Source organism: Deinococcus sp. KSM4-11, assembly GCF_004801415.1.
In the GTDB taxonomy this organism is placed as follows: domain Bacteria; phylum Deinococcota; class Deinococci; order Deinococcales; family Deinococcaceae; genus Deinococcus.
On the sequence record NZ_SSNX01000001.1, the window covers coordinates 1,229,992 to 1,341,380 of the forward strand.

General features: G+C 68.6%; 114 protein-coding genes and 1 other RNA gene (2 of these 115 only partly in view). 71 read left to right on the plus strand and 44 right to left on the minus strand.

Translation table 11 applies throughout. The annotated features are described in order from the left end of the window. Positions 1–153, plus strand: partial view of a peroxiredoxin gene (locus E7T09_RS06120; protein WP_136388191.1) — the 3' portion only. It extends 336 nt beyond the left edge of the window; only the last 153 of its 489 coding nucleotides appear in the window; its start codon lies off the left edge, out of view; the stop codon is at positions 151–153. 42 nt (positions 154–195) lie between these two features. On the opposite strand, the gene E7T09_RS06125 is transcribed toward E7T09_RS06120, so the two are convergent. Next, complete coding sequence (locus E7T09_RS06125; protein WP_136388192.1) at positions 196–936, minus strand: S9 family peptidase; 741 nt, start codon at positions 934–936, stop codon at positions 196–198. 47 nt (positions 937–983) lie between these two features. Between E7T09_RS06125 and E7T09_RS06130 the strand changes: the two genes are divergently transcribed. Continuing rightward, positions 984–1,922, plus strand: coding sequence for a nucleoside hydrolase (locus E7T09_RS06130; RefSeq protein WP_136388193.1), 939 nt, complete (start codon positions 984–986; stop codon positions 1,920–1,922). Between the two features lie 32 nt (positions 1,923–1,954). Here E7T09_RS06130 and E7T09_RS06135 read toward each other — a convergent pair whose 3' ends face one another. Further along, positions 1,955–3,382, minus strand: coding sequence for a hypothetical protein (locus E7T09_RS06135; RefSeq protein ID WP_136388194.1), 1,428 nt, complete (start codon positions 3,380–3,382; stop codon positions 1,955–1,957). A 334-nt stretch (positions 3,383–3,716) separates the two neighbouring features. On the opposite strand from E7T09_RS06135, the gene glgP reads away from it, so the two are divergent. Continuing rightward, complete coding sequence (gene glgP / locus E7T09_RS06140; protein ID WP_136388195.1) at positions 3,717–6,233, plus strand: alpha-glucan family phosphorylase; 2,517 nt, start codon at positions 3,717–3,719, stop codon at positions 6,231–6,233. Positions 6,234–6,468: 235 nt separating this feature from the next. Further along, entirely contained in the window at positions 6,469–7,338 is an 870-nt protein-coding gene (locus E7T09_RS06145; protein ID WP_370293733.1) for a DMT family transporter, read from the plus strand. Positions 7,339–7,348: 10 nt separating this feature from the next. Here the strand turns inward: E7T09_RS06145 and E7T09_RS06150 are convergent, their stop codons facing one another. Then, positions 7,349–8,026, minus strand: coding sequence for an AraC family transcriptional regulator (locus E7T09_RS06150; protein WP_168734715.1), 678 nt, complete (start codon positions 8,024–8,026; stop codon positions 7,349–7,351). 129 nt (positions 8,027–8,155) lie between these two features. Between E7T09_RS06150 and E7T09_RS06155 the strand changes: the two genes are divergently transcribed. Genes E7T09_RS06155 through E7T09_RS06180 form a run of 6 tightly spaced genes read left to right on the plus strand, consistent with a single transcriptional unit; the run spans position 8,156 to position 14,194 of the window. Then, positions 8,156–9,100, plus strand: a complete 945-nt coding sequence (locus tag E7T09_RS06155; RefSeq protein WP_136388197.1) for a proline racemase family protein — start codon at positions 8,156–8,158, stop codon at positions 9,098–9,100. 10 nt (positions 9,101–9,110) lie between these two features. Next, entirely contained in the window at positions 9,111–10,238 is a 1,128-nt protein-coding gene (locus tag E7T09_RS06160) for an FAD-binding oxidoreductase (protein WP_136388198.1), read from the plus strand. Continuing rightward, a complete protein-coding gene (locus tag E7T09_RS06165; RefSeq protein WP_136388199.1) occupies positions 10,231–10,485 on the plus strand; it encodes a (2Fe-2S)-binding protein in 255 nt (84 codons plus the stop codon). The genes E7T09_RS06160 and E7T09_RS06165 overlap by 8 nt, the downstream gene beginning before the upstream one ends. Next, a complete protein-coding gene (locus E7T09_RS06170; protein ID WP_136388200.1) occupies positions 10,475–11,743 on the plus strand; it encodes an FAD-dependent oxidoreductase in 1,269 nt (422 codons plus the stop codon). Before E7T09_RS06165 ends, E7T09_RS06170 begins: the two co-directional genes overlap by 11 nt. 40 nt (positions 11,744–11,783) lie before the next feature. Continuing rightward, positions 11,784–12,671, plus strand: a complete 888-nt coding sequence (locus tag E7T09_RS06175; RefSeq protein WP_136388201.1) for a dihydrodipicolinate synthase family protein — start codon at positions 11,784–11,786, stop codon at positions 12,669–12,671. Next, the gene (locus E7T09_RS06180; RefSeq protein WP_136388202.1) at positions 12,668–14,194 is read left to right on the plus strand and encodes an aldehyde dehydrogenase (NADP(+)); all 1,527 of its coding nucleotides are present in this window, start codon (positions 12,668–12,670) and stop codon (positions 14,192–14,194) included. The genes E7T09_RS06175 and E7T09_RS06180 overlap by 4 nt, the downstream gene beginning before the upstream one ends. Positions 14,195–14,212: 18 nt before the next feature. On the opposite strand, the gene E7T09_RS06185 is transcribed toward E7T09_RS06180, so the two are convergent. After that, entirely contained in the window at positions 14,213–15,763 is a 1,551-nt protein-coding gene (locus E7T09_RS06185) for an ABC transporter ATP-binding protein (protein ID WP_136388203.1), read from the minus strand. A 65-nt stretch (positions 15,764–15,828) separates the two neighbouring features. Here E7T09_RS06185 and E7T09_RS06190 point away from each other — a divergent pair, with 65 nt between their 5' ends. Beyond that, positions 15,829–16,659 (plus strand): phosphatase PAP2 family protein, encoded by an 831-nt coding sequence (locus E7T09_RS06190; protein WP_136388204.1) that lies wholly within the window; start codon positions 15,829–15,831, stop codon positions 16,657–16,659. A gap of 125 nt (positions 16,660–16,784) precedes the next feature. Further along, on the plus strand, positions 16,785–17,465 hold the full coding sequence (locus tag E7T09_RS06195) for a cytochrome c4 (protein ID WP_136388205.1): 681 nt from the start codon (positions 16,785–16,787) through the stop codon (positions 17,463–17,465). A gap of 8 nt (positions 17,466–17,473) precedes the next feature. Here the strand turns inward: E7T09_RS06195 and E7T09_RS06200 are convergent, their stop codons facing one another. Both E7T09_RS06200 and E7T09_RS06205 read right to left on the minus strand, forming a co-directional pair. After that, positions 17,474–17,800, minus strand: a complete 327-nt coding sequence (locus E7T09_RS06200; RefSeq protein WP_136388206.1) for an HNH endonuclease — start codon at positions 17,798–17,800, stop codon at positions 17,474–17,476. A gap of 25 nt (positions 17,801–17,825) precedes the next feature. Next, complete coding sequence (locus tag E7T09_RS06205; RefSeq protein WP_240741668.1) at positions 17,826–18,794, minus strand: DUF1517 domain-containing protein; 969 nt, start codon at positions 18,792–18,794, stop codon at positions 17,826–17,828. 102 nt (positions 18,795–18,896) lie between these two features. On the opposite strand from E7T09_RS06205, the gene E7T09_RS06210 reads away from it, so the two are divergent. The 7 genes from E7T09_RS06210 to infB all read left to right on the plus strand — a co-directional run bounded on the left by E7T09_RS06210 (position 18,897) and on the right by infB (position 24,897). Further along, on the plus strand, positions 18,897–19,292 hold the full coding sequence (locus tag E7T09_RS06210; RefSeq protein WP_136388208.1) for a hypothetical protein: 396 nt from the start codon (positions 18,897–18,899) through the stop codon (positions 19,290–19,292). Between the two features lie 57 nt (positions 19,293–19,349). Then, positions 19,350–20,015 (plus strand): CsbD family protein, encoded by a 666-nt coding sequence (locus tag E7T09_RS06215; protein WP_136388209.1) that lies wholly within the window; start codon positions 19,350–19,352, stop codon positions 20,013–20,015. A 118-nt stretch (positions 20,016–20,133) separates the two neighbouring features. Then, the gene (locus tag E7T09_RS06220) at positions 20,134–20,757 is read left to right on the plus strand and encodes a septum site-determining protein MinC (protein ID WP_136388210.1); all 624 of its coding nucleotides are present in this window, start codon (positions 20,134–20,136) and stop codon (positions 20,755–20,757) included. A 188-nt stretch (positions 20,758–20,945) separates the two neighbouring features. Further along, entirely contained in the window at positions 20,946–21,410 is a 465-nt protein-coding gene (rimP, locus tag E7T09_RS06225; RefSeq protein WP_136388211.1) for a ribosome maturation factor RimP, read from the plus strand. A gap of 57 nt (positions 21,411–21,467) precedes the next feature. Then, positions 21,468–22,655 carry a transcription termination factor NusA gene (gene nusA, locus E7T09_RS06230; RefSeq protein WP_136388212.1) on the plus strand — a complete coding sequence of 396 codons (1,188 nt, stop codon included), beginning with the start codon at positions 21,468–21,470 and terminating at the stop codon, positions 22,653–22,655. Positions 22,656–22,659: 4 nt separating this feature from the next. After that, positions 22,660–22,920: a YlxR family protein gene (locus E7T09_RS06235; protein ID WP_136388213.1), complete on the plus strand. Its 261-nt coding sequence runs from the start codon at positions 22,660–22,662 to the stop codon at positions 22,918–22,920. Positions 22,921–22,968: 48 nt separating this feature from the next. After that, positions 22,969–24,897: a translation initiation factor IF-2 gene (gene infB / locus E7T09_RS06240; protein WP_136388214.1), complete on the plus strand. Its 1,929-nt coding sequence runs from the start codon at positions 22,969–22,971 to the stop codon at positions 24,895–24,897. Between the two features lie 91 nt (positions 24,898–24,988). Here infB and E7T09_RS06245 read toward each other — a convergent pair whose 3' ends face one another. Then, positions 24,989–25,594, minus strand: a complete 606-nt coding sequence (locus E7T09_RS06245; protein WP_136388215.1) for a hypothetical protein — start codon at positions 25,592–25,594, stop codon at positions 24,989–24,991. Positions 25,595–25,886: 292 nt separating this feature from the next. Here E7T09_RS06245 and E7T09_RS06250 point away from each other — a divergent pair, with 292 nt between their 5' ends. The 3 genes from E7T09_RS06250 to argC all read left to right on the plus strand — a co-directional run bounded on the left by E7T09_RS06250 (position 25,887) and on the right by argC (position 29,775). Beyond that, positions 25,887–26,231, plus strand: a complete 345-nt coding sequence (locus tag E7T09_RS06250; RefSeq protein WP_240741639.1) for a hypothetical protein — start codon at positions 25,887–25,889, stop codon at positions 26,229–26,231. Between the two features lie 66 nt (positions 26,232–26,297). Continuing rightward, the gene (gene secD / locus E7T09_RS06255; protein WP_136388217.1) at positions 26,298–28,613 is read left to right on the plus strand and encodes a protein translocase subunit SecD; all 2,316 of its coding nucleotides are present in this window, start codon (positions 26,298–26,300) and stop codon (positions 28,611–28,613) included. Between the two features lie 112 nt (positions 28,614–28,725). Then, on the plus strand, positions 28,726–29,775 hold the full coding sequence (argC, locus tag E7T09_RS06260) for an N-acetyl-gamma-glutamyl-phosphate reductase (protein WP_136388218.1): 1,050 nt from the start codon (positions 28,726–28,728) through the stop codon (positions 29,773–29,775). A gap of 94 nt (positions 29,776–29,869) precedes the next feature. Here argC and E7T09_RS06265 read toward each other — a convergent pair whose 3' ends face one another. Then, entirely contained in the window at positions 29,870–30,121 is a 252-nt protein-coding gene (locus E7T09_RS06265) for a hypothetical protein (RefSeq protein ID WP_136388219.1), read from the minus strand. A gap of 348 nt (positions 30,122–30,469) precedes the next feature. On the opposite strand from E7T09_RS06265, the gene lysS reads away from it, so the two are divergent. The 7 genes from lysS (at position 30,470) to E7T09_RS06300 (ending at position 37,555) form a co-directional block, all read left to right on the plus strand. Then, positions 30,470–31,657: a homocitrate synthase gene (gene lysS / locus E7T09_RS06270; RefSeq protein ID WP_136388220.1), complete on the plus strand. Its 1,188-nt coding sequence runs from the start codon at positions 30,470–30,472 to the stop codon at positions 31,655–31,657. 52 nt (positions 31,658–31,709) lie between these two features. Further along, a complete protein-coding gene (locus E7T09_RS06275) occupies positions 31,710–32,534 on the plus strand; it encodes a PhzF family phenazine biosynthesis protein (protein ID WP_136388221.1) in 825 nt (274 codons plus the stop codon). Between the two features lie 9 nt (positions 32,535–32,543). Then, complete coding sequence (rlmN, locus tag E7T09_RS06280; protein WP_136388222.1) at positions 32,544–33,575, plus strand: 23S rRNA (adenine(2503)-C(2))-methyltransferase RlmN; 1,032 nt, start codon at positions 32,544–32,546, stop codon at positions 33,573–33,575. Positions 33,576–33,674: 99 nt separating this feature from the next. Continuing rightward, positions 33,675–35,300 (plus strand): lipopolysaccharide assembly protein LapB, encoded by a 1,626-nt coding sequence (locus tag E7T09_RS06285; protein ID WP_240741640.1) that lies wholly within the window; start codon positions 33,675–33,677, stop codon positions 35,298–35,300. Further along, the gene (locus tag E7T09_RS06290; RefSeq protein WP_136388224.1) at positions 35,297–36,238 is read left to right on the plus strand and encodes an SPOR domain-containing protein; all 942 of its coding nucleotides are present in this window, start codon (positions 35,297–35,299) and stop codon (positions 36,236–36,238) included. The genes E7T09_RS06285 and E7T09_RS06290 overlap by 4 nt, the downstream gene beginning before the upstream one ends. Before the next feature lies 1 nt (position 36,239). After that, positions 36,240–36,938: a redox-sensing transcriptional repressor Rex gene (locus tag E7T09_RS06295; RefSeq protein WP_136388225.1), complete on the plus strand. Its 699-nt coding sequence runs from the start codon at positions 36,240–36,242 to the stop codon at positions 36,936–36,938. Continuing rightward, positions 36,935–37,555, plus strand: a complete 621-nt coding sequence (locus tag E7T09_RS06300) for a hypothetical protein (RefSeq protein WP_136388226.1) — start codon at positions 36,935–36,937, stop codon at positions 37,553–37,555. The genes E7T09_RS06295 and E7T09_RS06300 overlap by 4 nt, the downstream gene beginning before the upstream one ends. Positions 37,556–37,617: 62 nt before the next feature. On the opposite strand, the gene cpdB is transcribed toward E7T09_RS06300, so the two are convergent. The 4 genes from cpdB to rsmA all read right to left on the minus strand — a co-directional run bounded on the left by cpdB (position 37,618) and on the right by rsmA (position 42,861). Then, positions 37,618–39,525, minus strand: a complete 1,908-nt coding sequence (gene cpdB / locus E7T09_RS06305) for a 2',3'-cyclic-nucleotide 2'-phosphodiesterase (RefSeq protein ID WP_136388227.1) — start codon at positions 39,523–39,525, stop codon at positions 37,618–37,620. A 51-nt stretch (positions 39,526–39,576) separates the two neighbouring features. Continuing rightward, positions 39,577–40,836, minus strand: coding sequence for an alpha-hydroxy-acid oxidizing protein (locus E7T09_RS06310; protein WP_136388228.1), 1,260 nt, complete (start codon positions 40,834–40,836; stop codon positions 39,577–39,579). A gap of 107 nt (positions 40,837–40,943) precedes the next feature. After that, complete coding sequence (locus tag E7T09_RS06315; protein WP_136388229.1) at positions 40,944–41,915, minus strand: carbohydrate kinase family protein; 972 nt, start codon at positions 41,913–41,915, stop codon at positions 40,944–40,946. A 76-nt stretch (positions 41,916–41,991) separates the two neighbouring features. Then, the gene (gene rsmA / locus E7T09_RS06320; protein ID WP_136388230.1) at positions 41,992–42,861 is read right to left on the minus strand and encodes a 16S rRNA (adenine(1518)-N(6)/adenine(1519)-N(6))-dimethyltransferase RsmA; all 870 of its coding nucleotides are present in this window, start codon (positions 42,859–42,861) and stop codon (positions 41,992–41,994) included. 66 nt (positions 42,862–42,927) lie between these two features. Here rsmA and E7T09_RS21845 point away from each other — a divergent pair, with 66 nt between their 5' ends. The 10 genes from E7T09_RS21845 (at position 42,928) to E7T09_RS06370 (ending at position 52,308) form a co-directional block, all read left to right on the plus strand. Further along, on the plus strand, positions 42,928–43,776 hold the full coding sequence (locus E7T09_RS21845) for a tetratricopeptide repeat protein (RefSeq protein ID WP_168734717.1): 849 nt from the start codon (positions 42,928–42,930) through the stop codon (positions 43,774–43,776). Between the two features lie 3 nt (positions 43,777–43,779). Further along, on the plus strand, positions 43,780–45,264 hold the full coding sequence (locus E7T09_RS06330) for an NAD(P)H-hydrate dehydratase (protein ID WP_168734718.1): 1,485 nt from the start codon (positions 43,780–43,782) through the stop codon (positions 45,262–45,264). A gap of 9 nt (positions 45,265–45,273) precedes the next feature. Then, the gene (locus tag E7T09_RS06335; protein ID WP_136388231.1) at positions 45,274–45,981 is read left to right on the plus strand and encodes a DUF4388 domain-containing protein; all 708 of its coding nucleotides are present in this window, start codon (positions 45,274–45,276) and stop codon (positions 45,979–45,981) included. An 82-nt stretch (positions 45,982–46,063) separates the two neighbouring features. Beyond that, the gene (locus E7T09_RS06340) at positions 46,064–47,737 is read left to right on the plus strand and encodes a glycerol-3-phosphate acyltransferase (RefSeq protein WP_136388232.1); all 1,674 of its coding nucleotides are present in this window, start codon (positions 46,064–46,066) and stop codon (positions 47,735–47,737) included. A gap of 85 nt (positions 47,738–47,822) precedes the next feature. Then, a complete protein-coding gene (locus E7T09_RS06345) occupies positions 47,823–49,313 on the plus strand; it encodes a phospholipase D-like domain-containing protein (protein WP_136388515.1) in 1,491 nt (496 codons plus the stop codon). A gap of 93 nt (positions 49,314–49,406) precedes the next feature. Next, positions 49,407–50,402 carry a 4-hydroxy-3-methylbut-2-enyl diphosphate reductase gene (gene ispH, locus E7T09_RS06350; protein ID WP_136388233.1) on the plus strand — a complete coding sequence of 332 codons (996 nt, stop codon included), beginning with the start codon at positions 49,407–49,409 and terminating at the stop codon, positions 50,400–50,402. Continuing rightward, positions 50,399–50,719: a DUF1294 domain-containing protein gene (locus tag E7T09_RS06355; protein WP_136388234.1), complete on the plus strand. Its 321-nt coding sequence runs from the start codon at positions 50,399–50,401 to the stop codon at positions 50,717–50,719. The genes ispH and E7T09_RS06355 overlap by 4 nt, the downstream gene beginning before the upstream one ends. A 70-nt stretch (positions 50,720–50,789) precedes the next feature. Further along, on the plus strand, positions 50,790–51,593 hold the full coding sequence (locus tag E7T09_RS06360; RefSeq protein WP_136388235.1) for a [LysW]-aminoadipate kinase: 804 nt from the start codon (positions 50,790–50,792) through the stop codon (positions 51,591–51,593). 38 nt (positions 51,594–51,631) lie between these two features. Continuing rightward, the gene (locus E7T09_RS06365; protein ID WP_136388236.1) at positions 51,632–51,961 is read left to right on the plus strand and encodes a YbjQ family protein; all 330 of its coding nucleotides are present in this window, start codon (positions 51,632–51,634) and stop codon (positions 51,959–51,961) included. A gap of 35 nt (positions 51,962–51,996) precedes the next feature. Next, on the plus strand, positions 51,997–52,308 hold the full coding sequence (locus tag E7T09_RS06370; RefSeq protein WP_136388237.1) for a hypothetical protein: 312 nt from the start codon (positions 51,997–51,999) through the stop codon (positions 52,306–52,308). A 24-nt stretch (positions 52,309–52,332) separates the two neighbouring features. Here E7T09_RS06370 and E7T09_RS06375 read toward each other — a convergent pair whose 3' ends face one another. From E7T09_RS06375 to E7T09_RS06385, 3 genes are all read right to left on the minus strand, one after another. Next, positions 52,333–53,631, minus strand: coding sequence for a S1C family serine protease (locus E7T09_RS06375; RefSeq protein WP_136388238.1), 1,299 nt, complete (start codon positions 53,629–53,631; stop codon positions 52,333–52,335). 144 nt (positions 53,632–53,775) lie between these two features. Then, positions 53,776–54,168 carry a S1 RNA-binding domain-containing protein gene (locus E7T09_RS06380; RefSeq protein ID WP_136388239.1) on the minus strand — a complete coding sequence of 131 codons (393 nt, stop codon included), beginning with the start codon at positions 54,166–54,168 and terminating at the stop codon, positions 53,776–53,778. Positions 54,169–54,264: 96 nt separating this feature from the next. Then, positions 54,265–54,750 (minus strand): hypothetical protein, encoded by a 486-nt coding sequence (locus tag E7T09_RS06385; RefSeq protein WP_240741641.1) that lies wholly within the window; start codon positions 54,748–54,750, stop codon positions 54,265–54,267. Positions 54,751–54,827: 77 nt separating this feature from the next. On the opposite strand from E7T09_RS06385, the gene E7T09_RS06390 reads away from it, so the two are divergent. Together E7T09_RS06390 and E7T09_RS06395 are read left to right on the plus strand one after the other, a co-directional pair. Further along, complete coding sequence (locus E7T09_RS06390) at positions 54,828–55,454, plus strand: MazG family protein (protein WP_136388240.1); 627 nt, start codon at positions 54,828–54,830, stop codon at positions 55,452–55,454. A gap of 25 nt (positions 55,455–55,479) precedes the next feature. Then, positions 55,480–56,070, plus strand: a complete 591-nt coding sequence (locus E7T09_RS06395) for a CoA pyrophosphatase (protein WP_240741642.1) — start codon at positions 55,480–55,482, stop codon at positions 56,068–56,070. 53 nt (positions 56,071–56,123) lie between these two features. On the opposite strand, the gene E7T09_RS06400 is transcribed toward E7T09_RS06395, so the two are convergent. From E7T09_RS06400 to mraZ, 7 genes are all read right to left on the minus strand, one after another. Then, the gene (locus tag E7T09_RS06400; RefSeq protein WP_136388241.1) at positions 56,124–57,146 is read right to left on the minus strand and encodes a DUF4384 domain-containing protein; all 1,023 of its coding nucleotides are present in this window, start codon (positions 57,144–57,146) and stop codon (positions 56,124–56,126) included. Positions 57,147–57,284: 138 nt separating this feature from the next. Continuing rightward, entirely contained in the window at positions 57,285–58,472 is a 1,188-nt protein-coding gene (locus tag E7T09_RS06405; RefSeq protein WP_136388242.1) for an ABC transporter permease, read from the minus strand. 105 nt (positions 58,473–58,577) lie between these two features. Further along, positions 58,578–59,129 carry a 3D domain-containing protein gene (locus E7T09_RS06410; protein ID WP_136388243.1) on the minus strand — a complete coding sequence of 184 codons (552 nt, stop codon included), beginning with the start codon at positions 59,127–59,129 and terminating at the stop codon, positions 58,578–58,580. Positions 59,130–59,592: 463 nt separating this feature from the next. Then, positions 59,593–60,933 carry a penicillin-binding protein 2 gene (locus E7T09_RS06415; RefSeq protein WP_136388244.1) on the minus strand — a complete coding sequence of 447 codons (1,341 nt, stop codon included), beginning with the start codon at positions 60,931–60,933 and terminating at the stop codon, positions 59,593–59,595. Further along, positions 60,924–61,313 carry a hypothetical protein gene (locus E7T09_RS06420; RefSeq protein WP_136388245.1) on the minus strand — a complete coding sequence of 130 codons (390 nt, stop codon included), beginning with the start codon at positions 61,311–61,313 and terminating at the stop codon, positions 60,924–60,926. The genes E7T09_RS06415 and E7T09_RS06420 overlap by 10 nt, the downstream gene beginning before the upstream one ends. After that, entirely contained in the window at positions 61,310–62,218 is a 909-nt protein-coding gene (gene rsmH, locus E7T09_RS06425; protein ID WP_136388246.1) for a 16S rRNA (cytosine(1402)-N(4))-methyltransferase RsmH, read from the minus strand. Before rsmH ends, E7T09_RS06420 begins: the two co-directional genes overlap by 4 nt. 2 nt (positions 62,219–62,220) lie before the next feature. Then, positions 62,221–62,649: a division/cell wall cluster transcriptional repressor MraZ gene (mraZ, locus tag E7T09_RS06430; RefSeq protein WP_136388247.1), complete on the minus strand. Its 429-nt coding sequence runs from the start codon at positions 62,647–62,649 to the stop codon at positions 62,221–62,223. Positions 62,650–63,029: 380 nt separating this feature from the next. Between mraZ and E7T09_RS06435 the strand changes: the two genes are divergently transcribed. Next, on the plus strand, positions 63,030–63,395 hold the full coding sequence (locus E7T09_RS06435) for a DUF423 domain-containing protein (RefSeq protein ID WP_136388248.1): 366 nt from the start codon (positions 63,030–63,032) through the stop codon (positions 63,393–63,395). Positions 63,396–63,429: 34 nt separating this feature from the next. On the opposite strand, the gene rnpB is transcribed toward E7T09_RS06435, so the two are convergent. Continuing rightward, an RNA gene (gene rnpB / locus E7T09_RS06440) (RNase P RNA component class A) lies at positions 63,430–63,850 on the minus strand. Between the two features lie 100 nt (positions 63,851–63,950). Here rnpB and E7T09_RS06445 point away from each other — a divergent pair. Then, positions 63,951–64,208: a hypothetical protein gene (locus E7T09_RS06445; protein ID WP_136388249.1), complete on the plus strand. Its 258-nt coding sequence runs from the start codon at positions 63,951–63,953 to the stop codon at positions 64,206–64,208. Between the two features lie 33 nt (positions 64,209–64,241). Here the strand turns inward: E7T09_RS06445 and E7T09_RS06450 are convergent, their stop codons facing one another. Both E7T09_RS06450 and E7T09_RS06455 read right to left on the minus strand, forming a co-directional pair. Further along, complete coding sequence (locus E7T09_RS06450; RefSeq protein ID WP_136388250.1) at positions 64,242–65,000, minus strand: pseudouridine synthase; 759 nt, start codon at positions 64,998–65,000, stop codon at positions 64,242–64,244. Beyond that, the gene (locus E7T09_RS06455) at positions 64,997–65,371 is read right to left on the minus strand and encodes a hypothetical protein (RefSeq protein WP_136388251.1); all 375 of its coding nucleotides are present in this window, start codon (positions 65,369–65,371) and stop codon (positions 64,997–64,999) included. Before E7T09_RS06455 ends, E7T09_RS06450 begins: the two co-directional genes overlap by 4 nt. A 64-nt stretch (positions 65,372–65,435) precedes the next feature. Between E7T09_RS06455 and truB the strand changes: the two genes are divergently transcribed. The 8 genes from truB (at position 65,436) to E7T09_RS06490 (ending at position 73,740) form a co-directional block, all read left to right on the plus strand. Next, the gene (truB, locus tag E7T09_RS06460; protein ID WP_136388252.1) at positions 65,436–66,371 is read left to right on the plus strand and encodes a tRNA pseudouridine(55) synthase TruB; all 936 of its coding nucleotides are present in this window, start codon (positions 65,436–65,438) and stop codon (positions 66,369–66,371) included. Positions 66,372–66,471: 100 nt separating this feature from the next. Then, positions 66,472–67,605, plus strand: coding sequence for an NAD(P) transhydrogenase subunit alpha (locus E7T09_RS06465; protein WP_136388253.1), 1,134 nt, complete (start codon positions 66,472–66,474; stop codon positions 67,603–67,605). 46 nt (positions 67,606–67,651) lie between these two features. After that, on the plus strand, positions 67,652–67,966 hold the full coding sequence (locus E7T09_RS06470; RefSeq protein WP_136388254.1) for an NAD(P) transhydrogenase subunit alpha: 315 nt from the start codon (positions 67,652–67,654) through the stop codon (positions 67,964–67,966). Between the two features lie 2 nt (positions 67,967–67,968). Then, positions 67,969–69,336 carry an NAD(P)(+) transhydrogenase (Re/Si-specific) subunit beta gene (locus E7T09_RS06475; protein ID WP_136388255.1) on the plus strand — a complete coding sequence of 456 codons (1,368 nt, stop codon included), beginning with the start codon at positions 67,969–67,971 and terminating at the stop codon, positions 69,334–69,336. Positions 69,337–69,806: 470 nt separating this feature from the next. Continuing rightward, on the plus strand, positions 69,807–71,114 hold the full coding sequence (locus E7T09_RS06480) for a S8 family serine peptidase (RefSeq protein ID WP_136388256.1): 1,308 nt from the start codon (positions 69,807–69,809) through the stop codon (positions 71,112–71,114). A gap of 7 nt (positions 71,115–71,121) precedes the next feature. After that, positions 71,122–71,268 (plus strand): hypothetical protein, encoded by a 147-nt coding sequence (locus E7T09_RS21850; protein ID WP_168734719.1) that lies wholly within the window; start codon positions 71,122–71,124, stop codon positions 71,266–71,268. A 70-nt stretch (positions 71,269–71,338) separates the two neighbouring features. Next, positions 71,339–72,841, plus strand: coding sequence for a DUF4127 family protein (locus tag E7T09_RS06485; RefSeq protein ID WP_136388257.1), 1,503 nt, complete (start codon positions 71,339–71,341; stop codon positions 72,839–72,841). Further along, a complete protein-coding gene (locus tag E7T09_RS06490; RefSeq protein ID WP_136388258.1) occupies positions 72,838–73,740 on the plus strand; it encodes an ROK family protein in 903 nt (300 codons plus the stop codon). Before E7T09_RS06485 ends, E7T09_RS06490 begins: the two co-directional genes overlap by 4 nt. On the opposite strand, the gene E7T09_RS06495 is transcribed toward E7T09_RS06490, so the two are convergent. Beyond that, positions 73,726–73,953 (minus strand): hypothetical protein, encoded by a 228-nt coding sequence (locus E7T09_RS06495; RefSeq protein ID WP_136388259.1) that lies wholly within the window; start codon positions 73,951–73,953, stop codon positions 73,726–73,728. The two genes, E7T09_RS06490 and E7T09_RS06495, sit on opposite strands and share 15 nt — an antisense overlap. Positions 73,954–74,175: 222 nt before the next feature. Between E7T09_RS06495 and E7T09_RS06500 the strand changes: the two genes are divergently transcribed. After that, positions 74,176–75,753 (plus strand): L-glutamate gamma-semialdehyde dehydrogenase, encoded by a 1,578-nt coding sequence (locus E7T09_RS06500; RefSeq protein WP_136388260.1) that lies wholly within the window; start codon positions 74,176–74,178, stop codon positions 75,751–75,753. Positions 75,754–75,760: 7 nt separating this feature from the next. Here E7T09_RS06500 and E7T09_RS06505 read toward each other — a convergent pair whose 3' ends face one another. Further along, on the minus strand, positions 75,761–76,111 hold the full coding sequence (locus E7T09_RS06505; protein ID WP_240741643.1) for a DUF4180 domain-containing protein: 351 nt from the start codon (positions 76,109–76,111) through the stop codon (positions 75,761–75,763). Positions 76,112–76,152: 41 nt separating this feature from the next. On the opposite strand from E7T09_RS06505, the gene E7T09_RS06510 reads away from it, so the two are divergent. Next, positions 76,153–76,665 carry a DinB family protein gene (locus E7T09_RS06510; RefSeq protein WP_136388261.1) on the plus strand — a complete coding sequence of 171 codons (513 nt, stop codon included), beginning with the start codon at positions 76,153–76,155 and terminating at the stop codon, positions 76,663–76,665. A 33-nt stretch (positions 76,666–76,698) separates the two neighbouring features. Then, entirely contained in the window at positions 76,699–77,991 is a 1,293-nt protein-coding gene (locus tag E7T09_RS06515) for an aspartate aminotransferase family protein (protein WP_136388262.1), read from the plus strand. Between the two features lie 12 nt (positions 77,992–78,003). Here the strand turns inward: E7T09_RS06515 and E7T09_RS06520 are convergent, their stop codons facing one another. Further along, on the minus strand, positions 78,004–78,753 hold the full coding sequence (locus E7T09_RS06520) for a WecB/TagA/CpsF family glycosyltransferase (RefSeq protein WP_136388263.1): 750 nt from the start codon (positions 78,751–78,753) through the stop codon (positions 78,004–78,006). An 80-nt stretch (positions 78,754–78,833) separates the two neighbouring features. On the opposite strand from E7T09_RS06520, the gene E7T09_RS06525 reads away from it, so the two are divergent. Together E7T09_RS06525 and bshC are read left to right on the plus strand one after the other, a co-directional pair. Then, positions 78,834–79,508 (plus strand): Crp/Fnr family transcriptional regulator, encoded by a 675-nt coding sequence (locus E7T09_RS06525; protein ID WP_136388264.1) that lies wholly within the window; start codon positions 78,834–78,836, stop codon positions 79,506–79,508. 105 nt (positions 79,509–79,613) lie between these two features. Next, positions 79,614–81,143: a bacillithiol biosynthesis cysteine-adding enzyme BshC gene (bshC, locus tag E7T09_RS06530; RefSeq protein WP_240741644.1), complete on the plus strand. Its 1,530-nt coding sequence runs from the start codon at positions 79,614–79,616 to the stop codon at positions 81,141–81,143. 24 nt (positions 81,144–81,167) lie between these two features. Here the strand turns inward: bshC and ftsY are convergent, their stop codons facing one another. The 3 genes from ftsY to E7T09_RS06545 are packed head-to-tail and all read right to left on the minus strand — an operon-like array spanning position 81,168 to position 84,562. After that, positions 81,168–82,124, minus strand: coding sequence for a signal recognition particle-docking protein FtsY (gene ftsY, locus E7T09_RS06535; RefSeq protein WP_136388266.1), 957 nt, complete (start codon positions 82,122–82,124; stop codon positions 81,168–81,170). Positions 82,125–82,183: 59 nt separating this feature from the next. Beyond that, positions 82,184–82,459, minus strand: coding sequence for a glutaredoxin family protein (locus E7T09_RS06540; RefSeq protein ID WP_136388267.1), 276 nt, complete (start codon positions 82,457–82,459; stop codon positions 82,184–82,186). Positions 82,460–82,468: 9 nt separating this feature from the next. Beyond that, entirely contained in the window at positions 82,469–84,562 is a 2,094-nt protein-coding gene (locus E7T09_RS06545; RefSeq protein WP_136388268.1) for a protein kinase, read from the minus strand. 234 nt (positions 84,563–84,796) lie between these two features. Here E7T09_RS06545 and E7T09_RS06550 point away from each other — a divergent pair, with 234 nt between their 5' ends. From E7T09_RS06550 to E7T09_RS06570, 5 genes are all read left to right on the plus strand, one after another. Next, positions 84,797–86,602, plus strand: coding sequence for a hypothetical protein (locus E7T09_RS06550; RefSeq protein ID WP_136388269.1), 1,806 nt, complete (start codon positions 84,797–84,799; stop codon positions 86,600–86,602). Between the two features lie 105 nt (positions 86,603–86,707). Beyond that, entirely contained in the window at positions 86,708–87,244 is a 537-nt protein-coding gene (locus tag E7T09_RS06555) for a hypothetical protein (RefSeq protein ID WP_136388270.1), read from the plus strand. Positions 87,245–87,367: 123 nt separating this feature from the next. Continuing rightward, entirely contained in the window at positions 87,368–88,195 is an 828-nt protein-coding gene (locus E7T09_RS06560) for a serine/threonine-protein kinase (RefSeq protein ID WP_136388271.1), read from the plus strand. Continuing rightward, complete coding sequence (holA, locus tag E7T09_RS06565) at positions 88,186–89,088, plus strand: DNA polymerase III subunit delta (RefSeq protein ID WP_136388272.1); 903 nt, start codon at positions 88,186–88,188, stop codon at positions 89,086–89,088. The genes E7T09_RS06560 and holA overlap by 10 nt, the downstream gene beginning before the upstream one ends. Before the next feature lie 97 nt (positions 89,089–89,185). Next, positions 89,186–90,322: an acyl-CoA dehydrogenase family protein gene (locus tag E7T09_RS06570; protein WP_136388273.1), complete on the plus strand. Its 1,137-nt coding sequence runs from the start codon at positions 89,186–89,188 to the stop codon at positions 90,320–90,322. A gap of 4 nt (positions 90,323–90,326) precedes the next feature. Here E7T09_RS06570 and E7T09_RS06575 read toward each other — a convergent pair whose 3' ends face one another. From E7T09_RS06575 to E7T09_RS06585, 3 genes are read right to left on the minus strand one after another with little or no spacing between them, the layout of a single operon-like run. Further along, positions 90,327–91,121: a hypothetical protein gene (locus tag E7T09_RS06575; protein WP_136388274.1), complete on the minus strand. Its 795-nt coding sequence runs from the start codon at positions 91,119–91,121 to the stop codon at positions 90,327–90,329. A 3-nt stretch (positions 91,122–91,124) separates the two neighbouring features. Next, positions 91,125–91,877: a fumarylacetoacetate hydrolase family protein gene (locus E7T09_RS06580; protein WP_136388275.1), complete on the minus strand. Its 753-nt coding sequence runs from the start codon at positions 91,875–91,877 to the stop codon at positions 91,125–91,127. 24 nt (positions 91,878–91,901) lie between these two features. Next, positions 91,902–92,600 (minus strand): Crp/Fnr family transcriptional regulator, encoded by a 699-nt coding sequence (locus E7T09_RS06585; protein ID WP_136388276.1) that lies wholly within the window; start codon positions 92,598–92,600, stop codon positions 91,902–91,904. Between the two features lie 215 nt (positions 92,601–92,815). On the opposite strand from E7T09_RS06585, the gene E7T09_RS06590 reads away from it, so the two are divergent. After that, on the plus strand, positions 92,816–93,505 hold the full coding sequence (locus tag E7T09_RS06590; RefSeq protein WP_136388277.1) for an ABC transporter ATP-binding protein: 690 nt from the start codon (positions 92,816–92,818) through the stop codon (positions 93,503–93,505). A gap of 67 nt (positions 93,506–93,572) precedes the next feature. Here the strand turns inward: E7T09_RS06590 and E7T09_RS06595 are convergent, their stop codons facing one another. The 5 genes from E7T09_RS06595 to E7T09_RS06615 all read right to left on the minus strand — a co-directional run bounded on the left by E7T09_RS06595 (position 93,573) and on the right by E7T09_RS06615 (position 97,928). Then, positions 93,573–94,658, minus strand: coding sequence for an NADH:flavin oxidoreductase/NADH oxidase (locus tag E7T09_RS06595; RefSeq protein WP_136388278.1), 1,086 nt, complete (start codon positions 94,656–94,658; stop codon positions 93,573–93,575). A gap of 75 nt (positions 94,659–94,733) precedes the next feature. Further along, entirely contained in the window at positions 94,734–95,180 is a 447-nt protein-coding gene (locus E7T09_RS06600) for a hypothetical protein (protein ID WP_136388279.1), read from the minus strand. A gap of 110 nt (positions 95,181–95,290) precedes the next feature. Continuing rightward, positions 95,291–96,079 carry an ABC transporter permease gene (locus E7T09_RS06605; RefSeq protein ID WP_136388280.1) on the minus strand — a complete coding sequence of 263 codons (789 nt, stop codon included), beginning with the start codon at positions 96,077–96,079 and terminating at the stop codon, positions 95,291–95,293. Beyond that, complete coding sequence (locus tag E7T09_RS06610) at positions 96,076–96,825, minus strand: ABC-2 family transporter protein (protein WP_136388519.1); 750 nt, start codon at positions 96,823–96,825, stop codon at positions 96,076–96,078. Before E7T09_RS06610 ends, E7T09_RS06605 begins: the two co-directional genes overlap by 4 nt. A 65-nt stretch (positions 96,826–96,890) precedes the next feature. Further along, complete coding sequence (locus E7T09_RS06615; RefSeq protein WP_136388281.1) at positions 96,891–97,928, minus strand: ATP-binding cassette domain-containing protein; 1,038 nt, start codon at positions 97,926–97,928, stop codon at positions 96,891–96,893. 172 nt (positions 97,929–98,100) lie between these two features. Between E7T09_RS06615 and E7T09_RS06620 the strand changes: the two genes are divergently transcribed. The 5 genes from E7T09_RS06620 (at position 98,101) to E7T09_RS06640 (ending at position 104,564) form a co-directional block, all read left to right on the plus strand. Then, positions 98,101–98,919 carry a hypothetical protein gene (locus E7T09_RS06620; RefSeq protein ID WP_136388282.1) on the plus strand — a complete coding sequence of 273 codons (819 nt, stop codon included), beginning with the start codon at positions 98,101–98,103 and terminating at the stop codon, positions 98,917–98,919. A 126-nt stretch (positions 98,920–99,045) separates the two neighbouring features. Continuing rightward, a complete protein-coding gene (gene clpS / locus E7T09_RS06625) occupies positions 99,046–99,363 on the plus strand; it encodes an ATP-dependent Clp protease adapter ClpS (protein ID WP_136388283.1) in 318 nt (105 codons plus the stop codon). Beyond that, a complete protein-coding gene (locus E7T09_RS06630; protein WP_136388284.1) occupies positions 99,360–101,573 on the plus strand; it encodes an AAA family ATPase in 2,214 nt (737 codons plus the stop codon). The genes clpS and E7T09_RS06630 overlap by 4 nt, the downstream gene beginning before the upstream one ends. 76 nt (positions 101,574–101,649) lie before the next feature. Then, the gene (locus tag E7T09_RS06635; RefSeq protein ID WP_240741645.1) at positions 101,650–102,792 is read left to right on the plus strand and encodes an LCP family protein; all 1,143 of its coding nucleotides are present in this window, start codon (positions 101,650–101,652) and stop codon (positions 102,790–102,792) included. 164 nt (positions 102,793–102,956) lie between these two features. Continuing rightward, positions 102,957–104,564 carry an alpha-amylase family glycosyl hydrolase gene (locus tag E7T09_RS06640; RefSeq protein ID WP_136388285.1) on the plus strand — a complete coding sequence of 536 codons (1,608 nt, stop codon included), beginning with the start codon at positions 102,957–102,959 and terminating at the stop codon, positions 104,562–104,564. A 138-nt stretch (positions 104,565–104,702) separates the two neighbouring features. Here the strand turns inward: E7T09_RS06640 and E7T09_RS06645 are convergent, their stop codons facing one another. After that, entirely contained in the window at positions 104,703–105,455 is a 753-nt protein-coding gene (locus E7T09_RS06645) for a serine/threonine-protein kinase (protein ID WP_136388286.1), read from the minus strand. Positions 105,456–105,630: 175 nt separating this feature from the next. Here E7T09_RS06645 and lepB point away from each other — a divergent pair, with 175 nt between their 5' ends. After that, a complete protein-coding gene (gene lepB, locus E7T09_RS06650) occupies positions 105,631–106,413 on the plus strand; it encodes a signal peptidase I (protein ID WP_168734720.1) in 783 nt (260 codons plus the stop codon). A 69-nt stretch (positions 106,414–106,482) separates the two neighbouring features. Here the strand turns inward: lepB and E7T09_RS06655 are convergent, their stop codons facing one another. Genes E7T09_RS06655 through E7T09_RS06665 form a run of 3 tightly spaced genes read right to left on the minus strand, consistent with a single transcriptional unit; the run spans position 106,483 to position 107,583 of the window. Next, positions 106,483–106,815 (minus strand): DUF503 domain-containing protein, encoded by a 333-nt coding sequence (locus E7T09_RS06655; protein ID WP_136388288.1) that lies wholly within the window; start codon positions 106,813–106,815, stop codon positions 106,483–106,485. 2 nt (positions 106,816–106,817) lie between these two features. Next, complete coding sequence (locus E7T09_RS06660; RefSeq protein WP_136388289.1) at positions 106,818–107,033, minus strand: heavy-metal-associated domain-containing protein; 216 nt, start codon at positions 107,031–107,033, stop codon at positions 106,818–106,820. A 49-nt stretch (positions 107,034–107,082) separates the two neighbouring features. Further along, positions 107,083–107,583, minus strand: coding sequence for a DUF1999 domain-containing protein (locus E7T09_RS06665; protein ID WP_136388290.1), 501 nt, complete (start codon positions 107,581–107,583; stop codon positions 107,083–107,085). A 193-nt stretch (positions 107,584–107,776) separates the two neighbouring features. Between E7T09_RS06665 and E7T09_RS06670 the strand changes: the two genes are divergently transcribed. After that, on the plus strand, positions 107,777–109,489 hold the full coding sequence (locus E7T09_RS06670; RefSeq protein ID WP_136388291.1) for a long-chain fatty acid--CoA ligase: 1,713 nt from the start codon (positions 107,777–107,779) through the stop codon (positions 109,487–109,489). 45 nt (positions 109,490–109,534) lie between these two features. Here the strand turns inward: E7T09_RS06670 and tsaD are convergent, their stop codons facing one another. Continuing rightward, a complete protein-coding gene (gene tsaD / locus E7T09_RS06675; RefSeq protein ID WP_240741646.1) occupies positions 109,535–110,557 on the minus strand; it encodes a tRNA (adenosine(37)-N6)-threonylcarbamoyltransferase complex transferase subunit TsaD in 1,023 nt (340 codons plus the stop codon). Positions 110,558–110,620: 63 nt separating this feature from the next. On the opposite strand from tsaD, the gene mnmD reads away from it, so the two are divergent. Together mnmD and E7T09_RS06685 are read left to right on the plus strand one after the other, a co-directional pair. Then, positions 110,621–111,292 carry a tRNA (5-methylaminomethyl-2-thiouridine)(34)-methyltransferase MnmD gene (mnmD, locus tag E7T09_RS06680; RefSeq protein WP_240741647.1) on the plus strand — a complete coding sequence of 224 codons (672 nt, stop codon included), beginning with the start codon at positions 110,621–110,623 and terminating at the stop codon, positions 111,290–111,292. Continuing rightward, positions 111,289–111,389: the 5' portion of an FAD-binding oxidoreductase gene (locus E7T09_RS06685; protein ID WP_136388293.1), read on the plus strand. Its footprint extends 886 nt past the window's final position; 101 of the gene's 987 nt are visible here — the first part of the coding sequence; its start codon is at positions 111,289–111,291; the stop codon falls past the right edge of the window. The genes mnmD and E7T09_RS06685 overlap by 4 nt, the downstream gene beginning before the upstream one ends.

The window sequence follows — 111,389 nt, forward strand, 5'->3', positions numbered from 1 at the left end:
AACATGGCCGCGCGGGAAACGGTGTTGATCGACCCGAATGGCGTGGTGGCGGCCCGCTGGCGCAACCCGAACCCGGCCGCCCATGTTCCTGCGGTGCTGCGCGCCCTGGAGGGCCATCCCGGCGACGTCCCCCAGGCCATACCCGGCACCTGACGCATCTGTTGGGCGGGAGGGCGTCCGGACGCTACCTGGAGGTCATCCTCCCCTGAGGAACGTCAGCGACTCCTGGTACAGCATCTCGGTCGTGTCGAGGCTGGCGAAGGTGTGGGTGCCGCCGGGAATGGCGGTCGCGTCGCAGCCGAGCGCTCGGGCATAGCGCACTCCGTACTCGGGCGGGCAGACTTCGTCGGCGTCGCCGTGGAGGACGTGGGCCACGCCGCCCCAGCGGGCCGCCACGTCCAGCGGGCGCTGGCGCAGCATGTCCTGGTAGAAGGCCCGGCCGACCGGCCAGCCGCCCAGATCCGCGACGGTGGCCGGCATCTGACCGCCGGGCAGACGCGGCAGCCACGCGTCGGGCAGGGCTGGAGCCCACAGCAGCAGCCGGTGGGCCAGCGCGTCCGGCGCGGCGAGCGTGGCGACCAGCCCGCCCATGCTGAAGCCCAGCAGCATGACGCGCAGCGGATCGATGCCCGGCTGCCGCCGCAGGTAGGTGACCGCTGCGAGGGTGTCCTGCACCTCCGTCCCCACGGTCACGTCGCTGAACTCCCCGTGGGATTCGCCACTGCCCCGGCAGTCGAAGCGCAGGCTGGCGATGCCCTGCGCGGCCAGGCGCCGGGAAAACCGCACGAACAGGCGCTGGGCCTCGATGCGGTTGCCCGTGAAGCCGTGCACGAACACCACGGACGGCCAGCCGCTGGCCGGGGCGTCGGCATCCGGCGTGTGCACCATGCCGTACAGGCGGCTGCCATCGACACTGAACTGCGCAAAACTTTCCACGCTCCGAATTCTGCCACCGCCGGGTGGCCGCGCCCTACACTCCGGGCATGTCGCCGCTCCCGCTGCCCGTGATTCTCGATGGTGACCCTGGTCTGGACGACGCGGTCGCGTGGTGGCTGGCCCTGGCCAGCCCGGAACTGGATGTGCTGGCCGTCACCACCGTGCATGGCAACGTGCCGCTGACGCTCACGACCCGGAACGCCGGGGTGGTGCTGGCCCTGGCAGAGGCGTCCGTGCCGTACCACGCGGGGGCCGACCGGCCCCTGGTGCGCGGCAGCGTGACGGCCGCGTCCGTTCACGGAGCCACCGGCCTGCCGGCCGCAGGACTGCCCGAGCCCGCCCGGCCCCCGGAGGCGGAACACGCGGTGCAGACAATGATCCGCGTGGTGCGCGCCCGGCCGGGGGCCGTGACCGTCATTGCGACTGGCCCCCTCACGAACGTGGCGCTGGCCTTCCGGCTGGCTCCGGATCTGCCGGGACTTGTGCGGGAGGTCATGTGGATGGGCGGCAGCACCGCTCAGGGCAACCGCACGCCGGCCGCGGAGTTCAACGCCCTGGCCGACCCGCACGCGGCGCGGATCGTGTTCGAGTCCGGGGTGCCGCTGCGGATGGTGGGACTCAACGTCACGATGCAGTGCATTGCCACGCCGGAGCGGGTGCAGGCCCTGCGCAACCTGGGCAACCGGGCTGGAACCGTAAGTGCCGAGTTGCTCACCTTCTACGCCGGCGTCTACCGCGAGAAGTACGGCTTGAATGGCGGAGCGCTGCACGATCCGCTGGCGGTCGCGGCCGTGATCTGGCCTGACCTGCTGACGTGGGCGGCCATGGACGTGCAAGTCGAGGTGCAGGAGGGCGCGAACCTGGGCCGCACGACCTGTGACCTGTACGGTGTGACAGGCCACGTAGGTACGGCACGGGTGGCCGTGGGGGTAGATGACCCGGCCTTCTTTGCGCGGCTGCTGGAACGGCTCGCCACTCTGCCGTGACCGTCTGGACGGTGAAGTGTCCTGATGCCGCTTCAGGTCAGGTCGAAGTCCAGGCGCAGTGAGGTGACCTCACGGGATCCGTGGGTCGATGGAATCGGGGGCGTTCCGGCGAGTAAGGCCTCTTCTTCTGGCGCAGGGAGCGCAGGAACGGGCACGTTCGGCAGGTCGGCGGGAAGGCCGGGCACATCTGCGCGGCGCAGCAGCGTCACGGCACCCTGGTGGGCGTTCATGCGAACGAAGGCGTCCGGCTGCATCCACTCCGGGCGGCGGCCCCGCAGGCCCACGGCCGGTCGTCCGACGCTGCGTTCGTGCAGGGCGGCCGGGGACAGCGGTCCGGCCCGGTCGAGGATCACGGCCGCCGCTCCCGCCAGCTGTGGCCACTGCCAGGGGCGCACGTCGGCGCACAGCGCAATACGGCCCTCCGGGACGGGCTGACCGGGAATCCACTGGTACAGCAGGCCGTCGCGCACGCCAGGCGACAGCGGCACCACCGGATAGTGCCGGTCGACCAGCGTCCAGGTCGGAACCTGTGGCGCAGGCGAGTGTTGCAGGCGGCGCAGCTGGGTCAGGCCGCGCAGCGTGGCGGGATCCAGCGTGCCGTCGAGCGCGTCGCGCAGTTCGGTGGGCGTGAGCCAGCGGGCATCGGCCGGGCGGATCAGCCACCCGGCCTCGGTGAGCAGCGCCGCCGCCCGGACGGCTGCCCGGATCAGGTCACGGCGGGCCTGTCGCTGAGCGGCCTGGTGGGCGTACAGCGCGGCGTGCTGCGCGCGGGCCGCCTCGACCAGACTGCGGGCCGCCCCGCGCCGCGCGCCCGTCAGGGTGGTCATGAGCTGCTGAAGGGCGGCGTCCGCGCTGTGCGCGCCGGAACCGCCGGTCGCATTGAGGCCGCTGAGAAGCTCCAGGTGCAGGACATTGCGCTGCTCCAGCCAATGCCAGCTCACCGCGCGCAGCGCCTCGGTGGCCAGCACGGCGTTGTACGTGGTCAGGGTGTCGGGGTCGTGGTTCAGGCGCTGGATGGCCCGCGACAGCTGCGTGGCCGGTGACACCGCCGCGCCGACTTCGGCTGCGCCCCGGACCGTGGAACCGGACGAACTGCGCGACCCCAGGGCCGCCTGATGGAGCAGGTCCAGTCGCGGCCGGGGCGCGGGCACAGCCGGTTCCTCCAGTTCGACGGTCACGCCCAGGGCCAGCTGGAAGGCCACTGCCTGATCCCGGTTCAGCGGCGCGGTCAGGGCGTCCAGGTGCGCGGCGTGAAGGTACAGGCGACCGCCCTGCTGCGAAAGCAGGCGCGTGCTCAGGCCGTCCGGATCGCTCAGGTTGAGGGCCTGGAGGAGGGTGCGGGCCTGACCTTGCAGGATCAGGCGCACGATCCCCAGTTCCAGGGGACAGAGGGCGGCCGGGTGGTCGTCCAGGGGAAGCCACCGGGTGGACGGCCGGGTGGGTGCGGGAGCTGCGGTCATGGGCCTTGCTCATTGTGGCCTCAAGATCGGCACGCTGCAAGCCTGGAGGCGCGGCTGGCGCGACGTCTGGCCTTCTACCTGGACGCCTGAGCCGAAGGGAGGGTGCTCCTGGTATTCCAGGCCAAGCCTTCCGGGCCAACCTGCCGGGCGGGAGGAGTGCCGCCATGGATCGAATCCGCAGCACTCTGGCATTGGAGCAATTTCATCCGTGATTCCATGCCTGGATGGCGGGGTGGCCGGGCCTAGCTCCTGTCTGGACAGGCAGGATTTTCGCGCTGTCAACGCATTCCGTGGCCCTGCCGCCCGGCAGGGGCGTAGTGTAAGCTCAGCGGGTATGAACGTCATCGGGAAAGTCACCGTGCTGCCCCAGCTGCCGCCGGTTCTGTCGCGGCTGTCCGAGCTGGCCTACAACCTCTACTGGTCCTGGACACCCCACGCCCAGGCGCTCTACCAGGAACTCGCCCCGCAGGCGTGGGAGCGCTTCCAGCACAATCCTGTGCGAACCCTGCTCGACGTTCCGCAGTCGCGACTGGACGAGATGGCCGCCGATCCTGCGTATGTCGCCCGCTACACGCAGGTCATGGCTGATTTCGACGCCTACATGACCAAACAGGACACCTGGGCCAGCCAGCACGCCCCGGCCATGAAGCCGGTGGCGTACTTTTCGATGGAGTACGCCTACCACGAGTCCCTGCCGATCTACTCCGGCGGTCTGGGTGTGCTGGCCGGCGACCACTGCAAGAGCGCGTCCGACCTGGGGATTCCCTTCACGGCCGTGGGCATGTTGTTCCACCAGGGCTACTTCACGCAGCTGTTCGACCGAGACGGCTGGCAGAACGAGACCTACGAAGAACTCGACCTGACGACCCTGCCCATCACCCCAGCCCTCACGGCCGCCGGCGAGGAAGCGCGGGTCGTGGTGCGCATCGGGAACCGCGATGTCCACTCGCGTATCTGGAACCTGAACGTGGGCCGCATCCGGGTGCTGCTGCTCGACACCAATGTTCCCGAGAACAGCGACGACGACCGCAAGCTGACCGCCCGCCTGTACGGTGGCAACCAGGAACTGAGGCTGCAGCAGTACGTGCTGCTCGGCGTGGCCGGCATCCGTGCGCTGCGCGTCCTGAACGTTCCAGGCGACGTGTACCACATGAACGAGGGGCACGCGGCCCTGCTGTCGCTGGAACGCATCCGCGAACAGGTCGAGTCCGGCCTTGACTTCCGCACGGCACTGGAAACCGTCGCCAGCAGCACGCTGTTCACCACGCACACCCCGGTCGCGGCCGGGAACGACGCCTTCGCTTACGACCTGGTCGACCGGTATTTGGGCCAATGGCCCTCGCTGCTCGCCACCACGCGCGAAGACCTGTACACCCTGGCCAAGCACGAGCAGGTGTGGGACAACCACCTGGTGCCGACCTTCTCCATGACCGTGTTCGCGCTGAACATGAGCCGCGCCGCGAACGGCGTGTCGGAACTGCACGGCGAGGTGTCGCGCAAGATGTGGAACTTCCTGTACGAGGGCGCGGAGCCGGAGGAAGTCCCGATCGGGCACGTCACGAACGGCGCGCACAACCTGACCTTCACGTCGCAGGCCATGCGCGACCTGCTCTCGACCGTGCTGCCCGCCAACTGGACGGAACGCCTGGAAGACGAGCAGATGTGGACAGCCGTGGAGGCGCTCACCGATCAGCAGCTCAGCGACGTGCAGCTGGTCATGAAGCGCGACATGATCACCTTCGTGCGTGCCCGTGCGCGCGAGCAGATGCTCCGCAACGGGGCCTCGGCCGCCGACGTGGCCGCCACCGACACCCTGATGAGCGAGAACGCCCTGACCATCGGCTTCGCGCGCCGCTTCGCCACGTACAAGCGCGCCACGCTGCTCCTCCGCGACCGCGCCCGCCTGAGCCGCATCGTGAACGACCCGGAACGCCCGGTGCAGTTCGTGTTCGCGGGCAAAGCCCACCCCGCCGACAACCCCGGCAAGGCCTTCATCCAGGAGATCTACAAGGTGTCGCAGGAACCCGAGTTCCGCGGCAAGATCGTGATCCTGGAGAATTACGACATGAACGTCGCCCGCCACCTCGTGCAGGGCGTGGACATCTGGCTGAACAACCCCCGTCGCCCGCTGGAGGCCTCCGGCACCAGCGGCATGAAGGCGTCCTTCAACGGCAGCCCCAATTTCAGCGTGCTGGACGGCTGGTGGCGCGAGGGCTACGACGGCACGAACGGCTGGCCGATCGGCGAGGAACGCGAGTACGCCGACCTGAACGTGCAGGACGACGCCGACGCCTTCAGCCTGTACCAGACGCTGGAACAGGACATCGTGCCGCGCTACTACGGCGGCAAGGCCGGCAAGGACTCCTGGGCGCACACGGTACGCCAGGCCATCCAGACGTGTTCACCGCGCTTCTCCATGCAGCGTCAGGTGATCGATTACGTGCAGAAGTACTACATGCCGCTGGCGGCCCGCGGGGCGAAGGTGGCCTCGGGCGGCGCCGCGCAGGCCCGCGAGATCGCCGCCTGGAAGACCTGGGTGCGCCAGCAGTGGCCGTACACCAGCATCAGCGCGCAGGCGACCCTCCCTGCAACCAGCCAGCCCGGCGAAAGCGTGCCGGTCACGGCGCAGGTGAACGCGGCCGGGATCAACCTCGACCAGTTGCGGGTCGAGGCCGTGCTCGACCGCAACGGTCATATCACGCGCGTGGCCCTCGCCAGCCAGGGCGACGGAACCTACAAGGCGAACGTGCCTCTGAAGGACAGCGGCCTGTACTCGGTCGGCGTGCGCATGATCCCCGAAGCCGAAGGCCTCAGCAACGACCTCGAAGCGGGCCTGATCAAGTGGGCCTGAGCCGGAACCCCTGAACTGCCCGAACTGACCACCGTTCACACTGCCCCCGCGCCGGTCTGGCGTCGGGGGCGTTCCTGTGCCCGGGGGACGCTCATGGCATTTCCCAGGGGCTGTACGAGCAGCGCAGAGTGGCCAATCGCTGGAAGGTGATGGACGAGGCGAAGGAGCTGAAGGGACGCATCCGCTCGACGTCAACCATCGGACGGGATGGCCGCCGTGGTGCTTTAATGCCCCGGTGCGTCTGAAGACCTTGCCCCCACTGCCCGCCGTGGCGCTGGCCATGCTGAGCATCCAGGGGGGCGCGGTTTTCGCGAAGATGCTCTTCCCGCAGGTCGGCCCCACCGGCGCGACCGCCCTGCGCGCCGGCCTGGGCTTCCTGCTGCTGCTGGCGCTGTTCCGGCCAAACCTGCGGGCCCTGAACCGCGCCGACTGGCTGGCCATCGTGCCCTACGGAGCGGTGCTGGGGATCATGAATCTGGTGTTCTACCAGGCGCTCGACCGGCTGCCGCTTGGGCTGGCCGTGACGCTGGAGTTCGTGGGGCCGCTGGGCGTGGCCCTGTTCCTGTCGCGGCGCGCCGTGGATTTCGTGTGGGTGGCCCTCGCGGCGCTCGGGATCGCGCTGATCGCTCCTCACAGCACCGCCACGGCCCATGGTGTCGATCCACTGGGCGTGGCGCTGGCCCTGCTGGCCGGGGCCTTCTGGGGCGCCTACATCCTGCTGGGGGGCGTGGTGGGCCGCCGCGTGCCCGGTGTGACCGGCGTGACGGCCGGACTGCTGGTCGCCTCGGTGATCAGCGTGCCCCTCGGGGTGGCGCATGCGGGCACGGCGCTGCTCTCGCTGCCGGTGCTGGCGGCCGGGCTGGGGGTCGCAGCCCTTTCGGCGGCGTTGCCGTTCAGCCTGGAGATGAGCGCCCTGCGCCGCCTGCCCGCCCGCACCTTCGGCATCATGATGAGCGTCGAACCGGCGTTCGGAGCGCTCAGCGGCCTGATCTTCCTGCACGAGCACCTGACGCTCACCCAGTGGCTGGCGATGCTGTGCGTGATCGTGGCGAGTGCCGGCGTGCAGCTGACCCAGCAACGGACGGACCTGCCCCTCGTGGCCTGAAGGGGCGTGCTCAGCCCAGACGGCGTGCAAAGGCCCGGTAGGCCCGGGGCGCGAGGCCCACGGCGGCGCGGAAGGCGCGGGTGAACGCGCTGTGGTCGAAGTACCCGCACTCGACCGCCACCTGCGCGACCGGCTGGTCCGTCTCGCGCAGGAGGGTGATGGCGGCGTCCACCCGCACACGCGTGAGGAGCTGCGTGGGCGTCAGGCCGTAGACCCTGCGCGTCTGACGTTCGAAGGCGCTCACGCTGAGGCCTGCCGTCCGGGCGAGATCGGCGACGCCCAGCGGTGACGCATACCCGGTATGCAGGCGGGCGATGGCGGCCGCCAGGGCGCTGGCATGCGCCGTGGGCAGCGTCAGATCGCGCGACAGGCCCACCAGTCCCACGGCCCTCCCCTGTTCATTCAGAGCCCGTTTGGTGGTCAGGCACCAGCCCGTCTGGCCGCCGGGGTACAGGTGGAGTTCCAGGTGCTCGGTCAGGTCATGTCCGGCCAGCACGCGCGCGTCCTGCCGGGTATACGTTGTGCCGAGTCCGCCGGGAAAGACGTCCTGGGCCAGGCGGCCCAGCAGATCTTCCTGACGGGTCAGGCGCAATCGGGTCAGCAGGGTGCGGTTGGCGTACAGGTAGCGGCCATGCACGTCCTTGACGAAGGCCACCGTATCCGGCAGGACATCCAGCAGGCCGGTCAAACCCGCGAGAGTTGAGGCTGGGAGGGCCAGAGCAGAGAGCGGAACCACGTCCTGAACTATGCCCGAATCGGCGCGAGACGTACGCAAGGAATACAAGACAGAACGCGGCCCGGAGCCTACCCTGAAGACATGACCGCCATCCGGTTCGTCGATTCGCACACGGCCGGGGAACCGACGCGCGTGATCCTCTCGGGCTTTCCAACGTTGCCGGGAGCGACGCTGGCCGACCAGCGAGCCGCCCTGGCCGGTGAGTACGCGCCGTGGGCCCGGCGGGTGAACAACGAACCGCGCGGGAACGACGTGCTGGTCAGCGCCCTGCTCGTGCCGCCCCACGATCCGGGCTGCGCGGCGGGCGTGATCTACTTCAACAACGTGGGCCCGCTGGGCATGTGCGGGCACGGCACGATCGGCGTGGTGGCCACCCTGGCGCACCTGGGCCAGATCGCGCCCGGCGAGCACCGCATCGAGACGCCGGTCGGGGTGGTCACGGCCACGCTGCACGCCGACGGCCGAGTGAGCGTGGCGAACGTCCCCGCCTTCCGGCACGCGAAGGACGTGGTCGTGGAGGTGCCGGGTATCGGGAGTGTCCGGGGCGACGTCGCGTGGGGCGGCAACTGGTTCTATCTGGTGGACATGCAGCAGCCGGGCCTGGGCGGGGCGGCCATTGGCCCGGAGCGCATCGAGACCCTCACGGAGCTGGCGTGGACGATCCGGGGCGCACTGGAGGCCCAGGGCGTGACGGGCCGGGACGGCGCCGTGATCGACCACATCGAGCTCATGGGGCACGGGGGAACGGCGCACCGCAACTTCGTGCTGTGTCCGGGCCGCGCCTACGACCGCAGTCCCTGCGGCACGGGCACCAGCGCGAAGCTCGCGTGCCTGGCCGCCGACGGCCTGCTCGCCCCCGGCGAGGTCTGGCGGCAGGAAAGCGTGATCGGGAGCGCGTTCGAGGGCACATACACACTGCGAGGCGGCGAGGTTCATCCGGTCATCACCGGGCAGGCGTTCATCACGGCCAGCGGGGAACTGATCGTGCAGGGCGGCGATCCCTTCGCATGGGGCATTCCAGGATGACGGAGACATCATGACGTCCGGTCTGCGCGCGGTCGTGGTCGGGGGCGGCATGGTCGGCGCGGCGTGCGCGGACGTCCTGGCCCGGCACGGGGCGGCGGTCACCGTGGTCGAGTCCGGCCCGGTGGGCGGCGGGGCGACGGCGGCGGGCATGGGCCATCTGGTCGTCATGGACGACAGTCCCGCGCAACTGGCCCTCACGGCGCGCAGCCTGGAACTGTGGGCTGCACTGGCCCCGACGCTGCCTGCCGCCGCCGACTACCGCGAGTGCGGCACGGTCTGGGTCGCCAGCGACGACGAGGAACTGGCCGCCGTGCAGCCCAAACAGGCCGCCTACCGGGCCTCGGGACGGACTGCAGAGGTGCTGGACGCCGACGAGCTGGCTGGCCTGGAACCGTCGCTGCGGCCCGGACTGGCCGGCGGCCTGCACGTGCCCGGCGACGCCGTGGTGTACGCCCCGGTGGCCGCCGCCTTCCTGCTGGAGCGCAGCGGCGCCACCCTGATCCATGCGGCCGTCGTGGGGCTGGAGGACGGGGCAGTCCGTCTGGGCGACGGTTCGCGCCTGTCGGCCGAGCTGATCGTGGTCGCGGGCGGCATCGGCTCGCTGGCGCTGCTGCCGCAACTGCCGCTGCGCCAGCGCAAGGGCCACCTGCTGATCACGGAACGCGGCGGGCTGGACGTGACCCACCAACTGGTCGAGCTGGGGTACCTGAAAAGCGCCCATGCCAGCGACGCCGACAGCGTGGCCTTCAACGTGCAACCCCGCCCCACCGGGCAACTGCTGATCGGCTCCAGCCGTCAGTTCGACCAGCCCGATCCAGACCTGGACTGGCGGCTGCTGCGGCGCATGCTGGAACGCGCCCAGGCGTACCTACCAGGGGTGGCGTCTCTGTCGGCCCTGCGCGTGTGGACAGGGCAACGCTGCGCGACGCCGGATCACCTGCCCCTGATCGGCTGGCATGGCGAGCGCGCCGGAGTCTACGTGGCGACCGGGCACGAGGGCTTGGGCATCACGACCGCGCTGGGCACGGCGGAACTGCTGGCCGCGCAGGTATTCGGCACCTCCAGCGCCCTGACTGCCTTCGACTTCGGTGTGGGCCGCTTTCATGGGGCCAGGTGGCCGGAGGCCGTGCATGCCTGAACTGTGGATCGAGGGGCGGGCCGTGAGAGTTCCCGACGGTTCGAGCGTACTGGCCGCCCTCCAGAACGCGGGGATCCGGACGCTGCGCCAGAGCCTGAGCGGCGAACCGCGCGGCGCCCTGTGCGGCATGGGCAGCTGTCTGGAATGCCGCGCCCTGGTGGATGGACGTGTCGTCCGCACCTGCCTGACGCCCGTGCGCGATGGCCAGCACATCACCCTGTTCGCCGAGGGCGTCCATGACCGTTGAGGCGCACACGGACATCGCCGTGGTCGGCGCCGGACCGGCCGGGTTGAGCGCGGCCCTGAATGCCGCGCGTTCCGGCCAGACGGTCACCCTGATCGACGCACAGCCCGGACGGGGCGGGCAGATCTGGCGCGGCGCGAAGGTCGACACGCCCCATCCGGCGGCGACGCTGCTGCATGCCCTGGACGCCTGCCCGAACGTGCGCTGGCCGGGACAGACGGAGATCGCGTGGGTGGAGGCCTCAGGCGACGACCGGACGCTGATCCTGCATGGGCCGGACGGACTGACCCGCCTGCACACGGGCCGCGTGATCCTGGCCACGGGCGCCGTGGAGCGCTTCCTGCCCTTTCCCGGCTGGACCCTTCCCGGCGTGACCGGCGCCGGGGCACTCCAAGCGATGGTGAAGGCCGGGCTGGACGTGCGGGGCGCGCGGGTCGTGGTGGCGGGCAGTGGGCCGCTGCTGCTGGCGGTCGCGGCGGGTCTGCGCCAGGCCGGAGCCCGAGTGCTGGGCATCGCCGAGCAGGCGCCGCTGGCGAGCGCAGCCCGCTTCGGGCTGGCAGCGGCGCGGCTGGGCGGCAAGGCGCGCGAGTCCGCCGGTCTGGCATGGGCGCTGCGCGGCGTGGGCTACTGGCCGGGCACGTATCCCGTTCTGGCCGAGGGAAACGGCACGCTGGAGCGCGTGACCCTGCGCCGCGCCGGCCGGAACACGACCCTGGACTGCGAGTGGCTGGCCGTGGGCTTCGGTCTGGTGCCCGAGACGCGCGTGGCGGCGCTGCTGGGCTGCGCCCTGACCGACTCCGGAGCGGTGCAGGTGGATGCCTGGGGCCAGACGAGCGTGCGCGGCGTCTACGCGGCGGGCGAGATCACGGGCGTGGGCGGCGTGGACAAGGCGCTGCACGAGGGCACCGTGGCTGGATGTGCGGCCAGCGGGCAGATCGAGCGCCTGCGCGACGCGGCAGCCACCTCGGCCCGGCACTCTGCCTTCCAGGCGGCGCTGGATCGCGCGTTCACCCTCCGCCCCGAACTACGGGAGCTGCCCGCTCCGCACACCGTCATCTGCCGTTGTGAGGACGTCACCCACGCGCAGCTCCGCACCCAGGCCGGATGGACCGATGCCAAGCTCCAGACGCGCTGCGGCATGGGCGCGTGCCAGGGCCGGGTGTGCGGGCCAGCCACGGAGGCGCTGTACGGTTGGCGCTTCAGCGGTGTCCGCCCACCTCTGACGCCCCTGCCGATATCCGACCTGCTCACCCCGCCGTAACGCCCTCGATCTGCCCACCCACTGCCCAGGAGGCCCCACCATGACCACGCCGACCACGTTCCAGGGAGTCTTTCCCGCCATCACCACGCCCTTTAATGCAGACGGCAGAGTCGATCACGGATTCCTGCACGAACACGCCCGCTGGATGATGACGGCCGGGAATGTCGGCATGATTCCGCTGGGCTCGCTGGGCGAGGGCAACACGCTGGACTTCCCGGAAAAGACCGCCATCCTGGAGACACTGGTGGACGCCCTCGGGGACGCTCCCGTGATCCCCGGCATTGCCAGCCTGTCCACGCACGGCGCGGTGCAGCTTGCGCAGGCCGCGCGCGACATCGGCTGCCGGGGCCTGATGGTGCTGCCGCCCTACGTGTACACCAGCGACTGGCGCGAGATGAAGGCCCACGTGGCGACCGTGCTGGCCGCGACCGAGCTGCCGGTGATCCTGTACAACAACCCCATCGCGTACCGCACGGACTTCCTGGCCCCACAGGTCGCGGAACTGGCGGCCGAACACGCGAACCTGCGCGGCGTGAAGGAATCCAGCGGCGACGCCCGACGGGTCACGGCCCTGCGCGCGGCCCTGCCGGACAGCGTGGATATCCTGGTCGGCCTGGACGACATGGCGCTTGAGGGCGTCGCGGCGGGTGCCACCGGGTGGGTGGCTGGCCTCGTGAACGCCTACCCGGCCGAGAGCGTGAAGCTGTTCGAGCTGGCCCGCGCCGGGGACTGGGCAGCGGCGCGCGACCTGTACACCTGGTTCCTGCCACTGCTGCGCCTGGACACGGTGAACAAGTTCGTGCAGCTCATCAAGTTCGTGCAGGAGGAGGTCGGGCATGGCAGCGCCCGCGTGCGCGCTCCGCGCCTGGAACTGACCGACGAGGAGCAGGCGATGGTGCGCGGACTGCTGCGGGCCGCGCAGGCATGACGGCCCGCGACTTCAGGGGCATCAACCCCGCGACGGGCGACGCGCTGGAGCCGCCCTACCCGGTGACGGACGCCGCCACCCTGGAGGCGACGGTGCAGTCCGCGGCGTCTGCCGCCGACGCGTATGCAAGGACGTCAGGTGCACGGCGGGCCGAGTTCCTGACCGCCGCCGCCGCCAACCTGGAAGCGCTGGGAGAGGACATCGTCGCGCGGGCCATGCTGGAAACGGCGCTGCCCGAGGCCCGGCTGCGCGGTGAACTGGCCCGGACATCGAACCAGTTGCGGCTGTTCGCCCACGTGGCCCAGGAAGGGTCGTGGGTGGAGGCCCGCCTGGATCGCCCGGACGCAGCCCGAATGCCCCCGAAGCCCGATCTGCGTTCCATGCGCGTGCCGCTCGGGCCGGTGGTCGTGTTCGGTGCGAGCAACTTCCCCCTGGCCTTCTCGGTGGCCGGTGGCGATACCACCTCCGCGCTGGCGGCAGGCTGCCCGGTAATCGTCAAGGCGCACCCGGCACATCCGGGGACGTCCGAACTGGCAGCGCGGGCGATCTCGGAGGCGGCACGCACCAGCGGTCTGCCTGAAGGCGTGTTCGGTATCGTCTACGACGATGGATACGGCGCCGGACTGACCCTGACGCGGCACCCGCTCGTCCAGGCCGTGGCCTTCACCGGCTCCCGCGCGGGGGGGCTGGCGCTTCTCCAGGCGGCGCAGGCCCGTCCCGTTCCCATTCCCGTGTATGCCGAGATGAGTTCCGTCAATCCGGTGGTGTTCACCGTCGCGGGCCTGGCACAGGGCGGAGACGCTCTGGCAACGGCGCTGGCGGCCAGTATCAGCGGTTCCGGTGGGCAGCTCTGCACGCAGCCGGGCCTGCTGTTCGTACCAGAAGGGGAAACAGGCGATGCGTTCTTGCAGGCGACTGCCACGCAGCTCGACCAGACGCCAGCCTGCACTCTCCTGACGCGCGGCATCAACACCGCTTTCAACCAGGGAACGGTACGCCTCCGGGTGCATCCCGGCGTGACCGCGATCACCGCCGTTCCATCCACCGACACGGGCGCACAGGCCCAGCTCTACAGCGTCCCCGCCCGCGACTTCACGCCCGACCTGGAGGCCGAGGTGTTCGGCCCGGTCAGCCTCGCGGTTCGCTATGACGACATTGGCGAGGTGGCGACCCTGGTACGCGGCCTGGAAGGGCAGCTGACGGCCACTCTGCACGCCGATCCGGAAGAACTCTCGCGGCTGGGCGACCTGCTGGCCGCCCTCCAGAACCGGGCCGGGCGGGTGCTGTTCGGCGGCTTTCCCACGGGCGTGGAGGTTGGGCACGCCGTGGTGCACGGCGGCCCCTTCCCCGCCACCAGCATCGGCTCGGGCACCAGCGTGGGCACGCACGCCATCACGCGCTTCACGCGCCTGTTGGCCTACCAGAACTTCCCGGACGCGGCCCTGCCGCCCGCCCTCCAGGCGGCCAACCCCCTGAACCTCCTGCGACGGGTCGATGGCGACTGGAGCCGGGAACCCGTGTAACGGCCGGCCCCGCGCGACTCAATGGGAGCCGCTGCCGGTCATGAGCAGGCCCAGTTGGGTCTCGGTGGCCTGGGCGGCCGGCACCTCACCCACGACCTTGCCCTCGTACATCACGAGAATCCGGTCGGCGAGGTTCATGACCTCGCCCAGATCGGCGCTGATGAGCAGCACGGCCAGCCCCTGGTCGCGCGCCTCGACGATCCGCGCGTGGATGAACTCGATCGCGCCGATGTCCACGCCGCGTGTGGGCTGACTGGCGACCAGGATCTTAGGGTGTTTGCTCATCTCGCGCGCCACGATGATCTTCTGCGCGTTCCCGCCGGAGTAGCGGCTGGCCTGAAGGCTGGCACTCCTGGGGCGGACGTCGTACTTCTCGCTCAGGTCACGGGCGTTCTGGGCGATCACGTCCAGATCCAGCAGGCCGAAGCGCCCGGCGTAGGGCGCGTTGTCGTGCTTGCCCAGGATGTAGTTCTCGGCGGTCGTCATGTCCATGACCAGACCGCGTTCGTTGCGATCCTCGGGCACGTGGGCGAGCCCGGCGGCCTCGACACCCAGGACGCCCTGCGCCGGCTTGCCCTGGTAGGTGATGGTGCCGCTGTAGGCCTGCAGGCCGGTGATGGCCTCGACCAGTTCGCTCTGCCCGTTGCCCTCGACGCCCGCGATCCCCACGATCTCGCCGGCGCGCACCTCGAAGCTCACGCCGTCCACGGCGTTGCGGTGCTCGCCCTTCACGACGACGTTCTCCAGCGCCAGGGCGACCTCGCCCGGCCGGGCGGGTTCCTTGTCGACTTTTAGGACGACCTCGCGGCCGACCATCATGCGGGCCAGGGTCTCGGTCGTTGCGCCCGGCGTGGGAATGGTGCCGATCATCTTGCCGTCGCGGATGACCGAGATGGTGTCGCTGATCTGCAGCACCTCGTGCAGCTTGTGGGAAATGAAGACGACGGCGTTGCCGCTCTTCGCATACTGGTTCACCAGGAAGTCGAACAGCTCGTCGGTCTCGCTGGGCGTCAGGACGGCGGTGGGTTCGTCGAGGATCAGGATGCGCGCCCCCCGGTAGAGGGTCTTGAGGATCTCGACCTTCTGCTGAAGCCCGACGGGCAGTTCGCCCACGATGGCGTCGGGATTCAGGGCGAAGTTGAACTGCTTGATGAGTTCCCCGACGCGTTTGCGGGCGGCGCCGTAGTTGATGGACGTACCCGCCGTGGGTTCCATACCCAGGATGACGTTCTCGGTCACGGTTAGCGTTTCGACCAGCATGAAGTGCTGGAATACCATGCCGATCCCGCGTTTGATGGCATCGGAGGGATCGTGCAGGTTCACGACCTCGCCGTCCACGACGATCTCACCGCTGGTGGGCGGCTGGATGCCGTACACGATTTTCATCAGGGTGCTCTTGCCCGCGCCGTTCTCGCCGCACAGGGCGTGCACGCTGCCCCACCGGACCTGCATGGAAATGTTGTCGTTCGCGAGGACCAGCGGGAAGCGTTTGGTGATGCCGCGCAGTTCCAGGGCGTACTCGGACTGATGCCGGACCTCGCGCAGCACGTCGGCAGTGGGGGCGCTCATGCGCGGATTGTACCGGGTGGGCGAATCCCCTAGGGCAGGGGCGCGGCAGCCGTCAGAATGGCCACATGGAGTCCTTCTGGCTGGTGGTCACGGCGCTCGGGCGCGACGAGGCGTTCATCGTGGTTCTCGCGCTGTACACCTGGCTGGTGCGTCCGACTGGCGGGCGTGATCTGGGCGTGGCCTTCGCGCTCAGTTATCTCGTGAATACGGCCCTGAAGTACGGCTTGAACGAGCCGCGACCCTTCGCCACGGATCCGGCCGTGGCGTCCGAGGCCGCGAAAGCTACGGCTGGCGGGCCGGGCCTGCCGAGCGGCCACGCGCAGATGTCCGCCACATTGTGGGGAGGCATCGCCGCGCAGGTGAACCGGAGCTGGATGTGGGCCGTGGCCGCCGTGCTGGTCGTCCTGGTCGCGGGATCGCGGCTCGCGCTGCATGTCCACTACCCGGTGGACGTGTTGGTTGGCCTGCTGCTGGGCGCCGTCTTTGCCGGGCTGGCGGCGCGCGTTCATTTCCCGCAGGTCGATGTCCTGCGCTGGGCGCCGCCGCTGGTGGCGCTGGTCGTGGCGGCCTTCCTGCCCTCCGGTGGGCCGCGCGAGTACGCGGTGGGCCTGGGTCTGTTCGCGGGCTTCTGGTTCTCAAGGCCCACCTTCCGCACACCGGACACCGTGGCTGGGCGGGTGATCGTGGGTCTGCTGGGCCTGCTCGTGGTGTTCGCCGTGTATTTCGGCCTGTCGGCCCTGCCGCACGGCCTGCGGGATCTGGGTCTGGTGCGCGCCCTGAGGTATGCCGTGCTGGTACTCGTGGCCGTCGAGGGTGTCCCAGTCCTGCTGCGCCGCTGGTTGCCGCGCGTCGACCCGGCGCCGTCCGCGACTGCGGAGGCTCCTGCACGTGTGTGACTGCACGTGAACTGTGGGGTCGACCGGACACGGACATGGAAGAGCTTCCATTAGCCACTGGAGTGTGAGGAAGAGTACTATTAAAGTCCGCTCCTTCCAGCTTTGCGCCTTCCACGGAGGTCGTCATGTTGCACCGCACCCGTCGCTTCCTTCCCGTCCTGCTCGCCCTCCCTGTGGGGGCCGGTCTCATCGGAGCGGTCGCCCAGACGGCGCCGCCCGGCGGAAATCCACTGGCCCTGACCTACACCACGCCCGACGCCACGCATGGACAGGTGCTCGCCGGGCAGCACGAGTGTGCCAGCTGTCACGGGGGCGGCCTGGTCACCTCCTATCCGGGCTTGCCGTCGCTGGCCGGACAGCAACCCAGCTACCTGCGCCTGCAACTGGCGGCGTTCCGCGCGAAACTCCGACCGAACGACACCATGCAGAAGGTCGCTGCTGAGCTTAAAGACCAGGACATCGCCGATCTGGCCGCCTACGCCGCGACCCTCAGTCCCGGCCCCGCGTGGAAAGCCGACGACGCCCTGCGGGCCAAGGGAGCGGCCCTCTTCAATGCGGGTGATGGCAAGCGGAATATCATCGCCTGCGTGGTCTGTCACGGAGCGAATGGCCGAGGAGACGACCGCCTGGGCGTAGCCAGCATCACCAATCTCGCGCCGGAGTACGCGAACCGTGTCCTGCACGAGTTCAAAGATTCGCCTGGCTTTCCGATTCCGTACCCGGACGCCATGCGGGTGATTCTGAAGGACTACACGCAGGCCGACCTCGATGCCGTGGTGGCCTACATCAGCTCCATGGCGCCGTAAATATAGGTTCACCGCACCCGCACCGCCTTCGTGGCGGGCTGGGTGCGGATCCAGGTTACGAATCGCCGCACTTCCTCGTGCTCCAGCAGGCGCTCCGGCGTGGCGTACTCGCGGTCGAGTTCCTCATTCGTGAAGGTGCGGTGCACGAAGCTGTGACACGCGCGGCACAGCATCACGGTGGGCAGGGTGTGTACCTTCAGGCCGCGCCGCCGTCCTCTCGATCTGGGCACCAGATGGTGCTCGGTGAGCAGGGGAACGGCCCGGCCACACAGCGCGCACGTGCTGGGCACAGCGGGTGGCGGTGGCCAGGACGTGGCGGTGGAGCGGCGGGCCATTGCTCCTGAGACTACGCAACCCGACCTAGAGTTTCGTCAGTTTCGGATACTTCAGGATGGCTTCATCCTCGCTGAGGAATTCGCCCTCCACGTCCGGACTCCACACGACCTCGGCACGGATCAGGTCGTCGGCGCTCACGGCACTGATGGTCTGCAAAGCGGCGCGGGCCTCGGCCATGGTGGTCACCCCGGCGGGCGGCAGCGTCCCCAGCGCGTGTGCCGCGACGGCGATCGTGACCGCCAGGTATTGGTCACCGACTTCCTTCTTGTACGAGTAGTCCTTGCGCTGCGTGAAGCCGCTCTGCGGATCACGGTTCTGGTAGTTGCTGGTCGTCTGATCCGTGAAGGCCGAGCGGGCCTCGGTGGCCCACGCCCCCACCTGGCTCTCGGCGGCGTTCGGGGCGCCCTGGGCGCGCTCCACGTTGCCGTACACCCAGCGCTCCGGGTGGCGCAGGGCGACCAGGGCGGCCTCCTGCAGCATGCGGGCGAGGCCCTCGTTGGTGTCGGGATCCCCGCTCTGCGCCACGCGTTGCAGGGCGCTCTTGACCTCGTCGCCCTCGGACAGCAGGAGTTGCACGCTCACGGCCTGGGCGGTGCCGCTCAGCGAGGACATCATGCCGCCGCCCAGGCTGCGGGCCCCGCCAGCCCCGAGGCTGCGGCGCATGGCCCCGACCACGACGAAGATTACGATGGCGAAGATGATCAGCGGCACGATCCCGAAGCCGCTCAGGCCGCCGCCGCCGTAGTACCCGCCGCCGTAACCGCCGTTGTTGATGATCACCGGCCCGTAGCCGCCCCCGCCGGAGTACCCGCCGCCACTGTAGCCCCCACCGCTGTACCCGCCACCCGAGGAACCGGACGAGGAGCCTCCCGAACTGCGGCCGCTGGAACTGCCCCCGAAACCGCCACCCGACTGCGCGCTGCCCGAGTGGCCCGGCAGCAGCGTCAGGAGCAGCAGCAGCGCGGCCAGCACGCCCAGCCAGCGCATGGCCATGAAGGATCGGCGGAGGGAACCTCCGGGATGAGGGGCAAAGGAGCGCATACCTGGAGTCTACGGCGCACGGACGGCGGGGGTTCCCGCAGCTACACTCCGGGCATGAATCCACCCTCCTGGGCTGCCGACGGCAGCGTGATCACCCTGGACGCCGCGCAGTGGCAGATCCTGCTGGACTCCCTGTACGAGCGCGACCACATGCTGGCCATCCGCCAGGCGGGCGAAAGGTATCACCGGGACGAGGAGGTGGACGCCTACACCCTGAGCGCGTATGCCGAGGCCTTTCAGAGCGGGGACGTCGAGGGTGATGTCTGGGGAACCCTGGAGGACATCGACGAGACCGCGACGACCGAGGAGGAGGCATGGGCGAAGATCACGGCCTTCTACCTCGACCGGGGCTGTGTGCTCGTGCGCGTGACGGGCTTGGACGAACCCGAGGAATGGATTCTGGCCGCAGAGTTCGCGGCCCGGCTCGGCCTGCCGGTGGGCAACGCGTAAACCCGGTGTAAACGCAGGCTCATCCTGCTCGAGAAGTGCCCGCGTAGGCTGATTCTCATGTCGAATCGTAACGGATCCCATTTTCCCCTGAAGCGTCTGCTGCTGCTGGGCGCCCTGATCGGCGCGGGCGCGTACTACTTCAGCCGCGAACAGAACCGCCGGGCGCTGGACGCCAAGCTGTCCGAACTGGGCCTCAAGGACGCCGCCCAGGATGTGGGCCAGAGCGTCACGAAGAGCTGGGAGAAGACCAAGGACGCGGCGGCCAGCGCTGGCGCTGTAATCGCCGACAAGGCGGGCGACGTCAAGGACGCCGCCGCCAGTGGGGCTGGGGCCGCTGTGGACAAGGCCAAGGAAGTTGCGGGTGACGTGAAAGACGCGGTGAGCAAGGCGGCGGACAGCGCCCGTGACGCCGTGGCTGGAACCGCCGACACGGTGAAGGACAAGGCGCAGGACGTGGCCGGTCAAGCCAAGGACGCGGCGGAAGGCGCCAAGGACAGTGCCAAGGACGTGGCCGGGAAGGCGGCGGACAGCACGAAGAACCTCGCCGCGAGCGCCCGCGACGCAGCCAAGGACGTGAAGTCCAACATGGAGCAGAGCGCCGCGAAGGCCAAGGATGACGTGCAGGGCGCCGCGCAGAGTGCTGGAGACAAGGCCAGTAAGGCCGTGAACGACGTGGCCGACGCGGCCGCCAAAGCGAAACGCGACGCCGAACGCCGCGCCTGAGTGTCTCGAGGCCACACAGGCACCCCTCGGCGGGTGCCTGTTGTCGTGGTGCGGTCATGTCCACCCTTCAGGGGGCAGACAGGCGCAGGATGGAAGGCCGCAACGCTAGATTGACGTCATGAAGCTGCGCGGTACCCTGGGCGGACTGAACCTGCTGCTGGAACCCGGCGACACCGCCCAGAGTGTCGGCGAGGCCCTGCGCGGCCGGGAGGAAGTGACGGGCGCGTCCGTGACGATCGAGATCGCCGGGGATGCCGATCCTGGCGCGCTGGAGGCCGCCCTGAGCGCCATCCGGGAGGCTGGCGGGATGCCGGGACGGGTGCGGGCGCCGAGGGTCACGGTGAATGCCCCCGCCAGCGCACCCTCCGAACCGCTGCCCAGCCCGCTGGACAGTGCCCGCACCGTGATCGTGCCGGGCAGCGTCCGGGCCGGGAACCGCCGCGAGTACAAGGGCAGCGTGATCGTGCTGGGCGACGTGAATCCTGGCGCAGAGATCATCGCCGGCGGGGACGTGATCGTGATCGGGGCGCTGCGCGGCATTGCCCACGCGGGTCAGGGCGGGTACGCGGACGCCATCGTGTGGGCGCGGCCCATCGCCAGCACCCAGATCCGCATCGGGGACGCCGTGGCCCGCGCGCCCGAGGGCAGCAGCCTGAGCAACATGCAGCGCCGCGACGCCACGCCCGTCGCGGAACTGGCCCGCTTGCAGGGCGGGCAGATCGTGATCGACGTCCAGAAGTAGCAGGGTCTTCCAGCGGTCGCCAAGCCGCCAATGGCATCACTGGGCGGCGCGAGTGTGACCATGGCCGGCGCAGGTTCTAGGCGGTGCGGTATACTGGCGCCTGGATTCCTCGGACGAGGGGTGGGGCTGACCCACCTTTTTTCGTGAAGGGGGTGGTTTCCGGGCCGCCAGCATGGGGCCGACACAATATGAATAACAACCAAGCCGACAACTCAACACTACAGGACATTGCCCGGGCGGCCGTGGAACCGCTCGGCTTTGAGGTGCTGGAAGTCCAGCAACAGATGGCCGGCGGCGAACGCATCGTGCTGGTGCGCATCGACCGGCTGGACGAACAGCCCGTGACCATGGCCGACCTGACCACCGCCAGCCGCGCGGCGGACGCCGAATTCGACCGCCTGGATCCGATTCCCGGCGAGTACCGGCTGGAGTTCGAGTCGCCCGGCTCGAAGCGCCCGCTGCTGCGCGCCCGGCATTTCGAGCGCATGCTGGGCCTCAAAGCCCGCGTGAGGGCCGACGGCCGCGCCTTCACGGCCCCGATCAAGGGAATTCACGGGGATCAGGTGACCTTCGACGTGAACGGGGAGGACGTCACCCTGGGAGCGGGCACCTTCCAGGCGAACCTGGCGGAATTCCCGGATCGGCACCGCTGAGCGCGGCCCCAGGCACCGTTCCCACACGCCGGCACAGTGGCCGGAAGGAAGAGTGAGATGACCCAACCAGAATTCAATTTTGCGGACGCCCTGCGCGAGGTGGCGCAGGCCCGCAACATCAACGAACTCCAGCTGATCGAGGCCTTCGAGCAGTCGCTGGCGCAGGCGTACACGCGCAACGTCGAGCCGGACCGCCGGATCGAAGTGCACCTGGATCCGCAGAGCGGCGAACTGGAAGTGCTGGTCGTGCGCGAGGTCGTGGAGAAGGTCGAGGACGAGAACTTGCAGATCTCGCTGGCCGACGCGCTGGAACTGGACTCCGGCGTGGAACTTGGCATGGAGATGGAGTTCCCGGTCGAGAAGGAGAAGTTCTCCCGCATCGCCCTGCAGGCCGCGAAGCAGACCCTGACGCAGAAGATGCGCGAGACCGAACGCAACGTGGTCTTCAACGAGTACAAGGACCGTGAGGGCCAGGTGCTCACCGCGCAAGTCGTCCGCAGCGACAACAAGGGCAACTGGTTCGTGGAACTCGGCGCGGGTGAGGCGATCCTGCCGCCCCGCGAGCAGATTCCCGGCGAGAAGCTCACGCCGGGCAACCGCGTGAAGATCTACCTCAAAGAAGTCCGCAAGACGCCCAAGGGGCCGACCATCCTGGCCAGCCGCGCCGACGAGCGCCTGCTGGACTACCTGCTGCGCCAGGAGATTCCCGAAGTCGCCAACGGCATCGTGGAGGTCAAGGCGATCGCGCGGGAAGCCGGGCAGCGCAGCAAGGTCGCGGTGTTCTCCCACAACAGCAACGTCGATCCGATCGGCGCGTGCATCGGGCACCGCGGCAACCGCATCCAGGCCGTGACCGGCGAACTGGGCCGCGAGCGCGTGGACGTGATCCTGTGGGACGGCAACACCCGCGACTTCATCCGCAACGCCCTGTCGCCCGCCAAGGTGGGGCTGATCGACGTGCACGTGGATCGCCGCGAGGCGACCGTGACGGTCACGCCGGATCAGCTGTCGCTGGCCATCGGGAAGGGCGGGCAGAACGTCCGCCTGGCCGCCAAGCTGACCGGCTTCAAGATCGACCTGCGCGAGACGGCCGCGATCAGCGACTTGGACAGCGCCATGCAGCAGGCGCTGCAGGACGAGCAGGGCAGCCGTGACGACGGTGACGCCGCCAAGTCCGCGTTCGACGCGCTGTTCAAGGACAGCAAGTCGGTCGCGACCGCCAGCCCGGACGACACGCAGGAGTAAGTGCGTGACCGGCCCGAATCCCTTCCCGGTGTCCCGGCATGTGCCGGAACGCACCTGCGTGGCGTGCCGCCGCAAACGGCCCCAGACAGAGTTCCGCCGCGTAAGCCGCGTGGACGGGGAGTGGACACTGGTGGCCGGACACCGCACGGGACGGGGCGCGTACGTGTGCGCGGACTCGCCCGCGTGCTGGCAGGACAAGCGGCTGCGCCGGGCGTTCGGCGCGCAGGCGCCCGACCTAAGCGCGCGGCTGAACTCCAGCGATTAATTTCAGGCCGCGCTGCCCCAGGGGGCGCGGAACTCACCGGAGGTGAGCATGTCGAAAATCCGAATCTATACTCTCGCCAAGGAAGTGGGCGTGGAGAACCACCGAATGCTCGAAATCCTCGACGGGCTCGGCGTGCAGTACAAGAGCGTCAGCTCGACCATCGAGGAAGACACCGTCGAACTCATCAAGCAGATCCTGGCGGAAGAAGGGAATGACGCCACCGGCGGTCAGGTGAGTGACCCGGCACCCGAGTCGGTCACCCAGGCGGCCGAGGCGACCACGTCCGAGCCGGTCTCCCCCACCCCGGCCCCGACGGCCGCTCCCACGCCGGAGCCTGCGCCCGGTCAGATGTCCAGCGAGGGTCGTCCCGTGAACCCAACCCCCACCCCGGCCCCCGTGGCCGCCCAGCCCGTCAGCCCGGCCGCGTCGGCCACCCAGGTCGAGGAACGTCCGGCCGCACCTGCCGAGCGTGAAGTGCCGCACCGTGCGCCGGTCGTGACCATCATGGGACACGTCGACCACGGCAAGACCAGCCTGCTGGACTACATCCGCAAGACCAAGGTCGCCGCGAAGGAAGCGGGCGGCATCACGCAGCACGTCGGGGCCTTCGAGGCGCAGACCAGCAAGGGCCGCATCGTGTTCATCGACACGCCCGGACACGAAGCGTTCACGACCATCCGGGCGCGCGGCGCGAACGTGGCCGACATCGCGATCATCGTGATCGCCGCCGACGACTCGCTGATGCCGCAGACGCGCGAGGCCATCGCCCACGCGCAGGCCGCGAAGGTGCCGATGATCATCGCGATCAACAAGATCGACCTCGCACAGGCCGATCCGGAACGCGTCAAGACGGATCTTACGCAGCTGAACCTGGTGCCGGAAGAGTACGGCGGCGACCTGGTCGTCGTGCCCGTCAGCGCCCGTTCGGGCGAGGGCGTCGAAGACCTGCTGGAGTACATCTCGCTGACCGCCGAACTCGAAGACCTGCGCGCCGATCCGCAGGGCGAGTTCGCGGGCGTGGTCATCGAGGGCAAGGTCGACAAGCAGGCGGGCGTCCTGGCGACCGTCATGGTGCAGGAAGGCACGCTGCACATCGGGGATTTCCTGGTGGTCGGCGAGCGCTACGGCAAGATCAAGGCCATGAGCGACAGCAACGGCGGCCGCATCAAGGAGGCTGGCCCGAGCACGCCCGTGCAGGTGCTGGGCTTCAGCGACGTGCCCGAAAGCGGCGAGAAGGTCGTCTCGGCCAAGAACGAGCACGCCGCCCGTGAGATCGTCGAGGCTCGCGCCAGAGACCGCCACGACACCGAAAACGCCCGCGTCCGCAACCGCCTGACCCTGGAAGAGATGATGGGGCCGATCGGTTCGGTGCGCACCGTGAACCTGATCGTGCGCGCCGACACACAGGGCAGCGTCGAGGCCCTGCAGGGCATCCTGGCCCGCAAGGAAAGCGACGACGTGAAGATCAACGTGATGTTCGCCGGGATCGGATCGCCCAGCGAGGCCGACGTGCTGCTCGCGAGCACCGCCGAGGCCACCATCCTGTGCTTCAGCGTGACTCCGGCGGGCGGCGTGAAGAAGATCGCGGACAGCAAGGGCGTGGAGATCAAGTCCTACCGCATCATCTACGAACTGATCGACGAGGTCGACCGCCTGATCAAGGGCACGGTGGATCCTGTCTTCGAGGAGAAGTACCTGGGCCGCGCGGAAGTCCGCATGATCATCAAGCACCCCCGCAGCGGGAATATCGCCGGCTCGTACGTCACGGACGGCAGCCTCAAGCGCAACGCGAAGGCCAAAGTCACGCGTGGCCGGCAGGTCGTGTACGAGGGCACCATTGTGGGCCTCAAGCGCTTCAAGGACGATGTCCGCGAGGTGCAGACCGGCTACGAGTGCGGGATCAACCTCGACTGGGACGACGTGATGGAAGGCGACATCATCGAGGCCAGCGAGATGGTCGAGGTCACGCAGGCCTGAGCTGTACCACACAAAGCTGTACCCACACGGAAGCGACCGGACTTGAACTGTCCGGTCGCTTTGCTGTGTGCGTGCTCAGTGGAGCCCTTGCTCAGGTGCCGCTGGTGCCCGTGCCGGTGCTGGACGGCGCGGTGGGGGTCGTCTGTCCGGCGGGGCCACCCTGGCCACCGGGGCCGTTGTCATCGGGGCCGCCGGGGCCGTGCCTGCCCGGGCCACCGGGGCCGCCCCGTCCGCCAGCGATGGCGAAGGGATTCTGCTGCAGGCCCTGCTTCATCATGGCGGCGCGATCACTGGGGAAGTCTCCGGCCTTCACGCCCTGGTCGATGGTGGCGCTGCCGGCGGCGATGGCCGCACTCTTGAGTTTGGTCACGGAAATGCCGAGCTGCGCGGCGAGTTTCTGGAGGAACACGTCGCCGTAGTTCGTGCCACTCGTCTGCCGCTGCGGCAGTTGACCCGGAAGGGCCGGCGTGGTATCGGACGGACTGGGCCGCTGACCGGGCTGCACCGGCTGCACGCGCTGCGCCTGCGCCGTCACGTCCGGCGTGGTGGTCGTGCTGGGCGCCGTGGTGGTGCCCTGCTGGGCGAGCACCAGACCGACCGTGAGGGGCAGGGTGGCGAAGGCGATCAGCGGCAGGCGGCTGGTCTTGCGGGCGGTGACGGTCTCGGGCTGGGGGGTGGGGGTCTTGTTCTCGTTCACAGGTCACTCTCCTTGGAGGTTCGGGTGGCGGGGGTTCCAGTCCCTGTCCACACCGCAAGGGTGCGCGGGGGTGGTTAGCGCTGAGCTAATGCACCTGAACGGCCGCTGAACGCCGGATCGTCCAGACGGATTCATGTCACCGCCGACCGTGGGGAACGGAGCTGGCGAGGCGTCCCATAGCGGGTTCAGGCGTCCTCACGCTGCCGCAACGCCGTGTATGTCGGCTCCGTCCAGACCGCGGCTGGATTCGTGATCCAGGGGATTCAGGATGGGTCTGCTATGCTGTGGCGCTTTGAGACGACCGGTGTTCATTCCGCAGATCTGGCAGGCGCGCGTGGCGGCCTGGCCGGGGCTGTTGACCCTGTTGTCGGTCATGGCGGTCGTGCTGGGAACACCCGCCCGCGTGCCGGAACAGACGCCACGCCTGAGTGCCGGGAATGTGACGCCGCTGCTCCCGGAACTGCGTCCGGCACCACAGCCGAGTCCAGGAGTACCGCTGCTCGCGCCCCCTGCACCACTGCCGCCGTGGGCACAGCGTCCAGTGCTGCTGGCCGAGAGGACGGCGTGGACGTGGGACGTTCCGGTGCGTCGGCCCGAGCTGACCGCACTCGGACGGCGACAGACCGACGGTGGGTGAGCGCGACACCTGACGTTCTGCGAATAACCACCCGCTTCAGCGCTTCACCGATCAGGAGACCCACCCGTGACCTACGGCAACAAGAACTCAGCCCGCAACCGTGGCGGCAACGACCGCCGTCCACCTCCACCCCGGCGCACGCCGTCCGGCAGCAGTTCGTCGTCGCGCTGGGTGCCGATCCTGCTGCTCCTCACGCTGCTCGCCAGCCTGGCGTACATCTGGCGGCCGTGGGAGCACCGCGACAACATCTGGACGATCTGGAATCCCGGCAAGTACGAGTTCGTGACCCTGGGCCTGGACCTCAAGGGCGGCCTGCGGATCGAGCTGGCGCCTGAATCCGGAAGCGCCACCAAGGACGAACTCGACCGCGTGAAGACCGTGATCGAGAACCGCATCAACGCGCTGGGCGTGGCGGAACCGACCGTGACCGTGGCGGGCGGACGGCGCGTCGTCGTGGAAATTCCTGGGGCCACGCCCGCCGTGCAGCAGCGCGCCCGCGAGATCATCCAGCGCACCGCGCGCCTGGAATTCCGCATTGTGCAGGCGAATGCCCAACCGGACGCGACGCTCCGAACCAACAAACCCGAGACGGGCGGGTACACGCTCGCGCAGCTCGGCCCGGTCGAGGCGACGGGTGAGGTGATCGCCAACGCCCAGGCCGCCACGGATCAGCGCACCGGCAGCTGGGTGGTGACCTTCACGAACACCGACAAGGGTGCGGCGACCTTCGGCGACTTCACCGGGAAGAACGTCGGGAAGCTGATGGCCGTGGTGCTCGACGACCAGATCCAGAGCGTGGCCACGATTCAGCAGAAGCTCTTCCGTGACGTGCAGATCACTGGGTCGTTCAGCGCCGAGGAAGCCAACCAGCTCGCGCTGGTGCTGAAGTCCGGCGCGCTGCCGATCAAGATCAAGACAGAAGCCGAGCAGGCCATCGGGCCGACGCTGGGCGCCGACGCCATCCGCAGCGGGGCGATTGCCGCGCTGGTCGGGATCGGGCTGGTCTTCCTGATGCTGTTCTTCTACTACGGACTGTGGTTCGGACTGGTCGGCGCGCTAGGTCTGGTGTTCTCCAGCATCGTCATTCTGGGGATGCTGGCGGGCTTCGGATCCACCCTGACCCTGCCGGGGATAGCGGGCCTGGTGCTGACCATCGGGGCGGCGGTCGACGGCAACGTGATCTCCTTCGAGCGCATCAAGGAGGAGCTGAACAAGGGCAAGGGCATCAAGAACGCCATCAATGCCGGGTACCAGCACTCCACGGCGGCAATTCTGGACGTGAACGCCTCGCACCTCCTGTCGGCGCTGGCGCTGTACAACTACTCGACCGGTCCGGTGAAGGGCTTCGCCGTGACCCTGATGATCGGCGTGATCGCCAGCACCTTCTCGAACCTGGTGTTTGCGAAGTGGTTCATGGGCTGGCTCGCGCAGCGCCGCTCCAACATGAGCGCGCCGAACTGGATCAAGCACACGAACATCGACTTCATCAAGGCGGCCCCGATCGTGACGACCGTCAGCGTGCTGCTGGCCGTGGCCGGCCTGGCGATCCTGGGCACCCGGAACCTGAACTACGGCGTGGACTTCACGTCCGGCACGACCCTGACCGTGAGAACGTCCGCCAGCACCACCACGGAACAGGTGCGCTCGGCCGTCGCGGGGGCGGGCGTGAACAACGTCACGGCCCAGAGTGCGACCATCCAGCGTGACATCACGCCCGGCCAGGGCGGCGCGCAGTACAACATCAAGGTACCCGAACTGACCACGGCGCAGATCGCCACCCTGAGCAGCGCGGTGACCAAACTGCCGGGCGGTCAGGTGCAGGCGACCGCCACGGTCGGCCCCACGGTCGGCAAGGAACTGACGGACAAGACCATCAAGGCCGTGCTGCTGGGCATGACGCTGATCCTGATCTACGTCGGCTTCCGCTTCGATTTCATCATGGGGCTGGGATCCATCGTGGCCGTGGTGCACGACGTGGGGATCGTGATGGGTCTGTACTCGCTGCTGGGCCTAGAATTCACGATCGCGACCGTGGCCGCCGTGCTGACCCTGATCGGCTATTCGCTGAACGACTCGATCATCGTCTCGGACAGGATCCGCGAGAACATCAAGGAGATGCGCGGCAAGAGCTACCGCGAGATCGTGAACACCAGCATCAACCAGACGCTGTCGCGCACGATCATGACATCCGTGAGCACCATGCTGCCGCTGGTGAGCCTGCTGATCTTCGGCGGCCCGGTGCTCCGCGACTTCAGCTTGATCCTGCTGGTGGGCATCCTCATCGGGACGTATTCGTCGATCTTCATCGTGGCCCCGCTGGTCGTGTACTTCGAGGAATGGAACCGCAAACGCAAGGCCGGAGGCCAGCCCGCGAAGGCCTGAGCCCTGAATCTCCCCGTCCGCCTCCCACTGGGGGCGGGCTTTTCAATTGATACATAATGGGGTCATAGACATATCACTTGGTTAGTACTATGGGCACGCTATCCTGCCCGCCATGACAGCACCGGAACCACTCAGCGTCGCCATCGTCGGCGGCAGCGGCTACGCGGGCGGGGAACTCCTGCGCCTCGCCCTGAACCACCCGCACCTTACCGTCACACAGGTGACCAGCGAACGCAGCGCCGGCACGCCTGTCAGCCTAGTGCACCCCAACCTGCGGGGCCGCACCAACCTGAAATTCAGAAAGGCCGCCGACCTGGAGCCCGCCGACGTGATTGTGCTGGCCCTGCCACATGGCAGCGCGGCCAAACGCATCGCCGAGTTCGAAGCCAAGGGCCGGATTCTGGTCGATCTGTCCGCCGACTTCCGGCTCAAAGACCCCGCCGTGTACCGGGCCACCTACGGCGAGGATCACCCGACCCCGGAACAACTGCCGGACTGGGTGTACGGCAATCCCGAACTGCACCGCGAGGAACTTGTCGGCGCGACCCGCATCGCCTGCGCCGGATGTTTCGCCACGTCGGTCATCCTGGCGCTGTACCCGCTGCTGAAGCTGGGCGTGCTGCTCCCTAAAGACATCACGGCCACCGGGCTGGTGGGCAGTTCCGCCGCCGGGGCAAGCGCATCCGACAGTTCCCACCACCCGGAGCGGGCTGGGAGCCTGCGCGTGTACAAGCCCGTCGGGCACCGGCACACCGCCGAAGCGCGGCAGGAACTCCCGGGCAACTTCCCCATTCACCTGACCGCCATCAGCACGCCGCGCGTGCGGGGCATCCTGACCACCGTACAGGCGTGGGTGCCGGACGGCTGGAGCGACAAGGACGTGTGGAGCGCGTACCGCGAGGTCTACGGCCAGGAGCCGTTCATCCGCATCGTGAAGGTGGCACGGGGGCTCCACCGCTATCCCGATCCCATGCTGCTCGACGGCACGAACTACTGCGACATTGGTTTCGAGATGGATCAGGACACCGGGCGCGTGGTGCTCATGTCGGCCATCGACAACCTCGTGAAGGGAACGGCCGGGCACGCCATCCAGAGCCTGAACATCAGCCAGGGCTGGGCCGAGACTACCGGACTGGACTTCGCGGGATTGCACCCGGCCTGACACAGGATCCGGCGGGCATCCCCAGCCAGAGCCCAGCATCAACGCCGGGGCCGCGGAATAGGCCCGTTGCTCCAGTCAATCGACAACCGGCGGATCAGCGTTTCTCTAGGACGGACAGCTGGACCTTCACCGTCCTGTTCTGCTTGTCTAGCCGCGGGTTCTGGATATTCAGACGCTGTATCGCAGCCAGTGCGAATCCACCTTCGTCGGCGACCGCAATGTGCTGATGGTCCCCACCGCCAAGTCCGAAGCCCGCATGGAAGTCCTGGGTCATCGGATTCAGGTGATTCACCGCGACGCTGCCGGTGGTGTACGTCCAAGTGGTAATGGGGAAGACGCCGAACATTGCCAGCACCTGCCCGGCGTCAACCGTCCTGAAGGTGGACTTGAGGTGCGGTTGCAGATCATGGAACCCGTTCCGCTCGATTCGGTGGCCAACAAGGTCTAAGCGGCGTCGGCGGAGGGGACGGTGACCCTGGCAGCGTAAACCTACGTCTGAACACACTCATCGCTCCGAGTTCCGTCGGGCCGGTGCTGGCCAAACGATCTCAATCTCCGCCTCTCTGTTGGGTGAACGGGGCAGACATGGACAACGGCCAGGCACCGCAATCAGTATTATCATTCGAAAACTATCAAGCAGATTTTCTTGACATTCATCAAGCGTAACGCCAGAATACCCCGCAACGAGGCATCTATGACCCCAGAACTTCCAGAAGCTCCCGTCAATTACGTCCCGCTGATTCCCGCGCGCTCGTGGGCGATCATCGATTCCACCCTGCGGGAAGGCGAGCAGTTTGCCAAGGGGAACTTCAAATCGGGCGACAAGATCGAAATTGCCCGTGCGCTCGACGCATTCGGAGCCGAGTTCATCGAGGTCACCACGCCGATGGTCAGCGAGCAGACGCACGCGGACATCATCAAGCTGACGTCGCTGGGCCTAAAGTCGAAGTTTCTGACGCATGTGCGCTGTCACATGGAGGACGTGCAGCGGGCCGTGGACACCGGTGTGCACGGGCTGGATCTGCTGTTCGGCACCAGTTCGTTCCTGCGCGAATTCTCGCATGGCAAGGACATCGCCGGGATCATCGCCTCGGCGCAGAAGGTGATCGGATGGATCAAGGACAACCACCCGCAGCTCCAGATCCGCTTCAGCGCTGAGGACACCTTCCGCAGCGAGGAGGCAGACCTGATGGCCGTGTACCGGGCCGTGTCCGACCTGGGCGTGAACCGGGTGGGGCTGGCCGACACCGTGGGCGTCGCCACGCCCCGGCAGGTGTACACGCTGGTGCGCGAGGTGCGTAAGGTCATCCACGCCGAGTGCGGCATCGAATTCCACGGTCACAACGACACGGGCTGCGCGGTCAGCAACGCCTATGAGGCCATCGAGGCCGGGGCGACCCACATCGACACGACCATCCTGGGCATCGGGGAGCGCAACGGCATCACGCCGCTGGGCGGCTTCCTGGCCCGCATGTTCACCTTCGATCCGCAGGGCCTGAGCGAGAAGTACAACCTGGAACTCCTGCCGGAACTGGACGCCATGATCGCGCGCATGGTCGGCCTGCCGATTCCATGGAACAACTACCTGACCGGCGAGTTCGCCTACAACCACAAGGCCGGCATGCACCTCAAGGCCATCTACCTGAATCCCGGCGCGTACGAGGCCATTCCGCCCGGTGCCTTCGGCGTGGGCCGGCGCATCCAGGCGGGCAGCAAGGTCACGGGCAAGCACGCCATCGCCTACAAGGCCCGTGAACTGGGCCTGCACTACGGCGAGGACGCCCTGCGCCGCGTGACCGACCACATCAAGGCGCTGGCCGAGCAGGACGAGCTGGACGACGCCCACCTGGAACAGGTGCTGCGCGAGTGGGTCAGCGCCTGAGCGTGGACAGGGCCCCTTCGCATAGGCGGGCCGTGTGCTGGAATGAACCCTCATGACGAGTGATATGGCCGTGTACCGCACCTTTCCCAGCGCCGACCATGGCGGCAAGCGCGTGGCCGTCTTCGCCGATGCGGCGGGTGATCTTCAACAGCGGGCCGCCCTGGGCGAACCTCTGAGCGTCTTTGTGGAAGGCGCGGATGTGGGTACCCTACAGCTGCGGGTGTACACCCCGGTTCGTGAGAAGCGCAGTTCGGACAGCGCGGCGGTCGCGGCCCTGACGTGGCTGTCCTCCACGCAGTCGGTCTCCGATCTGATGCAGGTCGAGATGGGCGGCGAGACGTTCAGTGCCCAGCTGTGCGGCGGCGAGTGGCTGCTGCGACAGGGCGTGGTCACGGTCGAGGACGTGGCTGCTGACCTCTCCCCCATCGGGTTGGCTGGCCGGCCCATGTGGACGGCGCGCACGGAACGCCCGAATCTGGTGGTCGAGGTGACCGATCTGGCGGCGCTGGACGCCTACACCCCGGACGCCGACGCCATCTCGGCCCTGAACCGCGCGACGGGCACGACCGGGCTGATCGTGTTCACGCCGGGCGGCCCGAACCGCGCGGACGTGAGTTTCCGGGCCTTCGGGCCGCTGAAGGGCTTTGTGGAGGATGCCGCGAGCAGCAACATGCTCGCCTGTCTGGTGGGTGTGCTGGGCCGCATCGGGCACCTTCCGACTGACACGAACCTGCTCACGGCCGCCCAGCGGATGCCCGGCGCTCCGTCGCGGCTGACCGTGCAGTTCGACGTGACCAGAGACGGCGTGGAGGTCTGGGTGGGGGGCCGCGCGACCGCCTGGCCGCAGCCCACGGTTTCGTCCGTCAGCGACGACTAGACTGCACGGATGGAGCTTCTTCTCGACCTGCACCCCGACGCCTACCCCCTGGAGGGTTTCCGACGGCGGCAGCTGCTGGAATGGGTGTACGTGCAGGGCGCGGGCTCGTTCGACGCCATGACCAACCTGCCCACCGACCTCCGGGCGGAACTGGCCTCGACGTACCAGCTGAATCCCTACCGCGAGATCGAGACGGTGCGCAGTACCGACGGCTCGGTCAAGTACCTGTTTACCCTGCATGATGGCCGCCAGATGGAGGCGGTGTACATGCCTTACCTGGATCGCCGCACCATCTGCGTGTCGACGATGGTCGGCTGTCCCGCCAAATGCGCGTTCTGCGCGACGGGTGCCATGGGCTTCGGCCGCAACCTGACGCCGGGCGAGATCGTCGGTCAGATTCTGGCCGTGGCGGGCGGCGAGGGCCTGGAACCACGCGAGCTGCGGAACCTGGTGTTCATGGGCATGGGCGAACCGCTGCTGAACTACGCCAACACCATGATGGCGGCCCGCATCCTGCTGCACCCGCTGGCGCTGGGCATGAGCAAACGCCGCGTGACCCTCTCCACGGTGGGCCTTCCCAAGGGCATCCGGCAACTGGCCGCCGAGGACGACCTGGGCATCAAGCTGGCGATCAGCCTGCACGCCCCGGACGACACCACGCGCAACACCATCATTCCCACCGGGCACCGCAACTCGGTGGCGGAGATCATGGACGCCGCCCGCGAGTACCAGGCGGCCACCGGACGGCGCGTGACCTTCGAGTACGCCATGCTGCGCGGCGTGAACGACCATCTGTGGCAGGCCGAGGAATTGGCCGGACTGCTGCGGGGCCTGGTCAGTCACGTCAACCTGATTCCCATGAACCCGTGGGACGGCTCAGGCTTCGAGTCGAGCAGCGAGGAGCAGATCCAGGCGTTCTACGACGCCCTGGAAGCACGCGGGATCGATGTCAGCGTGCGACGCTCGCGCGGGAAGGATGCGGGCGCGGCCTGCGGTCAGCTGGCCCTGAAACGACCGGGAGCTGTGGCCGGCAGCGCCTGAGGTCTGGTGCCGTGCAGGCACGTTGTGACAGATGAGTAAGGGTTCAGCAAGAGCTAAATGCTACGCTGTACGCGTTTCCGCACCCCAGGAGGCTTTCAGGTGACGCAACCGACCCGCTATGTACTGACCGGCCTGATGCTGGCCCTCGCCGTGCCCGCCTCCGCCCAGACCCTGGTGGAGACGGTGACGACCACCAGCGTTCAGAACACCCTCAACTCCGCCGATGCCAGCACCACCCTGAAGGTGCCCGCTATCCCTGGCACGCCCGCACCGGCCACGGACTCCACTGGCAGCGCCGCTACCAGCCCGGCTGTGCCGGCCGTGACCGTCACGCCCCTCACGGCCGGGCAGCAGCGGCAGTTGGGAACGGCCCAACTGGCGTTCCAGGCCGGACAGTATGTCCAGGCCCGCCGGCAGTTCGAGGCGCTGGTCGCCGCGAATTACACCAACCCGGAGCCGCATTTCGGGCTGGCCCTCACGCTGCTCGCGCAGAAGGACGACAAGGGCGCGTCCTTTGAGCTCGGGCAGTTCGTGGCCCTCGCACCGGACCGCTTCGAGGGACCGTACAACCTGGGCGTGATCGCCACCCGCGCCGGCCGCTACGACGACGCCCTCAAGCTCTATGGCGAGGCGGCGACCCTGATGGTCGGAAAGGCCACGCCCACCGCCCAGCGGCAGGTACTTGACGCCCTGGCGACCGAGCAGACCCGCAAGGCGGACTTCACGGCGCTGAGCGCGACGCTGGCCGCCACGGTCGCCCTCGACCCCACCAACCAGGACGCGCAGTACCGTCTGGCCCAGGCGCGCACGCTGTCCGGACAGGGCGCGGCCGCGCTCCCCGGCGTGTACGCCCTGCTCAAACAGGCTCCCGCCCGTGCAGACGCGGCCCTGCTGCTCGTGGACATCTACGTGGCCCAGGGGCTGCCGGATCGGGCCATGCGGGAACTGAACGCCGCCCTGACCCGCGTGACCGTCGGCACGGATCGCAGCGACCTGCTGCTGCGCAAGGCGAACCTGCTGGCGGCCAGTGGCGACACGTACAACGCCGTCATGTCCGCGCAGAACGCCACGCGAGAAAATGGCCGCAACGCCGCCGCCTTCGCCCGCCTGGGCGAACTCCGCGCGGCCAGGGGCGATCGGCCCGGAGCGTTGACCGCCTACCTGAACGCCACGAAGCTTGCCCCTCAGAACGCCATGTATCGCGTGGCTCTGGCAGGCGTGCGCCTCACGTTGAACCAGCCGGTCGACGCGGCCGCCGACGCCGCCGCGGCCCTGAAACTCAAGCCCGAAGGGGCCCAGCTCGCCCGTGCACAGTACGTGCAGGGAATCAGCGCCTACCAGCAGGGCCAGTACCCCCAGGCCATCAAAGCCCTGCGGGCCAGCCAGGCGACCGCGCCGAGCGCCGACGCGGCCCTGTGGCTGGGGCTCAGCGCCTATGCCACCAAGGATTACGCCACGGCCGCCACGGCCCTGGCCGAGAGCGTGAAACTCGACCCGACCCCCATGGCCCGCCAGAACCTCGCCTCGGCGCTGCTGGCCAGCGCCCGCTACGCCGAAGCCGAGGCCGTGCTGCGCGGCCTGGTCAGCGAGAATGCGAAGAACGCCGAGGCGTGGTTCATGCTGGGTCTCGCCCAGCGCGCCCAGCAGCGTGAACACGACGCCCGGATCTCCCTGGAGACCGCCGCGACCCTGGGAAACCTCCGGGCTGAAGGAGCGCTGAAGTGAGTCGTCCCGCACCACGGGCCAGGCGCTGGCCTGACCTGCTGATCGGCCTGCTGGTCGCGCTGCTGCTGGTGGGCTTCGGCCTGCTGCTGTTCCGTCCAGAGAACCGCGCCGCCACGGGGGCGGTCACCCCCACCACTCCGGCGACCACGGACACCGGTACGCCCAGCATCCCCAGTGCCCCCGCACCGAGCGCCACCACACCGGATACCAGCACGGTTCCGTCCACCTCCGCGACGACTGAACCGCCCACGATCGCGGCCGCTCCCGTCGAGGCGACCCAGCCCGTCACGACCACCCCCGCCGCGACTCCCGACAGCACCACGCCGTCCACCACGGCCACGACAGCGACCCCAGCCACGACCACCACCCCCCGATCGGGTGGAGCCGTTGCGGCCAGCGAGCGTCGGGTGCCACTGCGCAGCGATTACCGCATCACACTCGGCACGTTCAGCAGCACCCAGGCGGCCACCACCGGCACCGCACCGGTCAGTGTGCTGGGCTACACCGTCTACCCCATCGACCTCGGTTCCCAGGTCGTCGCGCAGGTCGGCCCTTACGCCGACGAGGCCACCGCACGCCAGGCCCTCGCTGACATCCAGCGGGCCTATCCGGGCGCCCTGCTGTACCCACCCCGCAACAAGAGCCTCAGCCAGAGCACGCCCAGTGGCACTCAGACGGCCACTCCTACCGCCAGCGCCACGCCCACAGCACCCGCCGTGCCCAGCGGCCCCACCTACCTTCAGGTTGGGGCCTTTGACCGCGTCGCGAGCGCCCAGAAGCTCGTCCAGCAGCTCCGCGACTTGGGCTACTCCCCCACCGTGAACGCCCCCGACGGCAAGAAAGTCACGGTGCTGGTCGGCCCCTACAGCGGCGACGCCGTCACCCGCACGGAAAGCCGCCTGAGCGCCAGCGGCCTCGATCACTTCCGGGTGCGCTGAAGTGGCCGAGATTCCCACTGCCGCGATCAGTCGGCTGGTCACGTATTTGCGCATCCTGGAACAACTCGAGACGCAGGACGTCAGCCGAACTAGCAGCAGTGACCTCGCCGAACGCGCCGGCGTGAGCGCCTTCCAGGTTCGCAAGGATCTCGCGTACTTCGGGCGCTTCGGCACGCGCGGCATGGGCTACACCGTTCCCATCCTCAAACGCGAACTCGTCCGGGTGCTGGGCCTCAACCAGACCTGGAACGTCGTCATCGTGGGGATGGGCCGCCTCGGACAGGCCATCGCCAACTACCCCGGGGCCAGCGACTACCAGTTCCAGTACGCCGGCCTTTTCGACGTCAGCCCGAGCATCGTCGGACAGCAGATCCGGAACCTCACCGTGCGGCACATGGACGACCTCAAGGGCTTCATCACCCAGAACAAGGTGGACATGGGCTTCCTGGCCGTTCCCCCAGACCGTGCCCAGGACGCAGCACAAGCCCTCGTCGACGCTGGCGTGCGAGGCATCCTGAACTTTGCTCCGGTCGTCATCCAGCCGCCCACCGAAAGTGGAGTGAACGCGCAAGAAATCAGTGACGAATGGCGTGCTGTGATAATCGAGAACGTCGACTTCCTCGCCGGCATGAAGCGCCTCGCCTTCTACATCCTCAACCCACACCTGAAAGACGCCCCCATGACGGAGGACACCGAATGAAGAAGTTGCTCGCCATTCCCATGCTCGCCTTGCTGATCGCCGCCTGCGGAAGCGCACCGGGTCAGATCTCTGGTAACAGCCGCGCTTCAGTGGGGGTGTCCGTTGACGACTCCAAATCCACGGAAGTGGCAACTAAAACTGTTACACCGGCAACAGCTACGGCACCTGCCAAGACGAGCTGGGCCATTTCGAAGGGGAACGGTGTGACATTTACGTTCATGACCCGTCCAGGCTCGGACGGCGTGTATCTGACCGGCTACCGAGTGGTGAAGGATGTGCTGACCACGGCGAGCGGCACGACCACCACGACCACCGACGGCCAGGTGAATAAGGCTGACCTGTACCTCACCTCTGGATATGCCTGTGCTTCACGGACGGCCCAGAGCTCGTGTCCCTATAACGGCACCGATGCCGCCCCGACCACTCCGGCCAACGGTGTTCCCGGTCAACTCACCATCGGGCTTGAAGGTGGCCTGGGAGACCTTGTCGTGGCGACAAACGCCAGCGTCAGCCGGGTCACGGATCTTGAGTTCTATGGCACGAGCAGTAATGGCCAACCCGTGACGGTTGCGGTAAGCGGTGTCGTGAGCTTCGGTAGCAAGCAGGGTGACAACTAAGCAGAGCTGATTTCTTGGCGAGGGGCCGGCACGATGATGTGCCGGCCCTCATGTTCTGAACGTCAGAACTTGATCGTGTACTCCGCAAACCCGTCGTCGCGGGTCTTGATCAGCGTGGCATTCGCTGGCCGGTACTTCTGGGCGGTGGGGCTGCTGACGTACAGCAGGGTCACGCCGGGGATGGGCGTGAGTTTCCAGTTGCCGTCGGCGGTGGGGTTGATGGTCTTCTGCTGGTTGAAGTAGCCGATGAGGGCCTGGCGGGTCTCGTCGGGGGCGGCCAGGACGATGTTCTTGCCGTCCAGTCCGGGGAAGCTGCCGCCGCCAGAGGCACGGTAGTTGTTGGTGGCGACCACGAACTTCGCGGCGGGGTCGATCGGTTTGCCGCCAAACATCAGATTCTTGACGCGGTGGGCGTCCGGGGCGACGACCTCACCTTTGCTGTTGTACCGGCTGGGCTGGGTCACGTCAATCTCGTAGGTGACGCCGTCGATGATGTCGAAGTTGTAGGTGGGGAAGGAATCGTCCACCAGCACCTGGGGTTCAGTCTTGGCGGGGTCAATCTGTTTGAACTGGCCGGCGCTGCGTTCCAGCCACTCCTGCACCTGCGCGCCGGTCACGACCACGGCCTGGACGGTGTTCGGGTACACGTACAGGTCGGCGACGTTCTTGATGGCCAGCGTCCCAGCGGGGATGTCCGTGTAGTAGCTGGGGCCGGCGCGGCCGCCCGCCTTGAAGGGCGCGGCCGCGCTCAACACCGGCAGGTCCTTGTACTCGGTGGTGCTCAGGGCGTTCTTCACGTACGCGGTCTGGGCGTTGCTGACCAGCTGCACGCTGGGGTCGTCCTGCACCAGGGCCCAGTAGGAGTTGATCGGCGTGGTCAGGTCTGCGACCTTGCCGCGCACGTAGGCGAGTGTGCCCTCGTGGGCGGCCTTGACGGCGGCAGCGATCTGCGGGTCGGGCGTGACGAGGTTCTTCTTGGCGGCGGCGTCCCAGATGGGGCGCACGCTGGCCTTGCCGCTGCTGATGGCCCAGCGGTTGCCCTTCCGGGTGAGGGTCAGGTCCACGATGCCGAGGTCGTTGCCCCAGAACCCGGCCATGACGGTGGGCTTGCCGTTGATGGTGCCGTTGGTGATGTCCGCGCCGGGGATGCTCTTGTAGACCGGGCCGGGGAACACCTGATGGCTGTGGCCGCTGAGCACCACGTCAATTCCGTCGACCTTGGTGAGTTCGGTGGCGGCGTTCTCCTGGCCGGGCTGGTAGTCGGCGGCGATGCCGGTGTGCGCGATGGCGACGATGACGTCGGCGCCCTTGGCCTTCATCTCGGGCACGAACTTGCGGGCCGTCTCGACGATGTCGCGGGTGGTGAGTTTGCCGTCCAGGTTGGTCTTGTCCCACTGCACGATCTGCGGCGGCAGGAAGCCGATGATGCCCACGTTGATGTAGTACGGGCGGCCGTAGGTGTCGCGCACCAGTTTGCGCTGGATCAGATAGGGGGTGAAGGCGTTCTTGTCGTTGGCGGGGTTGCCGTCTCCGTCCTCGGTGTACGTGTTCGCGCTGACGATGGGCATGGGCGCGGCGGCCACGACCTGCTGCAGGAAGGGCAGGCCGTAGTTGAACTCGTGGTTGCCGAGGTTCCCGCCGTCGTAGTGCAGCGTGGCCATGGCGGCATGCATGGGGTGCATGGTGCCGGCGGGCAGGGGGTTCACGCGGGCCACGTAGTCGCCGAGGGGGTTGCCCTGGATCAGATCGCCGTTGTCGTACAGCAGCGTGTTGACCTTCTCGTCGCGCGCCTGCTTGATCAGCGTGGCGGTGTATTCCAGGCCGTACTCGCCGGTGGCCTTGTCCTGGTAGTAGTCATACCCGAGGGCGGCAGTGTGCAGATCCGTGGTCTCCAGAATCCGGAGATCCACGGTCTGGGCGCCGGCCGCGCTGAGCAACAGCGCAAAGGTCAGTGGAAGGATGGATTTCATCCCCGTCAGGATACGCCCCCCCGTCAGGGGGGTGTCTGCCCCATCGGCACTTCAGAGGGCCAGGACGCTGCGGTCTAGGTCGCAGGCACGCCCCACGCCGAGCAGGCCGAGGGTCAGGTCGAAATCCGCGATGATGTTCTGGATGACCTCGCGCACCCCGTCCTCGCCCGCGATGGCCAGACCGTAGGCGTAGGGGCGACCCAAAAGCACGGCGCGGGCGCCCAGGGCGAGTGCCTTGACGATGTCCGCGCCGGTGCGGACGCCGCTGTCGAACAGCACCGGCAGGTCACCGGCCGCCCTGAGCACGCCGGGCAGAGCATCGAGCGCGCCGATGGCTCCGTCGATCTGCCGGCCGCCGTGGTTGGAGACGATCAGGGCGTCCACGCCGCGCCCGGCGGCCTCGCGGGCATCGTCCGGGTGCAGGATGCCCTTGAGGACGATGGGAAGAGTCGTCCAGCTGCGCAGGCGGGACAGGTCATCCCAGGTGAGATCCAGCCGGGTGTAGGTGGCGGTAAAGCGGGCCACGGCCGCGCGCATCTGCTCCAGACTCAGGTGGTAGGTGCGGCCTTTCGCAGCGAGTTCCGCTCCGACACGCAGGAGGGCCGGCGTGCGTGGCGGCGTGACGTCCGGGCCAAGGGCGGGTTCGCTCAGGTGCGCCCGGAATACGGGATCGCTGAGGTACTGGGCGAGCCCCCGCCCCCGCATGAACGGCAGGCTGCCCAGGTCGAGGTCGCGGGGCCGCCAGCCGAGCATGGTCGTGTCGAGCGTCAGGACGATCGCCTGCGCGCCGCACGTCTCGGCCCGCCGGAGCAGGGAACGGGTCAGGTCGTCGTCGCGGCTCCAGTACAGCTGAAACCAGCGTGGGCTCTCGCCCATGGCGGCCGCGCAGTCTTCCATCGGCACGGATGCCTGCGAGGAGTAGATGAAGGGAATCCCCTCGGCGGCGGCGGCGCGGGCGACGGCCAGATCGGCCTCCGGATGGGCGCATTCGAGCACGCCCAGCGGCGCGAGCAGCAGCGGGGTGGCGTAGGTCTGGCCCAGCAGCCGGATACTCAGCTCCCGGCTGGTCTGGCCGCGGAGGTGCCGGGGCAGCAGTTGAATCCGTTCGAAGGCCGCCAGGTTCGCGCGCAGGGTGCGCTCCGCACCGGCCCCGCCCGCCAGGTAGGCGAAATCCGGGGCCTTCAGGTGGATCCGCGCTGCCTCCTGGAGCCGCTCCGGCGCGACAGGCACCGCCGGTTTCTCGCCGCCGAGGCCGCGCACGTACACCTGGGTCTGCCGGGCGCGGCCACGTCCGACGGGGTCAGAGTTCATGGGTCAAGCATACGAATGTGATGTGCAGGGGGGATGAAGGTCGCCGCGTGTGAACTGGACAGCGCCCGCTCCGCCAGAGGCAGACGCGGGCGCTTGGGGACGGCGCTTCAGGAAGGATCGCGGGTGGGAGTCTCACGGGTTTTGCGGGTCTTGGGCAGCACGTCGGCCAGATCCGCCTGGGTGATGGAGCGTTCCTGCGCACCGAGGCTGGTGGCGGCCAGCGCCCCGGCGGCGTTCGCGGCGCGGGCGGCTTCGGCCATGTTCAAGCCGCCGAGCACGGCGTGCGCGAAGGTGGCCGTGAAGGTGTCGCCGGCGCCGGTGCTGTCCACCACATCGTTCTCAGGGGGCACGGCGTCCACGAGTTCGGTGTCGGTGGGCGTCCAGGTGATCGAGCCCATCTTGCCGACCTTCACGACGACGCGCTGCGCGCCCGCCTGCCCGAGTTTCGCCAGGGCGGCGCTGATGCTGCCCGTGCCGGTCAGGGCCTGCAGTTCGTGCTGGTTGAGGGTCAGGTAGTCGGCGCCGATCACGTCGTCCACCAGACTCGTCTGCGCCTTGTTCACGGCCCCGGTGCCGAGGTCGATGAACACCGGCACCGGCTTCTTCGCGGTGCGGGCGTAAGCGATGGCCTGCAGGGCGTACTCGCGCTGAGGGCCCTCGATCAGGGCGTAGGCGTTCACGATCAGGGCGTCGCTGGTCTCGATGTCCTTCTTCTTCAGTTTCGCCGGGTCGAGCTGGCGGTTGGCGGCCCCGTCGCTGATCATGGTGCGGTCGCCGTCCTCGGTCTGCATGACGGTGATGGTGCTGGTGAGGTGCTGGTCGTCCTGCTGAATGGCGCCCTCGCCGACGCCGCTGCGCCGCACGTGGCTCAGGGCGTACTCGGCGAAGGGATCGACGCCGACCCGCGCGGCCAGCGTGACGGTGTGCCCCAGGCGGGCCAGGGTGACGCTGATGGTGCCGCCGGCCCCACCGGGTTTCATGCTGGCGCGCAGCGGCGTGACTTCCTCGCCGGAGCGCGGCAGGCGGCCAAGGTGGTACAGGTGGTCGACGGTGACATCGCCGATAACGTAGAACTTCACGGTAGAGACCTCCGGGGCCGGCATGCTGGCCCCTGCTGGGTGATGGGGGTGGAGAAAACTGGTCGGTGACCTGAAGTTACCGTACCACGCCCAGTTCGCGCGCAAGGGTCTCAAGTGCAGCCAGGGGCACGTCCTCGGCACGCACGTCGGGGCGCAGGCCGGCGTGCGTTAGGGCCGCGCCGATGGCCTCGCCCGCGTGTCCGGCCAGGCGCAGGTTGTTGCGCAGCGTCTTGCGGCGGTGGTGCAGGGCCGCCTCGATGAAGGTCAGCAGTTCGCGGGGCGGGAGGGGCCGGGAGCGGTCGAAGTCCAGGCGCATGACGGCGCTGGTCACATCCGGCGCGGGCAGGAAGGCGCCTTTCGGGACGTCACGGACATGTTTCACCGTGCCGTGCAGGGCGGCCAGGGCGCTCAGGAATCCGTAGTTGTCCTCGCCGGGGCGCGCGGTGAGGCGCTGCCCGACTTCCTTCTGGACGAGCACAGTGGCCGACGTGATGGCGGGCGCATTCATGAACCGTGACAGCAGCACGCCGGTAATGTAGTAGGGCAGGTTCGCGATGACGCGCGTGCCGGGTTCGAGGCTGGAATAGTCGAACTCCAGCGCGTCCCCCCAGATGACGGTCACGTCCAGACCAGCGAGGGTCTCGGCGAGCACGGGCCGCAGCCGCTCATCTTTTTCCAGCGCGGTGACCCGCGCGCCGCGCGAGGCTGCCTCGCCCGTCAGGACGCCCAGGCCGGGGCCGATCTCCAGCACCGGGACGCCCGGCGCGGCCCCGCCCGCCTCGGCGATGGCCCGCAGGATATTCCCGTCGATCAGGAAGTTCTGACCGAGGCTCTTGGTGGGCCGCAGGCCATGGCGGTCGAGCAGCTCGCGCACGCGGGCCGGGGAGTACAGCGGGGGCGTGCGGGCAGGTGCGGTGGCGTCAGGTGGGGGCTCGGACTGGGACAAGGGGACTCCGGCCGAACTGGACGCCGCAGGGACGTCCGGCTCAGGGCGCGTCAGTATACTTCCGCCATGACGGAACCTGCCGGTGCGGGCCAGCGCACGGACGCGCCCAGCCCCACGACTCCTCCCCTGCCGGACCTGGCTGACCTGATCCGGGCGGGCGAGTGGCGGCGGGCGCTGGCCACCGCCCGCGTGACCCGCGCCGACGCCCACGTGGAGGACGCCCTGAGTGCCGTGGTCGGGATCCTGGAGGCCGTGCGGGCGCGGCGCTACCCGGTGGCCCGGCGCACGCTGAAGGAACTGCGTGAGGCGTTGACCGAGGGCAGCACCCCGGAGTTCGCCCTATTGCGCCGCCAACTCGATCCGGACGTCATCGAAGGGGCGCTGGCCGTGCTGGATCTCAAACCCGAGGCGGCCGCACTCGAGGAGGACGGCCTGGAAGGCATTCTGACTCCAGCGCTGGCCGTGCCCCTGACGCGCGCGGAGGCGCTGAACAGCCTGGGCGTGCGGGCCACGGTGCTGGGGAATGCCCACCGTGCCCGTGAACGGTTCGAGGAGGCCCTGCAGGCGGATCCCGGTCACTACCGGGCGATCACGAACCTGGGGAACCTGAGCCTGGAGGCCGGTGATGCGAAGGCCGCCGAAGCCCGTTACCGCGAGGCCCTGAAATTGAATGCCGAGTACGACGGCGCCCACCACAACCTGGGCGTGGCCTTGCGCCGCCAGGGTCGCGTGGGCGAGGCCGTCAGCGCGATCCGCCGTGGCCAGCGGCTGAGCATGCGCCGCTCGAAGGACGACACGCAGGCCGAGATGCGCGAACAGTTCGCCGGGAGTCCGTTGCTGCGCTGGATCCGCATTGTGGTGATCGCGGTGATTGTGGTGCTGGTGCTGCTGGCCCTGCGCGGCCTGGGGCACTGACCCATGCCCGAGTGGGTGCTGGCCCCGGTGGGCGCGCGGCGCGTGGACGTGCGGCTGGAACGCGCTGGCCTGCTGGATCTGGCCATGGAGGACGCGGGCCGGGCCGTGGCGGATCACGTCTGTACGGTCTGGCCTGCTGGAGACGTGGTGCTCCTGGCGGGCGGCGGCGCGAACGGCGGCGATGCCTTCGTGGCCGCTCGGTATCTGCGGGTGCGCGGCTTTGACCCAACGGTTCTGGCCCTGCCATCGAAGCACGCGCTGACCCACTTGAACCGGCGGCGCTGGCGGGCGCTGGGCGGTACGGTCAGTCCCCTGACGCCGCCCTCACTGCGGCGGGCGCTCGCCGACGCCGCAGTGGTTATTGACGGTCTGCTCGGCACCGGATTTACACCGCCCCTGCGCCCTGCCCTGCTGGCCCTGATCAGCAGCGTGAACGGCTGGCAGGCGGAGGGCGGGCGGGTCGTGGCCATCGACCTGCCCAGCGGTTTGGACGCGCTTTCCTCGCGGGTGCCGGAAGGCGCCCTGCGCGCCACCTCGACCGTGACATTCATGGGTGTGAAACCCGCCCTGCTGTTCGGCCCGGCCGCCGTGCAGGCCGGTTCGGTTCGTCTCGCCCCGCTGTCGGTGATGCCCGGCTGGGTCGAGCAGGAGGCGCTGGCGGCCCGGCCCACCGATGCGGAGGTGGGGGCCCTGTTGCCCGTCCGGCACGCGGACGCACACAAGGGCACGGCGGGACGGGTCTGGGTGGTCGGCGGTCATCCGGGCACGACGGGCGCGCCGGCCCTGGCGGGGGTGGGGGCCTTGCGGGCAGGCGCTGGACTGGTCACCGTCCACTCCACGGCAGACGTGCCCCTGGTCACGGCGGAACTGATGGTCAGGCGGCATCCGTCGTGGGACGTGGCCATGGCCGAGTGGCTGGCTGGCCCAAGCCCAAATGCGCTGGCCGTCGGCATGGGCCTCGGCCCGGAGGCGACTGCCGTGGCGCGCTCCCTGCTGAGCCTGAAACTCCCGACGGTGGTGGATGCCGACGCCCTGCAGCCGGAACTGGCCGGACACGGACACGCGCAGGTGATCTGGACGCCCCATCCCGGCGAGGCGGCGCGGCTCCTGAACGTTGAGTCCTCCGAGATCACGCGGGAGCCGCTGGAGGCCGCACGCGCCCTGCAGTCCCGTCTGGGCGGCGTGGTAGTACTCAAGGGCGGCCCGAGCGTCGTTGCGTATGCGGGTGGGCTGAGCGTGTCGCGCGGCGGGCATCCGGGCATGGCGACCGCCGGGATGGGCGACACGCTGTCCGGCATCCTTGCGGCGTTGCTGGGGCAGGGCGTCCCTGCGGTGGATGCGGCGGTCGCGGGGGTCCGGCTGCACGCGCGGGCCGGAGAGCGGGCCGGAGCCGCGCACGGGTACGGCCTGATCGCGTCGGACGTCGCGCTGGAACTCGGACGGGCCTGGGACGACCTTGGGCACAGCCCGCCCGAGCGGGCATGGTAGGGTCGCAGTATGCAGGGTCTGCTGAGTGATATTCCGCTGCTGGGCGCACTGGAACTGATCCACACGACCCGGCAGACCGGCGTGCTGGAGGTGCAGACAGACGTGCCCTACACCGTGGCTTTCGTGGGCGGTGAAATCGTATCCGGCGGGATTGTCGACTGGATCGGCCTGGAGGCCCTGTACGCCAGCCCGCTGCTGGCAGAGACCGGATCGTTCGCCTTTCAGCAGAAACCCGTGACCGGCCGCCCGCTGGGGGCCTTCAACCATGTCGTGTCCGACTGGGCCCGCACCACGGACGAGTGGCAGGAGGTGTGCGCGGTGATCAGCAGTCCCAGCCGCTATTACCGTGGCGCCGAGCCCCTGTTCGATCTGGAGGGCGGCCGATCCGTGCGCGCGGTGGCGCGGGAGGCCGAGGTGCCGGTCTTTCAGGTGGCGCAGTTCGTGGTGCGGGCGCTGCGCGAAGGTCGGCTGGAGGCCCGCGAGCGCTTCGAGTGGTTCCGCCTGAAGTTGCAGGCCGCGCCGCGCCGCACGGGTGCGCAGCCGGAACCGCTGCAGCCGCTGGGGCAGCTGATCGCCGAGGGCATGCCGCTGCGCGAGGCCCGCGCCCGGCTACTGAACGAGCTGCGGATGGGCCTGCGGTTTCCGGGGAGCGGCTGGGTGTGGCGCGATCTGGTGTGGGAAGTGCAGCAGGATCTGGCCGCGCACACGGCACCCTGAGCTCTGTGGACAGGACGCCCTTTGCCTGACCAGTGACGCTCAGGGAGCCGGACCCCGGCGCGGCTGGTCTAGAATGCCGCTCATGCTGTTTCTGTCCGTGCTGCTCCTGGCCGTCGCGTTCCTCGTGGGGAGCGCCCCCGTCGGGCACACGCTGCTGGCGCGGGTGGGCGTCGATGGCAGGACGAACAATCCCTACAACCTCGGGGTCGAGAACGTCCTGCGCCGGGTCGGCCCCGGCCTGGCGATCACGACCGCACTGCTGGACGCCGCAAAGGGCTTTCTGGCGGTGCTGATGGCCGCCAGCCTGCACCTGCCCGAGGTGGCGGTGCTGGGCGCCCTGGCCGCGTACCTGGGGCACCTGAATCCGCCGCCGCGCCTGTACGGCCCGATGCCGCCGCGTGGCCGGGGAAACCTCGTGCTGCTGGGGGTGCTCGCCGGGCTGGCGGTCACGGGAGCGGTGCCGCTGTGGGCCGCCGCGCTGCCGGTCGTGGTCTACGCCGGGGTCAGCGGGTATTGGGGCTTCGTGTCGATGGGCACGCTGGCGGGCCTCCTGGCCTTCGCGGTGGCGGTGGCGCTGCTGCCCACGCCGGTCACGGCGAAACTCGCGGGGCTGGGGCTGCTGCTGGCCGCCACGTGGCGTTTCAAGGAGAACCTGGGCCGCATTCTGGACGGCACCGAGCCCCGGCTGGGCGATCAGGTGCCGCTGGCGGGCAAGCGTGCCGACGAGGTCGTGACGGCCTTCATGATCCACCCGATGACTGTGGAGAACTTCTGGCAGACGCGGCGCTTCGCGTGGCTGAAGCCCCTGGTCGAGCGCGGCCTGATCAGCGAGGCGAGCGTGCGCGACCTCGCCAAGACCCTGCGGCCCATGAAGGTCGGAGAGTTGCGCGGGATCCGCACGGTGGACGGCAAGAGCATCCGCTGTTACCTGCTCTCCAGCCCGCTGCTGCCGGACGTCTTCCGGGACGATCCGGAGCTGGCCACGCGCCGCGCCATCGAGGGCGCCCGCCTGGCGCGCGAACTCGGCGCGGAGGTCTTCGGCCTGGGGGCCTTCTGGTCCGTGGTGGGCAACAAGGGACTGGACGTGCAGGCTGCCGTGCCGGAGATCACGGTCACGAACGGCGGGGCGTACACGTCGGGCACCATCAAGGCCGCGATTCCCGGCATTCTGGAGCACTTCGCCGCCACGGGCCGCGACCTCGGCGAGGCGACCGCTGCGGTGGTCGGGGCCAACGGCGTGGTGGCCTTCGGGATCGCCCGCACGATTGCGCCGCAGGTGAAGCGGCTGATCATGGTGGGCCGCGACATGGAGCGGCTGGAACGCAGCGCCGCCACCCTGCGCCGGGCCGTGAAGGACACCGAGATCGTCACGACCACGTCCTACGATCAGCTCAAGGATGCATCGCTGATCTTCACGGCGACGAGCGACCCGAATCCGGTGATCTTCCCGCAGCACGTGCAGCCCGGCGCGTGGATCTTCGACGAGGGCCGCCCGGTCGATGTGGATGAGAGCGTGCGGAGCGTGCCCGGCGTGCGGATTATTCCGGGCGGCGTGGTGCGTCCGCCCGGCGGGATGACCAGCAACATCGATCTGCAATTCGGGGTGGGGGCCGTGCCCGCCTGCCTCGCGGAGACGCTGATCATCGCGGCGACGGGCGAGCACCAGCGCAAGAGCCTGGGGCCGCAGACGCTCACGGAGAACATCAACTTCTTCGTCGAGGAAGCGCACACGCTGGGCTTCGAGGTCGTGGACTGATCCCCGGACGCGGTCTAGGTGTGCGGCAGGCAGACGGTCAGGTCTGCGCCAGACGTTCATGGAGCGTGCCTATGCTGCCAGGGTGATGTGGCCAGCCCCGAACCGTTGCCTGTCCCTGCTGGCGCTGCTGGCCCTGAGTGTCTGCGCCCCGGTCCGCGCGGCCGAACTGCCGCTCCTCCTGGGAGGCCTGCTTCCGCCCCAGCCCCTGGTGACGCCCGCCACCCCCTGCACAGCCCCCACGGATCACCTGGCCCTGCGGCTGTGGGAACTCGTGCGGCTGGAGGGCGGCCCTGACCTGACCTGCGGGAACGCCTTCCAGGGCTTCGTGCGGACACCCCGCAGCGCCACGGTGCCCGAGGACGCGTTTCAGGTGACGGCGGATCAGATCCGCGCGGCGCACAGCGAGGTGCTGCTGACCACCATGGAGTGGCGTCCGGGGGGCGTGAATCCCGGCATGGTGTTCGCCCAGGCGGTGCGTGACCTGCATGACCGCGTGCTTGCCCATCCGGAGGCGTATCCACAGGGCATGACGATCCGGCTGCTGCTGGGCGGCCTGCCGGATTTTCTACGGCCTGATGGGGCCACGCAGGTGATGTCGGTGGCCCACGACCTGCGCAGTCTGGGCGTGCCGCTCAATGACCCCACGATCGGGTGGACGGTCACGCTGCTGAACTACCGCTACCTGCCGCACAGCCACGTGAAGTTGCACGTCATCGACGGAACGGATCTGACGGTGGCCGGGTACAACTACACGGACTGGCACCTGCCCGCCTCCGAACCGGGGGGCCGTGACCTGCACGACGTGGGCCTGCATATGTCGGGCCCGGTCGCCCAGAGCGGCGTGGCGGTCTTCGACGACCTGTGGCGCAACAGCCGCGAACTGGTCTGCCCCGACGGCGTGGGCGCCGATGAGGTGACGGTTCGCTGCGCCTTACAGCCGGCCGCACCGCCCAGCCATCCGGCCGTCGTGCGCGCGGCGGTGACGACCGGTTCGGCCCACGCGTTCATGCTCTACCGCCGAACCGGTGTGGATCAGGCCGATCTGGCCCACCTGGCCCTGCTGGACGCGGCGCGCACGCAGGTCGACCTGATGCAGGCGGATTTCGGCCCTCCGCTGACGTGCTGGTACGCCTACCTGAATCCCTCGACCTGCCCCACCCGCGACTGGACGACATACATGACCGAGGTGCTCTCGGCCCTGCGGCGCGGCGTACACGTGCGGTTGCTGCTGGTGGACTACGGCATCGGGGCCGCGCCGAACCGCAGCGGCGTGGCCCTGCTGCGCCGGGAACTGCACCGCCGGGGGATGGATGACCGCTTCGAGGCGCGCTACACCACGTTCAACATGCACACCAAGGCCCTCACCGTGGATCACGAGCTGGTGATCACCGGCAGCATGAACTTCCACTTCGCGTCGTGGGGCAGCCTGGGGCTCGCAGAGGCGGCACTGGCAACCGACGATCCCACGGCGGTGGCCGAGCAGGAGGCGAGTTTCAATGAGGTCTGGGCGCATGGCAGCCGCCCGGTGCCTGAGGAGCGCTGGCTGCCGAACGTCGTGCAGGATCTGGTGAACTGAGGGGCGTGCGGGGCACGGTTTGCGGGCCTGGGGTTCCGTAGACTGTCGGCATGATCGTCTGTTCCGTTTTTATTCGTGTGGTCGGGGCCAGCCGTGGTTGAGCGCGTGTTCCTGGCCAAGCCGCGCGGTTTCTGCGCGGGCGTCGTGATGGCCATCCAGGCAGTCGAGCGGGCGGCCGTGCGCGAGGAGAAGCCGGTTACGGTCTACCATTCCATCGTTCACAACCACACGGTGGTGGAGCGGCTGTCGGCGGCCCATGGCGTGCATTTCGTGGAGGATCTGGACGCGGTGGACGCCCTGCCGGACGGTGGCGAGACCGTCGTGTTCAGCGCGCACGGCATCAGCCCGGCGGTGCGGGAGCGGGCGCGCGCCCTGGGGCTGGCGACCATCGACGCGACCTGCCCGCTGGTCACGAAGGTGCACACCGAGGCGAAGAAGTACGCCCGCGAGGGCTACACGATCCTGCTGATCGGGGACAGCGCGCAGCACCAGGAGGTGATCGGCACCCGTGGGGAGGCGCCGGACAGCACCGTGCTGGTGGGCGTGCTGGGGAAATCAGGTGCCGGCCTGCACGATCCGCACACGGTCACGGTGCCCGATCCGCTCAGGGTGGTCGTGCTGACCCAGACGACCCTGAGCGTGGACGATACCCGGCGGACCATCGACATCCTGAAGGCGCGTTTCCCGGCGCTGGTGGTGCCGCCCAGCGAGGATCTGTGCTACGCCACGAAGAACCGGCAGGACGCCGTGAAGGCCATCGCGCCGCGCGTGGACGCGTTCCTGGTGCTGACGAGCACCCATTCCAGCAACGGGATGCGCCTGCTGGAACTGGCGCACGAGACCTGCGGGCGCGCGGAGCGGCTGGACACGGTGGCGGATCTGGCGCATCTCGACCTGACCGGGGTGCGGAGCGTGGGCATCACCTCGGCGGCCAGCACGCCGGACGATCTGGTGCAGGCGGTCGTGGCGCACTTCCGCGCCCTGAACCCGGCGCTCGAGGTGATTGAGGAAGGCGAGTGGGAGGACATCGAGTTCCGCGAGCCGAGGAAGATCCTGCCGACCGAGGCCCTGCCGCGCACCATGCAGTGAGCGTCTCCCCAGTCGTCCTGGGGGCGCTGGCGGTGGCATTCCGGGTGTTCGTGGCGTGGCAGGTGGTGTGGGGAGTAATCGCGTTCGTGACGGTGTGGCGGGACAAGGTGCTCTCCTCGGGAAACCGGCGCCGCGTGCCGGAGCGGACGCTGCACCGGGCGGAAGCGTGGGGCGGGTGGCTGGGATCGTTCGTCGCCCAGCGGGTCTTCCGGCACAAGACGCGCAAGGCGACGTATCAGCGGGTGTATCGCCCGATCGCGCTGTGCTGGCTGGTGGCGTGGGTCGCGGTCATCGGATTCAGGGTCGTCGTGGCCTGAGTCGCACAGCAAGTCTTTCCATTTGTAATGCAGCTCAAGATTTGACTTAACATGTGCTACCTTTGGCGGCATGATTGTGGTGAAGGTCGGCGGGAGTGCAGGAATCGATTACGACGCGGTGTGCGCGGACATTGCCACCCGCTGGACAGCCGGCGAGCAATTGATCCTCGTGCATGGTGGAAGCGGTGAGACGAACCGCGTGGCGGAGGCCCTGGGCCACCCGCCGAAGTTCGTGACCAGCCCCAGCGGCTACACCTCGCGCTTTACGGATCGGCAGACCCTGGAAATCTTCGAGATGGTGTACTGCGGCAAGATGAACAAGGGCATCGTCGAACGCCTGCAGCGCCTGGGCGTGAACGCTGTCGGCCTGTCGGGCCTGGACGGCCGCATCTTCGAGGGCCGCCACAAGGACAGTGTGCGCGTGGTCGAGGACGGCAAGACCAAGATCCTGCGCGGCGACCATACCGGTACGGTCGAGAAGGTCAACACGGGCCTGCTGGAACTGCTGCTGGGTGCGGGGTATCTGCCGGTGCTGACTCCCCCGGCCAGCAGTTACGAGGGCGTGGCCATCAATGTGGACGGCGACCGAGCCGCCGCCGCCCTGGCCGTGGCCCTGAAGGCCGACGCCCTGCTGCTGCTGTCGAACGTGCCCGGCCTGCTGCGCGCCTACCCGGACGAATCCAGCCTGATCCACGAGATTCCCGCGAACGACGTCGAGTCCTACCTGGAATTCGCGCAGGATCGCATGAAAAAGAAGGTGCTCGGCGCCGCCGAGGCCGTACAGGGGGGGGTGAAGCGCGTCATCTTCGGAGATGCGCGGGCCGGGCAACCCGTCAGTGCCGCGCTGGCCGGAGCGGGCACCGTCGTCCAGTAAGCAGGGAACGACCCGCAGGCCGGCCGCGTACCCACGGCATGGCCATTTCCCTGGTGTCCACATCCAACGAACTCGAAGGCTACCGCGTCGTGCGGCAATTGGGGGTGGTGCGCGGGCTGACCGTCCGCTCGCGCAGCGTGCTGGGCAACCTGGGCGCCTCGCTCCAGACGCTGCTGGGCGGCAACATCACCCTGTACACCGAGCTGGCCGAGAAGGCCCGCCAGGAGGCCTTCGATCTGATGGTGCAGCACGCCATGCAGCGCGGCGCGAACGCCGTGATCGCCATGCGCTACGACGCGAACGAGATCACGGACGGTGTGACGGAAGTCCTGGCCTATGGCACCGCCGTGGTCGTCGAGCCGCGCTGAGGAGCCCGGCGGGCCGCTCTGGTATCCTGCCGCGCATGACGCCCGACGACCTCCTGACGTTCCTGGCCGCGCGGGGCGGTCAGGAGTACCGGGTCGTCACCCTGCTGCATTCCGGGCGGGGCAAGAAAGCGCAGGTGCGTGAACTGGGCGAGTACCGCCTGACCATGCGCGGCCACGCGGTGCTGGCCTGCGGGCCCAGCGGCCAGCCCCGGCAGCTCTCGCAGGGCGAGTTCCACGCCGTGTTCGGGACATACACCTTCGGCACGCCCGAGGCGACGGGGGTGCTCACGGATCTGGGGCCGCTCTTCGCCCTGACCGGCCACGACGGAGGGGCGGAGGCCACCTGACCTCCGCCCCTCCGTGAACGCGGGTTACTGCTGGCTGGCGGTGGGGAAGGTGAAGGCCTTCAGGTCGACGGTGACCGTGCGGGTCTGACCACCCCGGACGACCGTGAGCTTGACCGTGTCGCCGATCTGCTTCCCGATGATCGCGCGGCGCAGGTCGTCGCCGGCCGTGATCGCCTGCCCGTCGATGGCAGTGATGATGTCGCCGTCGGTGGACACGGCGTTCTGCTGGCCTTGGCTGCCCGCGCCGAGGCTCAGGGCGTTGTTGCTTCCGCCCTTGAGACCGGCAGCGGCAGCGGGACTGTTCGGGGCCACCTGCTGGATCAGCGCGCCGCTGGCCGGCAGTTTGCCCTGGGTGCGCTGGGTGCTCGTCAGGGCCGCCAGATCGGTGAACTGGATGCCCAGGGTGGGCGTCTGGAGCACGCCGCCCTTCCCCGCCTGGAGTTGCGGCAGGAGTTTCTTGACGGTGTTCACGGGAATGGCGAAGCCCACGCCCGCGCTCTGTCCGGCCCCACCGGTGAGGATCTGGGTGTTCACGCCGATGACCTGCCCGCTGGAGTTCAGCAGCGGCCCTCCGGAGTTGCCGGGGTTGATGGCGGCGTCGGTCTGGATGACGCTCTGCTCGACCTGCTTGGTGCCCACGGGAACGGTGCGCTCCAGCGACGAGATGATGCCCTCGGAGACGCTGAAGTCCAGGTCGAAGGGCGCGCCCATGGCGATGGCCTTGAGGCCCACGTCGAGCTGGTCGCTGTCGCCCAGCGGAATGGGCTGGATGGCGCTCTGCGGCACGCCCTCGGCGCGTATCAGGGCCAGGTCGAAGTCCGGCGCGCGGGCGATGACCTTGGCCTTGTAGGTGGTCTTGCTGCCGTGCAGGCGGATGGTGATCTCGCTGGCGCCGTCGACCACGTGGTTGTTCGTGATGATGTCGCCCTGGGCGTTCACGAAGAAGCCGCTGCCGGTGCCGGTCTGCGGCTGGGTGTTGTCCGGCAGGCTGAAGGGCAGCTGCTGCTGGAACTGCTGGCGCAGCTGTGCCTGAGGAGTGCTGTCGGCGCTCTCGGTTACGCTGATGTACACCAGTCCGTTCTCTCGGGCCTTGACGACGTTCACGGTGTTCGCCTCGGATTCGGTGCGGGCGCGTCCGTTGTCGTAGGTGGCGGGACTGGTGGGCGTGCTCTGGGCGAGGGCCGGAATCATCTGGCCCTGCGGCACGGTGGCGGTAGCCGCCGGCGCATTCTGTGCGGAGATGTGGTCGTTGACCTGAAACCCGGCGTAAGCACCGAGGGCGAGCGTTCCGGTCAGCGCCAGGATGGACAGAGGACGTTTCATGACCCGAGTCTGCCGGACGGCGGTTACACGACGGTTAACGCGCGCCCAGCGCATCTGAAGACTGTATCGCCGCCTGCAGTGAGGCCCCGATGACAATGCAAATCACCCCGACCGAGCGTGGACGGGGCGACACGACCTGAGCGCTTATTTCTTGCGTTTGCCGCCGGCGGGTTTCTTCGGCGCGCTGCCGCCGCCACCATGCGTCCGCTCCTTGGCGTCCCGCATGAACGAACGCAGTTTGGCCTCGAACTGCGGACTCTGCCGGCCAATGGCCCGCGGTCGCGGCACTTCCTCCGGTTCCTCCAGCAATTCCTTGATGGACAGATCCAGGCGACCACGTTCGTCGCGGCCCAGCACCTTCACCTCGATGTTCTCGCCCTCGCGGACGTGATCGTGGATGTTCCGCACGAAGGAGTGGGCAATCTGCGAGATGTGCACGAGTCCAGTTTCTCCGTTCTCGAACTGGATGAACGCACCGAAGTCCGTCACGCGCGTGATGCGGCCCTCTGCTACCGCGCCGGAATCAAGCTGAACCAAAGGAAGTCTCCTCGAAAAGCATGAGGCCTATGGTACACCATCATCCGCCCCGGCGCAGCGCGGCCTGACCGTGTGTGCATCCGGCCTCGGCCCAGGTCAGGGAAGCCGCTGGGCCACCTGATCGAAGGCGTAATTGGCGGCCTCGGCCCCGTGCTGCCACAGGGTGAACAGCCCGAAGTTCTCCACCATGGTCACCCGCGCTCCCTCCGGAAGGTCGAAAGTCAGGCTGGCGCCCAGTTTCGACCACGGCACCAGGGCGGCCGGGGCGTTCAGAACCGGGGTCACGCGTATGGCGTCCGGGCCGGGCGTGCCTGTGACCAGTACCGCCTGCGGGTAGTGCCGTTTCAGGGCGTCCCCGGAATCCTTGCGCATGGCCTTCAGCACCCCCTGCTGCTGGCTGGGGTCGATCAGCGCCGAGTTCCCCTGGATCTGCGGGTCGAGGATCACGTAGGTGGCCACGGCCAGACGGTCATGAGTCCAGCCGGCCGGCAGGGGCTGATCGGCCTGGGCGAGGGCCAGCGTGCCCAGCAGGGTGAGGCTGGTGATGGCTGCCGGAATGCGCTGGAGAGGGGTCTGTGGCATCGCAGCGCGCATCATAGCGGCTCAAGGTGACGCCATTCTGGCCCGCGCTTGCCGGAGGCGCGCGGTACGATGCGGCGATGCTGGAACTGCTGTCCATCATGCGCCGACTGCGTGGTCCCGGAGGCTGTCCGTGGGATCAGGAGCAGACGCACGAGTCGCTGCGCCCCTACCTGCTCGAGGAAGCGGCGGAGGCCGTGGATGCGGTCACCACCGGCAACCGTGCGGAACTGGCGTCCGAACTCGGGGACGTGCTGCTGCAGGTCGCCTTCCACAGCGTCATCGCCGAAGAACAGGGCACCTTCGCGTACGCCGACGTGGAGCGGGCCATCGTGGAGAAACTCGTGCGCCGCCACCCGCACGTGTTCGGCACGGTGTCGGTCTCCGGCAGTGGAGAGGTCGTGGCCAATTGGCAGGCGATCAAGGCGGCCGAGCACGGTGGCCAGCCACGACGCCCGGCCGACCGGGTGCCGTCGGGTCTGGGCGCGCTGGCCCGCGAGACACAGACGCAACGCCTGGCCGGCCAGCAGGGCCAGCGTGCCGTAGTGCAGGCGGCCCTCGATACTGCACTGGACACGCCCGAGGGAGTGGCCACGGTGCTGGAGGCGGTCGTGGCGTGGGCCAGGGCACACGACATCGACGCCGAACTCGCCCTCCGGGAACACACCCAGGGTCGGCTGGACGCCCTGCCCGTGCCTCCCGGATGACGCCTGCCCACCCAAGGACGCTCCGGTGAGCACAGATCCGCCCGGGTCACGCGACCCGCTGAATGACCTGCTGATCGATCCCTGGCAGGACTGGATCTCAGAACGCCAGCGCTCGGCCCTGCATCTGCCGGAGTTCCGCCGCGCGGCCGTGCTGGTCGGTCTGACCCGCGAGTCCGATCCGCGCGTGCTGCTGACCGTACGCTCGGCCGACCTGCCCACCCACAAGGGTCAGGTGAGTTTTCCCGGCGGCAGCCTGGAAGCGGGGGAAACGCCCGTGCGGGCGGCGCTGCGCGAGGCGTGGGAGGAAGTGGGCCTGGACACCTCGGGCGTCACCGTCCTGGGCGAACTCGACGATGTGTTCACACCCATCGGCTTCCATGTGACGCCGGTGCTGGCGCGCCTGCCGGCCGACCTGCACCTGACCCTGTCCGGCGAGGTCGCGCAGCTGCTGCTGCCCACCCTGTCGGCTCTGCGGGCCATCGTTCCACGCGAGGATCTGCGCACACTGCCCGATGGCCAGCGCATCACGCTGTACACCTACCCCTGGGGCGGGCATGACATCTGGGGCATGACCGCGCGGGTGCTGCATGACCTGCTGGCTGCCGGGCCACAGTAGGCAATAACGAGTGCCCCCTCCCGCATGTACGGGAGGGGGCACGGCCTCAGCGGTTACTTCACCTGGTTGATGGTGATCTGGCCGTTGGTGGTGACGTTGTAGGTGCTCAGGAAGGTGCGGAAACCGGGGGCGATCACGACGATCTCGTGGGCACCGCGCGCCACCTGGACATCCAGGCCGCCGTTGCGGATGGTGCCGGCCTCGGTGCCGTCCACGAACACGCGGGCGCCGTTGACACCGCTGCGGATGCTGACAGTGAAGTTGGCGGAGACGACGGGCGCGGGCGTGGCCACCTGGGCGAACTCGACGTTCACGTTGGTGGTGCTGCCGCCACGGATCGTGACGGAGGTGGAGAAGTCACGGAAGCCGGGAGCCTGGACGCGGATCGGGAAGGTGCCAGCGCGCAGGTTGGAGTACGTGACGTTCGCACCGCCCAGACGCTGACCGTTCAGCGTCACGGTCGCGTTGGCCACGTTCGTGCCGACGAACAGGCTGCCGGTCGCGACGGGGTTCACAGCGGCAACGGTGTAGAACGCGGTGTCGCTGACCCACGAGTTCTGCGGCAGGGGGCTCACGACGATACTGAGGGCCTGGGCCAGTCCGGCCTGCGTCTTGGCATTCACGGTCGCGAACTGATCCTGCTGGGTCTTGAAGGAGCTGAGCTGGTCGAGGTTCAGCGGCGTCAGGCTAGCCAGCGCCAGTACCTTGTTCTGACCGATGGGACCGGCGACCGTGTACTTGAAGTTGTCCCCTTCGGCGGGGAACGACTTGGTCGTGTTGGCCTTGACCATGTTGTTCTCGCTCAGGCGGTTGGGGAGGATCTGGTCGACGCTACCGTCGGGGTTCACGTTGAACAGGTACACGTAGGCGTCCTGGTTCACAGTGGCGCTCACGGTGATGCCTTCGCCCACCTTGTACGCGGGGTTCTGGTTACCGGTGGTGTCCTTGTCGATGCGGACGGAGACGCTCAGATCCGGCGTGGTGGGGTTGACGATAATGCTCTGGGCACTGATCTTCGGGGCGGCGGCGGCGGTGCTCAGCAGCAGGGCTGCGGGAATCATCAGGATCTTGTTCATGTGGTACCTCCGCCCATGAGCCTACGGGGGGGAACATGACGGGCCATGAGCCTCCCTGCGTGGAATGTTAATAGTGCTTCAGGTCACCGTCAGGGAGGCCAGTCGATTGGTCTGGCTTTCTGTTCCGCTTCCGTGGGGTCAGCGGATGATGCGGGCCGGTTCGATGCCAGCGGCACGGCGGGCGGGGATCAGGGCCGCCAGCAACGTGGTGACCAAGCCCATCAGGTTCACGGCGAGTAGATCCGTCCAGCGCACCTCCACCGGGAGAGAGGTCACGAAGTACAGGTCGCCGGGCAGCTGGAAAGGCCGCACGGTGAAATACGCGCTGATCCCCAGGCCGAGCAGGTTCCCGACCAGCAGGCCGCCGACGCCGAGCACCAGGCCCTCGAACAGGAAGACCCGCGTGATCAGGGCGCGGGTGGCGCCGATGGCACGCAGAATGGCGATCTCCTGCGTTTTCTCGAAGACGGCGAGGGTCAGGACGTTCGCGATGCCGAAGGCGGCAACGATCACGATCAGGAAGACCACGAAGGAGATGACCTTCTTCTGGAGGGACAGCTGATCGAGCAGCGTGCCGTAGATGTCCTGCCACGGCAGCGCGCTGTAGGGCCGCGCCCGCGTGAGCTGCCGTCCGACCGCCGGCGCCAGATCCGGGTCGCGCAGGCGCAGCTGATAGCCGGTGACGTTCTTCGTTTCCTGCAGGGCCTGAAGCGTGCTCAGATCCGTGAACGCGTAGGCGCTGTCAATCAGGTAATTGCCGGTGGTGAACACCCCAGCAACGCTCAGGCTGGCCCGGTGCTGGGCGCTGTTCAGCAGCCGCAGCTGATCCCCGGTGAACGCCCCAATCGAGCGCGACAGGGCGGAGCCCAGCATGATCTGGCCGGGTTTCAGGGTGGCGAGCACCCGGCTTTCTTCCGGCTGAAGTTCCAGCACGTGGGCGGCGTCCGGCGTGACGCCGAACAGGGTCACGAAGTCGAAGCCGGCCCGGCGACCATCGCTGGCGGGTCGAGTCAGCAGGCCCTTGTCGGCCACGAAGGGCATAAACGCCTGCACGGCGGGATCGGCTTTCAGGGCCAGCTCGAGTTCCGCGTCGCGGGCGGCCGGCGTGTAGGAGGTCAGGCTCAGGTGCGGGCTGGCCCGTAGCGTCGCGCTGATCAGGGCGCGGGTGAAGCCGTTGGTGAGACTCAGCGCCGCAATCAACGCCATCACGCCCACCGCGATCCCCAGGATGGTCAGGACATTCTGCGTACGGCGGTGGCTGAGGTGCGCCCGAGCCAGCGACCACGCCAGGGCAGTCTGCGATTCGGCGTGGGGAGCGGAGGGCATGCGAAGCGGAGGATAGCAGACCCCTCCACGCGCACCGGTGGCCCAACAGGCGGAAGGGCGAACCCCCGAAGGAGCCCGCCCTGGAATCTGTGGTGTGAAGGCCGCTCAGCGGACGGCAGTGATGCGAACCTGCCGGGCCCCGAACCGCATGGCGTCGCCACGGGTGGACATCCAGATGTCCAGGCTGTTGGTCTTGCGGACCGCCATGGTGTCCTCGACGATAAAGACACGGCCACTGAACTGGGCGCTATAGCGGCCACTCAGGTCTTCAATCATGACCTTGGTGCCGTAGGGAAACAGGCGCAGCAGGTCGCGGCTGAGTGCCACCACACCGGGCCGGGTTCGCGTGCCGGTGGCAGTGATGAAGGGCGTGGCATCGGTCTGGCCGGGCACGCTGTTGTAGGCGGTGGCGCGCACGATGGCGACCTTGCCGCGAATTGGGCTATAGGCGACGGTATCGCTGGCGGCGGCCTGGGCTACGGTGTCGGCACGAACCTGGGCGGCGTCGGTGCTCTGGATGGTGGAGGGAGTGCTCAGGGCGTCTTGAACCGCAGCGGCGGCGATGGTCGAATCGGGCAGGGCGGGGGCACCCGCAGTGGCAATGCCGGTCACGGCGAGGGCGATGGTGGTCATCCAGCGCAAAAAGGCGTGGGCCATAAGTCTCCTTCAATCGGTTGAAATCCACAAGCGCACAGGCTCAGGCCTGTCCGGTCGTGGTTCTGGGTCTGGGATCCGAAGTGTCCGGGCAGGACTGATGACCCCCCTGAACTCCGAAGATGAGGCTAAGGGGGGTATATGGCACTTTTCTAAGTTTTTTGCTCTATTAGCTCATCTGAACGGCAGTCAACAACCTTAAAACGGCCAGAGATGCTCGGAATAGCCGTCCACGACATGCCTTATTCATGAGACCTTATCTCATCATCTCATTTAACTTCTCATTCTGTTTCTGACAGAACAAGCGTTCTTAGCCGATTACGCTCTCATCTTGACGCCGGAGCCAGGGGTATTTGAGACTCAAGCAACAATTGACCCGCGAGTCATCAACTGTTACGCCACTGGTACCGATTATAAGTTCTGGAGAGCAGGGCGGAGACTCATTGAATGCTCATGTTAGGGCTGCCTATGGCGCCGGTGCTGTGACGACGGGCGCCACTGCCCAACGCGACAGCACCTCGGTCGAGACGTCCTTGAAGATCGGTGCCGCGAGCATCGACCCGTGATACGCCAGCTTGGCCCCGTGAACCATGACCGCCACTGTCACACGCGGCGCGTCCGCCGGGAAGAACCCCGCGAAGACGCTGTCGTACAGCGTGCTGGAATACTTGCCGTCCACCACCACCTGGGCCGTTCCGGTTTTTCCGGCGATCGCGTAACCCTTCACTCCAGCTGCACCTGGAATACCCTCTTCGATGACCTTGCGGAGCATGGTGCGGGTCAGGCGCGCCGTATCCGGACGGATGACTGGATGACGCTCCCCACCCACCGCCCCAGCCACCAATCTTGGAGAGACGTAGGTTCCGTCGTTCGCCATCGTGTTGTAGGCCGCGGCGAGCTGCAGCACCGTGGAACTCATGCCCTGACCGAAGGCGTTGGTGGCGCGCACGAGTTCGTCCCAGTGCCGCAGGGGTTGCAGGGTGCCGGTGGCGCTCGGTACGGCGTCCATGTCGGGGTAGATGCCGAAGCCGTACTTCGACAGGTAGCCGCGCATCTTCTCGGCCGGGAAGGGCTCCACGATATGGCTCATGCCCACGTTGCTGCTGTATCGCAGGATGCCCTGCGTCGTCAGGGTGGTCGGATGCTGCACGGCGTCGTTGATGGTGCTGCCCCAGCGCCCACCAACGTGGCGACGCATGGGCGTGCTGTACTGCGAGTCCGGCGTGGTCAGGCCCTCGTTGAGGGCGGCGGCCACGACCAGTCCCTTGACGGTGGAGCCTGGCTCGAAGACGTCCAGGAACGGACGATTGCGGCGATCTCCCTGGGAATACGAGCGCCACGTGTTCGGATCGAAGGGTGGGTAGCTCGCGGCGGCCAGCACCGCTCCTGTGCGGGTATCGAGCACCACGACCGAGCCATACTCTGCCTGATGCTCCGGCACGGCCCGCGCGAGCGCCCCCTCGGCGGCGGCCTGGATCCCGGTGTCGAGGGTCAGTTTCACGTCCTGCCCGGTGGCGAGCTGGTGGTTGAAGGCGTACTCCAGCCCTTCGAGGCCCTCGGTGGTGCCCATCATCCCCACCACCTGCCCGGCCAGCCGTCCCTGCGGATACACGCGCTTGTCGCCCACGCTGCGTGCCAGTACCTTCCCGTCCGCGCTGATGATGCTGCCGCGCGACTGCACGGCAGCCCGACTCACGCCCTGTGGCGTCCCCCACTCCAGCTGGGCGTACGCCCACACCAGGCTGAGGAACAGCAGGGTCGCGATGAACTGCATGACGCGGGATCGGTTCCGGATCTTTACTTCCACTGGGTCTTGACCTCCACGCGACGGGGCGGTGATGTGGGAACAGCGGGGGTGGGGATCGCCCTGGGCGCTGGAATGGTCTGGCTGGTCTTGGTCGCCTCGGCGAACCGGTGCATGCCGTTCGCGAAGGCCCAATCGCGGATGCGCTGGACGTTGGACAGGGACTGCACGTCGAGCGCCAGCACCTCGCGCTCCCTGGAGAGCGCCTGCTCGCGCTTGCCGGCCTCGACCAGCGTGCGCCGCACGTCACGGGTCAGGTAGCGCACCGTGACCAGCGCGACCAGCAGCAGCAGGTAGATCAGCAGGTAGCGCAGCGCCCGACCGCGCCACGTGGAGGCGCTGGTGTCCAGAGTGGGCAGGCGACCCAGCCTCAGGCGGGTCATGCCGTCTCCCCGCCTGGGGCGAGCTTCTCGGCGGCGCGAAGCTTGGCGCTGCGGGCCCGCGGATTGCTGGCCTGTTCGTCGTCGGTGGCGATCACCGGCCGTTTGGTCAGGGGGTGCAGGCTCTCACTGCCCTGCATGAAGCGCTTCACGATGCGGTCTTCCAGCGAGTGGAAGGAGATGACGGCCAGCCGGCCAGCGGGCCGGAGCAGCCCCTCCGCCCCGTTCAGGCCGTCACGCAGGGCACCGAGTTCGTCGTTCACATGGATCCGCAGGGCCTGGAACGAGCGCCGCGCCGGGTGGATGCCCTTCGAGAAGCCGGGATACGAGCGCTTGATGATGTCCGCGAGTTGCACGGTCGTCTCGATGGGCGCGCGTTCGCGGGCGTACACGATCCCGCGCGCGATCCGCCGGGAGTGGCGTTCCTCGCCGTACTCGTAGATGATCGCGGCGATCTCCTCTTCCGGGTAGGTGTTCACGACGTCGGCGGCGCTCTCGCCGGACTGGCTCATGCGCATATCCAGCGGAGCATCCGAGTGGTATGAGAAGCCGCGTTGCGTGTCGTCGAGCTGGAAGGAGCTCACGCCGATATCGAGCAGGATGCCGTCCACGCCGCTGACCCCCTCGGCGGCCAGCAGGGCGGGCATGTCACGGTAGTTGCCCTCCAGCACGGTCAGGCCGGGCCGTCCAGCGGCGCGGGCGCGTTCCAGCGCGTAGGGATCCTGGTCGATGCCGTAGACGGTCGCGCCCGCATCGAGCAGCAGGCCGGTATGACCCGCGCCGCCCAGTGTGCCGTCGACGAACACTTTGCCGGGAGCGGGAGCCAGCGCGGCCAGCACCTCGGCGGCCAGCACGGGCCAGTGGGTCAGGGTGGATTCGGTGGTGGAGTCAGTCAGGGGATCGGTCACGGTCAGGCCACGAAGTTGATCAGGAGTTCGGGTTTGGGCGGGTTGTCCTGCACAGCGGTAATGGCGGCTTCCCAGCGGGCGGGACTCCACAGTTCCAGGCGTCCGGGCGCGCCCGCCACGATCACGTCGCCGTCCAGCTGCGCGAAGGATCGCAGGGTCTGCGGAATGGACACGCGGCTCTGGTTGTCCAACCGGGCCTTGTTCGCTCCCGAGTAGAAGAAGCGCACGAACGACCTGGATTCGGCGTCCGTGAGCGGCAGGCCCTCCAGCTGCTCCTCCACGCGTCGCCAGCTGGCGAGCGGGAAGACGTACAGGCAGCCTTCCATGCCGCGCGTAAGGATCATTCCGTCCTCGACGAACTCCCGGAACGGCGGTGGCATGACCACACGTCCCTTGTCGTCGATGGTGTACGGGAACTCTCCGAACGGCAACTCCACTCCTTTGCGTTCCCACCCCGTCCCACTTGACGTGGTTCGGGGCGGGCAGGCCAATCAGCCTGAAAAGGTGCATGACGAACCGTTTCAGGCTGTTGCACGGAGTGTAACAAGCCCTACCACGAATTACCACCCATTCCCACTTTTTCCCCCACTTTCCCCTCGAACTCGGTGCGTTTTCCCACTGGTTCACCCCGAGGCGCGCAGGCGGGGAGGGAGGTGCGGAGCAGGGCAACACCATCAAAGTGCCGTTCCTGACGTCCAAAGTACCACTTTTGGCAGGTCGGAAAGGCGGCAGCATCACGCCTGCCCGATTCCCACCACCCGTTCCCACCGCCGGGACGTTCCCACTCCCTCCCCCGCCCTACCCTGCAGGCATGACCACGCAGCCCCGTTCCTTCCCCACCCTTCAGGCCGGCGCGATCCTTGCGGCCCTCGGCATTGGCCTGGGAGCCTTCGGTGCCCACGCCCTGAAAACCCAGCTCGACGCCGCCCTTCTCGCGGACTACGAGACCGGCGTGCGCTACCAGATGTACGCCGCGCTGGCCCTGATCGCTCTGGGCAGCACCCAGCGGCCGCAGCGGGCGGGCCTGTGGCTCACGCTCGGGGCCGTCATCTTCAGCGGCAGCCTGTATGTGCTGGCCCTGACCGGCGTGACCATCTTGGGGGCGATCACGCCCGTCGGCGGCGTGCTGCTCATCGCAGGCTTCATGATCGTCGCGTTGGATGCCCGGCGCACCTGAATGAAAAGACCCCCAGCAGATCGCCGGGGGTGGGTGGTGCGGGGGAACTGTAAGCCGGGTTCTGTCCGCCACTTGCGTGGCTGCGCGGCCATCTCTCTGGGACACCTGTTGCCAGGCGCCTCAAGCGACCATCCTGGCGGTCAACGGGCGGGCCGCCCTCGCGCACTGTCGGGTCTTGCACCGGATGGGGTTTACCAGACACCCACAGTCTCCTGCGGGCCTGGTGCGCTCTTACCGCACCGTTTCACCCTGACCAGTGTCGTCCGCGCCGGGACTGTATGACACTGGCGGTCTGGTTTCTGTGGCACTGTCCTTCGACTTCGCCGCTCTCCACCCCTGCGGCGCATGGGTGGGCGCTCGACTCGCCGACCAGCCGTTAGCTGGCATCCTGCCCTGCGGTGCCCGGACTTTCCTCACCCGGACTCGCGCCCGGGCGCGGCCGTGCATTCCCCCGCAAGGAAGGAGCATAGCAGGGTGATCCAGGAACGGGAGGAGGGGCAACTGATTTCCAGCCACAGGGATCAGATCTGATCTCCAGCGACCTACACTTAATCGATGCCAAGACTGATCCTGGACGTGCCCGATTACATTCGCGGACTCCACGCGGAGTGGGATGAAGGCTTTGAGATCTCGGTACACATCAGGGACGACGAGGTGATTGTATGGGCAAATGACGCAGGCCTGAGATCTCTGGCCCGCCTTCTGCTGGGCCTAACGGTTGATAGTGTCCCGGACTCAGCACACTGGCATCTGGATGACCTGAACAGCCTCAAAGACGGTTCGACCCCACTGACAATAGGGAAGCTGATCTAAAACGCCTCCAGAACGACCGCCTGGTGAAGCCCCTTATCCCCAGCGCCGCTGCATAAGTTCCCAGTTCTTATCCCAGTTGGGCGAGCCCGCGCCGTTCGGGCGCAGCAGGTCGGCCATCTCGTCTGGGCCGAGTTCGCGGTACTCGCCGACATCAAGGTTGCCGAGCCACAGGCCCCCGGTGCGGTAGCGCATCAGGCGGGTCACAGGGTGCCCGATGGCGGCGAGCATGCGACGCACCTGCCGCTTGCGACCCTCGCCGAGCACGATGAAGGCACCACCCGTGGCTGGTGAGGCGCTGATCGCGCGGGCCGGGCCGTCCGTGAGCGTGATCCCTTCGGTCAGCGCGTCGAGTTCCTCGGCGGTGGGGTCGTGGTCGCCGTCGGTCCAGGCACGGTAGGCCTTTTCATGTCCGTAGCGCGGGTGGGTGAGCGTCAGGGTCAGGTCGCCATCGGTGGTGAGGATCAGCAGGCCCTCGGAGTCACGGTCGAGGCGGCCCACGGGGTGCAGCCCAGGGATGTTCGGCATGGCGTCGAGGACGTTGCGGCGGCCGTACTCGTCGCTGGCGGTGGTCACGTAGCCGGTCGGCTTGTACAGCGCGAAGGTTCGGGCTGGAGCGCGCTCCAGTTCGACCAGTTGACCGTCGATCCGGACGTCGTCGGCGTCCGTGACAGACTGGCCGAGCGTGGCGGTGACGCCGTTCACGCTGACCCGCGCGGCCGAGATCATGGCCTCGGCCGCGCGGCGGGAGGCGACCCCGGCCCGCGCGAGGCGTTTGTGAAGGCGCTCGCTCACAGGCCGCGCCGCTGCCGGGACGGGTAGGCGAGCACGGCGGCGGCGGCCAGCACACCCAGCACGATCACCACGCCCAGCAGCAGCGGTCGGGCCGTGGGGGGCAAGGTACTGCCCGCCGCGATCACCGGGGCCAGCAGGGACGCCACCACCAAGAGGTTTCCTCCCACCAGCGCGCCCGTTCGCAGGCCATCCGGGCGGGCGCTGCCAGCCAGGGTCGAGGCTCCCCACGCGAGCACCACGCCTCCGGCCACGCGGGCCAGCCACAGAGGCGCGACGCCCAGTAGGGCGGCAACCGCTGGTGGCAGGAAGTACAGGTACAGGCCGGTGAGGACGAAGATCACGCCCGTGATGAGGAAGACAGCGCGCAGCACGCCGCACAGTGTAGACCGCGCTTCCTGCCGTGACGCGCCATGGCGCTCTGCTAGCCTCTGGCGCATGCCGGTCATCGCCGTGGACAAGCCCCTGAACCTGACCTCGCACGACGTGGTGGATCGCACGCGCCGCGCCCGTAAGACCCGGCGCGTGGGGCACACGGGCACGCTCGATCCGCTGGCGACCGGGGTGCTGGTGCTGGCGGTCGATGCGAGCACGAAACTGGTGCAGTTCATGGAGGCCGACAGCAAGGATTATCTCGCGTGGGTGGCACTGGGCGCTTCTACCGTCACGCTCGATACCGAGGGGCCGGTGGACAGCGTCGCGTCCGTTCCGAACCTGGACGCGAACGCGGTGAGCGTGGCCCTCGCCGGATTGACTGGTCCGCAGCAGCAGATTCCGCCGCAGTATTCTGCCATCCAGGTGGGCGGCCAGCGGGCCTATGCCGTGGCCCGCGCGGGAGGTGAGATCGACCTGCCGGCCCGATCCGTGATGATCCATGCCCTGGAGCTCCTGGGCGTGTACCCGAGTGTGCAGGCCGCGCCGAGGCACTTCTCCCCCACTCCGGACGGCTGGGCACCGCACGCGGACGGACGGGCATTCACGCTGCCGCAGCCGCTGGGCGAGCATCCGACCTTGCTCATCCGCGCACGCGTGGGGAGTGGCACGTACCTGCGCTCGCTGGCCCGCGACCTGGGAACAGCCCTCGGCGTGCCCGCCCACCTGGCTGGGCTGGTGAGAACCCGCGTGGGCCGACACCGCCTGGAGCACACCGTGCCGCTGGAGGACGTGGCTGAGGCCGACGGGCTGGATGACCTCGAGGCCCTGGAATTCCCGCGCCTGGAGGCCGATGAGCGGCTGGCGCTGCAGCTGCGGCAGGGAAAACGGCCCGAGCATCCTGCGGTGGGGCGATACGTGGTCACACTGGATGGTCGGCTGGTGGCGGTAGTGGACGGTGACGGGCAGACACTGAAGGTCGTGCGCGCATGGGCTCAGTGACGGCTGGCCCGCGCGTTTGAGTCCGGGCCGCGCGACGGGATAGGGTGGGGGCGACAACAAACTGGATACTGGCACGACGAACGGTTCACACGGGAGGCGCATGGCAGCAGTGGTGGGAGTGATGGTCAGCGACGATCCGGCCGAACGCCGGGTACCCCTGGTGCCGGACGTGGCCCGCAAACTCGCGGGACTGGGCGCGGGAATCGTGATGCAGCGCGGCGCCGCCGACCGCGCCCCCTACCCGGACGTGGACTATCCGGACGTGACCTGGGTGGAATCGGCCGCCGAAGTGGTGGCGCGTGCAGACGTGCTGTGGGTGCTCGGCCCGCCACCGGACGACCTGCTGCGTCAGCTCCGGCCGGGAACGGTTCTGATGGGCCTGCTCCAGCCGTACGCCAGCGCCGACCGGGTGCGTGCCCTGAACGACCGGCAGGTGACGGCCTTCGCCATGGAACTACTCCCCCGCATCTCGCGGGCGCAGTCGATGGACATCCTGTCGTCACAGGGCGCAGCGAGCGGCTACCAGGGCGCATTGATCGCGGCGGGCCTGGCGCCGAAGTTCTTTCCGATGCTGACCTACGCGGCGGGCACCATCCGGCCCGCGCGCGCCCTGATCGTGGGCGCCGGCGTGGCGGGTCTGCAGGCCATCGCCACGGCAAAACGCCTGGGAGCCATCGTGGACGCCTATGACGTGCGCCCGGAGACGCGGGAACAGATCGAGTCGCTGGGCGCGAAGTTCGTCGATACCGGCGTGAGCGCGGCCGGCACCGGCGGCTACGCCCGCGAACTGACCGACGACGAGAAGGCCGCGCAGGCCGAGAAACTCGCGCGGGCCGTGGCCGCCAGCGACGTGATCGTCACGACCGCCGCCATTCCCGGCCGCCGCGCCCCGGTGATCATCACCTCGGTCATGCTCGCCGGCATGAAGCCGGGTTCCGTGGTCGTGGATCTGGCCGCCGAGACGGGCGGGAACGTCGAGGGTACGGTGGCCGATCAGGAGGTGGTGCTGGATGGCGTGCGGGTCTTCGGCCCGACCCACCTGCCGTCGCGGATGCCGGTGCACACCTCGGAGATGTACGCGAAGAACCTGCTGAACTTCATCACGCCGGCCCTCTCGGGCGGGGAACTGAAGCTCGACTGGACGGATGAAGTGATCGCCGGCACCGCCCTGACGCACGCAGGCGCCGTCGTAAATGACCGTGTGCGCCAAGCCCTGAACCTCACCAGTCCCTGAACCTCGCCTGACCCGATTCCCCCCAGTCGTCCCGGAGGATGCCCGAATGGATCTGTTTTACCTGTACATCTTCATGCTGGCCGCGTTCACTGGCTATGAGGTGATCGCGCGCGTGCCCGTGATCCTGCACACCCCGCTGATGTCCGGCTCGAACTTCGTGCACGGTGTGGTGCTGGTCGGCGCGATGGTCGTGCTGGGCCACGCGGTCACCCCGCTGGAGCAGGGCATCGGGTTCTTCGCGGTGCTGCTCGGGGCCGCCAACGCCGCCGGAGGGTACGTGGTCACGGAGCGGATGCTGGCCATGTTCCGCAGCGACCGGCCCCGGATGCCTGCGGTGCCCGGCGCGGAGCGCGTGAAGTAGGCATGCAGACCTTCATCGACCTGACGTATTTCGTGGTGGCGGTGCTGTTCATCCTCGGGCTCAAGGCCATGGCGTCCCCAGCCACCGCGCGGCGCGGCATCGTGTGGGCGGGCGTGGGCATGGTGCTCGCCACGCTGGTCACCTTCCTTACACCGGGCCTCCAGAACATCGCCCTGATGATCGTGGCGATCGTGCTGGGCGGCGGCGCGGCGTGGTACCTGGGCCGGGTCGTGAAGATGACCGACATGCCGCAGATGGTCGCCGTGTACAACGGCATGGGCGGCGGCGCGGCGGCGGCCATCGCGGCCGTAGAGTTCGCGCGCGGCGAGGTTCATGGCGCGCTGCCCACCACGCTGGCCGTGCTGGGCGCACTGATCGGCTCGGTGGCCTTCAGCGGATCCGTGGTCGCGTTCCTGAAGTTGCAGGGCATCATGAAACGCGCGTGGCGGCTGCCCGCGCAGAACATGGTGAATGCCGGACTGGCCGTGCTGGTTGTGCTGCTCGGCCTGCTGATGGTCGCGTCTGGCCCCACACCTGCCGTGCTGGTGGTGTTCTTCGTGCTGGCCCTGGCGCTGGGCGTGGTGCTCACTTCCCCGATCGGCGGGGCGGACATGCCTGTAGTGATCTCGCTGCTGAACGCCTTCACGGGTCTGGCGGTGGGCTTCGAGGGGTACGTGCTGGGCATTCCGGCCCTGATCATCGCGGGGATTGTCGTGGGCGCATCGGGCACGCTGCTCACCCAGCTGATGGCGCGGGCCATGAACCGGCCGATCACCAACATCATCTTCACGCCCCTGACCGGCGAGGCGCAGACCGGTTCGGGCGGCGTGGTGGGCACCATGCGCGAACTGAGCGCGCTGGACGCTGCCGCCACCATGCGCTACGCCCAGCGGGTGGTCATCGTGCCCGGCTACGGCATGGCCGTCGCGGGCGCCCAGCACAAGGTGCAGGAGATGGCGAAACTGCTCGAGGAAGCCGGCGTGGACGTCCGGTTCGCCATTCATCCGGTCGCGGGCCGCATGCCCGGCCATATGAACGTGCTGCTGGCTGAAGCGGGCGTGCCCTACGAGAAGATCTTCGACCTGGAGGAGATCAACGCGGATTTCCCCCTGACCGACGTGGCCCTGGTGATCGGCGCGAACGACGTGGTGAACCCGGTCGCGCGCCACGACAAGGGCAGCCCCATCTACGGCATGCCGATCCTCGATGCCGACCGGGCCGCCCAGGTGATCGTGGTCAAGCGCGGCAAGGGGGCCGGGTACAGCGGCATCGAGAACGAACTGTTCTATCAGGAGAACACCAGCATGCTGTACGGCAGCGCGCAGCAGGCCATCGCGGACGTGGTCACGAACCTGAAGACCATGGGCTGATCGGGCCGCCCGGCTGGCAGCGCCTCCCACCGGGGTTCAGGCAGAGCGAATCCAGGTGCCGGATTCAGAAGAAAGATGCAGGCCGCCTGAAGCACCGTGATGCCTTCAGGCAGCCTTGTCGTACCTCACCGTGGCGAGAAGGTCAGTGTCAAGTGTGCCACAAATCCACGTTCTGACAGATTTGTCACACGGGAAGAAGGCGTTCCAGACGGACATTGGCGTACCGGGCACGGAGAATGCGCCTTGAATGTGACTCGAATGTGAACAGCTGACCACCGGTCGCCCTGTGCCCCCATTTTCCCCCACTGCTCCCCCCGAAGGGGGGCTTGTCGGCCCACGGCGATGGTCACGGAGGAGTCACACGCGGGACGGACACTTCATGTGTAGAAGTTCACGGTGCCCGCGCTGGTCACCACAGGTTCTTCCCGGAGGCTACGCCCATGAACAAACGCACCCGTCCTCTTTCTTTCATGTCCCTGGCGGTTCTGGCCATGGCGATCACGGCCTGCGGGGGCACTCCGGCCGTGACGGCCACGCCAGCCGCCCAGGGTGAGACCAAGCTGGTCACGCTGCGCATCGGTCCGGGCGTCACGAGCGCTGCCCTGACCTCCACCGTGACGGGCGCCCAGGTGATCGCGTTCGACCACACCACCGGTCGTGCCGTTCTGAGCGTACCCGTCGACACGGCGAGCAAGTTGTCCAGCGCCAACCTGAGTGCCCAGGCGCTCGGGAGCCTGGACGCCGGTGTCCTGGGCGTAGAAGCGGACGGCGTGATGAAGGTTCTGGCCGACGACCCCGAAGCCGACGCGCTGGGCCTGACGACCTGGGCGGGCGGCCTGACCACCTGGGCGGGCGGCCTGACCACGTGGGCGGGTGGAGCCCTCACCTGGGCGGGCGGCGTGAACTTTCTGAACAGCTCGGATCTCGCCAGCGCAGGTGCCTACTGGAATAAACTCGGCATTCCCTGGGCCCAGAAGCTGATTCCTGAACTGGGGACGGGCGTCACGGTGGCCACGATCGACACCGGCATCGACCTGAACCACCCGCTGCTGCAGGGCCGCATCGACACCGCCAACAGCTGGGACTTCATCGGCAACGACGCCGTGCCGCAGGAGGAGAACTCTGGCGGGAAGTACGGGCACGGCACGGCTGTCGCCGGAGTGATCCTCCAGATCGCCCCGAACGCCAAGATCCAGGCCTACCGCGCCCTGAAGCCCGACGGTTCCGGCGCGATGTCGAATGTGATCGCCGCCATCACCAAGGCCTCGACGAACGGGGCGCGCGTCATCAACCTCTCGCTGGGCTCCACCACCAACTCTCTGGCCCTGAACACGGCCGTCGCAGCGGCACTGGCCAAGGGCATTCTGGTCGTGAACTCCAGCGGGAACGCCGGTACGGAAGGCGTCGTGTATCCCGGCGCCGCCCTGGGCACGCTGCAGTTCCCCCTGACCAGCGGCCTGATCTCGGTCGGCAGCGTGACCCTGGACCTGAAGAAGTCCTCGTTCAGCCAGTACGCCAAGAACCTGAGCATGACGGCCCCCGGTGAACTGATCCTGACCACCTTCCCGGATGCCCGCCTCGTGAAGGCGAGCGGCACGTCCTTCGCGGCCCCCGCCGTGAGCGGCGCGCTGGCCCTGGCACTCTCGACCGGCGCCACCAGCGCCAGTGTGGCCGCCAACGTGAAGGCCACAGCCTCGGCGAACCTCGACCCCACCTTCAACCCCGAACTGGGTGCCGGCACGCTGAACGTGGGCGCGCTGGCCGACAACTACCGCTGAGGCTCCCATGCAGAAGATCATCCTGAACTTGCCCGCCGGGCCTCAGTCCCACTCGACCCTTCCGACCTCCGCTCCTCTCACTCCTCCGGGCACCCTGCACGCGGGTAGCCGCGGCATCTGGAAGGACACCCGCACCAAACCCCTGGCCGCCTGATCCGCACCCAGCGGACACGCCCCGCCGGGAAGGGCGGGGCGTGTCCGCTGGGTGCTCTAGGCTAGCGGTGATGTCTCCCCGTGTGCTGCTCGTCCCGCCGGATACCCGTCCTCCCACGCTCGACCTGCCCGCCGCGCTGGCCCGCATGACGGGCGCGGCCGTGAGCGTGCCGCCCCCAGCGGCGCTGCCCGACTTCTTTACGCCGGGCGACCCCGCTCTGCTGAGAGCGTGGCTGGAGGCGGCCGCCCCGACCGCCAACGTGCTGGTGGTGTGCGTGGAGACCCTGTGTCTGGGCGGCATGATCCCGGCGCGGCGGGTCTCGGATGACCTGGACGTGGCCCTGGAACGCCTGGCCGTGTTGGCCTACCTGAAGGCGCACCATCCCGCCCTACGGATCTATGCCTTCGGGGTGATCGTCCGGGTGGCGCACGACAACGATCCGCACGAGGAGAAACCGTACTACGGTCAATGGGGCCGTGAACTCCGCGCGTACTCGGTGGCCTTCGACCGGCACGCCCGGCACGGGGACGGCGAACTGGCCGCGCTGGACGCCGCGCGGGCGGGCGTGCCGGAGGACATCCTGGCCGACTGGTTGGGCACCCGCGAACGCAACCGCGCGCTGCACCTGCGGGCGCTGGAGCTGCTTGGCGACGGCGTGCTGGATCACCTGTGCCTGACGCTGGATGACACGACCGAGTACGGTCTGGCCGCCTTCGACCGGCGCCTGCTGGAAGCCCATGCGGACGACCTGGGCGTGTGGGAGCACCTCGACATCTATCCCGGCGCGGATGAGGTGCCGTGCGCCCTGATCGCCCGCGCGCTGCGCCCCGAGACCGTCCGGGTGTGGGTGCGGTACAGCGGTCTGGACGGTGCCCGCAGCGGTATGGCCTACGAGGATCGGCCCGCCGGGGAACTCGTCCGCACCCATCTGAGGGCTGCCGGATGTGGACTGGCCGACACGCCCGCCGAAGCCGCCTTCACACTGGCGGTGAATACGCCCGGCACGCGGCAGGCCCACCGGCAACCGGACTTCGCCACCGTGGACACCACGCACCGGCACCTGCCCGCCTTCATCGATGCGCTCAGAGACGACCTGCAGGCCGGGCGAACCGTCAGCGTGGCGGACATCGCCTACCCGAACGGCGCGGAGTGGCGGCTGTGGACGCTGATGCAGGGGCTGCCGCTGGCCAGACTGGCGGGCTACAGCGCGTGGAACACGGCCGGGAACACGCTGGGGGCGGCCATCGCCTTCGGAAAGCTCGCGCCGCTGGTCGTGAACCGGGCCGAGCATGCCGGCGCCCTATTCGCCCGGATGGTGGACGACGCGCTGTACCAGGGATGGGCAAGATCGCAGGTGCGTGCACGGCTCGACCAGCCCAGCCCCTTCGACCTCGGGACGCAGCGGGGAGCGGCCGAAGCGCACCTGCGCGAGCTGATCACCCCGCGCATCCATGACCTCTGGAACACGCACTTCGTTGCTGGAGGCCTGGAATTGGAGGTCGGCACGCCCAACCTGGCGTGGCCGCGCCTGTTTACCGGCGTGTTCCCCATGGTCGTGCGGGAGCGCGCATGAGCGGCGCGCTGCTGGCCCTCGATCTGGGGGGCACGTCCATGCGGGCCGCGCTGATCGAGGACGGTCAGGTCACGACGCGGGTGCAGGCGGCCACCCCCAAACCCTCGACGCCGGACGCGGTGATCGACGCGGCCCTCGTGCTCGCGGCCCCCCTGGCGGCGCAGGCGTCCGCGCTGGGGGTGGCGTGTGCGGGGGCAGTGGCCGCCGGCCGGGTCACCGCGACGGCCACGCACACCTTCCCCGGCTGGGTGGATATTCCCCTGGCGGATCGCCTGAGCGCCGGGCTGGGCCGGCCGTGCCGGGTGCTGAACGACGCGCGGGCGGCCACGTGGGGCGAGGCGCAGGCCGGGGCAGGGCGCGGTTCCTCCGAGTTCATGTTCGTGACGATCAGCACCGGGGTCGGCGCGGGCCTGATCCTGGGCGGACGCCTTCATCTGGCCGGGAACGGCCTGGACGCCGAACTGGGGTTCGTGACGGTGCCCGCCGCGTGGCGAGCGGGCACGCCGGTGCCGCTGCTGGGTGAGCTGGGCGCGCTGGAGTTCGAGTCGAGCGGCACGGCGCTGGGCGGTCAGGCCGCGCAGATGGGCTTCACGGATGCCCGCGCCCTGTGCGACGCCGCCGAAGACGGCGATGCGGAAGCCGACGCCGTTTACTCCCGATCTGCGGCGCTGATCGCGTGGAAATGTGCGGATGTGGCCGCCCTGCTGGGCATCACGCGGGTGGCGCTGGGCGGCAGCGTGGGCCTGCGTGACGGGTACCTGGAACGGGTGCGCGCGGCCCTGACGCACTTTCCGCAGTGGTACCGGCCGGAGATCGTACACGCGCAACTGGGCGCCGACGCGGGGCTGATCGGCGCAGCGTTGTGGGCGGGAACAGCGGCGGAGTCAGGGAGCCGGTGAGCGACGGCCCACGATCCAGCCGTCCTCCACGCTGGCGAACGGCGATTGCAGCAGGCTGATGAGCGTGCGGCCCTCCTCTGGACTCGGGGGCGCGACCGTGTGCCAGGTGCCAGCGACCTGCACCTCGATCTGCGACCCTCCGGTCTGCGGGTCGACCTGAACGCGGTAATTGCCGATGGGATGGGAACCGTGCGGAATGGCCGGGACATGCATGGTGACCTCCGGTGGTGGGCGGCAGGCCTGGACGTGGCCCTTCTGGGTGGATGGTGCCCGGCTCCACATGACCGCTTCATGACCGCCTTTCATTCGACAGGTTCTGTGGCCCGCCGCGCTTCAGAAACCGCCGGTCGGGCCAGCGGTATTTGCCGTCTGACAGCGCTCCTTCCTCACCGGTGGACGGCGTGTTAGGCTCGCGCCACCATAAGGAGAGGACTCATGACGGACACCCTGACAGCCGGTCTGCTGCCCTTCGAGCACGAGCCGTATCACCGCTACTCCGACCCCGCTGTGGCCGACGCGCAGCGCGCCGCGTTCCGGATCGTGCGCGAGCAGTACGTGGGCCGCACCTTCCCCCTGATCGTGGCCGGGCAGGAGGCCCAGGGCAGCGGCATCACCGACGTTCACAATCCCGCCGATACCCGCGAGATCGTGTGGCGCTTCCAGAACGCCACGCCCGATCAGCTGGAGCAGGCCATCCGAGCCGCGACGGCCGCGTTCCAGGACTGGCGCTACAGTGATCCTCTGCAACGCGCGAGCATCTTCAAACGGGCGGCCGACCTGCTGCGCGCCCGTCGGCTGGAGTTCAACGCCGTGATGACCCTGGAGAACGGCAAGAACTGGATCGAGGCGGACGGCGAGGTCGCCGAATCCGTCGATCACTTCGAAGTGTTTGCCCGCGAGACGCTGCGCTGGGCCCAGGGCAAGGCCGTATACCCCATGCCGGACGAGCACGTCACGATGGACTACGAGCCGCTGGGCGTGGTCGCGTGCATCAGCCCGTGGAACTTCCCGAGCGCGATTCCACTGGGCATGGCGCTGGGCGCGATCGCCGCCGGAAACACCGTGATCTGGAAGCCCGCGCCGGAAACGCCCCTGTCGAGCTACCTGATGGTGGAACTACTGTTCGAGGCGGGCCTCCCCCGGAACGTGATCCAGTTCCTGACCGGCACGAACGACGTGCTGGGCGATCCGCTGGTCGACCACCCGGACGTCCGCATGATCGCCTTCACGGGCAGCAAGGCCGTCGGCTGCCGCATCTACGAACGGGCGGCGAGGGTGCAGCCCGGCCAGAAGTGGCTCAAGCGAGTGATCGCCGAGATGGGCGGCAAGGATCCCACCGTGGTCTGCGCCGACGCGGATGTGGACGCCGCCGCGCTGGGGATCGTGCAGGCGGCGTTCGGATACAGCGGCCAGAAGTGCTCGGCGTGCTCCCGCGTGATCGCCGAGGACAGCATTCACGACGAGCTGCTGGAGAAGGTCACGGCCCTGACGCGCACCCTGAGGGGCGGGCGGCCGGAAGACAACGCCGATCTCGGGCCGGTCATTCACGAACGCAGCGCCGCGCGGATCATGGAGCTGCTGGCCGACGGTCAGGGCAGCACGCGACTGGTGCTCGGCGGCGACCGGCCGGACACGGGGGATAGCACGGGCGGGTACGTCTCCCCCACGATCCTGGCGGACGTCGCGCCGGGCGATCCGCTGTTCCAGCAGGAGATCTTCGGGCCGGTGCTGACCTTCACGCGGGCCGACTCGTGGGAGCACGCCATCGACCTGGCGAACGACAGCGAGTACGGCCTGACCGCGTCGTTCTACAGCCGCGACCCTGCCAAACTCGCGGCCGCCCGCCAGCGGATGCACGTGGGAAACCTGTACATCAACCGCAAATGCACGGGTGCCCTCTCGGGCACGCACGCCTTCGGCGGCTACGGCATGAGCGGCACGAACGCCAAGGTGGGCGGCCCGGATTACCTGTTCTGGTTCCTCCAGACGAAAACGGTCGCCCAGCGGTACTGATGCCTCTTCATGGCAGGGTGTCCAGCCACGCGCGGGCCTCGGGCTCGGTGGCCACGAAGCGGATCAGCGGATGGTGACGGTGTTCATAGGCCAGTTCCACGAAGCGCTCTCCGTACGCGGCGGCCTCCGGAATCACGAGAACCACGTGCACGCGGTAATTCGTGAACTTCTGGAACACCTCGCCGGCCAGGCCGCTTCGAAGGTCGAAGAACTCGGGCGCGACGTCCGCTTCCGTCAGGATCAGGCCGTGCACGCCGAGGGCCGCGCCGACCACCGTGTTCACCTCCGCCCAGGTGAGAACCGGCAGGTTCAGGTCGCGGGCCGTGGCGATCTGCCGGGAGGCGCCCGTGTTCATCATGGACGCAGGGTACAGGGGTCCAGCAGTGCGAGACTGGACGCATGACCGACACGCCCCCCCCTGACGACCGCACGACCCGCGCCCAGTTGGCCCTCGCGCGCCTGCTGCCCAAACTCTTCCGGGGCGGACAGGCCTTCGTGGGCGTCGAGGCGTCGCTGAGCGGCCTGACGGACGAGCAGGCGGCCACCCGCCCGGCGGGGCTGCCGCACTCGGTGGCCGAACTGGTGGCGCACGTGAACTGGTGGAACCGCTGGATGCTGGACATTATCGAGATGGGCACCGCCCAGCCGTATCCGAAGCGCGCCGCCGATACCTGGCCCGAGATGGGCGCAGGGGACTGGGGCCGCGTCCGCACGGAGTTCTACGACCTGCTGGCCCGCGTGGACACGCACGCCGCCCGGCCCGACCTGGCCAACCCCGTGAACCACGAGGAAACCATCGGGGAACTCCTCGCGGACTTCGCGCTGCACACCGCCCACCACTTCGGGCAGATCGTCACGGTACGGCAGGCCCTCGGGGCATGGCCTCCCCCTGGCGGCGGCGACACGTGGTGACCCCCCGAACCTGAGATCGAGAAGGGCTATCTGATGTCCAACGTCTTTTACAGGAGCACCAAGTCCTATCCCACCGCCGTGCGCGCCGAGGGCGTGTATCTCTACGACGAATCCGGCCGGCGTTCCCTGGACGGATCGTCCGGGGCGCTGGTCGCGAACGTCGGTCACGGTCGCGCGGAGGTCGCGGAGGCGATGGCCGCGCAGGCCCGCACCCTGGCCTTCGTGCACGGCTCGCAGTTCACGAGCGACGTGCTGGAGGACTACGCAGCGCGGCTCACCGACTTCCTGAACCTGCCCGGAGGTCGCTTCTGGGCGGTATCTGGCGGCTCCGAGGCGAACGAGAGCGCCATCAAGCTGGCCCGGCAGTACCACGTGGAGCGGGGCGAGCCGGAACGGTTCAAGGTCGTGACCCGCGTGCCCAGTTACCACGGGGCGTCGCTGGGCGCGCTGGCCGCGTCCGGCATGGGCGCGCGGCGTGAACTCTACGCTCCGCTGATGCGTGAGGATGCGTGGCCGAAGATGCCCAGACCCGACCCGTCGCTGTCCGGTGAGGACGATGCCGACCGGGTGCGGGCGGTGCTGGAGGCAGCCGGGCCGGAGTCCGTGGCAGCGTTTATGTGCGAACCCGTGGTGGGGGCCTCAGACGCGGCGCTCGCTCCGACTTCCGGCTATCACTCGCGGATCGCGTCCATCTGCCGGGAGTATGGAGTGCTGTTCATCGCCGACGAGGTCATGAGCGGCATGGGCCGCTGCGGCGCGCCGCTGGCTGTAAGGCTGGGAGGCGACGTGATGCCGGACATCGTGGTGCTCGGCAAAGGCCTCGCGGCCGGGTACGCCCCGCTGGCGGGCCTGGTCGCCAGCGCCCACGTGTACGACACGGTCATGCAGGGCAGCGGGGCCTTCAAGCACGGCTTCACCTACGCGGGCCACCCGGTCAGCGTGGCGGCGGGCCGGAGCGTACTGGACATCGTGCAGCGCGACCATCTGGTGCAGGCGGCGCAGGAACGCGGCACCCAGCTCCTCAGCGGGCTTCAGGACTTAAAAACGCGGCATCCGCATGTGCTCGACGTGCGCGGACACGGCCTGCTGCTGGGCGTGGTTCTGGGCGATCCCGCCACCGGGCAGGCATTTCCCAGAGCAGGCCTAGCGGAACGGGTGGCGAGCGCCGCGCGGGCACGCGGCCTGCTGACCTACCCCGGATCCGGCGCGGTGGACGGCACGCGCGGCGACCACCTGCTGCTCGGGCCGCCGCTGAGCATCACGGCAGACGAAGTGACGGAGCTGCTGGAGCTACTCGATGGAGCGCTCGCGGCCACATCGTCCTGACTGGCCTCCACCTTATCTGGGTCGTCGTTTCTCGGCCTGCACCATCTGGGTGAACTGAAACAGGCGCGGCGCGCGGCCCCAGCGTGTGCGGTCGCCGGCCACGCGCCAGATCCACTCGACGCCCAGGCGACGCGTCCAGTCTGGGGCGAGTTGGGCACTGCCCGCCAGGACGTCCAGCACGCCGCCACAGCCGATCATGACGGGCACGCCCATGACCTGCCGCCAGTACTGGTTGAAGGTCTCCTGGCGCCGGGCACCCATGGCGGTGAGCAGCAGGTGCGCGCCGCTCTCCCGCACGAGTTCCGCGACCCGCTGATCCTCGGGCAGGTCGAAGTAGCCGTGGTGCGTGCCAGCGACCTGAACGCCGTAGTCGCGGGCGGCGTTCTGCGCGGCGAGTTCCGCGACGCCGGGGCGGGAGCCGAGGAAGAACACGCGCAGGTCGCCCCGGTGACGCTCCATGAGCCCCTTGACGAGGTCGTAGCCGGGCGCACGGGGGACATCCTGGTTCAGCAGTTGCCGAGCGGCCCAGACGATGCCCACCCCGTCCGCTGTGACCAGGTCGGCCGCCTGGATGGCCTGCACGAAATCCGGCTGGGTCTGGCACTGCACGATGAATTCCGGGTTCAGCGTCACGACCGTGTGCGGGTCGCGTGCCTCCTGGAACATCCATGACCCCAGCTGGCCCAGGGCCTGATCGAGGGTCACGGGATCGAGGGGCAGGTCGAACAGCGACACGCGCGGTGGCAGAGAGGGTGCGGTCATGCTGCGGGAATTGTAATGCGCGGCGGGGGTGACGGGCGGTGACGACGCCTGTGCGCGCCCCGTGCGGCATACTGCTACGCATGTTGCCCGGAGCGTTTGGTGCCTTGCCTGCAGACGCGCAGTCGCACCTGCTGAGTGCGGGACGTGCGGGCCGCTGGTCGCGGGGTGGCCTGCTGTTCCACCCGGAGGACGCCGCCGAGACCCTGTTCCTGCTCACGCGCGGGGCCGTGCGGCTGTACCGGCTAGGCAGCGGGGCGCGCGAGGTCACGCTCGACGTGCACGGGCCGGGCGACCTGCTCGGCGTGAGCAGCCTCACACCGGGCGCATCGTACGGCATGTACGCCGAGGCGATGGACGAGGCCGAGGCGCTGCTGCTCGGGCAAGACGTCTTGGCCCGTGTGCGACAGTCGCAGCCGTCCGTGGCGGTCGCGCTGGGTGAACAGCTCACGCGGCAGACGCGCGGCGTGCAGGAGCGGCTGTCCGGCCTGGTGTTCCTGGAAGTGTCGCAGCGCCTGGCCCTGGCCCTGCTGAACCTCGCGGAACGCGAGGGCGGGTGGCCGCCGGGCGGCACGCTGGCCCTGAAAGACCGTGTCTCCCACCAGGATCTGGCGCACGTGGTGGGCAGCACGCGGGAAACGATCACGAAACTGCTGGGGGACTTTCGGACGCGCGGCCTGCTGGACATCGGCTACCGCCGGATCGTCCTGACGGACAGAGACGGCCTCACGCGGGCCATGCAGGAACCGCTGCGCTGAACAGACGGCACGAGCGGCGGTTGATCACGAGTCGAGCTGCCCGGACAGACCGTCCGGGTGGGAAGGAATGGGACTGAAGTGGCGCGGAATGTGGCAACGGAGTACATGGCGGGCAGACTGGACGGATTCTTCCGCCTGATGCCCGGCGATCTGGCGGGCGCGGCGGCTTCGCTGCGGCCGGACATCGACCGGGAAGCCCTGGTGGCCGCCCTGCGCGCCTATCACACGGATCTCGGCACGCTGGACAGGGGGGTCGAGGCGCTCCTGGCGCAGCTGGCGCACCCGGCGTCACGGGTGGTCGTGACCGGTCAGCAGGCGGGCGCCCTCACGGGCCCGGCCTACTCGGTACACAAGGGGGCCGATGCCGCCCTGCTGGCCCGGCAGCTGACCACCGAGGACGCGCCCGTCGTGGCCGTGTACTGGATCGCCAGCCAGGACCACGATGCGGCCGAGGTGGCGTCCACCACGCTGCTCGACCTGTCGGAGCGGCTCCACCACCTGACCTTCGATCTGCCGGAAGGGCGTCCGGTGGGCCGCCTGCCCTGGACGGCCGACTACACCGCGCAGGCGCTGGCCCTGCTGGACACCTTCGACGCGCCCCCGGAGCACAGGGAGCGGGTGCGGACCCGGTGCCGCGCTGCCATGGACGCCGGCGGCAGTTACGCGGACGTGTTTGCCCGGCTGATTCACGGGCTGCTGGGCGGCGCGGGCCTGCTGGTGCTTGATCCGCTCCACCCGGCCCTGGCCCGCCTGATGGCCCCCGCCCTAGCCCGCGAACTGCGCGATCCACTGACCTCCTCGCTGCGGATCGAGGCGGCAGCCATGCGGCTGGAGCAGGGCGGCTTCGTGCCGCAACTGCGCCGCCCGGCCGGCGCGACGAATATCTTCGTTGAGGAGGCCGATGGGCACCGGCGCCTGCTGCGGGTGGATGGCCGCGACCTTCGCACGGACACCCACGCGTACACGCTGGAGGAGCTGCTCGCCCTGCTGGACGACGATCCCACGCGCCTGACCCCGGCAGCGGGATTGCGGCCCGTGGTACAGGACACGCTGTTGCCCACCCTGGCCTTCGTGGTTGGGCCGGGCGAGATCGCCTACGGCGCGCAGCTCCGGGACGTCTACCCGCTGCACGGCCTTGAACAGCCGCTGCTGTGGCCGCGCCTGAGCGTGACGTGGCTCGAACCGAACGTGGCCCGGCTGCTGGAACGCCTGAACGCCACGGCCGCGCAGGTGCAGGCCGATCCGGAAGGCGTGCTGGGACGCTCGCTGGCCGGGGAACGCGGCGCCGCCTCCGTGTCGCGCGAAACCCTCGCCACCCTGGAAGCACAGTTCCGGCAGCTGAGCGGCGAAATTGCGGCGCTCGATCCGACCCTGGTGGGCGCGGTCGAGCGGACGCGCACCCGCACCCTGGCCCGCGTCGAGCGCCTGCAGACCCTCGGCGTGCGCGCCCTGGCCCGCCAGGAAGATGACCGCAGCGGCCAGCTCACCCGCCTCAAAGCACATCTGCTCCCAGGGGGCGTGCCACAGGAACGCGAGATGAACTTCCTGACCTACCTGCTCAAGCACGGTGACACGCCGCTGGACATGCTGCTGGCGCTGCCAGCCGGGTTCCGGGGTGAGCTGAGGATTCCCTAGAACCGCGAGTTCGGCGCCCAGCCCTCAGCTTTTCGGAATGTTCACGTCGAACAGGGCGCGCACGAATTCCTGGCTGTCGAAGGGTTGCAGGTCCCCGGCCTGTTCACCCACGCCGATGAATTTGATGGGCACGCCCAGTTCCCGCACGATGGGCACCAGAATGCCGCCCTTGGCCGTGCCGTCGAGTTTCGTGACGACCACGCCGGTCAGTGGCGTGCTCTCGTGGAATTTCTTGGCCTGTTGGAGTCCGTTCTGTCCGGTCACGGCGTCCAGCACCAGCCACACCTCGGTCGGTTCGCCGGGGTCGGCCTTGTCTATCACGCGGCGAACCTTCTTGAGCTCCTCCATCAGGTTGTGCTTGGTGTGCAGGCGCCCGGCGGTATCTATGAACAGCAGGTCGGTGCCGCGTGAAGCGCGGGCCGTGGCGGCGTCGAAGGCCACGGCCGCCGGGTCGCCGCCATCCTGGCCCTGCACGACGGGCACGCCCAGGCGGGTGCCCCACTCGCCTAACTGGGCTCCGGCCGCGGCGCGGAAGGTGTCGCCGGCCGCGAACATGACGCTCTTGCCGCGCGTCATGTAGTACTGACCGAGCTTGGCGATGGTCGTGGTCTTGCCCACACCATTCACGCCGATGACCATGACCACGTGCCCCTTCGGATCAACGGTCTTGCGGCGGGCGTCCGGGGCGAAGCCCAGCTTGCGGAACTCGGCGCGGCGGGCGTCGGGTTCCAGTTGCAGGGTCAGGGCGTCCATCAGGGCGTCCTGGAGGTTCTTGCCCTCGCTGCGGCGCACGTCCTCGAGAATCTCCTCGGTGGCGGCGCGGCCCACGTCGGCAGCGATCAGGGCGTATTCCAGATCCTCGATGGTATCCAGGCGGTTCGTAACGACATCCCGGACATCCTGTCCGAGGAACCCGGCGGTGTCGTTGATCTGCTTGCGGGTCTTGCTCAGGCCGTCGCGCAGGCGTTCGAGCCAGCTCACGCGCGAACGGCCTGACGGGGTGGGATCGGAGTGCTCATCCGCCTACCATAGCGTCAGGACTAAGCGTCAACGGTGTCCGTTCCGTGGCCCCGCCGGTCGCGCAACAGGGTCAGCTTCACCATGCCCAGCCGGCTGCGGCCCAGCACGCCCCTGGCCAGCACGCGGTCGCCCAGGGCCAGGACGGGCACGTCGTCCCCGTACCGGGCTTTCAGGTCAGCGTCCATATCGACATCGACCGGACGATACGCAAACTCCAGCGCCCGCAGGTGCTCCACCGCCAGTTCGCACAGGTGGCAGCCCACGCGGGTGTACAGCGTCAGTTCCGGCAGGCCCATGCCACGAGCTTACGCCGGAACGCGGTGCAGGGCGGGTTCGCGCGTCAGGATGGACATGGCCAGCACCGGGGCGTACATGTCCGTCTGGGTGATCAGGTCACCGACATTGCTGAAGGTTCGCAGCACCTGTCCGCCCTGCCGCACAGCGAAGATCTGGCCTTCGGGCGCCACCTCGATCAGCCACGGTGCGTCGGCGGGTTCACCCACCAGCGTTTCCAGGGCGAAGGTCGCGCCGGGGGTGCCGTCGGCCTCGATCTTGCGGAGTTTGCGCGCCACGCCATCCACGATGTACACCGCGCCGAACTGGTCGATGCCCAGGCCGTCGAGCTGGCGCAACGCCTCGCTGGTGCGGTCGAGGCGGAAGGCGTAGCGGCTGACATAGTCGCCCTGGGCGCTGAAGCGCTGCACCTCGTTGTTCCCGATGTCCAGCACGTACACGTTGCCGTCCGGCGAGGCGACGATGGACCGGGGTCGCTCGAAGCGGCCCATGCCCTGACCGCGCCCGCCGAAGCGCCGCACGAAGCGCCCGAGCTGGTCGTACACGACCACGTGGTGCGCCTCGGCATCAAGCACGTACACCTGATTCTGCGTGACGGCCAGGTCTACCGGTTGCAGCAGTTCCCCGTCCGTAAGGCCGTACGCGCCGAAGCTGAGGAGCTCGCGGCCCTCGGGGTTCAGTTTGCGAACCATGCCGCCCGCCTTTCCCTGTCGGTATTCGGCCATGGTGATGTAGACGTTCCCGTCGTCATCGCCCGCCACGGCGTTGGGAGCCGTGGGCAGGCTCCCGCCGCCACTGCCCTGATCCTTGAGACTCTGGCGAAGTTTGCCGCGCACGTCCAGCAGGCGCAGGGTGCCGCGCTTCTCGCCCACCGAGAGGGCCAGCGCGACCGGATCGCTGAAGACCTCGTCGGTCATGACGCCAGCGTCGATGCGGGCGATCACGTCGTCCAGGGTGGGGCGCTGGGCAGGATCTTTCTCGATCATGTGCAGGATCAGGTCGTTGAGCTTGCCCGGCACCTCCAGCCGCACCTGCTTGGGCGGTTTGGGCGACTCGAACACCTGCTGGTGCACGACGGCCTCGTAGGAACCCCGGAAGGCGGTCTGGCCGGTCACCATCTCGTAGGCGAGCAGGCCCAGCGAGTACATGTCGCTGCGGGCGTCCACGCGGTTGCCCTTGGCCTGTTCCGGCGCCATGTAGATCGGCGTGCCCACGCGGGCCCCGGTCATGGTCAGGCGGGTGAGCACCTTGCCGACCGCGATGCCGAAGTCCATGAGCTTCACGCCGCCCTCGCGCAACTGACCATCGACGAACGCGTTCTTGAGCACCATGACGTTGGCGGGCTTGATGTCGCGGTGCACGACGTTCTGCATGTGGATGTGCCGCAGCGCGTCGGCCAGTGCCCGGATGACCTGTACGCTCTCGCTGAAGGTCAGGGTACGCTTTTCCAGTTCGCCTTCCAGGCTGTCGCCGTCGAGGAATTCCATGGCGATGTAGTGCTCGGGCGTCTGCATACGGTAGTCGTACACGCGCACGATGTTCGGGTGGCTGAAGCGCTTGAGCACCTCGGCCTCACGGTAGAAGCGCTTCACGAACTTGGCGTCGGCCAGGTACTTCTCCTGCGGCACCTTGAGGGCCACGATGCGGCCGTCCTGGCGGCGCTTGGCACGGTACACGCTGCCCATCCCGCCGATCCCGATACGGTCGAGCACCTCGTATTCCTGGAAGCGCAGTTCGGACATCGTCTGGTTGACGCTCGTCCGGCGGGACGGGGGCACAGGAGTGGCCGTCCTCTGCACGCGGACGGGCCTGGGGGCGGGCCTCGAACGGCGCACCGGCTGGGACTCGGAGGCGCGGCCCAGCAGGAAGGGCGCGCTGGCCACGATGACCGCCGCGACCGCCAGGAACCCCTGGAGGCGTTGCAGGCCAGCCAACGTGAACTGTCCCTTGCCGCCACCGACGGGCAGGTGGACGGACATGGCGGCCAGCAGGATCAGCAGGGCCAGCGTGGCCACCGTGGCCACCACCGTCAGGATGCGCTCCGAGGCGCGGATCGACAGCAGCAGGCCCACGATGAACAGCGCCGACAGCAGCAGCGGAGTCATGCTCGGCTCCGTGCAGGTCGGGGGTACGTGCTGACGGGCGTGCTCATTGCCCCAAGTTATACCCGAGTGCCCTTGCGGCAAACTTACAAGCAGCCTCCGTCTCCCCCATCAGGCCGCTGGCTCAGGGCCCGGCCAGCAGGCATACTGAACCCGACATGCGACGCCGCATCGCCCCCGTCCGTCCTGCCGGGCCCCGGTTCCGGCACGGCCCCGCTGTTGTGCTGGAGGGCCACTGTGACCCTGTGGCCTGAACTGGTCGACCTGTACGAATACAAGGTCGCGGATTTCGTCGACGGACGGGTGCCTCGGGGGGGCAAGAGGTCCTTGCTGAACCTCCGCAGCGACCTGCTGTCCGCCGATCTCGAACCCACCCTGCAACGGCGGCTGATTGAGGCGGACCGGCGCTTCCGGGCATTCACGAAAACCGGTCAGGCGCCACAGACCGGTTCGACCTTCGTGCAGCGCAGTATTCCCACGGCGGCCTGGCAGGCCCCGGTCACCGCCCGGCCGGACGAGGCCCTGGCGTGGGAGGAGTTGCAGCGCCTGTCGTGGCATGACCGCCTGCTCTCGGAATTGCAGGGGCTGGTGGCCCAATGGTCACGGGAGTTGAACCTGCTGAGCCTGCGGGTGCTGTATACGGCCTCCGAGAACGCCGAGCGCCTGCTGCACCCCGGTCAGGAGCGGCTGGCGGTGCCGACCTCGAACGATCCGCTGGTCAGCCTGCTCGACCGTTCGGTACAGGAGGAACTGATCCACGCGGTCGCGGGTCTGCTGAGCAGCAAGGACGGCGAGATCCGGTTGCGCGCCGCCCTCTCCGAACTGCATGAGGCCCCGTTTCCACGTCACCCTGATGAGGACGTGTTGGCCTCGCGGATCGAGGCGGTGTACCGCGAGTTGCGCACCGTGGAGGAGCGCGACCAGCTGGTGCGTGCGCTCCAGGAGCAATATCCGCTGCCGCGTGATCCCCGGGAGCGTCCGGCGATCCGGGAGAGCGTCCGGCTGGTAACGCAGAAGCTGGAGCCGCTGCTGGCCGGGGGGCCACAGGCGTCCATGGGCACCGTGCCGCACCACAGCGTGCTGTACGCACCGCAGGCGGAGCTGGCCTTGGGTGTTCCGGACGACGCCGCCGATGAGCTGGTGGTGTTTCTGCCCGGCGGGCAGGCGATGCGCTGGCGGAACGTGGACTGGCGCTGGCAACGCATCGGTCAGCACTGGCAGCTGGTGGCCGGAAGCCAGGTAGCCCTGCTCAAGCCGACGGAATCGCCCGCCGGGCGGCGGCTCCGGCTGGACACGCCGTCCGGCATCTTCAAGCTCTTCATCAGCGGGTCGTTCGCCCTGATCCGCGCCGAGGTCTCTCCGCAGGAGGAGCTGGGGCGCCGGTCGTCGGTGGGGCGCGCCGTGGCCTTGCTGCTCGATCCCTCCGGCGATTACGCGTACCTGCGGCTCGCGCGGGCCACGGCCCAGCTGCTGCGCGACGGCCGGATCGATCCGCAGGCGCTGGGCCCCCGCAGTGCCGAGCGCTACAAGGTCGCGTCGCAGGAGGCGCTGCTGACCTTCGCCCGTAAGGGCGTGACCACCCTGCTGACCCGGATGGAGGCCATGGCCCCCAGTGAGGTTGCGCAGCATGTCCACGAAGCGGCGCGCAGTATCGAGATGGGCGCAGACCGCGCCGCGCACCTGACCGAGATGCTCCATGTGGCGATCCACCAGCCGGAGCTGCTGCCCCCGCCGATCACGACCACCCAGCTGGACTTGCCCCTGAATGGTCAGTTGCTGAGCCTGCACCTGACGGACGACCCGCTGACCCTGCTGGTGGGTGGACGGGCCCTGACCCTGCGCGCGGATTTTCAGGGTCGGCTGGCGGCGGTCCTGCCGGGGTTCGCGGCCCAGTACCTGCAGGATCTGCTGGTGCTGAGGCTGCAGGATCTGAGTGTGGTGCTCGCCCGGCATGGCCGTTGGCTGGCGGTGGCAGCCGAACTGGACACCCAGGACACTCGGGACGCGGGCGGTTCTCCGACGCTGATGACCGACGGCTCGTAACCCACACCGATCCAAGCCAAACTGACGAGACCGTGATGGGGGCTGCACGTTCCTCATGCGTGGCTCATGAGCGCCTGCGGCCAGCCCGATAGGGTTGACAGCGACATGATCCGTTCCCTCCTGACCTCCGCGCTGGTGAGCGCTGCCCTGCTGGGAACAGCAGCGGGAGCCACCCCGGTGAAACTCGCGAACCTGCCCCTTTCCGTGGAACCGAACGCCCGTCTGCTGACCCTCAGCACCGAGGGAATCCGCACGGCCTTCCCGGCGGCGGCCGGTCGACCGGACGCGGTGTTCATGACCGAGGATCGCAAGGTCAGCGTGGCCTTCGAGTGGCGCACCAGCAAACTCGCGGTGAATGAGATCGAGAAACTAGTGGCTCAGTTTCCGGCGGTGATCCGGTCACAGGTGCCGAACGTGAAGACCCTCAAGGCCACGCTGGTGCAGGTCGGCGGTACCCCCTGGGCCCAGTTCGTGTTCACCACCTCGCCCAGTGCCGCGCAGGGCGACGATCTCCGGCGCGAATTGCTGGTCACCAGCCTGGGTGGCCGGATGCTGGTGCTCACGATCGCGGGAAATCTCAAGGACTACTCCAGGAATGAGGCGGTCGTCCGCACCCTCACCAATTCGGTTCACCTGAACTGATGTCGGCCGGTGCGACGTGGCTGGGGCCCTGTGCTGACCGGCCACGGGCCACCATCACAATCTTCTCCTGGCTCGATCATGATGCCAGCGGCCCTTCCGTGAGAGAATCAAAGCAGTGAGACCGTGCAGGAATTAAGAGACATCCCGGCGCTGGGCGCCCTGGAGCCGCTCAGCGAGCACGCGGGCGTTCTCTGTGCCGCGGCCGTATGGCGGGATCAAACCGTGTTCGTCAAGACGCTGACCATCGACTATCCGGATGCCGCGCAGCGGTTCCAGCATGAGGGGCGCGTGGCTGCCTCGCTGAACCACCCGTTGATCGTGTCGCCGCTGGTCTTCACGGATCGGCAGTTGGTCTTTCCGTTCGTGCCGGGCGGCACCCTTCGTGACCGGCTGGAGCGCGGCGCCCTGCCGCCCGAACAGGCGACCGAGGTCGTGCTGGGGATCCTGCATGCGGTCGCGTACCTGCACGAGCGGGGCGTCACCCACCAGGACGTGAAACCGGAGAACATCTTGTTGCAGGGTGGAGAGCCGGGGTTCTGGAACGTCCGGCTGATCGATTTCGGCATGAGCCACTCGCGGGCGCTGCCCCTGGATATCCACAGCGGCACGCGCATGGGCACGCCGCACTTCATGGCACCCGAACAGTTCCGTGGCGTGCGCGGCGATCCGCGCAGCGACCTGTACTCGGTGGGCGTTCTCCTGTTCGACTGCTTGGCGGGTCACCCGCCCTTCGAGGATGCCCTGGGCTGGCTGGCCGGTCTGCACGACCGTCTGGCCCCGCTGCCGGGGCCGGCGGAACTGCACCCGATCCTGCACCGCACCCTGCTCCGCAACCCGACCGAGCGGCCGGACAGCGCCGTGGCCCTGCGTGACGAACTGTGTGAGGCCCGGCGTGTTCTGGGGTATCCACCGGTCGGGCCGTCGGGCCCCCACCTGCCCCCGTGCCCCTGATCGCCTTTACCGGGCCGCGCTTTCTGGCCGAGGAGACCCTGCGCACCACCCTGTCCGGGCGCGGCCTGAGTGTGCGCGATCTGCCATGGCTGGCCGGCGAGGAGGTCACAGCGCCGGCGCTGGCCCCGCACCTGTCGCCGGGGCTGTTCGGTGATGGCGGCGTGATCGTGGATCTGCTGGGAGCCAAACCCGACAAGGCGCTCATGGAACTGCTGGCCGGCGCTCCTGTGACGGTGGCGGTGCTGGATGAGTCGCCCGCGGCCACCCGCCTCAAGGTGTACGAGGCGCGCGGCGAGGTGATCGCCACGCCTGGCCCTGCACGGCCCGGCGACGTGACCGGCTGGGTGGTGACCCGCGCGAAGGCCATGAAGGTGCCGCTGGGCAAGGATGCCGCCGCCTATCTGGCCGAGGTGTTCGGCCTCGATCTGGCCGGCATTACCGGAGAGCTGACGAAACTGGAACTGCTGGACGGCCCCTTCGACCGTGGGCGCGTGTTGGCCGTGGTGGGCCGCGAGCCACCCGGTGACAGTTTCGCGATGCTGGGCGCGGCCACGGCAGGCCGTCCCGGTGAGGCCGTGATGCAGCTCCGCCGCCTGATGGCGTCCGGCGAGGATCCGTTCCGGCTGCTGGGCGCCGTGGTGTGGCAGTACTCGCTGGTGGCGCGCTGCGTGGCCCTGATGGCGCTGGACGGCCGCGTGAATGAGAATACGGCGGCGCAGCGCCTGGGCGTGAAGCCCTTTCCGGCCAAGAAGGCGCTGGAGGTGGCGCGGCGGTTGAACGAGGCCAAGATCCGTGCCCACCTGGGCCGGATTCTCGATGCCGACCTGGCCATGAAACGCGGGCTGGATCCGGCCGTGACGCTGGAACGGCTAATCGTGCAGCTCAGTCTGTAAGACGGGACGGGTCGCGTGTCCACGGCCGCCGGGCTTATACTCAGTCCAAAACAGTGCGTCCGGGTTCCCCGCCCCATGACCTCAAGGAGTGTGCCCCATGGAGTTCAGCCTGACCGACGAGCAACGCCAGCTTCAGCAACTGGCCCGCGATTTCACCCGCAGGGAGATCATCCCGATCGCCAGCGAGTACGACCAGAAAGAAGAGATGCCCTGGCAGGTGGTCGAGAAGGCCTTCGAGGTCGGCCTGCTGAACGTGGGCATTCCGGATCACGCGGGCGGCCTGGGGCTGGGCATGCTCGACGAGTGCCTGATCGGCGAGGAGCTCGCGTACGGTTGCATGGGTATCTTCACCATCCTGATGGCCTCGGAGCTGGGCATCACGCCGCTGCTGGTCGGCGCGACCGAGGAGCAGCAGAAGCGTTTCCTGACGCCGCTGACCGAGAAGCCCGGCCTTGCGGCCTTCGCGTTGAGCGAACCGAACAATGGTTCGGACGCCGCCGCCATGCACACCACGGCCGTGCTGGACGGCGACGAGTGGGTCATCAACGGCACCAAGATGTGGATCAGCAACGGCGGCGCGGCTGAGCTGACGGTCGTGTTCGCCACCACGGATCGTCAGGGCGGCCACCGGGCCTCGGTGGCGCTGGTGGTGCCAAAGGACGCGCCGGGCTTCAGTGCGAACAAGATCAAGCACAAGATGGGGCAGCGCGCCAGCTTGACCAGCGAACTGGTGTTCGAGAACGTGCGCGTTCCCAGGGACAACCAGCTGGGCGGCCTGGGCGACGGCTTCAAGATCGCCATGAAGACGCTCGACAAGACCCGCATTCCCGTGGCTGCCGGATCGGTCGGGATCGCCCGGCGTGCGCTGGACGAGAGCGTGAAGTATGCGCGGGCACGCGAGGCCTTCGGGAAACCCATCGCGGACTTCCAGGCCATCCAGTTCAAACTGGCCGAGATGGCCATGGGGATCGAAACCGGCCGCCTGATTTACCAGAAGGCCGCGTGGCTGGTGGATCAGGGCCAGCCGCACGGCTTCGAGAGCGCGATCGCCAAGGCCTACTGTTCGGAGATGGCTTTCAACGCCGCGAATGAGGCCATCCAGGTGCACGGCGGGTACGGGTACGTCGGCGAGTACCCGGTCGAGAAACTCCTGCGCGACAGCAAGCTGAACACCATCTACGAGGGTACCAACGAGATTCAGCGCGTGGTCATCAGCCGCGCCCTGCTGAGGTAGGCGCTCAGGGCGAGGGTCGTCCGGCCGCCTCGATGCGCCGCCGGACGGCCCTCGCCGTTGGGGGTGACCACGCCGGGTGAGGCCCCCACCAGGACTCGGCCAGATTGAGCAGCCAGGCCGCGCCGGCCGGCAGGGGCAGCGACAGGGCCGCCTCCAGTGAGGCGGCGTGCTCCGGATGCGTCCGCTCGACCCGCCGCCACACGTTGTAGGCGTCCACGGCGGCCGCGTCTGCCGGTGGCACCAGGGCCCGCAACAGTTGCAGGTGATCCTGCACGGCGTACACCCGGATCATCTGGTGGGCGGCGAGCCGTTCCCCGCGCGCGTGGCGGCCCACGCCCACGAGCAGGTGCAGCATCAGGTCGGACAGCAGGCCCGGCACGGCCTCCGCCGGTTCCAGCTTCGGGAGGGGCAGAGTCGCCGCCAGCCGCTCCGGCAGATCCCCCAGCCGGTCGAGGACGATCCGGGCATGGTCGTTGCGGCTCAGGCCAAGCTCGTTCGGCGTGAACACCGCGTATTCCAGCAGGTGCCCATCGGCGTAGATCACGCGGGCCCCGTGCGCCGTGTCGCGGTGATGGTGCACGATGGCTGCTTCCCGCTCGGGCAACCAGTCGAGGCCTTCGCGGTACGGCTCGGCCCCGTCCGGCGGGACGATCAGGAAGAAATCGTGGTCACTGTGCCCGTCCGGCGCGTGGTGCGTCCTGGCCGTGCTGCCCAGCAGGATCAGGCCCAGGACGTCCGGCCGGGCCTCTACACAGACCTGCAATGCCTGCGTGAAGGCCGCGTGGTCGTCCGCGACCATGGCTCAGCCGATGGGCGTGCTCAGGACGCCGACCCCCTCGACCTCCACCTCGACCGTATCCCCGCTCACGAGCGGGCCGACGCCCTCCGGCGTGCCCGTGAGGACGACGTCGCCGGGTTCCAGGGTCACGAAGCGCGTGAGGTAGGTCAGGATGGTGGGCACGTCGAAGATCATGTGGCTCGTGCGGCCGTCCTGCTTGACCACGCCGTTCACGCGCGTGGTGACGCGCACGTCGGCCGGGTCGAACTCGGTCTCCAGCCACGGGCCGAGCGGGCAGAAGCGGTCGGCGGCCTTCGCGCGGAACCACTGCAGGTCGGTCTTCTGCAGGTCGCGGGCGGTCAGGTCCAGGCCGCAGGTGTAGCCGGCCACGTGCGCCAGAGCGTTCTCCGGGGTCAGGTTCCGGGCACGGGTGCCGATCACCAGGGCCAGTTCACCCTCGAAATGGAAGTTCTGCGTCCAGGACGGACGCTGCACGGTGCCGCCCGGTTCAGCCAGCGCGTTCGGCCCCTTGAGGAAGATGCCGGGCTCGGTGGGCAGGTCGCCCGTGTCGTTGCCCAGTTCGCGGATGTGATCGAGGTAATTGCGCCCCACACACACGATCTTGGTCGGCTCCGCCGGGGCGAGCAGCGCAGATTGCTCGAAAGGAACCGTCTCGCCCGTGCGCTCCCCGGTGAGGCCGGTGGTGAGGTGGACGGTCTGGTCGTCGAGCTGGCCCCACTGGGGCTGACCCGCGTGCTGAATCCGAACGGTACGCATACCCGGAAAGATACCGCGCTGAACCTACTCGCCCGCGTCGGGCTGTTCCAACGGAATGCGCTCCAAGCCATCCGGGTCGAGCAGCGTGACGCCGTGCGCGCCGACTTTCACCATGCCCTGCTCCTCGAGTTTGCGCATTACGCGGGACACGGTTTCGCGGCTGGACGAGATGCGCAGCATGATGTCCTGCGTGCTGAGCGGCAGTACCTCCGGGCGGGACACCCCGGCCCCCAGGCGCTGCCGGTACAGGTTCATGAACACATGACTCAGGGCCGCCTCGGTGTTCATCCCGAAGGCGATGAGTTCGTCGTTCAGGAACGTGACCCGTTCGGCAAGCAGGCGACCGAGGTTCCACAGCAGCATGGGGTAGCGCCGCAGCAGCTGCTCGAAGTGCTCCCGGTACAGCATCAGCGTGCTGACCGGGGTCAGGGCCGTGACGGTCGCGCTGCGCTCCCGGGAGCGCGACAGCACAGCCGTCTCACCGATCACGCCGGGCGCGTACACGTCCCCCATGACGCGCTCGCGGCTACCAAGGCTCACGCGGCTGACCCGCACGACGCCCTCGGTCAGCAGGTGAAGGGATTCTCCCTGGTCATCCTGCGAGAGCAGGACGTCGCCCGGGGCGAGCCGCCGCTCGGTGACGATCCGGGCCAGTTCTTCCAGGGCAGCGGCCGGAACATCGTGCAGGAGCGGGTTGAGTTTCAGGGTTTCCAGCCGGGACATCACGGGGCATCCTACCGTGCCCGCAGCTGCCTTGGCCTCACCGATCACGGTTTACGTTCGGTAACGGGTCAGGACGAGGTGCGTCACCGGTTCTGTCCACTTCCAGAACCCGCCCGTTGTGCGTTCCACCGTGCCTGTCCCACGGGGTCTGAGGCCACGAGGACATCCCCTGAGTTCTTCCTGCCGCCGGACACCACTGGGCGGGCCGGGCTAAGATGCCCCGCGTGACCCCGCCCGTCCCTGCCCTGAGCGCCCGGAACCTGGAGCAGGCCTTCGGCGACCTACCCGTCCTGCGCGGCGTGTCGCTCGACATCCACGCGGGCGAGGTAGTGGCCGTCACCGGGCCGTCGGGCAGCGGCAAGAGCACGCTGCTGCACCTGCTGGGCGGCCTGGATCTTCCGCAGCGGGGGGAAGTGTGGTGGGCCGGGGAACGCTCCGATACCCTCGACACGCAGCTCCGTGCCCGGAAGCGCGCGGGCAGGATCGGCCTGGTGTTCCAGCACCACTACCTGCTGGAGGATCTGAACGTGCTCGACAACGTACTCATTCCCGGCCGCCTGGCAGGCCACACCGACGAGGCGCACGCCCGGGCTCTACTGGCGCGGGTGGGCCTGTCGGGGCGTGAACGTTCCCGGCCCGGCGTCCTGAGCGGTGGGGAACGTCAGCGGGTGGCGGTGGCCCGCGCCCTCGCCGCCCACCCGGCGGCCGTGCTCGCCGACGAGCCCACTGGCAGCCTCGACCGGGGTAATGCCCAGAAGGTCGCAAGCCTGCTCGTGGCCCTGGCCCGCGAGACCGGGGCAGGCGTGCTGCTGGTCACGCACGATGAACGCCTCGCCCGCCACGCGGATCGGGTGCTGCACCTGCTGGACGGCCAGTTCACGGACACCCTGCCCGACTACGATTGACCGGCTCTCCACACATTGATCGCGACCGAGCTGTCAGCGGGAACCAGCATTCCCGCTGAACGGGCGCTCAGGCGCGCCGACCGCCCCGTCCATACTGCGCCGCGACCTCGGGCTTCACGCCCAGCGCAAGGGCGGCGGCCTCCGTCCAGTGTGGGTCGCCCAGGTGCGCGCGGGCGATGGCGATCAGGTCGGCATCGTGGTTCTGGAGGATGCCCTCGGCGCGCTCGGGCGTGTCGATCATGCCGACGGCCATCACATGCAGGTCGGGATGCGCGGCCTTCACCTGCGCGGCGAACGGCACCTGGTAGGCGGGGCCGGCCGTGATCTGCTGCGCACTGGTCAGGCCGCCGGAACTGACGTCCAGCACATCCACACCCTCGTTCAGGAGGAGTCCGGCCAGCTGTGTGGTCTGGTCGGCGTCCCAGCCGCCCTCGGCCCAGTCGGTGGCGCTGACCCGTACGAACAGCGGCTTGTGCATGGGCCACACGGCCCGCACGGCCCGCACAACCTCCAGCAGGAAGCGCGTGCGGTTCTCGAAACTCCCGCCGTACCCGTCCGTCCGGCTGTTCGCCAGGGGCGACAGGAACTGGTGCAGCAGGTAGCCGTGCGCGGCGTGAACCTCGACCGTGTCGAAGCCGGCGATCTCGGCCCGGCGGGTGGCCGCCACGAAATCTCCGGTCACGCGGGCGATGTCCTCGGTGGTCATGGCGATCGGCGTGGGGTAGCTGGGGTCGAAGGCCGCCGTGTCCGGCCCGATCACCTCCCATCCGCCCTGCTCAGGGGGGACGGCGCCCCGGCCGCGCCACGGCGCGAAGGTGCTGGCCTTGCGCCCGGCGTGGGCGAGCTGAATACCGATCCGGCCCCCCTGCGCGTGAATGAAGTCCGTGATGCGGCCCAGCGGCGCGATCTGCTGGTCGTCCCACAGGCCCAGATCCTCGGGGCTGATGCGGCCCTCCGGCGACACGGCGGTCGCCTCGTTGAAGATCAGGCCCACGCCCGCCAGGGCGTACTGCCCGAGGTGAACGAGATGGAAGTCGTTCGCGTAGCCGTTCTGTGCCGAGTACATGCACATGGGCGACACGACCACGCGGTTGGGCAGAGTCAGGTACTTCAGTTTCAGGGGCTGGAACAGCAACGGGGTGGACTCACTCATGGCCCGACTGTAGGCGGGTGATCCGGGCAGCGCCAGTGGGCGCGCACTTCACGAAGCGCAGAGGCTTCCCGGCCCTCAGCGCCGCCGGGAGTCGCGCCGCGCGGCGGCCTGGGCCTGCGCTTCGTGCCAGAAGCCCGTCTCCAGCACCGTCAGATCCGGCGTGGGCGCGCGCCCCGGCTGCCGGTAGTCGGTGGCCTCCAGGCGGATCAGCAGGGAGTGTGGCCTGGCCTGTGCGGCGGCGAACACCGCGTGTTCTGGCGCCGCGCGGGCGGCCGTCACGAGCGCCCCGTAGCGGTCTCCGAGCACCTGAAGATCCCGCACGCTGCCCGTGTACACCCACGGGCCGTGCTCGCCCAGCAGGGCCAGGAAGCCCGTCCATTCAATGTCCAGCAGGGCACCCATGACCTCACGGCGGGGGGTGCCGGACGGCAACCAGGGCCGCGCCGTGAGCAGGTCGGACGCGAAGTGCGCCTCGGACGCGAACTCGGCGGTAGCACGCGCTGCATCGGAGGGACTGCCCACGTCACGCAGTTCCGCCAGGTGTGCAAGGCGGATCCGGGCATCCGGATCCAGGTGAATCGCACGGGGCGCAGGAAGACCAAGGGATGCCCAACCCGGCGCGTGCTCCACGCTCAGCTGCTCGCGCTGGTGTAACTGGCGACCGCATGCCGCCAGAACAGCCGCGTGACGAGAAACAAGGCCGCCGCGACGACCGGGGACGCGAGGGCCAGTTCCACGCCCAGCTGCCCGGTCAGGGCCTGCGCGGGCACGGTGGTCACGAACGCGACGGGCACCACGAAGGTCAGCAGGAAGCGCACCGGCACCGGGAAAGCGCTCGTGGGGAAGCGGGCCGCGCCGAACACGCCGCTGAACAGCTCGGTCACGTTCTGTGTCTTCACGAACCAGAAGGCGGTGGTGCTCAGGCCCAGCCAGATGCAGTACACGATGACGAGCGCCGAGGCGTACAGCAGCGTGGCCGCCAGCACGCTGCCGGGCGTGACGGTCAGCGCACTGGCCGAGTACAGGATCAAGCCCAGCCCGATCACGATGTCCGGCATACGCAGCACGTTCAGGTTGCGGGTACTCACGTTGAACTGCGCGTCGATGGGTTTGAGCAGCGTGAAATCCATGCTGCCGGTACGGACGGCCTCCGCGATGCGGCTCATGTTCGGCTGCACGAACACCGCGATGAAGCCCTCGGTGAGCATGTAGAAGCCCGTGACCAGCAGCGCCTCGCGGAACGACCAGCCGCCCACACTGGTCGTGCCCGGCTGACCGAACAGCACGCCGATCCCCAGGAGCGCCACGCCCACCTGCCCCAGGCTGGCGAGCACCGCCCCGACGAAGTTCGCGCGGTACTCCAGCTGCGCGGCGACGGTCGCTCCGGTGAAGATCCGGATCAGACGCAGGTAGCGGGTCACGCGCCCACCGCGCCGTACTTCCGTAGGCCTGCCCGCCACACGGTCAGCCGCACCACCCAGAACACGGCCAGCCAGCCCAGCAGCACCAGCGCTCCCTGACCCGCCTGCCCCAGCGTGGCCTTTCCCGCCAGCAGTTGCGCGGGCAGGCCCAACATGTACGGAAAGGGCGTCCAGACTGCAATACGCTGCACCCACTCCGGGTAGAAGGCCAGGGGCGCGAACATCCCGCCCAGCGCCGCGTACACCAGCCACACGATCTCCTGGAAGGACGTGCTGGAATCCGTCCAGAACGCCAGCAGGCCAATGGTGTACTCCCACAGGAAGCGGGCACTGAAGCCCACGACGATCAGGCCCAGGGCCGCCGGGTACGCCCACCAGTGCGGAGTGAAGCGCGCCCCCGACAGCCACGCGAACACGGCCACCAGAGCCAGCATGGGCACGATCCGGATGAACCGCTCGGACACGTGCCCCAGCAGGTGCTGCCAGAACGGATCGAGCGGACGCAGCAGCTTGGGCGACAGCACGCCCTGCCGGATCTCGTAATCCAGCTCGTGTGACACCCAGACCACCAGCAGTTGTGCGACCACCCACGTGGCCAGGAAATACGTGGCGAAATCGGCGGGCTTATACCCGCGTACCATGCCGCCGGGGGCCGCCGCCGCCTGGGCCATCCACACCAGCATCATCACCAGCGACAGGGTGCCGGACAGCATCCAGATCACCACCTCGGCGCGGTACTCGGCCATCAGGGCGAACTGCACGGCGAACAGCACCCGTACCTTGCGGCCTGTGGCCCTCAGCCGGGGAGCGGTCACGCGGGCACCTCCTCCTTCGCCACGGCCTCCAGCACTTCGGGCCGGCGGCCGCCGAACAGTTCCGCCATGACCGCCTCGATGGGCGGATCCTCCACCGTCAGGTCGGCCACGTCGAAATCGGCCAGGAGTCGCGCTGCCCTCGCACTGACCTCGCCGCGCGGCACGGTCAGCTCGGCGCTCAGGCCGTCCGTGGACACCACCCGGCCATACCCGGCGAGCGCCTCCGGGGACGCCACCTGCCGCAACTGCACCCGGATGGTCTTGCCACCACTTCCCTGCCCAGCCAGCGCGGCCAGATCGCCGTCGAACACCAGCTGCCCCTGGTCGATCACCAGGATCCGTTGGGCCAGCGCCGTCACATCCGCCATGTAGTGGCTGGTCAGCATCACGGTCGCCCCGTAGCGCCGGTTGTACTCCTGTACGAACTCGCGCACCGCTTCCTGCATGTTCACGTCCAGGCCGATGGTCGGCTCGTCCAGGAACAGCACCTGTGGCCGGTGCAGCAGCGCCGCCGCCAGCTCGCACTTCATGCGCTCCCCCAGCGAAAGCTTGCGCACCTGCTTTTTCAGGATGCCGTCCAGCGACAGCACCTCCGTGAACTCCCGCATGGTCGCCCGGTACTGATCGTCGGGAATCTCGTAGATCGCCTGATTCACCAGAAAGGAATCCAGAGCGGGTAGATCCCACAGCAGTTGCTGCTTTTGCCCCATCACCAGCGTGATGCGCTTCAGGAACGCCGCCTCTCGCCGCCGGGGATCGAAGCCCACCACCCGAGCCGTGCCCGCCGACGGGTGCAGGAGCCCCGAGAGCATCTTCAGGGTCGTCGTCTTCCCCGCCCCGTTCGGCCCCAGGAAGCCCACGACCTCGCCCGGTTGCAGGTCGAAGGACACACCCTTGACGGCGTCCACGGTGCGGGTCGTGCGACTGACGAAGGACTTCAGACTGCCCAGGAACCCCGGCTCCTTCTCGTGCACGGCGTACTGCTTCCGGAGGTCGCGGACGTGGACGGCAGCGTCCGGCATGGGAATCGACATGATAGACGCAGGATACGTCAGCAACGGATTTTATTGACGAAGGTAGGCCACTTGACGTAACGGCGGGGGCGTCCCCACGAGTCCCTGGTAATATAAAGCGGCACTTCACACTCCGGGGTGAACTCCCCCCACGGTGGTATTGCCTTTCCCAGACGGCTTCTACAGTTACGGGATGCCCAATCGTCTTTCCTTGTTGCTGACCGGGTGCGCCCTGCTTCTCGCCGCGTGTGGGGGTGGCGGAACGCCCACGGTGCAACCTCCCGCCGACCCAGTCTCCAGTGTGTCCGGCATGGTCGTGGAGGATTCCTCGACGGGTGGGGGAATCGTGACGACCGCGTGGGCCGGTGGGGCGGGACAGATCACCGGGAAGATCACCTATGGGAGTGGGGATTCGGCGACGACCGAGGCAGTCACCACGGGCACGCTGTCGCAGGACGGCACGTTCACGCTCGATCTTCCGGGCAGCATGGACGGCGCGAAACTGCACGCCTTCACCGGTTCGTTTTTCGACGTCGGAGCGCAGGCTCAGGCTGACAGCGGCACCACGGCGTGCAGCGGGTCGCCCACGCTGAGTTCAGCGTCTGCGCGGGGCGTCATGCTCCTGGTGAATGTGGAGGCCGCCAGAAACGGCTCCATCGTTCCTCTGCTGGCCGCGTCGTCGGGCACGTCGTCGCAGTCGGCCGGTGGCTTCCAGATCGGCGGCCTGCTGTACGTGGACTCGCCCGTCATCGTGGGTGGGAAGGTCGTGTGTACCAGCACGTATTCGGGCACGCAGGTCACGGGCACGGTCACGTACCGCCTAAATCTCGCGGCGGGCTGGAACAAGCTGACGATCCGGGAATCGAGCGGCGCGACGTCCCTGAGCGGCGGAGCGAACTCCCAGGACATCTCCCTGACGAGCGGCGCGTTCCCCACGGATCAGTGGCTGTTCTCACCGTACACGGCCCCAATCCCGGTACGGCCCGAGGACATCGGCTCGCCCGTCCGGTAGGTCACCGCGCCGGATTTGGAGCGGCGGCAGCATGACGCGGTGGAGGCGACGGCGTTTCGATGTGTCGCCGTTCCGACCCCGTCCGGGGGCACCATCTGCCCACCGCCGTGCGGCTAGACTCCGCGCATGACGCGCCGGGACGGTGAAGGACGCACGCAGACGCTGGAGCGCACGCAGACGCAGCGGCCCCGGCTGTACCGGGTGCTGCTGCTGAACGACGATTACACGCCCATGGAGTTCGTGGTCATGGTGCTGGAGCGCTACTTCCGCAAGGCAGAGCAGGAGGCGCAGCTGATCATGCTGGCCGTGCATCACAAGGGACGGGGGGTGGCGGGCGTGTACTCGCGGGATGTGGCCGAGACGAAGGTGGCGCAGGTGACGTCGCACGCGCGCTCGGAGGGGTATCCGTTGCAGGTCGTGGCGGAGCCGGAGGCACAGGAATGATTGGGGAGCATCTGCAGGTGACGGTGGGCCGCGCGGCGGATTATGCGCGCGAGGCGGGGCACGAGTACGTGACGCAGGAACACCTGCTGCTGGCCCTGACGCACGATCCGGAGGCGCGCGAGGCGTTGGTCGCGCTGGGCGTGGACGTGCCGAGGTTGCGCGACGACCTCCAGGCTGTACTGGACGGGCTGGAGGTCGTGGAGGACGCTGAGCCGGACTTCACGCTGGGCGTGCACCGGGTCGTGCAGGGGGCCGTGCTGCAACTGCACGCGAGCGGCAAGGGGCAACAGCAGGCGGACGGCGCCCGGGTGCTGGCCGAGCTGCTGGAGGAACCGGACAGTCCCGCCCGCATGGCGCTGGAAGCGCAGGGCGTGACGCGGCTGGACGTGCTGTCGTTCATCTCGCACGGGGTGGCGAAGGTCGAGGGTCGGGGCCGGGAACGCGTCACGGCGGGCGTGGACGGCACCGAGGCCGAGGCGGAGCCGCAGCAGAGTCCGCTGGAGGCGTACGCGGCGAACCTGACGGAGCAGGCCAAGGCCGGGGAGTTCGATCCGGTGATCGGCCGGGAGCTGGAGCTGGAGCGCGTCGTGCACATCCTGGCGCGGCGGGGGAAGAACAATCCGGTGCTGGTGGGCGAGCCGGGCGTGGGCAAGACGGCGCTGGCCGAGGGTCTCGCGCAGCGGGTGGCCGAGGGGAAGGCGCCGGGCTTTCTCAAGGGCGCGAGCGTGTACGCGCTCGATCTGGGGGCGCTGCTGGCGGGCACGCGCTTCCGGGGGGATTTCGAGCAGCGCCTGAAGGGTGTACTGGCCGAGCTGGATGGACAGAACGCGGTGCTGTTCATCGATGAGTTGCACACGCTGGTTGGCGCCGGGGCCACAGAGGGCGGCAGCGTGGACGCCGCAAACCTGCTGAAACCGGCCCTGGCACGTGGAAAACTGAGGGTGCTGGGAGCGACCACTCCGGCGGAACTGCGGCATCTGGAGAAAGACCGCGCGCTGTGGCGGCGCTTCCAGACGGTGGAGGTGCCGGAGCCGTCCGAGGACGATGCCCTGGCGATCCTGCGCGGCCTGTCCGGACGCTACGCGGATCACCACGGTGTGATGTACACGGATGGGGCGCTGGACGCGGCCGTGCGCCTGTCGGTGCGGCACCTGCGCGACCGGTACCTGCCGGACAAGGCCATCGACGTGCTGGACGAGGCTGGAGCCGCCCGCAGCAGCGCCGGGAAGGGCGGTACCATCGACACCCCGGACATCGAGGCGACGGTGGCCCGCATGGCGCGCGTGCCAGTCGGCGCGGTGAAGGCCGAGGAGATCAGCTCGCTGTCGACGCTGGCGGCCGACCTCGGGAACCGCGTGTACGGGCAGGACGAGGCCGTAGGCGCCGTCGCGTCGGCCGTGAAGCTCGCCCGCGCGGGCCTGCGCGATCCGCAGAAACCGCAGGGGATGTTCCTGTTCGCCGGGCCGACCGGGGTGGGCAAGACCGAACTGGCCCGCGCCCTGGCCGACCGGCTGGGCGTGACCCTCACGCGCTTCGACATGAGCGAGTACCAGGAACCGCACACGGTCGCGCGGCTGATCGGGGCCCCACCCGGATACGTGGGCTTCGACCAGGGCGGCCTGCTCACGGACGCCGTGGCCAAATCGCCGCACGCCGTCCTGCTGCTCGACGAGATCGAGAAGGCCCATCCGGACGTGTACAACATCTTCCTGCAACTCATGGATCACGGCACCCTGACGGATCACGCCGGGAAGAAGGTGGACAGCCGGGGCCTGATCCTGGTGTTCACCACGAACGCCGGAGCGGCCGACGCGAGCCGCCCGGCGCTGGGCTTCTCGCGCGAGGGTCGCCCCGGTGAAAGTGCGGAGGCCGTGAAGCGGACGTTCACGCCGGAGTTCCGCAACCGCCTGGACGCCGTGATCCACTTCCGCCCCCTGTCGCGCGAGGTCATGGCGGGCGTGGTGGACAAGTTCCTGCGCGAACTGTCGGCCCAGCTCGCCGAGCGGAAGGTCACCATCACCGTGACGGACGCCGCGCGCGCCAGACTCGCGGAGCTGGGGTACGACCCGGCAATGGGCGCCCGCCCGCTGGCCCGCGTGATCGAGGAACGCGTGAAGCGCCCCCTGGCCGACGAGTTGCTGTTCGGTCGCCTCAAGGACGGCGGCGCGGTCACGGTGGACACCGAAGGCGGGGCCTTCACGTTCAGCTGACGCGTCGAGCAGGCGGCAGGGCCACGTCATCCCAACGGTGAATGACTTTGCCCGCGCTGGCCGGTATGCTCGCCCCGTGCGTGCGCGAATCGTCGTGGGAGTGCTGCTGGCCGGACTGATCGCGGTGGCGGCCCCTGCCGCTCCCTTCCTGGCCCATTACGGAGCGTGGCCCCACCGGCCGGATCGGCCGGTCACGGTGCTGCTGGCCGGCGTGGCCCCGAAGTACGACGATTCGGCCCCGGTGTGGCCGTGGCCGGCGAAACCCGAGGATTACAGCGGCAACACCGACACCATCCTGCTGGCACAGGTGCGGCCGGACGGCAAGATGAACCTGCTGAGCATTCCCCGCGACTCCTGGATGAACATTCCCGGCTGGGGCGAGGGCAAGATCAACGGCGCGAACCCGCACGGCGGGCCCGACATGCTCATCGCCGCCGTGCAGAAGCTGACCGGCGTACCGGTGGACGGCTACGCGTTCGTGTCCCTGTACGCCCTGCGGGCCCTGACGGACGCGGCGGGCGGCGTCACGCTGGATGTTCCTGCCCGCATGAAGTACGACGACAACGCCGGGCACCTGCATATCGACCTGCACCCTGGCGTGCAGCACCTCAGTGGCGTGCAGGCCGAGGGTTTCCTGCGGTTCCGGCATGACAACATGGGGGATATCGGGCGGGTTCAGCGCCAGCAGCTGTTCCTGAAGGCGCTGGCCGCACAGGCGAAACGGCCCTGGAACTGGTGGCGGGTGCCCCTGATGGTGAGCGCCATCGACCGCAACACGAAGTCCGGCCTGAACAAGGCGACCGTGGGGGCACTGCTGGGCGCGGCCTCGGGCGGCCTGACCCTGCAGACCAGCACCGTGCCCGGCTCCTTCGGCTACCGGGGCGCGGCCAGCGTGTGGGACGTCGATCAGGCCGCGCTGGACGCCCTGGTCGCCAAGTCCTTCCGTGATCCCACTGATCCGCGCTTCCTGAATGTGGCGGTGGTGAACGTGGATGCGCCCGACGGAAGTGCCCGCCGTCTGAAGGCCCATCTGGAGGATCTCGGATACCGGAATGTGTCGATTGCCAATGGAGCGCGCGGGCCCGCCAAGACGACCATCTCGGGCACCCTGGCGGGCCGGGTGCAGCAGGATGTGGGGCATGGCGCGGTGGCGGCCGGGGCTGGTGTGCCGGGCGCCGACGTAACCGTGCGGCTGGGGTCGGATACGCCCGCGAACTGAGCGGACTCCACTGACGTTCATTCGCGTCGAGGCCCTGATCGGGTCGTACCATCATCGGCCCGATACATCCCTCACGGGCAAGGAGCCGTCGCACGGAGAGCAGACGATCAGGCCAAAGATCTGAATCGATTCAGTTGCATCCACTTTCCTGCTACGCTGTGCCCATGACACAGCAGACTCCGCTGGTGGGCGAACTCAAGTGGTGGCAGCGCGGCATCATCTACCAGATCTACCCGCGTTCCTTCCAGGACAGCGGCGGTGACGGCGTGGGCGACCTGCGCGGAATCACCGCCCGCCTGCCGTACCTCGCCAGCCTGGGCATCGAGGCCGTGTGGCTCTCACCCATCTTCACGAGTCCCATGCGCGACTTCGGCTACGACGTGGCCGATTACTGCGACATCGACCCGCTGTTCGGCACCCTGGCGGACTTCGATGAACTGGTGACGGGCGCGCACGCCCTGGGTCTCAAGATCATGCTCGACTACGTGCCCAACCACACCTCGTCGGATCACGCGTGGTTCCAGGAGGCGATCGGCTCGCGGGACAGCGCGAAGCGCGAGTGGTACGTCTGGCGCGATCCGGCCCCGGACGGCGGGCCGCCCAATAACTGGGTGTCGTTCTTCGGCGGCCCCGCGTGGACGCTCGATCCGGCGAGCGGGCAGTATTACCTGCACCAGTTCCTGCCCACCCAGCCCGACCTGAACTGGCGCAACCCGGATGTCCGGCAGGCGATGGGCGACGTGCTGCGCTTCTGGATGCGCCGGGGCGTGGACGGCTTCCGCGTGGACGTGATCTGGCTGCTGGCCGAGGACGAGCGCTTCCTCGACGAGCCCGTGAACCCCGACTGGACGCCCGGCACCGTGGAGCACGCGAAACTCGACCATATCTATACTCAGGATCAGCCGGAAACGCACGCGTACATCCGCGAGATGCGGCAGGTGCTGGACGAATTCGACGACCGCATGATGGTCGGTGAGATCTACCTGCCCATGGATCGCCTGCTGCCCTACGCCGGCACCTCCGACGCCCAGATGGTGCACCTGCCCTTCAACTTCCACCTGATCCAGCTGCCGTGGCAGGCCGAGGTGGTGCGCGCCTTTGCCGACGGCTACGACGCGGCGAGTCTGGCGGCGGGCGCGTGGCCAAACTGGGTGCTGGGGAACCACGACCAGCACCGCTTCAAGACCCGCGTGGGCGCCGAGCAGTACCGGGTGGCGCAGACCCTGCTGCTGACCCTGCGCGGCACGCCCACCGTGTACTACGGCGATGAGATCGGCATGCAGAATGTTCCCATTCCCCTGGAGCGCATGGTCGATCCGGCAGGCCTGCAACAGCCAGACGTCCCTGCCGCAGGCCGTGACCCGGAGCGCACGCCCATGCACTGGGACGCCACTCCGAACGCGGGCTTCACCGCCCCGGACGTCACGCCCTGGCTCCCGATCGACGAGGCCGCGCCCGTCAGGAACGTGGCCGCGCAGGACGCCGACCCGGCCAGCGACCTGAACTACTTCCGCGCGCTGACCCGCCTGCGCCGCGAGCACCCGGCCCTACTAGGAGGCAGCTACGCCAGCGTGGACACCGGCGTGTCCGACGTCTTCGCATTCCAGCGCGTCCTGGACGGCACCACGCTGACCGTTCTGCTGAACTTCGGCAACGGCACGCACGATCTCGCCGAGGTCTCACACGGACAACCCCTGCTGAGCAGTATGGGCGACCATCCCCAACCCGGCACGCCGCTCCGGCCGAACGAGGCGCGCGTCCTGCTGGGGTAATACACAGGCGCCCCCACCTCAGACGCCTGCCGTGAACTGTCCGGCAGGCGTTGTGACGCTGTCTGCCAGGTGCACAGCCTTGACGGCCACGATGTCCAGTCACCCCCTGCCCCTCCCGAGAGCAAGCAGGTGTCCGAATCAGTACGGCAGGCCCGCGAGGCGCAGGAGTTCCTTGCGGGCCACCTGGGCGTCGGCCAGCCGCAGGTGGCGCTCCGGGTGGGTCAGGGCGACCAGCAGGCTGCCGAGCGGATCCTGGGTCTCGTCCCAGACCTCTCCGGGCTCCGGCAGCCAGCCATGCAGGCCCCAGCCGAGCAGCACGCCGATCCCGAACAGGTCGCTCTCCGGGCCGAGCGGTTCGCCCCGCGCCGCCTCTGGACTCTGGAAGGCGGCCGTGCCGAACCGGGTGGGCGACTCGAACGTCTCCAGTGCAGGGCCAGCCAGGTCGAAGTCCACCAGTTTGGCGCTGCCGTCGGGCTCCACGATGATGTTCTCCGGTTTGATGTCCCGGTGCACCAGCCCCAGGCTGTGCAGGTACGCCAGCCCGTCCAGGACATGCGCCATGGACAGCAGGAAGGCCCGGCGGTCATGGGTGGCGGCGGGCCGGTGGGCGTAGCGGGTGAACATCACGTCGCCGCGCGCGAGGACGGCCACCAGGGCCGGTTGATCGTCCACGCTGGCCCGCCCCAGCATGCGCCCCAGGCGGGGATGATCCAGACCGTGGGCGTGCTGGTACTCCCGGTCGGCGAAGGTCGCGAGGTGCAGCGGGAAGATCTTGACGGCGCAGGGCTGGCCTTCGCGGGTCACGGCGAAGTACACCAAGCTGTGGGACCCCCGGCCGACCGGGCGGACGAGCCGGATTCCATCTCCAACCACCTGTCCTGCGAGCGGCACGGCTTCAAGCTATCCCAGGACTCCCCCCACCGGATAGGCCTCCCCCACCGGCCGAGTCCGGATGATGAGACCGGCTGGCCCCGCGCTGCGCGTGATTTGCACGGCTGGCCGCCAGGTGGAAGTGCCTTGACGGTCCCGCTGCACCTTAGGACGGATGGGCTATCCTGCGCGGTGCATGACGAGACTTAGTAAAGCCGCCCCGACCGCTCTGCAGAAACTGTGGAAAGAACTGCTCGAACCCATTGTGTTCGCGGTGGTCATCACGCAGTTCGTGGCAACGCTGGTCGGCGTGGACGGCGTGAGTATGATGCCCAACCTGCGTGACCGCGAGCGGGTGTTCGTGCCGAAGTACGAGACCTGGTTGCACAAGGCCGGCGTGGGTGAATTCAGCCGCGGGGACATCCTGATCTTCAAGCCGCCACGCGAGGCGTCCGCAAAGATCTCGAACCTGAACAAGAGCGCCTTCGGGCTGTACAGTTACCGGCCCTTCCTGATCAAGCGCCTGATCGGCCTACCGGGCGACCGGATCAAGGTGCAGGGAGGCGAGGTGACGGTGAACGGCGTGAAACTCGATTCCTCCTGGACGACCGATTACTGGCGGGATCAGGGCTGCTGGGATTCGCAGAGTGCCCTGGCCACACAGACGACCTCCGACCAGTACGGGGTGGTACCGAACCAGGCGGAGATCACGGTACCTGCCGGGTCGTACTTCGTGATGGGCGACAACCGCACGCCGAGCGGTTCGGAGGACTCCCGCCTGTTCGGGCCGGTCGCCCGCCGGGATGTGGCGGGCCGGGCGGCCGCGGTCGTGTGGCCGATCATGCGCAAGTCGAACGTCAAGTACGACTGCGCCGCGAACGCCGTGGGAGAGTTCAGCGGCACGAACGTCCTGAACTGGCGCCTGCTGACCCGTCCGGAGGCGTTCCAGACCCTGAAATCCAGCCTGGCTGCCAAGTAACCAGTGGGGAAACGGAGGCGGCCGGGCATGCCCGGCCGCCTCGACGCTGCAAGATCCAGCTCCGGCGGATCAGTCCTCGTCCGGATCGTCGGGTGCCTCGTCACCGTCCAGGGAAGTGATGACCGTGTGCTCGCTGGTCACCCGGTACGGGCCCTCCTTGGCGATGTAGTCGGCAGCCATGCGCAGGGTTTCCTCGACCCAGCCGTAATCGTTGCTGATGGTGGCCACCCCAATCACCTCCCAGTCGTGGGCGTCCAGGCCGTCGAGCCGGGCGACCGTCAGGGGGTATCTGGCCTTGAGACGCTCCACGACGGGACGCACCAGGGCGCGTTTCTCCTTGAGGTTGCTCACCCACGGCATGTCCACGCGGATGGTCAGGACGCCCACGTAGCCGAGGGCCACGGTCAGAGCATGCCGGCCAGGAAGCCCTGGGCGCGCACCTTGCGCACGAGGTCCATGACCGTGAGTTCGGTGGCGTCGTAGTAGACCTCGATCTGGCCCTCGTCGGGGGCGGCGCGCGTCACGCCCGGCGTGGCGAGCAGGGCGGCCGCAACCTTATGTCCGGCCTCCCGGCTCATGCCTCGGACGCCCAGCAGGACGCGGGTGGGTGGGGTGGTCATGGGCGCATTATGCCGCCGGGAGCGCCGCGTGTCTGCGCCGCCGTGGGGGTCAGTCGGGGGCACCCAGCGTCACGGTGAGCCTCCGGCCGGGCGCGGTGTCGGTACGGCTCCCCAGGTGGCAGATCCCGTACGATCCAGGACTGACGGTTCCTTCCTCGCGTGCCTTGGTGAACAGGATGGGTGTCACGGGCAGGTGGATCTCGTACACGGCCGAGTCGTACGCGCTCTTGATCACCGCCTGGAAGAGCCCATCGGCCGTTCCGTCGGGAGCGTCCGGGGCAAGCGAGACGGTGCGGACGAGCACGATGGGCCGGTCTCCCTGCCAGACATGCTGCGCCTGGACGAAGCCGTGCAGACCCGTGTCGTCCTCGGCCACGAAGGAGTGTTCGCTCCGTTCGTAGAATTTCAGGGCGGGCAGGCTGGTGTGCAGGCGGCCCTCACGTTCGCGTTCGGGCAGGGCGTCGAAGGCCGGTTCCAGGTGGCGCTGAAGAGTCAGATCGAGCGACTGGAGAGCCGCGTAGTCCGGCTCGCCGTAGGTGCGGTAGCGCATGAGGGCAGGCTAGCAGGGCGCGGGGGGCGTGCCGTGGGCGGGTGTCACCCAGCGGGTGAAGGTGCCCAAGGGGACATTCAACTTATACTGAGTTCAATTTAGAACCTGGTGTAGTCGCCGTGACTGCCGCCCCCTGATCCAGCCCTGGCCCCGCCACACGATCATGATCCAGCCCACCGTCCTGAGGAACGCCATGACCCACTCCCCATCCCGCCCCTGGCTCACCCACTACGAACCCGGCGTTCCCCATGACTTCCAGCCCAGCGGGCGCACCCTGCCACAGGTGCTGGAACACGCGGCCGCCACCTGGCCGGAGCGCACGGCCCTGGACTTCCTGGGAGCGGGCACCACCTACCGCGCGCTGCTGGAGGACGCCCGCCGGCTGGCGAGCGCGCTTCACAAACTGGGCGTGCGGCCCGGCGACCGCGTGTCGATCATGCTGCCCAACTGCCCGCAGTTCGTGACCGCGTTCTATGGCGCCCTGATCGCCGGGGCCGTCGTCGTGAACACCAGTCCGCTGTATACCGCGCCGGAACTCCAGCACCAGCTGATCGACAGCGGCTCCGAGACCCTGATCCTGCTCGACACCTTCTATCCGCGCTACGAGCAGATCCGCGCGCAGGTGCCGGTGAAGCGCGTGCTCGTGACGGGTATTCAGGACGCCCTGCCCTTCCCCAAGAACCTGCTGTATCCGATCAAGGCGCGGCGGGAAGGCACCTGGGTTCACGTGCCCGCCAGCGAACGCACGCTTTCCTTGAAGGACGTCATCCGCTCGCAGCCACCGGCCGCGCCGGGCGTGGGCGTTACCGCCCAGGACACCGCGCTGTTGCAGTACACAGGCGGCACGACGGGCACGCCCAAGGGGGCCATGCTCACCCACCGGAACCTCGTCGCGAATGCGGAGCAGGCCCGCGCGTGGATGTCGGATCTGCGCGAGGGCCATGAGGTCACGCTGGCCGCCATTCCCTTCTTCCACGTGTACGGCATGACGGTCGCCATGAATCTGAGCGTGCTGACCGGCGCGACCATGGTGCTCATCCCGAACGCCCGCGACATCCGCATGGTTCTGGACGGCATTTCCCGCACGAAGGCCACGCTGTTCCCCGGCGTACCCACGCTGTACAACGCCATCAACAACCACCCGGACACCGCCGCGCACGACCTGACCTCGATCCGCGCGTGTATCAGCGGCAGCGCGCCCCTGCTGCGCGAGACGGCCCGCCGCTTCCGGGAGATCACGAACGGCGCGAACCTGGTAGAGGGCTACGGCCTGACCGAGGCGAGCCCCATCACGCACACGAATCCGATCTTCGGGGATCAGCAGGACGGCAGCATCGGCCTGCCCTTCCCCGGCGTGGACGCCATGATCGTGGACGACCAGGGCCAGCCAGTACCGACCGGCGAGACCGGGGAACTGTGGGTGGCCGGTCCGATGGTCATGCAGGGCTACTGGAACCGCCCGGACGAAACGGCCGCCACGCTGGTGAAGTCCGGCGGCCTGACCTGGCTGAAGACCGGGGACATGGCCACCATGGACGACGCCGGGTACTTCCGGATCGTGGATCGCAAGAAGGACCTGATCATCGCCGGGGGCTTCAACATCTACCCGCGCGAGGTCGAGGAAGTCCTGATGACCCACCCGGCCGTACTGGAGGCCGCCGCCGTGGGCGTGCCTGACGAGTACCGGGGCGAGAGCGTCCACGCGGTGGTGGCCCTGAAACCCGGCCAGAGCGTGACCGAGAAGGAACTGATCGCCCACTGCCGCGCGCAGCTCAGCGCGTACAAGGTGCCGCGCAGCGTGGAATTCCGCGCGGAGCTACCCAAGACGGCCGCCATGAAGATCCTGCGCCGCGACCTCGCCCAGGACGCCCGCGAGCGCCTTCAGGGCGAGCGCAGCGGTTCCTGACTCCGGCGAAACGTCGACGACTCCGCCGGGAACGTCACCGGGAGTTCAGGCGTTCGCGAGCGGCGCGTACGCACTCGCCCCGCCATCCAGCGGGCTCGGGGGGCGGCCCTGGTGCAGCGCCGCCGCCCCGGCCAGCGCAATCATCGCGCCGTTGTCGGTGTTCAGGCCAGCGCCGGGGAAGACCACGCGCAGGCCAGTCGCCGCGAAGGCCTCCCGCAGCGCCCGGTTGGCGGCGACACCACCCGACACGACGACCGTGCCCCGCCCCGTCGCCTCGGCGGCCCGCACGGTGGTCTTCACGAGAACCCGTACGGCCATCCTCTGGAAACTGGCGGCCAGATCCTCCGGTGCCGCTCCCGCGCGGTGCGCGAGCAGGGCGGCTGTCTTCAGGCCGCTGAAGCTGAAGTCGAAGCCCTTCTGACCCTGCAGGGGTTCCTTGAAGGCCACCGCGTCCACGTTTCCGCGCGTGGCCGCCTCGCTGATGGCCGGGCCGCCCGGATACCCGAGGCCCGCCAGCCGGGCGATCTTGTCGAAGGCCTCGCCCGCCGCGTCGTCCTTGGTCGCGCCGACCAGCACGTATTCGCCCTCGCGCGGCACGTCGAACAGGTGCGTGTGCCCGCCGGACACGACCAGCGCCAGGTACGGGGCGTGCAGGTCGCCCTCGGCCGCCGCCGCGTGGATGTGACCCTCCAGGTGATGCGCCGCGTAGAAGGGCACGTCCAGCGCCTGCGCCAGGCCCTTGCCGTACATCAGGCCCACCAGCAGGGCCCCGACCAGCCCGGGACCGGACGTGGCCGCCACCGCGCCGAGGTCTGTGAGGGTCACCCCTGCATCCTCCAGGGCATCCCGCGTGATCTCCGCGATGCGTTCTACGTGTTCGCGGCTGGCGAGCTCCGGCATGACCCCGCCGTACTGCGCGTGCACCGTCTGCGACCACACCCGGTTCGACCGCACCCGCAGCGACCCGTCCGGCACGAGTTCCACCACGCCGACGCCCGTGTCGTCGCAGGACGTGTCGATCCCCAGCACCAGGCGGGAGCGGTCAGAGGTCATTGCCTGGGGGCTCATCGCGCGTCAGGGTAGCAGGGCCCGCGTGGCCCGCGTCATGACGGTCGCACTATCCTCCGGGGCGTGCCGCCCGACGACCCACCGATCATCACCACGCCGGATGGCTCGCGCACCGCCCTGAGCGCCCGCTACGGCGAGGCCTACGGTTCCCGGCACGGCGCGGCCACCCAGGCCCGGCACGTTTTTCTGGAGGGCACGGGCACCGACACCCACCCAGCTCCGCGCGTGCTGGAGATCGGCTTTGGGCTGGGCGTGAACTTCCGGGCCACGCTGGCGAACACAGCGGCGCGTGGCGCGCCCCTAGAGTACGTGGCGTGGGAATTCGACCCGGCCCCGGTGGAGATATTGCGGGAGGTCGCGGATCAGGAAGCCCATCCCATCTGGCCAGCGCTGCTGGAACGCTGGGCGCCAGACGCAGAGGCCGAGTCTATCCAGCTCGACGTGCAGGACGTCCGCCTGACCATCCACTTCGAGGACGTCCTGACCGCCACGCTGCCCAGAGCCTGGGCCACGGCTCTGTACCTGGACGGTTTCTCCCCCACCCGCAATCCGGAGGTGTGGACGCCGGACTTCGTGGCGCGGCTCGCGCTGGCCCTGGCGCCGGGTGGGATGCTCGCCACCTACTCCGCCGCCGGTCACGTGCGCCGCGCGCTGCAGGCGGCGGGCTTGAGAGTTGAGCGCCGTCCCGGTGCGCCCGGCAAACGCGAGTGCCTACGCGCCGTGCGGTTCGCGTGATTCCGCCGGTCATCGTCATCGGGGGCGGGATCGCCGGATCGAGCGTCGCGTACTTCCTGGGTAGGGCCGGGGTGCGTGTCGTCCTGGTGGATGCCGG

What these genes read in the sequence shown, in the direction of transcription:
- E7T09_RS06130 (WP_136388193.1), top strand. Translation starts at nt 984, where the DNA reads ATGTCGCCGCTCCCGCTGCCCGTGATTCTCGATGGTGACCCTGGTCTG.
- E7T09_RS06135 (WP_136388194.1), bottom strand. Translation starts at nt 3,382, where the DNA reads ATGACCGCAGCTCCCGCACCCACCCGGCCGTCCACCCGGTGGCTTCCC.
- glgP (WP_136388195.1), top strand. Translation starts at nt 3,717, where the DNA reads ATGAACGTCATCGGGAAAGTCACCGTGCTGCCCCAGCTGCCGCCGGTT.
- E7T09_RS06155 (WP_136388197.1), top strand. Translation starts at nt 8,156, where the DNA reads ATGACCGCCATCCGGTTCGTCGATTCGCACACGGCCGGGGAACCGACG.
- E7T09_RS06160 (WP_136388198.1), top strand. Translation starts at nt 9,111, where the DNA reads ATGACGTCCGGTCTGCGCGCGGTCGTGGTCGGGGGCGGCATGGTCGGC.
- E7T09_RS06165 (WP_136388199.1), top strand. Translation starts at nt 10,231, where the DNA reads ATGCCTGAACTGTGGATCGAGGGGCGGGCCGTGAGAGTTCCCGACGGT.
- E7T09_RS06170 (WP_136388200.1), top strand. Translation starts at nt 10,475, where the DNA reads ATGACCGTTGAGGCGCACACGGACATCGCCGTGGTCGGCGCCGGACCG.
- E7T09_RS06175 (WP_136388201.1), top strand. Translation starts at nt 11,784, where the DNA reads ATGACCACGCCGACCACGTTCCAGGGAGTCTTTCCCGCCATCACCACG.
- E7T09_RS06180 (WP_136388202.1), top strand. Translation starts at nt 12,668, where the DNA reads ATGACGGCCCGCGACTTCAGGGGCATCAACCCCGCGACGGGCGACGCG.
- E7T09_RS06185 (WP_136388203.1), bottom strand. Translation starts at nt 15,763, where the DNA reads ATGAGCGCCCCCACTGCCGACGTGCTGCGCGAGGTCCGGCATCAGTCC.
- E7T09_RS06190 (WP_136388204.1), top strand. Translation starts at nt 15,829, where the DNA reads ATGGAGTCCTTCTGGCTGGTGGTCACGGCGCTCGGGCGCGACGAGGCG.
- E7T09_RS06195 (WP_136388205.1), top strand. Translation starts at nt 16,785, where the DNA reads ATGTTGCACCGCACCCGTCGCTTCCTTCCCGTCCTGCTCGCCCTCCCT.
- E7T09_RS06200 (WP_136388206.1), bottom strand. Translation starts at nt 17,800, where the DNA reads ATGGCCCGCCGCTCCACCGCCACGTCCTGGCCACCGCCACCCGCTGTG.
- E7T09_RS06205 (WP_240741668.1), bottom strand. Translation starts at nt 18,794, where the DNA reads ATGGCCATGCGCTGGCTGGGCGTGCTGGCCGCGCTGCTGCTGCTCCTG.
- E7T09_RS06210 (WP_136388208.1), top strand. Translation starts at nt 18,897, where the DNA reads ATGAATCCACCCTCCTGGGCTGCCGACGGCAGCGTGATCACCCTGGAC.
- E7T09_RS06215 (WP_136388209.1), top strand. Translation starts at nt 19,350, where the DNA reads ATGTCGAATCGTAACGGATCCCATTTTCCCCTGAAGCGTCTGCTGCTG.
- E7T09_RS06220 (WP_136388210.1), top strand. Translation starts at nt 20,134, where the DNA reads ATGAAGCTGCGCGGTACCCTGGGCGGACTGAACCTGCTGCTGGAACCC.
- rimP (WP_136388211.1), top strand. Translation starts at nt 20,946, where the DNA reads ATGAATAACAACCAAGCCGACAACTCAACACTACAGGACATTGCCCGG.
- nusA (WP_136388212.1), top strand. Translation starts at nt 21,468, where the DNA reads ATGACCCAACCAGAATTCAATTTTGCGGACGCCCTGCGCGAGGTGGCG.
- infB (WP_136388214.1), top strand. Translation starts at nt 22,969, where the DNA reads ATGTCGAAAATCCGAATCTATACTCTCGCCAAGGAAGTGGGCGTGGAG.
- argC (WP_136388218.1), top strand. Translation starts at nt 28,726, where the DNA reads ATGACAGCACCGGAACCACTCAGCGTCGCCATCGTCGGCGGCAGCGGC.
- E7T09_RS06265 (WP_136388219.1), bottom strand. Translation starts at nt 30,121, where the DNA reads ATGTTCGGCGTCTTCCCCATTACCACTTGGACGTACACCACCGGCAGC.
- lysS (WP_136388220.1), top strand. Translation starts at nt 30,470, where the DNA reads ATGACCCCAGAACTTCCAGAAGCTCCCGTCAATTACGTCCCGCTGATT.
- E7T09_RS06275 (WP_136388221.1), top strand. Translation starts at nt 31,710, where the DNA reads ATGACGAGTGATATGGCCGTGTACCGCACCTTTCCCAGCGCCGACCAT.
- rlmN (WP_136388222.1), top strand. Translation starts at nt 32,544, where the DNA reads ATGGAGCTTCTTCTCGACCTGCACCCCGACGCCTACCCCCTGGAGGGT.
- E7T09_RS06300 (WP_136388226.1), top strand. Translation starts at nt 36,935, where the DNA reads ATGAAGAAGTTGCTCGCCATTCCCATGCTCGCCTTGCTGATCGCCGCC.
- cpdB (WP_136388227.1), bottom strand. Translation starts at nt 39,525, where the DNA reads ATGAAATCCATCCTTCCACTGACCTTTGCGCTGTTGCTCAGCGCGGCC.
- E7T09_RS06310 (WP_136388228.1), bottom strand. Translation starts at nt 40,836, where the DNA reads ATGAACTCTGACCCCGTCGGACGTGGCCGCGCCCGGCAGACCCAGGTG.
- E7T09_RS21845 (WP_168734717.1), top strand. Translation starts at nt 42,928, where the DNA reads ATGACGGAACCTGCCGGTGCGGGCCAGCGCACGGACGCGCCCAGCCCC.
- E7T09_RS06330 (WP_168734718.1), top strand. Translation starts at nt 43,780, where the DNA reads ATGCCCGAGTGGGTGCTGGCCCCGGTGGGCGCGCGGCGCGTGGACGTG.
- E7T09_RS06335 (WP_136388231.1), top strand. Translation starts at nt 45,274, where the DNA reads ATGCAGGGTCTGCTGAGTGATATTCCGCTGCTGGGCGCACTGGAACTG.
- E7T09_RS06340 (WP_136388232.1), top strand. Translation starts at nt 46,064, where the DNA reads ATGCTGTTTCTGTCCGTGCTGCTCCTGGCCGTCGCGTTCCTCGTGGGG.
- E7T09_RS06345 (WP_136388515.1), top strand. Translation starts at nt 47,823, where the DNA reads ATGTGGCCAGCCCCGAACCGTTGCCTGTCCCTGCTGGCGCTGCTGGCC.
- E7T09_RS06360 (WP_136388235.1), top strand. Translation starts at nt 50,790, where the DNA reads ATGATTGTGGTGAAGGTCGGCGGGAGTGCAGGAATCGATTACGACGCG.
- E7T09_RS06365 (WP_136388236.1), top strand. Translation starts at nt 51,632, where the DNA reads ATGGCCATTTCCCTGGTGTCCACATCCAACGAACTCGAAGGCTACCGC.
- E7T09_RS06370 (WP_136388237.1), top strand. Translation starts at nt 51,997, where the DNA reads ATGACGCCCGACGACCTCCTGACGTTCCTGGCCGCGCGGGGCGGTCAG.
- E7T09_RS06375 (WP_136388238.1), bottom strand. Translation starts at nt 53,631, where the DNA reads ATGAAACGTCCTCTGTCCATCCTGGCGCTGACCGGAACGCTCGCCCTC.
- E7T09_RS06385 (WP_240741641.1), bottom strand. Translation starts at nt 54,750, where the DNA reads ATGCCACAGACCCCTCTCCAGCGCATTCCGGCAGCCATCACCAGCCTC.
- E7T09_RS06390 (WP_136388240.1), top strand. Translation starts at nt 54,828, where the DNA reads ATGCTGGAACTGCTGTCCATCATGCGCCGACTGCGTGGTCCCGGAGGC.
- E7T09_RS06400 (WP_136388241.1), bottom strand. Translation starts at nt 57,146, where the DNA reads ATGAACAAGATCCTGATGATTCCCGCAGCCCTGCTGCTGAGCACCGCC.
- E7T09_RS06405 (WP_136388242.1), bottom strand. Translation starts at nt 58,472, where the DNA reads ATGCCCTCCGCTCCCCACGCCGAATCGCAGACTGCCCTGGCGTGGTCG.
- E7T09_RS06410 (WP_136388243.1), bottom strand. Translation starts at nt 59,129, where the DNA reads ATGGCCCACGCCTTTTTGCGCTGGATGACCACCATCGCCCTCGCCGTG.
- E7T09_RS06420 (WP_136388245.1), bottom strand. Translation starts at nt 61,313, where the DNA reads ATGACCCGCCTGAGGCTGGGTCGCCTGCCCACTCTGGACACCAGCGCC.
- E7T09_RS06435 (WP_136388248.1), top strand. Translation starts at nt 63,030, where the DNA reads ATGACCACGCAGCCCCGTTCCTTCCCCACCCTTCAGGCCGGCGCGATC.
- E7T09_RS06445 (WP_136388249.1), top strand. Translation starts at nt 63,951, where the DNA reads ATGCCAAGACTGATCCTGGACGTGCCCGATTACATTCGCGGACTCCAC.
- truB (WP_136388252.1), top strand. Translation starts at nt 65,436, where the DNA reads ATGCCGGTCATCGCCGTGGACAAGCCCCTGAACCTGACCTCGCACGAC.
- E7T09_RS06465 (WP_136388253.1), top strand. Translation starts at nt 66,472, where the DNA reads ATGGCAGCAGTGGTGGGAGTGATGGTCAGCGACGATCCGGCCGAACGC.
- E7T09_RS06470 (WP_136388254.1), top strand. Translation starts at nt 67,652, where the DNA reads ATGGATCTGTTTTACCTGTACATCTTCATGCTGGCCGCGTTCACTGGC.
- E7T09_RS06475 (WP_136388255.1), top strand. Translation starts at nt 67,969, where the DNA reads ATGCAGACCTTCATCGACCTGACGTATTTCGTGGTGGCGGTGCTGTTC.
- E7T09_RS06480 (WP_136388256.1), top strand. Translation starts at nt 69,807, where the DNA reads ATGTCCCTGGCGGTTCTGGCCATGGCGATCACGGCCTGCGGGGGCACT.
- E7T09_RS21850 (WP_168734719.1), top strand. Translation starts at nt 71,122, where the DNA reads ATGCAGAAGATCATCCTGAACTTGCCCGCCGGGCCTCAGTCCCACTCG.
- E7T09_RS06485 (WP_136388257.1), top strand. Translation starts at nt 71,339, where the DNA reads ATGTCTCCCCGTGTGCTGCTCGTCCCGCCGGATACCCGTCCTCCCACG.
- E7T09_RS06490 (WP_136388258.1), top strand. Translation starts at nt 72,838, where the DNA reads ATGAGCGGCGCGCTGCTGGCCCTCGATCTGGGGGGCACGTCCATGCGG.
- E7T09_RS06495 (WP_136388259.1), bottom strand. Translation starts at nt 73,953, where the DNA reads ATGCATGTCCCGGCCATTCCGCACGGTTCCCATCCCATCGGCAATTAC.
- E7T09_RS06500 (WP_136388260.1), top strand. Translation starts at nt 74,176, where the DNA reads ATGACGGACACCCTGACAGCCGGTCTGCTGCCCTTCGAGCACGAGCCG.
- E7T09_RS06505 (WP_240741643.1), bottom strand. Translation starts at nt 76,111, where the DNA reads ATGATGAACACGGGCGCCTCCCGGCAGATCGCCACGGCCCGCGACCTG.
- E7T09_RS06510 (WP_136388261.1), top strand. Translation starts at nt 76,153, where the DNA reads ATGACCGACACGCCCCCCCCTGACGACCGCACGACCCGCGCCCAGTTG.
- E7T09_RS06515 (WP_136388262.1), top strand. Translation starts at nt 76,699, where the DNA reads ATGTCCAACGTCTTTTACAGGAGCACCAAGTCCTATCCCACCGCCGTG.
- E7T09_RS06520 (WP_136388263.1), bottom strand. Translation starts at nt 78,753, where the DNA reads ATGACCGCACCCTCTCTGCCACCGCGCGTGTCGCTGTTCGACCTGCCC.
- E7T09_RS06525 (WP_136388264.1), top strand. Translation starts at nt 78,834, where the DNA reads ATGTTGCCCGGAGCGTTTGGTGCCTTGCCTGCAGACGCGCAGTCGCAC.
- bshC (WP_240741644.1), top strand. Translation starts at nt 79,614, where the DNA reads ATGGCGGGCAGACTGGACGGATTCTTCCGCCTGATGCCCGGCGATCTG.
- E7T09_RS06540 (WP_136388267.1), bottom strand. Translation starts at nt 82,459, where the DNA reads ATGGGCCTGCCGGAACTGACGCTGTACACCCGCGTGGGCTGCCACCTG.
- E7T09_RS06545 (WP_136388268.1), bottom strand. Translation starts at nt 84,562, where the DNA reads ATGACTCCGCTGCTGCTGTCGGCGCTGTTCATCGTGGGCCTGCTGCTG.
- E7T09_RS06555 (WP_136388270.1), top strand. Translation starts at nt 86,708, where the DNA reads ATGATCCGTTCCCTCCTGACCTCCGCGCTGGTGAGCGCTGCCCTGCTG.
- E7T09_RS06570 (WP_136388273.1), top strand. Translation starts at nt 89,186, where the DNA reads ATGGAGTTCAGCCTGACCGACGAGCAACGCCAGCTTCAGCAACTGGCC.
- E7T09_RS06575 (WP_136388274.1), bottom strand. Translation starts at nt 91,121, where the DNA reads ATGGTCGCGGACGACCACGCGGCCTTCACGCAGGCATTGCAGGTCTGT.
- E7T09_RS06580 (WP_136388275.1), bottom strand. Translation starts at nt 91,877, where the DNA reads ATGCGTACCGTTCGGATTCAGCACGCGGGTCAGCCCCAGTGGGGCCAG.
- E7T09_RS06585 (WP_136388276.1), bottom strand. Translation starts at nt 92,600, where the DNA reads ATGTCCCGGCTGGAAACCCTGAAACTCAACCCGCTCCTGCACGATGTT.
- E7T09_RS06590 (WP_136388277.1), top strand. Translation starts at nt 92,816, where the DNA reads ATGCCCCGCGTGACCCCGCCCGTCCCTGCCCTGAGCGCCCGGAACCTG.
- E7T09_RS06595 (WP_136388278.1), bottom strand. Translation starts at nt 94,658, where the DNA reads ATGAGTGAGTCCACCCCGTTGCTGTTCCAGCCCCTGAAACTGAAGTAC.
- E7T09_RS06610 (WP_136388519.1), bottom strand. Translation starts at nt 96,825, where the DNA reads ATGGCCGAGTACCGCGCCGAGGTGGTGATCTGGATGCTGTCCGGCACC.
- E7T09_RS06615 (WP_136388281.1), bottom strand. Translation starts at nt 97,928, where the DNA reads ATGTCGATTCCCATGCCGGACGCTGCCGTCCACGTCCGCGACCTCCGG.
- E7T09_RS06620 (WP_136388282.1), top strand. Translation starts at nt 98,101, where the DNA reads ATGCCCAATCGTCTTTCCTTGTTGCTGACCGGGTGCGCCCTGCTTCTC.
- clpS (WP_136388283.1), top strand. Translation starts at nt 99,046, where the DNA reads ATGACGCGCCGGGACGGTGAAGGACGCACGCAGACGCTGGAGCGCACG.
- E7T09_RS06630 (WP_136388284.1), top strand. Translation starts at nt 99,360, where the DNA reads ATGATTGGGGAGCATCTGCAGGTGACGGTGGGCCGCGCGGCGGATTAT.
- E7T09_RS06640 (WP_136388285.1), top strand. Translation starts at nt 102,957, where the DNA reads ATGACACAGCAGACTCCGCTGGTGGGCGAACTCAAGTGGTGGCAGCGC.
- lepB (WP_168734720.1), top strand. Translation starts at nt 105,631, where the DNA reads ATGACGAGACTTAGTAAAGCCGCCCCGACCGCTCTGCAGAAACTGTGG.
- E7T09_RS06660 (WP_136388289.1), bottom strand. Translation starts at nt 107,033, where the DNA reads ATGACCACCCCACCCACCCGCGTCCTGCTGGGCGTCCGAGGCATGAGC.
- E7T09_RS06665 (WP_136388290.1), bottom strand. Translation starts at nt 107,583, where the DNA reads ATGCGCTACCGCACCTACGGCGAGCCGGACTACGCGGCTCTCCAGTCG.
- E7T09_RS06670 (WP_136388291.1), top strand. Translation starts at nt 107,777, where the DNA reads ATGACCCACTCCCCATCCCGCCCCTGGCTCACCCACTACGAACCCGGC.
- tsaD (WP_240741646.1), bottom strand. Translation starts at nt 110,557, where the DNA reads ATGAGCCCCCAGGCAATGACCTCTGACCGCTCCCGCCTGGTGCTGGGG.